Source organism: Streptococcus sp. 2021WUSS109 (assembly GCF_044427305.1).
GTDB classification, from domain to species: Bacteria; Bacillota; Bacilli; order Lactobacillales; family Streptococcaceae; genus Streptococcus; species Streptococcus suis.
The window spans coordinates 1-100,056 of sequence record NZ_JAOTGF010000008.1 but is presented as its reverse complement, the minus strand read 5'-3'; the positions used below and the strand labels follow the sequence as shown (position 1 = coordinate 100,056).

At 41.3% G+C, this 100,056-nt stretch carries 92 protein-coding genes, 4 pseudogenes and 1 riboswitch; of the genes and pseudogenes, 67 read left to right on the top strand and 29 right to left on the bottom strand.

The features are described from left to right. Window positions 1-148 precede the first annotated feature (148 nt). From ODU37_RS04655 to ODU37_RS04635, 5 genes and pseudogenes are all read right to left on the bottom strand, one after another. Window positions 149-448 carry a YbaB/EbfC family nucleoid-associated protein gene (locus ODU37_RS04655; RefSeq protein ID WP_136671564.1) on the bottom strand — a complete coding sequence of 100 codons (300 nt, stop codon included), beginning with the start codon at window positions 446-448 and terminating at the stop codon, window positions 149-151. Window positions 449-525: 77 nt separating this feature from the next. Beyond that, a pseudogene (locus tag ODU37_RS04650) lies at window positions 526-714 on the bottom strand (site-specific integrase); the annotation flags it as partial. Window positions 715-755: 41 nt separating this feature from the next. Continuing rightward, window positions 756-926, bottom strand: a pseudogene (locus ODU37_RS04645) (DUF3173 family protein); the annotation flags it as partial. A 23-nt stretch (window positions 927-949) separates the two neighbouring features. Next, complete coding sequence (locus ODU37_RS04640; protein ID WP_105249069.1) at window positions 950-1,357, bottom strand: type II toxin-antitoxin system death-on-curing family toxin; 408 nt, start codon at window positions 1,355-1,357, stop codon at window positions 950-952. After that, window positions 1,354-1,575, bottom strand: coding sequence for an AbrB/MazE/SpoVT family DNA-binding domain-containing protein (locus tag ODU37_RS04635; RefSeq protein ID WP_044758555.1), 222 nt, complete (start codon window positions 1,573-1,575; stop codon window positions 1,354-1,356). Before ODU37_RS04635 ends, ODU37_RS04640 begins: the two co-directional genes overlap by 4 nt. 549 nt (window positions 1,576-2,124) lie before the next feature. On the opposite strand from ODU37_RS04635, the gene ODU37_RS04630 reads away from it, so the two are divergent. Both ODU37_RS04630 and ODU37_RS04625 read left to right on the top strand, forming a co-directional pair. Next, on the top strand, window positions 2,125-3,294 hold the full coding sequence (locus tag ODU37_RS04630) for an SIS domain-containing protein (protein ID WP_249562403.1): 1,170 nt from the start codon (window positions 2,125-2,127) through the stop codon (window positions 3,292-3,294). Window positions 3,295-3,424: 130 nt separating this feature from the next. Further along, window positions 3,425-5,791, top strand: coding sequence for a G5 domain-containing protein (locus tag ODU37_RS04625; protein WP_249562404.1), 2,367 nt, complete (start codon window positions 3,425-3,427; stop codon window positions 5,789-5,791). Window positions 5,792-5,862: 71 nt separating this feature from the next. Here ODU37_RS04625 and ODU37_RS04620 read toward each other — a convergent pair whose 3' ends face one another. Further along, a complete protein-coding gene (locus tag ODU37_RS04620; protein WP_249562405.1) occupies window positions 5,863-8,130 on the bottom strand; it encodes a Xaa-Pro dipeptidyl-peptidase in 2,268 nt (755 codons plus the stop codon). A 169-nt stretch (window positions 8,131-8,299) separates the two neighbouring features. Between ODU37_RS04620 and ODU37_RS04615 the strand changes: the two genes are divergently transcribed. The 8 genes from ODU37_RS04615 (at window position 8,300) to ODU37_RS04580 (ending at window position 18,268) form a co-directional block, all read left to right on the top strand. Beyond that, a complete protein-coding gene (locus tag ODU37_RS04615; protein ID WP_398580429.1) occupies window positions 8,300-9,046 on the top strand; it encodes a CppA N-terminal domain-containing protein in 747 nt (248 codons plus the stop codon). Next, window positions 9,043-9,984 (top strand): serine hydrolase domain-containing protein, encoded by a 942-nt coding sequence (locus ODU37_RS04610; protein WP_105158927.1) that lies wholly within the window; start codon window positions 9,043-9,045, stop codon window positions 9,982-9,984. Before ODU37_RS04615 ends, ODU37_RS04610 begins: the two co-directional genes overlap by 4 nt. Continuing rightward, window positions 9,981-10,532 (top strand): DUF1697 domain-containing protein, encoded by a 552-nt coding sequence (locus ODU37_RS04605; RefSeq protein ID WP_249562406.1) that lies wholly within the window; start codon window positions 9,981-9,983, stop codon window positions 10,530-10,532. Before ODU37_RS04610 ends, ODU37_RS04605 begins: the two co-directional genes overlap by 4 nt. An 81-nt stretch (window positions 10,533-10,613) precedes the next feature. After that, window positions 10,614-11,405 (top strand): LysM peptidoglycan-binding domain-containing protein, encoded by a 792-nt coding sequence (locus ODU37_RS04600; protein ID WP_249562407.1) that lies wholly within the window; start codon window positions 10,614-10,616, stop codon window positions 11,403-11,405. A 108-nt stretch (window positions 11,406-11,513) separates the two neighbouring features. After that, complete coding sequence (locus ODU37_RS04595) at window positions 11,514-13,619, top strand: class I SAM-dependent DNA methyltransferase (protein WP_249562408.1); 2,106 nt, start codon at window positions 11,514-11,516, stop codon at window positions 13,617-13,619. Continuing rightward, window positions 13,612-14,919: a restriction endonuclease subunit S gene (locus tag ODU37_RS04590; RefSeq protein ID WP_249562409.1), complete on the top strand. Its 1,308-nt coding sequence runs from the start codon at window positions 13,612-13,614 to the stop codon at window positions 14,917-14,919. Before ODU37_RS04595 ends, ODU37_RS04590 begins: the two co-directional genes overlap by 8 nt. Then, a complete protein-coding gene (locus ODU37_RS04585; RefSeq protein ID WP_105158932.1) occupies window positions 14,920-15,849 on the top strand; it encodes a hypothetical protein in 930 nt (309 codons plus the stop codon). A gap of 292 nt (window positions 15,850-16,141) precedes the next feature. Beyond that, complete coding sequence (locus ODU37_RS04580; RefSeq protein ID WP_105158933.1) at window positions 16,142-18,268, top strand: AAA family ATPase; 2,127 nt, start codon at window positions 16,142-16,144, stop codon at window positions 18,266-18,268. 214 nt (window positions 18,269-18,482) lie between these two features. Here the strand turns inward: ODU37_RS04580 and ODU37_RS04575 are convergent. Then, window positions 18,483-18,602, bottom strand: a pseudogene (locus ODU37_RS04575) (putative holin-like toxin); the annotation flags it as partial. Between the two features lie 317 nt (window positions 18,603-18,919). Between ODU37_RS04575 and ODU37_RS04570 the strand changes: the two are divergent. Together ODU37_RS04570 and ODU37_RS04565 are read left to right on the top strand one after the other, a co-directional pair. Next, window positions 18,920-19,825 (top strand): DNA-binding protein, encoded by a 906-nt coding sequence (locus ODU37_RS04570; protein ID WP_105158934.1) that lies wholly within the window; start codon window positions 18,920-18,922, stop codon window positions 19,823-19,825. Window positions 19,826-19,850: 25 nt separating this feature from the next. Next, the gene (locus ODU37_RS04565) at window positions 19,851-22,820 is read left to right on the top strand and encodes a type I restriction endonuclease subunit R (RefSeq protein WP_249562410.1); all 2,970 of its coding nucleotides are present in this window, start codon (window positions 19,851-19,853) and stop codon (window positions 22,818-22,820) included. A 311-nt stretch (window positions 22,821-23,131) separates the two neighbouring features. On the opposite strand, the gene pflB is transcribed toward ODU37_RS04565, so the two are convergent. Next, window positions 23,132-25,477: a formate C-acetyltransferase gene (pflB, locus tag ODU37_RS04560; protein WP_172042002.1), complete on the bottom strand. Its 2,346-nt coding sequence runs from the start codon at window positions 25,475-25,477 to the stop codon at window positions 23,132-23,134. A gap of 315 nt (window positions 25,478-25,792) precedes the next feature. Between pflB and dinB the strand changes: the two genes are divergently transcribed. The 3 genes from dinB to ODU37_RS04545 all read left to right on the top strand — a co-directional run bounded on the left by dinB (window position 25,793) and on the right by ODU37_RS04545 (window position 28,084). Then, on the top strand, window positions 25,793-26,860 hold the full coding sequence (dinB, locus tag ODU37_RS04555; RefSeq protein WP_172042001.1) for a DNA polymerase IV: 1,068 nt from the start codon (window positions 25,793-25,795) through the stop codon (window positions 26,858-26,860). A 42-nt stretch (window positions 26,861-26,902) separates the two neighbouring features. Next, on the top strand, window positions 26,903-27,322 hold the full coding sequence (locus tag ODU37_RS04550; protein WP_208541989.1) for an Rrf2 family transcriptional regulator: 420 nt from the start codon (window positions 26,903-26,905) through the stop codon (window positions 27,320-27,322). Between the two features lie 135 nt (window positions 27,323-27,457). Beyond that, the gene (locus ODU37_RS04545) at window positions 27,458-28,084 is read left to right on the top strand and encodes an NAD(P)-dependent oxidoreductase (protein WP_044758560.1); all 627 of its coding nucleotides are present in this window, start codon (window positions 27,458-27,460) and stop codon (window positions 28,082-28,084) included. A 113-nt stretch (window positions 28,085-28,197) separates the two neighbouring features. On the opposite strand, the gene ODU37_RS04540 is transcribed toward ODU37_RS04545, so the two are convergent. The 5 genes from ODU37_RS04540 to ODU37_RS04520 all read right to left on the bottom strand — a co-directional run bounded on the left by ODU37_RS04540 (window position 28,198) and on the right by ODU37_RS04520 (window position 30,537). Next, entirely contained in the window at window positions 28,198-28,755 is a 558-nt protein-coding gene (locus ODU37_RS04540) for a DUF6036 family nucleotidyltransferase (protein WP_024416851.1), read from the bottom strand. Beyond that, entirely contained in the window at window positions 28,748-29,032 is a 285-nt protein-coding gene (locus tag ODU37_RS04535; RefSeq protein WP_044758562.1) for a hypothetical protein, read from the bottom strand. The genes ODU37_RS04540 and ODU37_RS04535 overlap by 8 nt, the downstream gene beginning before the upstream one ends. A 12-nt stretch (window positions 29,033-29,044) precedes the next feature. Next, on the bottom strand, window positions 29,045-29,479 hold the full coding sequence (locus tag ODU37_RS04530; RefSeq protein ID WP_105202187.1) for a hypothetical protein: 435 nt from the start codon (window positions 29,477-29,479) through the stop codon (window positions 29,045-29,047). A gap of 244 nt (window positions 29,480-29,723) precedes the next feature. After that, complete coding sequence (locus tag ODU37_RS04525; protein WP_238144583.1) at window positions 29,724-30,032, bottom strand: transposase; 309 nt, start codon at window positions 30,030-30,032, stop codon at window positions 29,724-29,726. Between the two features lie 46 nt (window positions 30,033-30,078). Further along, entirely contained in the window at window positions 30,079-30,537 is a 459-nt protein-coding gene (locus tag ODU37_RS04520) for an IS1595 family transposase (RefSeq protein ID WP_238144580.1), read from the bottom strand. 390 nt (window positions 30,538-30,927) lie between these two features. Between ODU37_RS04520 and ODU37_RS04515 the strand changes: the two genes are divergently transcribed. The 4 genes and pseudogenes from ODU37_RS04515 (at window position 30,928) to ODU37_RS04500 (ending at window position 34,731) form a co-directional block, all read left to right on the top strand. Beyond that, a complete protein-coding gene (locus ODU37_RS04515) occupies window positions 30,928-32,064 on the top strand; it encodes an adenine-specific methyltransferase EcoRI family protein (RefSeq protein WP_024383150.1) in 1,137 nt (378 codons plus the stop codon). 3 nt (window positions 32,065-32,067) lie between these two features. Beyond that, window positions 32,068-33,231 carry a DUF262 domain-containing protein gene (locus ODU37_RS04510; protein ID WP_024415358.1) on the top strand — a complete coding sequence of 388 codons (1,164 nt, stop codon included), beginning with the start codon at window positions 32,068-32,070 and terminating at the stop codon, window positions 33,229-33,231. A 167-nt stretch (window positions 33,232-33,398) separates the two neighbouring features. Then, window positions 33,399-34,319 carry a 1-phosphofructokinase family hexose kinase gene (locus tag ODU37_RS04505; protein WP_105158672.1) on the top strand — a complete coding sequence of 307 codons (921 nt, stop codon included), beginning with the start codon at window positions 33,399-33,401 and terminating at the stop codon, window positions 34,317-34,319. 47 nt (window positions 34,320-34,366) lie between these two features. Then, window positions 34,367-34,731 (top strand): annotated as a pseudogene (locus tag ODU37_RS04500) (hypothetical protein). Between the two features lie 279 nt (window positions 34,732-35,010). Here the strand turns inward: ODU37_RS04500 and ODU37_RS04495 are convergent. From ODU37_RS04495 to rnhC, 3 genes are all read right to left on the bottom strand, one after another. Next, complete coding sequence (locus ODU37_RS04495) at window positions 35,011-37,500, bottom strand: ATP-dependent RecD-like DNA helicase (RefSeq protein WP_249562411.1); 2,490 nt, start codon at window positions 37,498-37,500, stop codon at window positions 35,011-35,013. A 63-nt stretch (window positions 37,501-37,563) separates the two neighbouring features. Beyond that, window positions 37,564-38,193: a signal peptidase I gene (gene lepB / locus ODU37_RS04490; RefSeq protein WP_024400396.1), complete on the bottom strand. Its 630-nt coding sequence runs from the start codon at window positions 38,191-38,193 to the stop codon at window positions 37,564-37,566. 9 nt (window positions 38,194-38,202) lie between these two features. Beyond that, on the bottom strand, window positions 38,203-39,093 hold the full coding sequence (rnhC, locus tag ODU37_RS04485; RefSeq protein ID WP_249562412.1) for a ribonuclease HIII: 891 nt from the start codon (window positions 39,091-39,093) through the stop codon (window positions 38,203-38,205). Between the two features lie 84 nt (window positions 39,094-39,177). On the opposite strand from rnhC, the gene ODU37_RS04480 reads away from it, so the two are divergent. After that, window positions 39,178-40,161 (top strand): Gfo/Idh/MocA family protein, encoded by a 984-nt coding sequence (locus ODU37_RS04480; protein WP_249562413.1) that lies wholly within the window; start codon window positions 39,178-39,180, stop codon window positions 40,159-40,161. A 348-nt stretch (window positions 40,162-40,509) separates the two neighbouring features. Then, window positions 40,510-41,604, top strand: a complete 1,095-nt coding sequence (locus ODU37_RS04475) for a LysM domain-containing protein (RefSeq protein ID WP_105141824.1) — start codon at window positions 40,510-40,512, stop codon at window positions 41,602-41,604. A gap of 731 nt (window positions 41,605-42,335) precedes the next feature. Here the strand turns inward: ODU37_RS04475 and treC are convergent. Together treC and treP are read right to left on the bottom strand one after the other, a co-directional pair. Next, a complete protein-coding gene (gene treC / locus ODU37_RS04470) occupies window positions 42,336-43,961 on the bottom strand; it encodes an alpha,alpha-phosphotrehalase (RefSeq protein ID WP_249562415.1) in 1,626 nt (541 codons plus the stop codon). A gap of 80 nt (window positions 43,962-44,041) precedes the next feature. Then, a complete protein-coding gene (treP, locus tag ODU37_RS04465; protein WP_249562416.1) occupies window positions 44,042-46,036 on the bottom strand; it encodes a PTS system trehalose-specific EIIBC component in 1,995 nt (664 codons plus the stop codon). Window positions 46,037-46,269: 233 nt separating this feature from the next. On the opposite strand from treP, the gene treR reads away from it, so the two are divergent. The 33 genes from treR to ODU37_RS04300 all read left to right on the top strand — a co-directional run bounded on the left by treR (window position 46,270) and on the right by ODU37_RS04300 (window position 72,154). Continuing rightward, window positions 46,270-46,983, top strand: a complete 714-nt coding sequence (gene treR, locus ODU37_RS04460; RefSeq protein WP_012774930.1) for a trehalose operon repressor — start codon at window positions 46,270-46,272, stop codon at window positions 46,981-46,983. 57 nt (window positions 46,984-47,040) lie between these two features. Beyond that, entirely contained in the window at window positions 47,041-47,352 is a 312-nt protein-coding gene (locus tag ODU37_RS04455) for a hypothetical protein (RefSeq protein WP_002935948.1), read from the top strand. Next, window positions 47,349-47,897: a CvpA family protein gene (locus tag ODU37_RS04450; RefSeq protein ID WP_002935945.1), complete on the top strand. Its 549-nt coding sequence runs from the start codon at window positions 47,349-47,351 to the stop codon at window positions 47,895-47,897. The genes ODU37_RS04455 and ODU37_RS04450 overlap by 4 nt, the downstream gene beginning before the upstream one ends. Window positions 47,898-48,447: 550 nt before the next feature. Further along, window positions 48,448-50,781: an endonuclease MutS2 gene (locus ODU37_RS04445; protein WP_249562417.1), complete on the top strand. Its 2,334-nt coding sequence runs from the start codon at window positions 48,448-48,450 to the stop codon at window positions 50,779-50,781. Window positions 50,782-50,950: 169 nt separating this feature from the next. Beyond that, a complete protein-coding gene (locus tag ODU37_RS04440) occupies window positions 50,951-51,328 on the top strand; it encodes a DUF1310 family protein (RefSeq protein WP_024415346.1) in 378 nt (125 codons plus the stop codon). A 3-nt stretch (window positions 51,329-51,331) separates the two neighbouring features. Next, on the top strand, window positions 51,332-51,898 hold the full coding sequence (locus ODU37_RS04435) for a DUF1310 family protein (RefSeq protein ID WP_347269330.1): 567 nt from the start codon (window positions 51,332-51,334) through the stop codon (window positions 51,896-51,898). Further along, window positions 51,891-52,295, top strand: coding sequence for a hypothetical protein (locus ODU37_RS04430; protein WP_249562418.1), 405 nt, complete (start codon window positions 51,891-51,893; stop codon window positions 52,293-52,295). Before ODU37_RS04435 ends, ODU37_RS04430 begins: the two co-directional genes overlap by 8 nt. 47 nt (window positions 52,296-52,342) lie before the next feature. Continuing rightward, a complete protein-coding gene (locus ODU37_RS04425; RefSeq protein ID WP_024415343.1) occupies window positions 52,343-52,720 on the top strand; it encodes a DUF1310 family protein in 378 nt (125 codons plus the stop codon). A gap of 2 nt (window positions 52,721-52,722) precedes the next feature. Further along, a complete protein-coding gene (locus ODU37_RS04420; RefSeq protein WP_228380471.1) occupies window positions 52,723-53,106 on the top strand; it encodes a hypothetical protein in 384 nt (127 codons plus the stop codon). 72 nt (window positions 53,107-53,178) lie between these two features. Then, window positions 53,179-53,553: a hypothetical protein gene (locus ODU37_RS04415; RefSeq protein WP_249562419.1), complete on the top strand. Its 375-nt coding sequence runs from the start codon at window positions 53,179-53,181 to the stop codon at window positions 53,551-53,553. Between the two features lie 42 nt (window positions 53,554-53,595). Beyond that, complete coding sequence (locus ODU37_RS04410) at window positions 53,596-53,988, top strand: DUF1310 family protein (RefSeq protein WP_105179062.1); 393 nt, start codon at window positions 53,596-53,598, stop codon at window positions 53,986-53,988. Between the two features lies 1 nt (window position 53,989). Next, window positions 53,990-55,225 (top strand): Mbeg1-like protein, encoded by a 1,236-nt coding sequence (locus ODU37_RS04405; RefSeq protein WP_249562420.1) that lies wholly within the window; start codon window positions 53,990-53,992, stop codon window positions 55,223-55,225. Beyond that, window positions 55,204-55,590, top strand: a complete 387-nt coding sequence (locus ODU37_RS04400) for a hypothetical protein (protein WP_024411398.1) — start codon at window positions 55,204-55,206, stop codon at window positions 55,588-55,590. Before ODU37_RS04405 ends, ODU37_RS04400 begins: the two co-directional genes overlap by 22 nt. A gap of 12 nt (window positions 55,591-55,602) precedes the next feature. Then, complete coding sequence (locus tag ODU37_RS04395; protein ID WP_249562421.1) at window positions 55,603-55,923, top strand: hypothetical protein; 321 nt, start codon at window positions 55,603-55,605, stop codon at window positions 55,921-55,923. A gap of 397 nt (window positions 55,924-56,320) precedes the next feature. Continuing rightward, complete coding sequence (gene trxA / locus ODU37_RS04390; RefSeq protein ID WP_015646361.1) at window positions 56,321-56,635, top strand: thioredoxin; 315 nt, start codon at window positions 56,321-56,323, stop codon at window positions 56,633-56,635. Between the two features lie 133 nt (window positions 56,636-56,768). After that, entirely contained in the window at window positions 56,769-58,298 is a 1,530-nt protein-coding gene (locus ODU37_RS04385) for an AMP-binding protein (protein ID WP_249562422.1), read from the top strand. A gap of 39 nt (window positions 58,299-58,337) precedes the next feature. Further along, complete coding sequence (msrB, locus tag ODU37_RS04380; RefSeq protein ID WP_398580428.1) at window positions 58,338-59,279, top strand: peptide-methionine (R)-S-oxide reductase MsrB; 942 nt, start codon at window positions 58,338-58,340, stop codon at window positions 59,277-59,279. A gap of 188 nt (window positions 59,280-59,467) precedes the next feature. Continuing rightward, window positions 59,468-59,812 (top strand): hypothetical protein, encoded by a 345-nt coding sequence (locus tag ODU37_RS04375; RefSeq protein ID WP_172038401.1) that lies wholly within the window; start codon window positions 59,468-59,470, stop codon window positions 59,810-59,812. Beyond that, complete coding sequence (locus ODU37_RS04370; protein WP_024393332.1) at window positions 59,802-60,080, top strand: hypothetical protein; 279 nt, start codon at window positions 59,802-59,804, stop codon at window positions 60,078-60,080. Before ODU37_RS04375 ends, ODU37_RS04370 begins: the two co-directional genes overlap by 11 nt. Window positions 60,081-60,105: 25 nt before the next feature. Beyond that, complete coding sequence (locus ODU37_RS04365; RefSeq protein WP_105158662.1) at window positions 60,106-60,516, top strand: hypothetical protein; 411 nt, start codon at window positions 60,106-60,108, stop codon at window positions 60,514-60,516. Further along, window positions 60,516-60,791 carry a hypothetical protein gene (locus tag ODU37_RS04360; protein ID WP_002935908.1) on the top strand — a complete coding sequence of 92 codons (276 nt, stop codon included), beginning with the start codon at window positions 60,516-60,518 and terminating at the stop codon, window positions 60,789-60,791. Before ODU37_RS04365 ends, ODU37_RS04360 begins: the two co-directional genes overlap by 1 nt. 25 nt (window positions 60,792-60,816) lie before the next feature. Then, complete coding sequence (locus ODU37_RS04355; RefSeq protein ID WP_014636783.1) at window positions 60,817-61,218, top strand: hypothetical protein; 402 nt, start codon at window positions 60,817-60,819, stop codon at window positions 61,216-61,218. Next, window positions 61,215-61,451 (top strand): hypothetical protein, encoded by a 237-nt coding sequence (locus tag ODU37_RS04350; protein WP_024411405.1) that lies wholly within the window; start codon window positions 61,215-61,217, stop codon window positions 61,449-61,451. The genes ODU37_RS04355 and ODU37_RS04350 overlap by 4 nt, the downstream gene beginning before the upstream one ends. Window positions 61,452-61,528: 77 nt before the next feature. After that, complete coding sequence (locus ODU37_RS04345; protein WP_192872538.1) at window positions 61,529-61,945, top strand: hypothetical protein; 417 nt, start codon at window positions 61,529-61,531, stop codon at window positions 61,943-61,945. Further along, window positions 61,939-63,153 (top strand): Mbeg1-like protein, encoded by a 1,215-nt coding sequence (locus tag ODU37_RS04340; protein ID WP_105158661.1) that lies wholly within the window; start codon window positions 61,939-61,941, stop codon window positions 63,151-63,153. The genes ODU37_RS04345 and ODU37_RS04340 overlap by 7 nt, the downstream gene beginning before the upstream one ends. Then, on the top strand, window positions 63,138-63,527 hold the full coding sequence (locus ODU37_RS04335; protein WP_024383128.1) for a hypothetical protein: 390 nt from the start codon (window positions 63,138-63,140) through the stop codon (window positions 63,525-63,527). The genes ODU37_RS04340 and ODU37_RS04335 overlap by 16 nt, the downstream gene beginning before the upstream one ends. Next, on the top strand, window positions 63,514-63,807 hold the full coding sequence (locus ODU37_RS04330) for a hypothetical protein (RefSeq protein ID WP_002935900.1): 294 nt from the start codon (window positions 63,514-63,516) through the stop codon (window positions 63,805-63,807). The genes ODU37_RS04335 and ODU37_RS04330 overlap by 14 nt, the downstream gene beginning before the upstream one ends. 375 nt (window positions 63,808-64,182) lie before the next feature. Then, window positions 64,183-66,168 (top strand): DUF1430 domain-containing protein, encoded by a 1,986-nt coding sequence (locus tag ODU37_RS04325; RefSeq protein ID WP_249562424.1) that lies wholly within the window; start codon window positions 64,183-64,185, stop codon window positions 66,166-66,168. A 19-nt stretch (window positions 66,169-66,187) separates the two neighbouring features. Then, complete coding sequence (locus ODU37_RS04320; RefSeq protein WP_249562425.1) at window positions 66,188-68,170, top strand: DUF1430 domain-containing protein; 1,983 nt, start codon at window positions 66,188-66,190, stop codon at window positions 68,168-68,170. A gap of 1 nt (window position 68,171) precedes the next feature. Then, on the top strand, window positions 68,172-68,804 hold the full coding sequence (locus tag ODU37_RS04315) for an ABC transporter ATP-binding protein (RefSeq protein ID WP_105105751.1): 633 nt from the start codon (window positions 68,172-68,174) through the stop codon (window positions 68,802-68,804). A gap of 262 nt (window positions 68,805-69,066) precedes the next feature. Further along, window positions 69,067-69,171, top strand: a riboswitch (glycine riboswitch). Between the two features lie 106 nt (window positions 69,172-69,277). Continuing rightward, window positions 69,278-70,612 (top strand): sodium:alanine symporter family protein, encoded by a 1,335-nt coding sequence (locus ODU37_RS04310; RefSeq protein ID WP_053866876.1) that lies wholly within the window; start codon window positions 69,278-69,280, stop codon window positions 70,610-70,612. A gap of 95 nt (window positions 70,613-70,707) precedes the next feature. Continuing rightward, window positions 70,708-71,556, top strand: a complete 849-nt coding sequence (locus ODU37_RS04305; protein WP_002937530.1) for a mechanosensitive ion channel family protein — start codon at window positions 70,708-70,710, stop codon at window positions 71,554-71,556. A gap of 10 nt (window positions 71,557-71,566) precedes the next feature. Further along, on the top strand, window positions 71,567-72,154 hold the full coding sequence (locus ODU37_RS04300) for a DUF4352 domain-containing protein (RefSeq protein ID WP_053866877.1): 588 nt from the start codon (window positions 71,567-71,569) through the stop codon (window positions 72,152-72,154). A gap of 223 nt (window positions 72,155-72,377) precedes the next feature. On the opposite strand, the gene gdhA is transcribed toward ODU37_RS04300, so the two are convergent. Next, the gene (gene gdhA, locus ODU37_RS04295; RefSeq protein WP_105153239.1) at window positions 72,378-73,724 is read right to left on the bottom strand and encodes an NADP-specific glutamate dehydrogenase; all 1,347 of its coding nucleotides are present in this window, start codon (window positions 73,722-73,724) and stop codon (window positions 72,378-72,380) included. A gap of 222 nt (window positions 73,725-73,946) precedes the next feature. Here gdhA and ODU37_RS04290 point away from each other — a divergent pair, with 222 nt between their 5' ends. From ODU37_RS04290 to ODU37_RS04280, 3 genes are all read left to right on the top strand, one after another. Further along, complete coding sequence (locus ODU37_RS04290) at window positions 73,947-74,885, top strand: dihydroorotate oxidase (protein WP_105105753.1); 939 nt, start codon at window positions 73,947-73,949, stop codon at window positions 74,883-74,885. 332 nt (window positions 74,886-75,217) lie between these two features. After that, on the top strand, window positions 75,218-76,450 hold the full coding sequence (locus ODU37_RS04285) for a CapA family protein (RefSeq protein ID WP_105105754.1): 1,233 nt from the start codon (window positions 75,218-75,220) through the stop codon (window positions 76,448-76,450). An 11-nt stretch (window positions 76,451-76,461) separates the two neighbouring features. Beyond that, a complete protein-coding gene (locus ODU37_RS04280; RefSeq protein ID WP_105105755.1) occupies window positions 76,462-77,292 on the top strand; it encodes a Cof-type HAD-IIB family hydrolase in 831 nt (276 codons plus the stop codon). A 263-nt stretch (window positions 77,293-77,555) separates the two neighbouring features. On the opposite strand, the gene ODU37_RS04275 is transcribed toward ODU37_RS04280, so the two are convergent. The 4 genes from ODU37_RS04275 to ODU37_RS04260 all read right to left on the bottom strand — a co-directional run bounded on the left by ODU37_RS04275 (window position 77,556) and on the right by ODU37_RS04260 (window position 80,713). After that, the gene (locus tag ODU37_RS04275) at window positions 77,556-78,338 is read right to left on the bottom strand and encodes an ABC transporter permease (RefSeq protein WP_002937541.1); all 783 of its coding nucleotides are present in this window, start codon (window positions 78,336-78,338) and stop codon (window positions 77,556-77,558) included. Between the two features lies 1 nt (window position 78,339). Then, entirely contained in the window at window positions 78,340-79,119 is a 780-nt protein-coding gene (locus ODU37_RS04270; RefSeq protein ID WP_249562426.1) for an ABC-2 family transporter protein, read from the bottom strand. Further along, window positions 79,112-80,095, bottom strand: a complete 984-nt coding sequence (locus ODU37_RS04265; protein WP_024400372.1) for an ATP-binding cassette domain-containing protein — start codon at window positions 80,093-80,095, stop codon at window positions 79,112-79,114. Before ODU37_RS04265 ends, ODU37_RS04270 begins: the two co-directional genes overlap by 8 nt. An 84-nt stretch (window positions 80,096-80,179) precedes the next feature. Continuing rightward, window positions 80,180-80,713, bottom strand: a complete 534-nt coding sequence (locus ODU37_RS04260) for a TetR/AcrR family transcriptional regulator (protein WP_024400371.1) — start codon at window positions 80,711-80,713, stop codon at window positions 80,180-80,182. Between the two features lie 125 nt (window positions 80,714-80,838). On the opposite strand from ODU37_RS04260, the gene ODU37_RS04255 reads away from it, so the two are divergent. Next, window positions 80,839-83,298 carry a YhgE/Pip domain-containing protein gene (locus ODU37_RS04255; protein WP_249562427.1) on the top strand — a complete coding sequence of 820 codons (2,460 nt, stop codon included), beginning with the start codon at window positions 80,839-80,841 and terminating at the stop codon, window positions 83,296-83,298. Between the two features lie 49 nt (window positions 83,299-83,347). On the opposite strand, the gene ODU37_RS04250 is transcribed toward ODU37_RS04255, so the two are convergent. The 3 genes from ODU37_RS04250 to ODU37_RS04240 are packed head-to-tail and all read right to left on the bottom strand — an operon-like array spanning window position 83,348 to window position 85,477. Continuing rightward, entirely contained in the window at window positions 83,348-84,412 is a 1,065-nt protein-coding gene (locus tag ODU37_RS04250; RefSeq protein ID WP_105105761.1) for a DUF4097 family beta strand repeat-containing protein, read from the bottom strand. Next, window positions 84,409-85,164: a DUF1700 domain-containing protein gene (locus ODU37_RS04245; protein ID WP_029171693.1), complete on the bottom strand. Its 756-nt coding sequence runs from the start codon at window positions 85,162-85,164 to the stop codon at window positions 84,409-84,411. Before ODU37_RS04245 ends, ODU37_RS04250 begins: the two co-directional genes overlap by 4 nt. Continuing rightward, window positions 85,151-85,477, bottom strand: coding sequence for a PadR family transcriptional regulator (locus ODU37_RS04240; RefSeq protein WP_002937550.1), 327 nt, complete (start codon window positions 85,475-85,477; stop codon window positions 85,151-85,153). Before ODU37_RS04240 ends, ODU37_RS04245 begins: the two co-directional genes overlap by 14 nt. A 293-nt stretch (window positions 85,478-85,770) precedes the next feature. Here ODU37_RS04240 and ODU37_RS04235 point away from each other — a divergent pair, with 293 nt between their 5' ends. Together ODU37_RS04235 and ODU37_RS04230 are read left to right on the top strand one after the other, a co-directional pair. Further along, window positions 85,771-86,151 (top strand): CidA/LrgA family protein, encoded by a 381-nt coding sequence (locus ODU37_RS04235; protein WP_024415315.1) that lies wholly within the window; start codon window positions 85,771-85,773, stop codon window positions 86,149-86,151. After that, complete coding sequence (locus tag ODU37_RS04230; protein WP_002937552.1) at window positions 86,144-86,839, top strand: LrgB family protein; 696 nt, start codon at window positions 86,144-86,146, stop codon at window positions 86,837-86,839. Before ODU37_RS04235 ends, ODU37_RS04230 begins: the two co-directional genes overlap by 8 nt. A gap of 33 nt (window positions 86,840-86,872) precedes the next feature. Here the strand turns inward: ODU37_RS04230 and ODU37_RS04225 are convergent, their stop codons facing one another. After that, window positions 86,873-87,673 carry a formate/nitrite transporter family protein gene (locus tag ODU37_RS04225; protein ID WP_011922611.1) on the bottom strand — a complete coding sequence of 267 codons (801 nt, stop codon included), beginning with the start codon at window positions 87,671-87,673 and terminating at the stop codon, window positions 86,873-86,875. Between the two features lie 140 nt (window positions 87,674-87,813). Here ODU37_RS04225 and gla point away from each other — a divergent pair, with 140 nt between their 5' ends. The 5 genes from gla (at window position 87,814) to ODU37_RS04200 (ending at window position 96,492) form a co-directional block, all read left to right on the top strand. Next, window positions 87,814-88,659: an aquaglyceroporin Gla gene (gla, locus tag ODU37_RS04220; protein ID WP_002937554.1), complete on the top strand. Its 846-nt coding sequence runs from the start codon at window positions 87,814-87,816 to the stop codon at window positions 88,657-88,659. A 130-nt stretch (window positions 88,660-88,789) separates the two neighbouring features. Further along, window positions 88,790-90,322 (top strand): helicase HerA-like domain-containing protein, encoded by a 1,533-nt coding sequence (locus tag ODU37_RS04215; RefSeq protein ID WP_249562428.1) that lies wholly within the window; start codon window positions 88,790-88,792, stop codon window positions 90,320-90,322. A 259-nt stretch (window positions 90,323-90,581) separates the two neighbouring features. Further along, window positions 90,582-91,190 (top strand): CoA pyrophosphatase, encoded by a 609-nt coding sequence (locus ODU37_RS04210; RefSeq protein ID WP_044669674.1) that lies wholly within the window; start codon window positions 90,582-90,584, stop codon window positions 91,188-91,190. A gap of 290 nt (window positions 91,191-91,480) precedes the next feature. Beyond that, window positions 91,481-93,883 carry an LPXTG cell wall anchor domain-containing protein gene (locus tag ODU37_RS04205; RefSeq protein WP_249562429.1) on the top strand — a complete coding sequence of 801 codons (2,403 nt, stop codon included), beginning with the start codon at window positions 91,481-91,483 and terminating at the stop codon, window positions 93,881-93,883. Between the two features lie 1,298 nt (window positions 93,884-95,181). Then, the gene (locus ODU37_RS04200; protein ID WP_398580430.1) at window positions 95,182-96,492 is read left to right on the top strand and encodes an LPXTG cell wall anchor domain-containing protein; all 1,311 of its coding nucleotides are present in this window, start codon (window positions 95,182-95,184) and stop codon (window positions 96,490-96,492) included. Between the two features lie 472 nt (window positions 96,493-96,964). Here ODU37_RS04200 and rpmG read toward each other — a convergent pair whose 3' ends face one another. Together rpmG and rpmF are read right to left on the bottom strand one after the other, a co-directional pair. Then, window positions 96,965-97,114, bottom strand: a complete 150-nt coding sequence (rpmG, locus tag ODU37_RS04195) for a 50S ribosomal protein L33 (protein WP_238711641.1) — start codon at window positions 97,112-97,114, stop codon at window positions 96,965-96,967. A gap of 15 nt (window positions 97,115-97,129) precedes the next feature. After that, window positions 97,130-97,312: a 50S ribosomal protein L32 gene (gene rpmF / locus ODU37_RS04190; RefSeq protein WP_002937589.1), complete on the bottom strand. Its 183-nt coding sequence runs from the start codon at window positions 97,310-97,312 to the stop codon at window positions 97,130-97,132. A 305-nt stretch (window positions 97,313-97,617) separates the two neighbouring features. Here rpmF and ODU37_RS04185 point away from each other — a divergent pair, with 305 nt between their 5' ends. Both ODU37_RS04185 and hisS read left to right on the top strand, forming a co-directional pair. Further along, on the top strand, window positions 97,618-98,319 hold the full coding sequence (locus ODU37_RS04185) for a hypothetical protein (RefSeq protein WP_023369258.1): 702 nt from the start codon (window positions 97,618-97,620) through the stop codon (window positions 98,317-98,319). Between the two features lie 266 nt (window positions 98,320-98,585). After that, on the top strand, window positions 98,586-99,869 hold the full coding sequence (gene hisS / locus ODU37_RS04180; RefSeq protein ID WP_029175207.1) for a histidine--tRNA ligase: 1,284 nt from the start codon (window positions 98,586-98,588) through the stop codon (window positions 99,867-99,869). The last annotated feature ends 187 nt before the right edge of the window (window positions 99,870-100,056 follow it).

The window sequence follows — 100,056 nt, the reverse complement described above, 5'->3', positions numbered from 1 at the left end:
GGAGTAGAACAATTTCTAGTTTCTCAGAGACAGACTTTGGACTTCTTTTGGACATAATAAAACTCCCTTTATAGTTTCTAGTGAAAATTTTTGTTTTTTCACTGTCCACTATAAGGGGAGTATATCAATATCCAATCGCGTTTTCTTTTTAAAAAGGTAATTTACCTGCAAAGGCACCTAGTTTTTTCTGAGTCGCCTCGTCGACTTTTGTAAGTGCAGCGTTGACGGCTTGGATTGTCATTTCTTGCAAGGTTTCAAGGTCGTCTGTATCCACAACGTCAGCCTTGAAGTCAATAGAAACCAATTTCTTGTCGCCAGTAAAAGTAGCAGTAACCAAGTCCTGCACAGAGCTACCAGTAAATTGAGCAGCAGCCAACTCAGCTTGGCTCTTTTCCATTTGTTTTTGAAGTTTTTGAGCTTGGCGCATCATGTTTTGCATATTCATCATAAGATTTTTAAGATTCCTTTCCTATCAAGGGTTTAGACCCTCTTGTTAAATTTTCCTTGCCTTATTTTTCCTTATTGTTAAAAATTTTCAAAGGCAGAAGCAATTTCTTTTTGTTGGGTTGGAAATAAATGCGAGTATACATTTATTGTAGTGTTGATTGAGGAATGACCTAATCGTTTCATCAAAGTAAAGAAAATATAGTCTTTACATTCTCCATTACGTAAACCTTGGGAAACTGGGAACGCAGCATGAGAATGTCTGAAATCATCCATCACTAATATCTACCTTCCATTTCTTATTATTTTGTCTAGTTACTGCCATTTGAAACTCTTTTTTCAAGAGCAGTATCTTCTCGTACGTTAGTAATTATATCATGTTTTGGAGATAACTCAAAGCCTAGAATGTCTTCAATAGTCTTGATTGGGACTCGCCCAATCCGTTTATTCTTATACCAAGAAAAATCATTTGAGACAAGTTTACTATTGGTCAATAACCACTTTTCTATTTTTTATACACTCGATTTTCTTCTTTCAAGAACTGGATAATATTATCCTTTAACTCCTCAAAATCACCTTGAAACGTAGCAATCTCGATTGTCTTTTCCAGTCCATCGCTTAATGAGAGATTTGACTGAAAACCATTCATTGCTAGAAACATGTGTAAAGCAAGTACAGCAGTCCTTTTGTTGGCATTATAGAATGGGTGTTTCTTGATTAGATTTATCCAGATAATTGCAGCTTTGCTATAGATATCCGGATAAAGTACTTTTCCAAAAATTTCTTGCTTTGGTTGTTCGATAATCATTTGAAGGCTATTTAGGTCAGCGATTCCTACTGGTTCTTTAGGAGAATACTTTCCGATAACCATAACATTGATTTTGATAATGTCTTCAGCGGACAGGTATTTCATTTATCTACTAACTCTTTCAATAATTCATCGTATTGATTCATGGCTTTTTCAAGTTCTCTATCAAAATCAAATTTTGGCTCAGCTTTACGAATGATAACATTACTTCCAGAAGTGACGAATTCGATTTCTTCACCAATTTCTGCGCCAAGTGCCTCTTTAATAGCGTTTGGGATAGTGATAACAGTGCTGTTGCCTGTTTTTCGTAGCAGAACATTCATTGTATTTACCTCCTATGTTTGTAAATACATTATACAAGATGTATACAAAAATTAAAAGTAAATAATTTAACAGGGTCTGTTTTATTTCTGACTTTTTCGCAATTTTTGGTATAATACAATAAAATAGTAAATAACTTAGTAAAAGATGTAGTAAAAACTTGGTATTTCAATATAGGGCGTTACCAACCACTATCGGGTTGTTGATCAAACTATATTTTTTATATTGTAATTAGCTACTTGTTTTACTTTCGTTATTCGTAAAAGAAGAAAATTTCAGAAACGATCAATGACTGAAAACATCAATATTCTAACTTTGCAGAATAGGCTGCAAAGTACAGAAGGTGGTAGCTATCAGGAAAATTGGTCGTTTTTTGCGTCCAATAATGATTGTGAATTTTTTTGAAAGGCTCTACCTTCTCAAAATAAGTTCTAGTCGGCAATATCGGATATAAATTTGACATATTAATCTATTTTAAATTGACTTTGAGGGATAAATTCGCTATAATATAAGAAAAACTGGTTATAACCAGAAATCACGGAGGAGGAGCTATGTTCCGTTTAGCAAAAGAAGAACTTGAAAAGTTGGGAGCTATTATTACGGCGACCGAAATTTACCAACAGCCAGGCTTATGGAAGGAGGCGCACCAACTCTATCTTGACCAATTGGAAAAAATCGAGAGTTTTCTAAAATCAATCAAGGAAAAACATGACTTTGTTCACGTTGTTTTTACAGGCGCAGGGACTTCTGACTTTGTTGGTCAAAGCATTGCCAACTACCTCAACCAAGTCAATGACTTGAAACACATTCGTTTTTCTGCCATTGGTACAGTGGAGCTGGTTAGTCGTCCACATGACTATCTACAGGCTGATCTTCCAACTATCCTGGTGTCCTTTGCCCGTTCAGGAAATTCACCAGAAAGTGTGGCAGCAGTTGAAGTCGCTAAGCAATTGGTAGATAAATTGTATCAAGTAACCATTACCTGTGCACCAGAAGGTAAGCTGGCACTAGCGGCTGAAGGAGATGCTGAAAATCTCCTGCTCTTGCAACCAGCTGGTTCAAACGATAAGGGCTTTGCCATGACAGGTTCTTACAGCTGTATGGCTCTGACAGCCCTCCTCGTCTTCTCACCAGCCAGTCAAGAAGAAAAAGCTACTTGGGTTGAGACCATTGCCCGTCTAGGTCAAGATGTTTTGGACCGTGAAGACTACGTGCAAGACTTGATTAACCTTGATTTTGAGCGAGTGATTTACCTCGGTTCAGGTGGTTTCTACGGTCTTGCCCACGAAGCTCAGTTGAAAATTCTGGAATTGACGGCAGGCAAGATTGCGACCATGTACGAGTCGCCACTCGGTTTCCGTCATGGACCAAAATCCTTCATCAACGAAAAGACCTTGATTTTCCTCTTTGCCTCAAACGATGGCTACACACGCCAGTACGATGTGGACTTGCTCAATGAAGTCCATGGTGATGGCATAGCAGAGCGGATAGTGGCATTGTCGGCTGATAAGTTAGTCGGTACAGAAGCAGCCAACTTTGTCTTGGCAGAAGGCGGAGCAGATCTGCCAGATGTCTTCCTTACCTTCCCTTACATCCTCTTTGCCCAAACGGTATCCATCATGGCAGCGGTAAAATGCAAGAATTTGCCGGATACACCATCGCCAACAGGCACCGTCAACCGTGTGGTGCAGGGTGTGATTATCCATCCTTTAGAAAAATAGTTACATGTATTCAATGATGAAGAAATAGAGCTATTCGGTAGAGTTTTAACACATAAAAAACACACCCACTCACTCGAATATCATGGTATAATGATAGTGTATAATAAAATATAATTAGGAATAAATAGAAATGGAAACTGCAAATAAAAAATTCAGATATAGTATTCGTAAATTTAAAGTCGGCGTAGGCTCGGTGCTAATTGCTACTTGCTTACTTGGTGTGGGAGTCTCGACACCAACCGCTTTTGCGACGACAGTAGCTTCGGAACCCACTCAAGTTGAAGTCGCTCAGCCAACGAGTGAAACAGAGCCAACAGTCCAGATTACTGGAACAGTAAGTACAGAGAATACAAATTCTGAATCAAAAGTTGCGCCAGAAGCTAAGGCTGAAGTTCTAGCAACATCAGAAACTCCAGTTGCTGAAAAAGCAGATCCAGAAGTGAAGTCTGCTGAACAAAATGTAGCCTCTGAACCTGAAAAATCAGAAGAACCAACTCCTGCCCCAGCAGCCCTCACAAGCGAAGCTAAGGAAGGAGTATCAGAGAATACCGAAGTTAAGTCTGCTCCCCTTCCACAATTTCAGGATATTCTAAAAGAGTTAGAACGAGATTTGGAAGAATTAAAGGTATTTAGAGACTACACTGGCTCTGATTATTCATTTCAAAAAGAACTATGGACATACCTTTTAGAATACGGGCAAAAATTAATGAGTTATGTCCAAACCCTTGAGAAAGATAGTCCTAAAATCGAAGAAAATTATGATAAATTACTCGACTTTAAAAACCATATCAGGATGGAGCGTTTGACACGTCAAGTTGCTCCATATCTTGAAAAGTACTCTGGTAATGAGTTTATTAGAAGTGAATACAGAGAGCACTTAGAACAATCAGAAGAAAAAGGTAACTATGCTAGTCAGGAAGGAAAAGTTTTCAAAGCGTATGTTGATAATGCAGAACAAGCATTTGATAGAATTGTAAACAGAGTCAACGAGCTAGAGAGCAAGAACCTCCAAAAGAAAGTTCCTGATACAGCGCCTAAAGTAGCCGAAAAACCAAAACTAGATTTTAAAGTTCAAAAACGAACAACGTATAATTTTTTAGATTTCGAAACGAAAGAGCAAGACGATCCAAACTTGCCACTTGGTGAGAAAGTGGAACGACAAAAAGGTGAGAGAGGCGAAGCGTCTGAGACTTACCAAGATGTGATTGTTGGGGATAAAATTGTTGCAAGTACCCTCATTTCCCAAAATCGTAAAGATCCAGTTGATCATCTGATTGCTAAAGGTACTTTAGTAGAGAAACATCCTGATACTGCACCGACAGCGCCTGAAAAACCAAAATTAGAATTTACTGTCAAAGAGCGAGTAGAGCGAAAAATTTTGGATTATATGGTTGAAGAACAAGATGATGCTAGTTTGCCGCTCGGTCAAACAAAGGTGCTTCGTGAAGGTCAAACAGGAGAATTGGTTAAGAAATACCAAGATGTGATTGTTGAAGGCAAAGTCATTGAAAGTAAACTTCTTTCAGAAGACCGTAAAGCCCCAGTCAACCGTCTGATTGCAAAAAACATTTTAGTAGAGAAACATCCCGATACTGCACCGACAGCGCCTGAAAAACCAAAATTAGACTTTACTGTTAAAGAACGAGTAGAGCGAGAAATTTTGGATTATATGGTTGAAGAACAAGACGATGCTAGTTTGCCACTCGGTCAAACAAAGGTGCTTCGTGAAGGTCAAAAAGGAGAATTGGTTAAGAAATACCAAGATGTAATTGTTGGCAATAATGTTATTGCAAGTAATCTCCTTTCAGAAGACCGTAAAGCCCCAGTCAACCGTCTGATTGCAAAAGGCACTTTAGTGGAAAAAACACCAGACATCACACCGAAAGCTGAAGAAGAGGCTCCAATGGACAAACCAAAAGTGGATAAACCACAAATGGAGCAACCGAAAGCAGAAGACATGCCGAAGGAGGAAATGCCAAAGGCAGAGAAACCAAAAGCGGAAGATAAGACAGCAGTTCCAGAAGTCGCACCAAAAACAGCGGAAAAACCAAAGCTAGACTTCACAACAAAAGAACGCAAGGTAGAAGAAGCTCTCCCTATCAAAGAAGAAATCAGATATGATGCAGGTCTAGCTCTTGGCAAATCATATCTTCTTCAAGAAGGAAAAGCAGGTAAAAAAGTATCTGTTTATCAAGACGTCGTAATTGATGGTAAAGTTGTCGCAACCAACCTATTGTCAGAGACTGTTGTTGAAGGTCAAAACCGTATCATTGTAAAAGGTAGCTTGGAAACGAAGAAAGAAGAAGTAAAAACAACTCCTTCAGTACAATCGAATCCGACACTGAGTCACAAAGGTGCACCTTCTGCAAACAAAGCAACCCTACCTGCAACAGGTGAACAACGCAATAACCTAGCCTTAGTAGGCCTTGGTTTAGCTGGAATTAGCTTGACAGTAGTCGCTACAGCTATAAACAAAAAATCTAAAGATCAAATCTAAACCATTATGAAGTATCAATAAAGAGGCCGGGCGGAAACGCCCAGCCTCTTTTTAGAGCTGCAAATCAAATATTAGTACGGTAAAATTAACTGTGATTGACTTAAATCAAGGTGGATTTGCCATTGAGAATTATCTCGAACAGTACACTCAAAGTCAGTGGTGTAGAGAATCAGCTCCAAGACATCACCTTTTTTCAGCTGATAAATGGTCGGCTGCAGTTTCCAGTTCAGGTCCATCCATTGGTCTGGCACCACTTCCTCGACAGTCATCAGGTCGGTGCGGTTCTGCAGGTTCATAAAGCCCTTGGTTACCAAGCGTTGCGGCATCTCCACATAAGGCAACTCCAGCAGATTTTCTTGGGCATGGTAACGACCGTTGTCTAGACTCAATCTTGCTTTAGGCGCAGGGATTGGGGCTAGGCGTTTTTTATTTCCCTTGTCCAATAGCTGAGCGGATAAGAGGCCTTTAGCTACACTAGAAGCGACACGGAGTTTCAGCGTGACCTGCCCGTTAAGCAAGAGGTCCTCTGTTACAGGCAGGTCAATGCTGATTTGATTGGCCTTGCCTGTATAGAGGTCTTGGTGGAAGGCAGGGTAGGATTTGCCGTAGCGGTCAAAATCTTCTTGGGCATACTGATTGGAAATGGTCTGGTTTCCAGTACCTAGTGGCAAGACAGCCTCTTGTCCACCGCCAAAGGTGTCCAAGGTCGTCCAGGTTTGCTCACTGCTGTTGTCCTGCCAAATAACAGTTGGTAGTTGATAGCCGTTATCGTGACCAAGCAGTTTTTGGCTGAGCAGGGCGTTCATGGACTCGCGGAAGTCGATAGACTGCCAGTTGTTCATATAAACGTGGGCACCGTTGTGGAAGAAGAGGTGCTTTTTGATCTGGCTTGGCAGGGCATGGAACATATTCCAGACATGGATTGGCTTGACATTCCAGTCCTGTGAGCCATGGGTAAAGACCACCTCACACTTGACCTTATCAGCGTGGAGCAGGTAGTTGCGGTCATACCAATACTGGTTGTAGTCGCCACTGGTGCGGTCCAGGGCAGCTCGTTCGGCAGCCAAGCCTTTTTCGTAGGCTTCTTTGCTGCGGAGGAAGTCGCCTGCTTGTAGACTCTTGGAGTAGGTCAGGGCAGTCAAGCTGTCCAAGTCCTCGCCTGGATAGCCACCAGGGCTGGTCACCAGCCCGTTTTCACGGTAGTAGTCGTACCAAGAGGAAATCCCCGCTTCTGCGATGACGACTTCCAATCCGTCCACGCCAGTTGTTGCCAAGGCATTGGACATGGTTCCTAGATAAGACAGTCCTGTCGTCGCCACCTTACCATTGGCCCAATCGGCCTTGACCTCAATCGAGCGGGTATGGTCTGTGTAGGCCTTGGTGCGACCGTTCAGCCAGTCAATCACCGCTTTGTAGCCCTCAACCTGCTGGTAGTCGCCAGATGTCATGTAGCCAGTCGAGCCCAGCGTACCGACACCAGACACATGGAGGCTGGCGAAACCACGAGCGAGGAAGTAGTCATTGAGAGAGTAAGAAGTGATGTGACCTAGTTTTTCAGTGGCAGGGCTGATAGGTAGCTCTCGCTGGTCCAAGTCTAGTTTGTTAATCTTGGTTTGACTAACTTGAATGGTGCCAGCTGGTTTTTCCGCTAACTCCCCTTCCATCTTGTGCAGGGCCTTGTCGCTGGCAACTTCATTGACTCCTTGATGATAAGGACTGTTGGTAATCACCGCAGGGATTTTTCCGTCAAAGTGAGGACGGAGAATGGATACCTTGACAATATCTGTCTGGCCAGTCCCAGCCGTATCGACAGGCGTTTCGACATAGACCACCTCGCGAATGAGGTTTTTGGTTGAAAAAGTTGCCAGTGACTTACCATTGAAGAAGCGGTAGTGGTTATCTTCTGGAATCAAGTTATCGCTGACCAGCTGGTCAATCAAGGTATTTCCAGACTTGGTGCGGGTAGCGAGTAACTGGTAGAGGTTATCAACGATGTCCCCATAGACAATCGGGAAGTTGGTTTTTTCCACGAAGTCCATGACGTCTGTATAATCTACACCAGGCACAAAGCCCAGCAACTGAAAGGCCACTTGATAGAAAATCAGGTCTGTCAACTCACGGTCAGACTGGAAGAAGGTCAGCAGGTCCGTATCCCAGTCCGCAATCATGTTGGACAGGGCAAAGTCGGTGTTTGCTGTCAGGAAATGGCACTTTCTGACAAAGGTTTCTAAATTTGTCTTACTACTTGCATCAGGAATCAGTTGAAATCCCAGAGTATCAAGTTCTTGCAAGTAGATAGAGGTCTCTTTTTTTATGAAAGAAAATTGATTAAAGCGCATAAATTCTCCTCTTTTCTAGGATAATAGTCTATAATAGCTATTATATCGGATAAGTCAATGTTTGTCTAAAAATTATCAGTATATATAGAGATATTAATGTATAAAACGACGATACAATTACTTGTAAAATGATGAAAATTTTTATACAATATTGTAGAATGACTGAGGAGTGAAATGTATCGTGTTGAGAAAAAATGAAGCTATAGTCCCTATTTTACGTATTAATAATAGGGCTATTAACCAAGGATTTTTAGAAGAAAATCTAGGAATGAAAACCAAGCTCGAAGATGGTCCTTTTGCTGATTTTGGAGATAGAACAAGCCCAGAAACGAAGCTCGTTTTGACAGAATCTCCTGGTAATCGCACCCGTGCTGTCGAAGGGCTTAAAAAACTGAATAAAATTGTGATAAAAGTAGATAATGCCTCTGAAATTGAAGCTTTGCTGGGGCAAGGTTCACAGTATAGTAAGCTTTATCAAGGAAAAAATGGCTATGGTTTTGAAGCTGTGTCGCCAGAAGGAGACACCTTCCTTCTGCATGCAGAAGCGTCTCTTGATGACCTAAAAGCGATCCTTCCACCTGTTCCATTTAAGGTGCAAGATGACTTTTCTGGTCTGACTGCTTTTACAGTAGAGTCTATTTGGCTTAATACCCCACAAGCTAGTATCAGCCAAGACTATTATGAGGCCATCCTACCTCAACAAGCCTTTTTGCGTTTTGTTGGAGCAGAAGGTAAGGATTTATTAACTCCTGCAGAACAAGTTTGGGATTTAGAAGGCTTGCGTTTTCCCGTCGAGCAGGACTTTGATTGGGTACATTTGGAAAGCCAGTTGGAAGGACCATTCTTTAAAGATAAAAAAGCAAGCTTTATCCAAACGGTTGACCCAAGTGGTATTGAATTGTGGTTCGAAAAATGAGACAAGCGATTTTAGATAAGATTTCAGAGCAGATTGGGCAAGGAGTTTATCCTGGTGCCAGTCTGGCTCTTTTTTCTAAGGGTCAGTGGCAGGAATATTATTTAGGGACCCAGGATGGTCAGGCGCCGGTTGAGGCAGGTTTGACCTATGATTTGGCATCTGTTTCCAAGGTGGTTGGTGTGGGGACTCTTGCGACTTTTCTGGTCAATAGCGGAGCTTTGGAGCTAGATAGGACCTTGCAGTCTTATTATCCAGCTTTTGCGGATAGTGAGGTCACCATTCGGCAATTACTGACCCATACTAGTGGTATCGATCCTTTTATTCCAAATAGGGATAGTCTGGATGCCGACCAGCTCAAGGAAGCGATTTTGAAGATTACCGTAACGGATAAGAAAGATTTCCTCTACACAGACATTAATTTTCTCTTGCTGGGCTTTTTGTTGGAGGAACTAGGTGGAGCTAGTCTGGACCAGCTGATTAGTCGAGACGTTCTAGAGCCCTTTGGCATGTTCCAAACCTCCTTTGGACCAGTCAGTCAGGCGGTGCCGACGGTGCGTGGCGTCAAAGCAGGTGTGGTGCATGATCCCAAGGCGCGTGTCTTAGGCCTCCACGCGGGAAGTGCAGGTCTCTTTTCGACCGTCAAAGATTTGGAAATCTTTTTGGAACACTATCTGACGGCTGACTTTGCGGCGAATTTGACGCAGGATTACGGTTTTGATGATAAGCGCAAGCGGTCTCTGGCCTGGGATAAGAAGGGGGACTGGTTGTCGCACACGGGCTATACGGGGACCTTTATCATGTACAATCGTCCCTTGCAGAAAGCTGCGATTTTTCTCTCGAATCGTACTTTTGACAAGGATGAGCGAGCCCAGTGGAAGTTGGATAGAAACCAGGTTATGGCCTTGATTCGGCAAGTTCTGGAGGAAGAGGGGCAATGAGATATGTTCTTCTGCTGAGAGGGATCAATGTCGGTGGTCGTAATAAGGTTGTGATGGCTGAATTGCGTCAAGCGGTGGCAGATTTGGGCTATGACAAGGTTGAAACCTACATTAATAGCGGCAATCTCTTCTTTGATTCAACCAAGAATAGAGGGGACATTGTTGCTGAATTTCAAACTTTTTTCACAGAAAGATACCCCTTTGTGGAGCAATTTGCTCTACTAGATGCCCAAGATTATCAAGCAGAAATCGATCAGCTTCCAGCATGGTGGCAAGAAGAATTGGCGAGAAAGGATGTTCTCTTTTTCACCGAAGGATTGGATAAGCAGGCTATGGTGGACTATATTCAGTCCTTGCATCTAGGTGATGAAGTTCTACATCTCTCCGAGCATGCTATTTATTGGGGCAAATATACTGAAGACAGCTATCTACAAACAGCCTACCACAAGCAGTTGGCTAAGTCACCATTTTACAAGCAAGTGACCATTAGGAATGGGAAGACTTTCTCAGTTATATCAAACTATTTAAAGAATGAAATAAAACGATAAATCGTCATTTATTTGTAATGCTTTCGACATCTTTTCCCGTCAAAATCTTGGTAAAATGAAATCATGATGAGGAGGTGTCATATGAAAAAGTTTAGTTGCAAATCTGTTCTAGCTCTTGCAGGGATTACGGTTGCGTTATCAACCATATCTCGTGTTCAAGCCACAAGTCATGTAGTAGTGGAAGGAGATTCCATGTTTTCTATTGCGGAGCAATATGGGGTTGATCCCTACCAATTGGCTGAAGTGAATGCGATGGAAATAGACGGACTGATTACACCAGGTCAACGTTTGGATCTTCCAGCTGGTTCTAATGAAGAAGTCTCAGTTGCGACTCAAACAGACTATGTTGTTCAAGATGGGGATTCGTTTTATGGGATTGCAGATGCTTTTTCATTGGACGTCTACGAATTGTTAACACAAAACCAAATGACCTTAGAGACGCCGCTCTATCCTGGACAGATTTTGAAATTAACAGAAACTATCTGGAATCAGGCTAGTGAGGCAAGTGCTGATAGCTACTATCTATCAGGCTATGAGTATGAACCAGGCATTAACTACCCTGTTGGTCAATGTACATGGGGAGTACAGAAAGTTGCCCCTTGGGCAGGTGACTGGTGGGGCGATGCGGCTTCTTGGGGAGCCAATGCGGCGCGTGATGGTTTCCGTACAGGAACAACACCTGAAGTTGGAGCCATTATTTCTTGGAATGATGGTGCTCTGGGACACGTTGCCTATGTGACAGCTGTTAACGAGGATGGACAAATTCAAGTCCTCGAAGCCAACTATCGTGGCCAACAGTGGGTGGATAATTTCCGCGACTGGTTTAATCCGACGGATACCATCGGAGAAATTACCTATATCTATAATAACTAGGATAAATGATAAAAATATTATTAGAATGAAAGTGACCCTGCATTTGAATGTAGGGTCCTATTTTTTGATATAATAGTAGTATATTTTTTGATTATTCTAGGAGAAATTATGGTCGATATAAAAGGGAAACTCCCTCTGTTTCAAGCAAATGATGTCAACATCAGCAAGGATGTCAATTTAGTCTGGTCTATTGCAAACACCCTACGAGGAGCTTACCGAGCGGATAAGTACCGTGATGTCATTATTCCCATGTTTGTATTGGCTCGCTTGGAAGCTGCCCTTTTACCAACCAAGGAAAAAGTGTTGGCTCAGTTCCAGTCAAATCCGTCAACGCCAGAGAAAATCTTTGAGTCTCTTACAGGCTATAAATACTACAATACCAGCAAACATACTTTGAAGAATCTGTTGAACGAACCCGATGCCATCAAGGATAATTTTTTGGATTACCTAGATGGTTATTCCAAACGAGTCAAGGATATTATCGAGAATTTGAAATTTAAGGAGCAGGTGGATACCTTGGCAAGTACAGGGCGTCTCTTTACAGTAGTGAAGAAATTCTCGGAACTTGATTTATCACCAAGTTCCATTGACTCTATGCGGATGGGCTATATGTTTGAGGATATTATCCGCCGCTTTTCTGAAAACGAGGAGGCAGGTTCTCACTACACACCACGGGAAGTCATCGCTCTTATGGTCAACCTGCTCTTGATGGAGGCAGATGAAGAGCTTTTTGTTGACAATAAAGAGATTAAGGTTTTAGATATGGCAGCAGGTACAGGTGGTATGCTGGCAACTGCCAAAAGCTATATTCAACAGCTCAATCCCAAGGTCAACGTTCGCTTGTTTGGTCAAGAGTATCTGGCTGAAACCTATGGTATTGGCAAAGCGGATATGCTGATTCGTCAGGAAGAGTCGGATTATTTTGTTAAGACGGATACGCTCAAGGATTCAGACCCATTTCACGATAAGAAGATGAACTTTGTCATTGCCAATCCACCCTTTGGTCAGTCTTGGGGAGGGAAGGATGCGGATGACGGAGTAGAGCAGGCGGTCAAGGATGATCAGGCTCTCTTTGAGTCGACAGAAGGCAGGGAAGGTCGTTTCGTCAACACCCCTACCACAGGTGATGCTCAGTTGCTCTTTCATCTACATGCTTTGGCGAAGTTGGAGGAAAATGGCAGAGCTGCTATCATTTCAAACGGTTCGCCCCTATTCTCAGGTGGAACGACATCTGGGGAAAGTCAAATCCGCCGTTATATCTTAGAAAATGATTTGTTGGAGGCCATTGTTGCCCTCCCAGGTCAATTTTTCTACAATACTGGAATCGGTATCTATATCTGGCTTTATAATAAGGATAAGAGTCCAGAAAGACAAGGTAAGGTCCAATTTATAGATGCAACCAATGAATTTGTTCCATTGCGGAAATCACTGGGACAAAAACGCCGCGAATTGTCGCAGGACAATATCAAGGATATTCTCAAGTGGTACCATGACTTTGAGGAAAATGACCGTGTGAAAATCTTTGACAGCAAGGAATTTCTTTATAAAGAATACCTGGTCATGCAGCCTTTACAACGTCGTGGAGAAATTACAGAGAAAAGCCTGGAAAGTGTCCAGTCGGTCCAGTTTTTTGCCAAGCTCTTTGATGAGTACAAGTACCAAGAATTACTGGAAATGGAGCCACGTACAGCCAAGCAGGATAAGGAATTGCAAAAGCTTGAAGAAGGTAGGGAAAAGCAAGAGGAAATCCTCCAAGCCCTCCGTCAAGGTCTGTCGGAAACTACCTATCCAAACTTTGAGACTTTTACAGCCACACTGAAAGATCTCTTGTCAGAAGTCAAGCTGACCCCAGCCAATCTCAATGCCCTAGCCCTCGCTATGAGTGAGATGGACAAGACTGCTGAGGTTATCACAACTAAGAAGAAAGACAAGCTGGGTGAGTTCGCGGACGGTATCGTCTATGACAAGACTACTAAGGATTCTGAGATTGTCAAGCTCTCGGAAGAAGTAGAAGCTTATTTTGAACGGGAAGTCTATCCTCATGTTCCAGATGCTCACTACTGGTGGGAGGAAAGCAAGCTAGGAGCAGAAATCCCCTTTACCCGCTATTTCTACCAATATCAAGCCCCAGAAAAGGCGGAAGACCTGCTCAAACAATTCTATGACCTAGAAGACCAACTACAAGCACTCTTGGAGGACCTCAAACATGACTAGGATGAAAGATAGCGGCATCGAGTGGATTGGAGAAGTGCCGGAGGAGTGGGGGATAACGAAGATAAAGTTCACAACCCAGTTAAATGGCCGAATAGGTTGGCAAGGACTTACTTCAGCTGAATATAAGGAAGAAGGCCCTTATCTAATTACTGGAACTGACTTTTTAGATGGGAAGATAAATTTTGAAACGGCTGTCCATATTGATGAGAAAAGATGGTTTGAAGCAAAACAAATTCAGGTTGAAAATGGAGACCTATTAATTACAAAAGATGGAACTGTTGGAAAAGTTGCAATAATTGAGGGATTAAATGAAAAGGCTTCGTTAAATAGTGGAGTTCTTCGTATTCAAACCACAGAAAATATTTCACGTAGATTTTTATTCTATGTTTTAAAATCTGATGTATTCTGGCTATGGTTTAACTATACTAATTCAGGTGCTAGCACAATTCTACATCTGTATCAAAATGTATTTGATGAATTTTCATTTACTTTCCCAAATGTTTCTGAACAAAATCAAATCGCTGACTTCCTCGATAAAAAAGTTGCTCAACTGGATAAGGTCAAAAGCCTTCTGGAGGAGCAAATTAAGACCTTGGAAGACTACCGCCAAAGCCTGATTTACGAAACCGTCACAAAAGGATTGGATAAAACCGTTCCCTTGAAAGACTCAGGTGTTGACTGGATAGGACAGATACCAGAGGGGTGGGAGGTGAAGAACTTTAAATATGTTGTTACTATTAAAGATGGTACACATGATACGCCAGAATATTTTGTAGAAGGTGTTCCATTGATTACTTCAAAAAATTTAGACAGTGTTCAAAATAGGATAGATTTCGATGGTGCAAAAAACATATCTTACGATGATCATATAAAAATCTCTCAGCGATCTGATGTAAAAAAAGGTGATATTCTAATGCCAATGATAGGCACTGTTGGCGGAGCTACTCAGGTTTTGGTAGAAAAGGAATTTTCCATAAAAAACGTTGCTCTTTTCAAGGTTGCTCATGATGAAGCATTGTCAAGATTTTTATATTATCAATTGAATAGTCGTTGGACAAACTCTCAACTTAGCTTTATGATGAGTGGGGGTGTGCAATCATTTGTTTCATTGAATATGCTTTCTCAAGTAAAATTAATTATACCGACATCGGAAGAAATAAAAAAAATAAACTTGTTTCTCGATTCGGGTGTTGGAAAAATCAACCACATGATTTCCATTAAAAAAGAACAAGTTGAAAACATCAACAAACAACGCCAAACACTGATTTATGATGTTGTGACAGGGAAAAGGAGGGTGTAGATGGTAACAGCTGAATTGGAAGAGTATAGTTACTCTCTTCGATGGATTTTTGGTGATGATGAGCAGCATGAGTTAAATGCTAAAACATTATTAAAATCTGAGCAGGCTTTGATTAGTTTTATCTATGATATTGCAAAACAATTTGAATTTTCTTTGGAAATAAAAGTTTCTGCTCGAGAAGAGGGCAGTTTAAAGTCTAGCTTTAAAATATTTTGGCCAAAAAATAAGGACAAAATTTTAATCAGTACAATCCCAAGTGTAATTGCAATAGTGTTAACTGCTTTTTTTTCACAACTTCAAGAGCCAAAGTCTACGGATCTTGAACGAGAAAAATTTGTTATTGAGCTACAAGAAAAAGTTAATAATGGCACATTGACTCAGGAACAAGTTGAGACCTATATTGAAAATTTTTCTAGTATAAGTAAGTATCAAACTGCTTTTTTTAAAGCAAATAAAGCCGATAAAGAAGTTTCAGGAATTGAGGTTGAGCAGGAGGGGACAGTAACTGCTACAATTCCAAGTGAAGATTTTGATAATTACATTTTTCAAAAACAGAATAATGATACTATTATTCAAAATGCGAAGGTTTACATTATTTCCCCTGTTCTAGTTGCCGGTATTCAAGAGAAGTGGACTGGCGAATATGAAGGAGAAAATATTAGGTTCTATGTGAAGGATAAAGAATTTCTTGAAAAATCTCAAAATAAAGTAATTTCATTTAATACAGGATTCTTTATCATTTGTGAAATTCGAAAGATAACAAATATAACTGATGGAAAAGAGCAAATAATATGGGAGATTTCTGAAGTAACTAATTATGGTACGGATGAGGAACATATTTTTGAAGTTAAGCATAATAGGAAAAAAAAGAGTAAGTATGAAATAGAGGGACAGTTATCTTTATTTAATGAAATAGGTGATGCGAATTAAAGTATTTTTTTCCGTTTTTTAAAATATTTACTGATGTATTTGAAAAAACTATTTTTATTAGCAGAACCGGAGAAGTGTGATGAATATGAGATTATTAGTGTAGTATAAGATTTTTATTTATAATGTTATACTTTATGTCATGTTAAAAAAATACACTCGTTGATTTTCTTTATAAAAAGTAATCAGCAGTGGTCGGAAGATTGATGCCAAGAAAAAAGTGGATTGAAAATGTCAACAAGCAACGTCAAACATTGGTTTATGACTATATGACAGGGAAAAGGAGGGTGTGAGGATGATTACAGAAATAGCATTGCCATCAGATAGATTTTCAGCACAGACATTGGACAATTTGAAACGGAAAAATTTTATTTATGGAAAAAATGGTGCAGGGAAATCGTCTATAACAGAAGCGATTCGAGCACAATATGGCGAAACACATGATGTACGCATCTTTCAAGGGTTCAATTCTGTCGCAGAAAATGAACGGTTAGATGCTATTTCTTTAGGTATAGAAAATGCAGAATTACAACCACAGATTGAAGCGGTTAATAAGAAAATAGATGATATTAAGTTGCAGATTCAAGAAACTGATGCAGAAAACTTATACAAGCAGTTTAAACACGCAGAAAGAGAACGAAATGATTGTCGAGATAAGTTAAGTCGCTTTTATTCAACCTCTGCAAGTGAATTGAAAAATTCGTATACAGGACTAACAGGAGCAAACTATAATACTCGAAATTTTCAAAACGATATCCCAAAGTCTTTGGAATTAAGCGATGGTGAAGCAAAACGACTAGAGAATTTGAAAAATCAAGTTGCACTACTACAAGTCATAGAACAGCAAGTAGCATTTGAAGATTTAGGAAAGTATTTAACTGCAACAAATGATATACTTACAACGGAATTGATACCTAGCATAATTTTAAAGTTTAAGTCTAACCAGGAAGCAAACTGGGCTAGAGAGGGGATGCATTATCATGAGGCTGGGTCTATGTGTGCTTTTTGTGGTAATGAAGTTTCAGAAGAAAGACTAGAAAATCTGAATAGTTTCTTTGATGATCAGGTTAAGAAATTTGAAGATAGAATCAATAATGCTATAACAAAGATTTCTTATGCTAAACAAGTTGCAAAAGCTACTAAGAAAATAGAGAAAAATCTTTTTTATCCGCAATTTCACGAGAAAATTCAGACAATTAATTTAGAAATTAATGAATATGTTGCTGAGTATGTTAATTTCTTAGATATATTAGAAGAGCAGTTGTTGGAAAGAAGGTCGAATTTATTTACTACTAAGTTGGAAATTGTAGACACGATTCCTGAAGCAATTGATCCAACAATTGCTCAATATAAAAAATTATGTGAGGAAAATAATAAATTTTCGGCAAATTTAAATATTGAAAAGCAACAAGCGCGAGAGAGACTAAGATTGAACTTAGTTGCAAAGAAGTTAAAAGATTTTGATCACAGTAATTTAGTGACGAAAGGAAAAATTTTAGAAGAAAATTATACTCGAACAAAACGTGAATTTGATGCAAAAAAATTAGAGTTAGATAATCTAGAAAAAGAATTAAATTTTTTATTGTCAAGAAGTGTAGATGAGAGTATCGCTGCTGAAAGAATTAATAAATATCTTAGAGGATTGGGAGAGCAGTCTTTCCAGTTAATTCTAGTAGAAGGAGAACAAAAAGGGCAGTATGCCGTTCAAGATATGCAAGGCAACAAGAGAAGCATTTCTACTCTAAGTACAGGTGAAAAAAATATAGTTGCATTCTTGTGGTTTATGCTTGATTTAGAGAATCCACAAAAATTAAAAGAAAAGAAGAGAATAATTGTATTTGACGATCCGATGAATTCAAATGATGATACAACGCAGTATCTTATAATAACAAGTATTCAAAAATTATTGAAAAATTTAAATGACACAGATCAAGTTTTCATTTTGACACATAATATTCACTTTTATATTAATGTTAGATATAAATGGTGGAATGGTAGCACAAAACAAAATTATGAAAAAACAACCATACATTTAGTGAAATCTTCAGCAGGGAGTGGATTCCGATTGCTTACTTCTGAAGCGGAGGATTTAAAAACAACTTATGAGGCATTGTGGGCAGAGCTACATTGGATGTATGAACAACATAAACCAGAATTTATGCTAAATCCAATTCGGAGAATATTTGAAACATATGGAAAATTTAACCAAATAGATGCAAGTGTACTTTATTGTGGAAATGAGGTTGCAGAGAAACTTTTTAACGTCAATTCACATTCAGTAGAAGATATTGAGGATTTTAGTTCTGATCCTAATGGGAGAAGTAGAGAAGAAATCATGAATTTGGTTAAAGAGATTTTTGACAATAATAATGCTATGAATCATTTTAATAAGCATTGGAAGAGAGAAGCAAGTGATGATTAACTATCCTTCCGAACTGTATTAGAATAAGCACCAGTTAAATTAGGAGATCTGACCGCCAAAATAGGCTCTCGTTTGACTATGTTTTCTAGTTAGGTTATAATGAGAATAGAAAAGGGTAGTTGCACTCACAACTACCCAATGCAGAACCGTTTAAGACGGTGACTAGTTTAATAATTACTAAAAAATAATCGTCAACCGGTCAAAGTTCAGACGGTTATTTTTTATTGCTCATTTTTACGATGACAATCACTAAGCCGATAAGGGAGAGTAGGAAACTACCGAATCCCAGCATCAGTTGCAGCGTCTCGTAAACTGACAACAATCTGCTCCTTTCTGTTAGATTTTGATGAGTTGCCCATAGGCACCACCTACCTTTCAGAAATTAGAGCCACCGTCTTCGAGAGGTTATTATGCTTCAGAAACATAAAACCTCCCCTCCCATTTGGGAAACTCTTCTGCATAAATAATTATAGCATACCTACATAGAAAATAGCTGAATTTTTGATGAGCAACTATTCTATCAAAACTATTACGCTATCCATATCCTTCCGAAAATCTGCTAAACATCCTTCCGTTTGTCGTCTATCCTTCCGAACTGTGCTATAATAGTATTAGGAACAAGACTGTTTTGGTTAGAAGGGTAGGTGTCCTATGTATATGTCTGTCAAGCAGGCGGCGGAGCTCTGGGGGATTTCAGACCGCCGTGTTCGTGACTTGTGTAGTCAGGGAAAGGTGGAAGGTGCTATCCGTGAGGGGCATTTATGGAAGATTCCCCAAGATACTCCAAAGCCAGTTGATGGTCGTTATAAAAGGGTGGAAAGCCTCCTGCCCTTGATTGATGAAAAGATGGCAAGGTTAGCGACGCTTCGTCCCTTGACCAGAGGTGAGGTTGAGCGGCTCAATGAAGAATTTACAGTGGAGTTCACTTATAATTCCAATGCTATTGAGGGCAATACTCTGACCCTGCGTGAAACGGACATGGTTTTGCGTGGGTTGACTATTGACCAGAAACCCTTGAAGGATCACCTTGAGGCTATTGGGCATAAGGAAGCTTTTGAATACGTACAGACCTTGGTGGCAGAAGACGCTCCCTTGACGGAGCAGGTTGTAAAGGATATTCACTATCTGGTTTTGTCCGATAAGAAGGACGATAGGGGTGTCTATCGAAAGGTGCCTGTTCGTATCATGGGGGCTGCCAATGAACCTGCCCAGCCCATTATGATTCGTCCCTTGATGGAGCAGTGGCTGGCGGACTATGCTCAAAGTCAGGAAAATATCGTGACCAAGATGGCTCGTTTTCACATTGCCTTTGAAAGTATTCATCCCTTTATTGATGGAAATGGTCGTACTGGTCGACTCTTGGTTAACTTGGAGCTGATGAAGGCTGACTACCCTCCCATTGATATTAAATTTTCAGATCGATTAGCCTATTATCAAGCCTTTGATGACTTCCATGCTAAGGGAAGTCTGTCAGCAATGGAAGATTTGTTTGCCCGCTATTTGAATGAGAGATTGGATATGTATCTGTCTATCCTCTCCCTCGATGATGTAGAGTAAGTACTAGGAAGAATAAGGAATACCTATGGCTCATTTTGACCTTACAGAACGTTATGATTTTCAGCAGTGGATTATCACGGATTTAGAAACAGAAAATGGTTTTATTCACAGACCGCAGAGCAATTATAATCAACGCTTGGCAATGGATACAGACATCTTGTGGGAGTTTCTGCGAGCAACCCAAGAAGACGAGATGGACTATCTCTTGAAGAAGTTGGACAAGGAGGTTATTCTCAACTTGATTAACCAAGAAATTATCAAGGGAGGTCTTCTCTTCGCCTTGAAGTCGGGGGTTTACATTGAAAATAAACAATTGAAACTGGTCTATCCCAAGCCTGCCACTTCCTTTAATGCCAAGGCAGTCAAGCGGTATGAGCAAAATCGTTTTACGGTTATGGAAGAGGTTGTCTACAAGGATAAGGAACGTGTAGACTTGGTTATATTTCTGAACGGCCTAGCTATTTTTGCGATTGAGTTGAAGCTCAATTCCAGTGGTCAATCGGTAGATGATGCCGTTCGTCAGTCAAAAAAGCGAGATAGCAAAAATCGCTTATTTAAGTTTAATGCGGGCGTTTTGGCTTCTTTCGCAGTAGATACCTTGGAAGTCTACATGACGACTGAAATCAAAGGGCAAGATACTTATTTCCTTCCCTTCAATATGGGGAAAGGTGAGGGGGTTGACCAGGGAGCTGGAAATCCGCACAATGAATCTGGTCCAGACACAGCCTATTTTTGGAAGGAAGTACTGACCAAGGACAGTATTCTTCAGTTGATTGAACGCTTTATCTTTTTGAAGGTTAATCGGGATAAAAAAGGCAAGAAAACGCTGATTTTCCCTCGTTACCAGCAAAGACGAGCTGTAAACCGTGTCCTAGAGGATATGAAGGTCAATCACACCGATAGCAATTATCTGATTCAACACTCGGCAGGGTCAGGTAAGACTAATACGATTGCTTGGTTGGCCCATAGTTTGATCAGTCTGCATGACCAAGAGGACCGAAATGTTGTGGACACGGTCTTGATTGTGACAGACAGGATTGTTGTGGACAGGCAGCTACAGGATGCTGTTCAGGCTATCCAGCATCAGCCTGGGGTTATCAAGGTGATGGATGACAAGGCGACTTCCAGTGACTTGGCGGATGCCTTAGCTGGAAATACCAAGATTATCGCAACAACCATTCATAAATTTGCCCAAATCAATAAGTCAGATTGGATGACAGCTGGTCCAACTGCCCAGAAAAGATTTGCCATTCTGATTGATGAAGCCCACAGTTCGACGACGGGCTCCTATATGAGTGCTGTCAGTCAAGTTTTGACAGAAACAGATGTGGAAGACGGAACGATCGATGAGGTGCAGGAGGTTTCAGTGGCGGATGCCATCGAACAAGAAATCGCTCGGACAGGAAAGCAAGGCAACATTTCGATCATCGCTTTTACAGCTACGCCTAAAGCGACAACCCTCCAGTTGTTTGGAAAAACCTTACCAGATGGTTCAAAAGGTCCTTTTGATGTCTACTCTATGAAACAGGCTATCCAGGAAGGCTTTATTCTGGATGTCTTGAATAACTATACTACTTACAAGACTTACTACAAATTGAACAAGGCTGTTGAGGAGGATCCTCAGTTTAAAACAGGTCTTGCCAAGAGAAAGATTGCCAAGTTTATCGAGTTATCTGATGAAAATATTGACCAGAAAGTTGAAATCATCATGGACCATTTCATCAGTCATGACATTATGGCTGAGTTGGGCGGTCAAGGTAAAGCTATGATTGTTACATCTGGTCGTGAAGCAGCAGTCAAGTATCAAAAGTCCTTTAAACGTTATTTCAAAGAGCATCATATCACCAGTATTGGAGCTTTAGTTGCTTTTTCAGGTAAGGTGAGTATGGATGATCAGGATTATACTGAGGCTCTGATGAACGGAATTGCGGAAGACAAGCTTAAAGAGAGATTTGATACAGATGATTATCAGGTCTTGATTGTGGCCAATAAATACCAGACAGGTTTTGACCAACCGAAATTGGTGGCTATGTATGTAGATAAAAAGTTGCGAGATGTAGCAGCTGTACAAACTCTATCTCGCCTCAATCGTATTGTGGGAGGTTACAATAAGAAAACCTTTGTATTGGACTTTAAAAATACCTATGAGGATATAAACAAGGCTTTCTCTCCTTACTATAAGGAAACGATTTTGGCAGAAACCATTACGCCAAGTGATGTATTTGACTTGGTACGTAAGATAGATGAATATGGCATTCTTGACAGTGATGTTATCCATGAGTTTAATCAGTTCCTATATCAAGAGAAACGCTCTAGTCGGGATAAGCAGAAGATGACAGCATTGTTGAATAAAGGTTACAGTCGTGTTCAGGAATTTGATGAAAAGGAGCAGCTGGAAATCAAAAAGGTTTTCCGAGGTTTTCTTCGAATGTACACTTTCCTGATTCAAGCTACTGCCTATCAAAATGAGGTTTTGCATGAACGTTATAACTATATTCAAGCACTTGTTAAGGAAATTGATGTAACACTCGGAGGGACAGATTTTACCATTGCGGATAAGATTGTGGTTGACTACATGAAGCACAAGCAAACAGGAGTCCATACCGTAGCTGACTTGGAAGGAGAATACACTCTTTCGCTTAATAAACCTAAAATCGGACCTATTGATGAAGAACAGGAAAAACGTCTTTCAGAGATTATTGATGAGATCAATGAGCAACTTGATTTGACGATTGATCCTCAAATCGGTGTTAGCGGAGCAGTTTCTATTCGTGAACTCATGAAGAAAAATGAGAAACTCAAGCAGTCTGCTAAGGTTAATTCTCGTGAAGATTTTGAGTTTTCTTTTGAGGATGAGATTGACAATGCTTTGACTGAGGGTTATATGCAAAATCAAGATTTTTTTGGGGTCCTGCTTAATAACGATGATTTTAAAAAGAGAATTGCCAAGCTTTTTATAGACGATGTTTATAGAAGTTTGAAGGATGACAAATGATGAGGCTGGGCAAAAAGCCTAGCGCCACTCTTCAGAGTTCGTATCAACATCTCAGCGCAGTGGTTGATTGGCAGATTTGTTCGTGTTTTACACTCCAAATCTGACCTAATCAACTGTGCGGGGGGTGGGAAGACGAACTCTTTTTTAACTAGTTGAGTTCTTTCCCACTCCCTTTTTATGAACTGGTTCTGTATCCTTCCGAAAATCTGCGGTGCATCCTTCCGAAGATTTACTATCCTTCCGCAACACTCAGTAGATTTTTCGACATAGTAAAAAGGACCTGCATTGCAAGTCCTTTTGTGTTTGCTTGATTAAGCTTGACCTGAAACTTCAGCAGCGTGGTCGTCCATTGAAAGAACTTCGTGGAAGACACGTTGAGTCAATTCAGTTTTTTGCTCTTTAGTGAGGTATTTAGTGTTTACGCAGTATCCAGAGATACGAACGATAACATCTTCACCAGCCATGATTTTTTCATAAACGTCGTTCAAGTCCATAACGTTCAAGTTAACGTGTTGACCACCTTGTTCAAAGTAACCATCAAGGATTGTTACCAAGTTGTTTACTTGCTCATCGAATGTTTTACCAAGCGCTTTTGGAGAAACTTGAGTTGTCAATGAGATACCGTCGTTGGCATGTTTGAAGTTGAGTTTAGAAAGAGTATTCAAGTTTTGCAACCAGCCACCACGAGCTTTAGAAGTTGGGTTAGCACCTGGTGGGAAGAATTCTACTTTAGTAGTATTCACAGAACCATCTTCATTGAGGAATACACCACGGTGAACTGGAGAGTTACCAGTTTGTTTAGAGTAAGCAACGTTTGAAGTGATTGTCAAGATAGATACAGTAGCTTCAGCATTCTTGTACAATTTATGCTTGTTCAAGCGAGAGAAGAATGCTTCCATGAGCCATTTCGCAATGTCATCTACACGGTCATCATCCTCACCATAACGTGGGAAGTCACCAGTTACTTCGTAGTCGTAGATAAAGCCATCTTCGTCACGGATTGGTTTAACTTGTGCGTATTTGATTGCTGACAATGAGTCAACAGTGTTTGCGAAACCACAGATACCGAAGCCCATGTTAGCACGAAGGTGAGTTGGCAAGAAGGCCATTTGAACTGCTTCGTAGTTGTACTTGTCAGTCATGTAGTGGATGATGTTCATGGCATCTACATAAGTGTCAGTCAACCAGTCAAGGGCGATTTCAAAGTTCTTAACCACTTGGTCGTAGTCAAAGACTTCAGATGTATTTGGTTCAACACCATCGAATACTTTGTAATCTTTGTGAACATCATCGTAACCGTTGTTCCAGCTTGAAAGAAGAGCTTTAAGAACGTTTACGCGAGCACCGAAGTACTGAATGTTGTGGCGTTGGTCTTCACTTTCTGGGTCAAGTGGTGACACACAGCAAGAGATACATGACATTTCACCATAACCATCTTTCGCCATTGTTGTTACACCTTCGTATTGGATAGAAGAGTGTTTGTGGCTCATTGCCATACAGTAGCGACGGAATGAATATGGAAGTTGGTCTGACCAAAGAACTGTCAAGTTTGGCTCTGGAGAGTTACCGATGTTGTCAAGTGTGTTCAAGAAACGGTAGTCCATCTTAGTAACACGGTGACGACCGTCGTTACCCATACCTGCCATAGATGTTGTCAAGAATGTTGGGTCACCAGAGTAGATTTCGTCGAAGGCTTTTGTACGAGCGAATTTCACTGTACGAAGTTTCAATACGAAGTCATCAACAAATTCTTGGATTTCAGATTCAGTAAATGTACCACGAGCCAAGTCACGTTCAGCATAGATATCAAGAACGATTGGCACACGACCAAGAGAAGTTGCTGCACCGTTGATAACACGACAAACAGCCATGAAAGCAATGTTTGTCCATTGGATAGCTTCTTTCGTGTTCATCGCAGGTTTGCGAACATCAACACCATAGTGATCACCTAAGCGTACAACTTGTTGCAATGCTTGGTACTGCATGTTGATTTCTTCGCGAAGACGGATTGATTCTTCGTCGATTTCAGTAATCGCATTCCAGTCAGCTACTTTTTCTTCCATCAAGTAGTCTGCACCGTAAAGTGCCAAACGAGCGTACATACCGATGATACGACCACGTGAGTATGCATCTGGAAGACCAGAAACGTGGTGTGAGTGGCGAGCACGGCGGATGTCAGCTGTGTAGGCACGGAAGATACCGTCGTTTACAGTTGTAGCATGTTTTGTATAGATTTCATGAAGGAGTGGGTCTGGAGTATAGCCGTTTTCGATAAGAGTTGTTTCAGCCATACGAATACCACCACGTGGCATGAAATTGAGTTTGAAGAGCTCATCGTTTTGGATACCGAAGATGAGTTCGTTCTCTTTATCGATGAAACCTGCTGGAATATCAGCGATAGAAGTAGCACGATCTACGTCCATTGGGAAGCGAGTGTCTTCGTAGCCAGCTTTTGTTTCTTCGATGATTTTTTTGATATGAAGTGAACGCTCAGTTGGGCCTGCGAGGAAGCTTTCATCTCCATCGTATGGAGTGTAGTTGGCTTGAACGAAGCGTGTTACACTTGCCTTATCTTGCCAATCTGTACCTTTAAAGCCTTCCCAGGCTTGGGCGAAAATGTCTTCAGCAACATTTTTTGTTTTAACTTTTGTTGACATGAGGGTTCTCCTTTTATGCTTTTGGGTATCGATTTGCTATCGATACCAACATGTCATTATTATACCATTTGAAAACACTTTCTACAAGACAAAAATACTTGAAAATAAATGAAAAACCTTTCAAGGAATATGAAAAAAATTGAAAGATAGAGTTGATATTTTCAAAACAAATTTCTGCTTGTATTTGTAATAAGGTGATAAGCTGTCGTTTATTGTCTTGGTAAGATGGCTGGTTCAACGAATCTAAAGGCTGAAACTTCCTAAGAAATGCGGTATAATATAGCGAGTTAAACTTGTAAACAGGAAGAGGCAGTCATGTTAATTTTTCCTCTAATCAATGATTTATCTAGAAAAATTATTCATGTAGACATGGATGCTTTTTTTGCTGCCATTGAGGTAAGGGACAATCCTGAATTGAAAGGAAAGCCTGTTATTATTGGAGCGGACCCTAGGTTGTCTGGCGGAAGAGGCGTTGTGTCGACTTGTAATTATGAGGCGCGTGCCTTTGGGATTCACTCGGCTATGTCCTCAAAAGAAGCCTATGAACGTTGTCCGCAGGCTATTTTTATCTCTGGTCATTATGAAAAATACCAAGAAGTTGGGCGACAGGTTCGAGAAATCTTTCATCGTTATACTGATTTGGTGGAGCCCATGTCTATCGATGAGGCTTACTTGGATGTAACAGAAAATAAGTTGGGCATCAGCTCTGCGGTTAAGATTGCCAAGCTTATCCAATACGATATTTGGAATGAATTGCATCTGACAGCTTCCGCAGGTGTTTCCTATAATAAATTTTTGGCAAAAATTGCCTCTGATATGGAAAAACCGCACGGTTTGACCTTGATTCTACCTGAAGATGCTGTTGGTATTCTCGCCTCCCTGCCTGTTGAAAAATTTCACGGTGTGGGGAAGAAGACGGTGGAACGCCTGCATGAGATGGGGGTCTACACGGGGCAAGATTTGCTAGATGTACCAGAAATGGTTTTGATAGATAGATTTGGGCGTTTTGGCTTCGACCTTTATCGGAAAGCGAGGGGCATTTCTAATTCGCCCGTTAAAGTGGACCGTGTTCGTAAGTCAATTGGAAAGGAAAGAACCTATCGCAAACTTCTTTATCGGGAGGAGGATGTCCTGAAAGAGCTAATCAGTCTCTGCCAACGGGTCGCAGCCAGTTTGAAGCGGAATGGAAAAAAGGGTCGAACAATTGTTTTGAAGGTGCGTTATGGTGATTTTTCTACCTTGACGAAACGTCATAGTCTAGAGGTGTATACGGACCAGACGGAAACGATTGAGAAAGAGGTTCGTCAACTAATTGAAGAAATTGGGAAGATTGAAAAAGGGATTCGTTTGCTGGGTGTGACCGTGACTAATTTTCAAACTTGAGTTCTGTTTCAGTCTATGATAGACTGAAAAAAAGGAGAAGAGATGCAAATTTCAAGTAGATTTACCATTGCCAGCCATATCTTGGTTCTCTTGGCTCTGGAAGGAGAAAAGGAAAAACAGACCAGTACTAGCATTGCAGGCAGTGTCGGGGTTAATCCTGTCATTATCCGAAATATTTTGTCCCAACTCAAGGAGGCTGGTCTGGTAGAAGTAGCACGTGGTGTTGGAGGTGCTCGCTTGGCACAGGCTCCAGACCAGATTACACTTTTGCACGTCTATCAGGCTGTGGAGTTGTTTGGAGAAAAGGGACAACTCTTCGGCTTTCATGAGCAACCCAATCCAAACTGTCAAGTAGGTCGCAATATTCATCCCCTGCTAGATAGTCGTTTGGAAAATGCTCAGTCGGCTTTGGAAAATGAACTTGCACAGACGACTATTGCTGATTTACTGGCGGAACTATAATTACATTTAATGAAAAGATCATCAGTTTGCTGATTTTTTTAATTTTTAAATTGTAATAATTGACATTACAACGCAAATGATTTATACTTGTGTTGTAAATATAATTATTACAACAAAAGCAAGTGAGGTATCAATATGAAAATAGCTATTATTGCGGCGAATGGTCAAGCAGGTCAAACCATTGCAAAGGAAGCAGTAGAACGTGGTCATCAGGTGACGGCTATTGTCCGTTCTGAAAACAAGAGCGTAGCCCAAGAAGTGATCCAAAAGGATGCTTTTGCTCTTACCAAGGAAGACTTGGCAGGCTTTGATGTAGTAGTCAATGCTTTTGGTGCTTGGACACCAGAAACCTTGCCGGGTCACGCTCGTCTTGCGGAGCATCTAGCGACCATCCTTGCTGGTAGTCCAACTCGTCTTTTAGTAGTTGGTGGTGCAGGCAGTCTTTATTTAGACGAGAGCCAGACAGCTATGCTGAAAGATACACCAGATTTCCCTGCGGAATACCTACCAATCGCTGAGGCTATGGGTGCTGGTCTAGACCTCTATCGTCAGGCGACAGCTATCAACTGGACCTATATGAGCCCTGCAGCCGATTTTGATGCAGAAGGCTCAAAGACAGGTGTCTACACTATTGCTGGCGAGGTTTTCCAAGTCAATACCCAAGGTGAAAGCTATATTAGTTATGCCGACTATGCTGTGGCTTTGGTTGACATTGCTGAAAAAGGTGGTTACCAGCAGGAACGAATTTCCGTATTTGCATAAAAAAATTAGGGGACTATATACCAGTTTACACCAACCACAATATGTAGTGTTTCGATAATATCAAAAAAGACGACTTCCAAACTAGGAAATCGTCTTTTCTTCTATCTTGACTATCAATAATATCTTCTCAGTTTATCCTGATTTTCTTTAAAAAATTCTTCTAGCCAGTCCATCCCATAGGCATGACTGAAGCCTTCTAGGAGAACGGAGAAATCAATGCTATCAAACCCCATTTTCTTCAAACCATCAAAGGTATTAAACGGAGAACGGAAGTGTTTGTATTTGATAATTGCTCCAATATCTTTCAAATCCTGCTCTCTTGTGCTAACCATCTTCATACCCAATACGTATTCAATTGGAGCAACTAAAACAGTTAAGTTTTCGAATGAATATAGGGTCTCACACAAATGTAATGGTGGCTGTCTGTTCATGTTTGCCACATTATTATTGAGCCATAGTTCTTCGTCAGTATTCAAATTAAAGCGTTGCCCTACACGAGCAATAATTTCGTTGATTTTCTGACTTTCTTCATAAAAAGCATCTACATCTTGTGTAGCTCGCAAACCATGATACTCTAAAACATAACCACCAACACAAATAATGGTTAAATGAAGATTGGCTTGAGCCAACTCTTGGTTCAAGGCTTCAAAAACAGGTTTCATTTTATCCATGTCTGTATTTCTCCATCATTTTTTGTACATTGGCTAATTTGGCTGGTTTATTTAATGAAACCACATATTCATGAGTTGGTGTGTGTTCTTGAATAGCATATTTCAAACTGACCTTTTGAAAATCTGTTAGTTCTTTAGAAGCTAATAACTTTTCGACATCTTCTTCCGTCAAATAAGAATGGTCTTCGAAAATAACTTTTCGCAGATAGCGAAACCAGTGACTAGCATTAAACCGTGATTGCTCTGATGCCTTTATCATGTAGTCATACCAATCCATCTTGCACCTTCCTTATCTTCTTTTTCTCAGCCCCTCATCTTCTTTAGGATTATAATTTAGAGCCTGTTGCAATTTTAAATCAAAACTGGAAAGTTCTAGCTTTTCTTCCTCAAATGGAATCTCAGGTAGTTTAAACTGAAACTTTTTGTAAAAGAAAATATCAAATTCATCTTTATTATCTGAAATATCTACTAAAGTATCTAACTCAGAAAGTCGAGCTTGTATGTTAATTTTTGTGACTTCTCCAAGTTTTTGATAAATCGCATAATAGGATAGGTCTTGGAAAAATTTTCGGTGTGATTCAACTACTTCCTGAGTGTAAGGGCAGTCATAGTAACTAAGATATTTGGTGTAAAAATTATCAGAGAGAGAAATTTGATAATCTACTAGCTTATTATCAATTGTTTTAGAAACTGTTCGCTCCATTTCTGCATGTAGTTTATCCATGGACTAACTCCTTGTATGTAGTACGAACTTCTGAAGATGACTATAGAAGATTGAAACGGTCGTTGTCAGCCATGCTTCGGGTATTATAACGGAAGTCAAACTCGAGGCTGGGCAAAAAGTCCAGGACCACTACTCAGAGTTCGTGTCAACATCTCAGCGCAGTGGTTGATTGGCAGATTTGTTCGTGTTTTGCACTCCAAATATGGCCTAATCAACTGTGCGGGGGTGGGAAGACGAACTCTTTTTATCTTGGTCGAGTTCTTTCCCACTCCCATTTCTTAGACCAAGAATGGTAGATTCCCATTACACCACGTTTGAGACCTGCCCCAAAACCTTCAATCGTATGTGTATAAACATCATCAATTACATATTCACGAGCACCATGATTTACAAAAGCATGGTCGTACATTTTCGCAACTTTATTATAACCTAACCATTCATCAGTGTAAAGCTGGGCAGCGTCTTTCACAAATTTTACGATTTGTTCTGTTAAAGTTTTTGTGCCTGTATCGGTTACTTTATAAGTATTCAATTTTCCTTCTCGTGCAACCATACCAACAACTTGGATTTTATCTTTTAGGGAGAGACCTTAGGCATTTTTAACTTTTTTTTGAGTTATGGCGATTCTTATTTTTACCACTGATGTAGGTTTCATCTACTTCTACAGTCCCATCCAATTCATTACTATTTTCTGAACCAAAACATCTACGAATACGCTCTAACATAAACCAAGCTGTTTTTTGAGTAACATGGATGTCTTTTGAAAGTTGAACAGAAGAAATGCCTTTTTTGTGGGATGTCACCATCCAAATGGCAATAAACCATTTTTGAAGAGAAACTTTAGTATTATCAAACATTGTACCCGTTTTAACGCTAAAATATTTGCCAGTATTTTTACATCTGTATTTACCATTTTTACACTTATAAACCTTAGAGGTCTCATCAAAAGGGCTGACTACATAGCCGTTCCAGCGAATTTTTTCTAAATGTTGCTCACAGTAATAATCATTTGGAAAAGCATTCATCAAATCATACAATGACTCAAATTCACCTAGCATCTCTTTACTCCTTCTTTATTCTAAAACTATTATATCACAAATAATACAAAAATAAATATTATGGTGTAATAATGGATATGATTATTTTCAAGACTAGTATTTTGTGATATAATAGTGTTATAAAAATAGCAAAGGAATTGATTTGTATGAACGCAATCACAGCTCACAGCTCACAGCTCACAGCTCACAGCTCACAGCTCACAGCTCACAGCTCACAGCTCACAGCTCACAGCTCACAGCTCACAGCTCACAGCTCACAGCTCACAGCTCACAGCTCACAGCTCACGCTGATTATGTAATCGGACGTGTTTTTTGTCAGGCACTAAAACAGACTTTTTCACATTTTTGTGGAGAAGTTTTTTCTGTTGTACCAAAAAGCGAGGTGGCGTAATGGCTACCTCGCTTCATAATGCTAAATTACAGAAAAAGGATGAATTTTATACTAGATATTCAGATATTGAAAATGAGATGAATGCTTTTTTAGAATTTAATCCTAAAGTATTTCAAAATAAAACCGTTCTATTACCTTGTGATGACCCTGAATGGAGTAATTTTACAAGATATTTTGCACAAAATTTTGAATCTTTAGGGTTGAAAAAACTCATTAGCACGAGCTTTGCGAACGACAGAAAAACAATAAAGTTTGGTCAGTTAAGTCTTTTTGAAACAGAATCACCACATTTTGATAAAGATAAAACGAACAGCAGAGGAAAGATTTTCACCCTGTCTAAAGACGGTAAATCAAAAGTAGATATTTCAAATTTAAAGTGGCAATATTTAGAGGGCGATGGGGACTTTAATAGCGATGAAGTTATTAAGTTAAGAGATGAAGCTGATGTTATTGTAACAAATCCGCCGTTCTCATTATTTAGGGAGTTCATAAAATGGATAATGGATGGTAAAAAAGAATTTGCAATTATCGGTCATCAAAATGCTATTACTTACAAAGATGTTTTTTCTTATATAAAGGATAATAAGATATGGTTAGGCAAACCTTTTAAAGGTAACGTTGGTTTTTTTATGAGTCCTTATGAGGATTTAGCTACTTCTTCACAACGAAAGAAAGATTTAATAAGGGTTTCTGGTGTGATGTGGTTTACTAATATTGAACACGGCAGGAGACATCAACCTCTTCAACTTATGACTGAAGCGGATAATCTAAAATTTAACACGAAGCTAATCAAAAAGTTGCGTGAGTTTGATACCCAAAATTACCCAAAATATTACAACTACGATGCTATTGAAGTACCTTTTACAATGGCAATACCTTCTGATTTTGACGGTTATATGGGAGTTCCTATCACATTCTTAGATAAGTTTAACCCAGAACAATTTGAAATTATCGGATTGGGAATATCTAGTTCAGGAATTGAAATTGGAGTTAGAGGTTATACTGACGAACATAGGAAATATAGGAAAGAAATCCAAAAACGTGGAACTGCCGATGGAGATTTATACTTCTTAGATAAAAATGGGTTTCCTGTTGTTCCTTATGCCAGAATTATTATCAAAAGAAAAGGGGTATAAATCATGAAAACTACTCTCAATACTGATTTGACAATAAGAAATATTTGTGAAGGTTTCATTTATAACGAATATGAAGGAAAAGGACTGTTTGGGTGGAATGGACAACTAGTCATCCAACCAGAATACCAGCGTAACTATATTTATGCTGATGGTGTCAAGGATGTCGCAGTAATTGATTCTATTTTAAAAGGCTATCCACTTGGGCTAATCTATTTTGTTAAAACAAAAGACGGAATGTACGAAGTTTTAGATGGACAACAGAGAATTACTAGCTTTGGTCGTTTCGTAACGAATAAATTTGCTTTGACAGATAAAGATGGTATTCCGTACTACTTCAGTAGTTTAGCAGAAGATTTGCAAGAAAAAATTATGAATACCAAATTGACTATTTATGTTTGTGAAGGAGAAGAAAGTGAAATCAAGGAATGGTTTAAGACTATCAATATAGCAGGAGTATCACTTAATGAGCAGGAGCTACTGAATGCTATCTATTCTGGACAATTCGTGACATTAGCCAGAGAAGAGTTCAGCAATTCAAGTAATGCGAATATTAGCAAATGGTCAACTTATATAAAAGCAGAGGTCAATAGACAAGGTTACTTAAACAAAGCCTTAGAATGGGTATCGAATGGAGAAATAGAGCATTATATGAGTGTACATCGTAAAGATGATAACATTATAGAACTGAAAAGGTATTTCTCATCAGTCATTGAATGGATAAATGGCTTATTCAGCTCAATAGACCCTCAAATGAAAAAAGTGGATTGGGGTAAACTTTATAGGCGGTATCATGCTAAATCATATAACATTCAGGAACTAAATAGGGATGTAGAAAGTTTGTTATTAGACGGCTTTGTTGGAAGCAAAAAGGACATTTATGAGTATCTACTTGGGGGAAAGCAAGATACAAAATTATTGAATATCCGTGTGTTTCCTGAAACAGTCAAACAAGAAATTTACAAGATTCAAACTGAAGAGGCTAAAGCTAAACATCTATCAAACTGCCCATTATGTGCCTTGGGAACAAACAATAATAAAACTAGAATATGGAAAATTACCGAAATGGATGCTGACCATGTTAAAGCATGGAGCAAAGGTGGTAGCACAGATAAGTCAAATTGTGAAATGCTCTGTAAAACACACAACAGAGCAAAAGGAAATAAGTAGCATAAAAGACGATTTCCTAATTTGGAAGTCGTCTTTCTTGATGTTGTCGAAATACTACATATTGTGGGTAGTGTAAACAGATATATAGTTCCCATCGAGGAATTATCTTTTTATTTTTTGTTCACATATAGTATAATAATATAAACAAAAGAGAAAAGGAGACCGATATGATTCACTTGATTTGTCCCAATCCAGCTCTGGACCGTACGCTACTTGTTGAAAAAATTGAAAAGAATATTCCCCTGAGACCGACGGAAGTGAGGGATTATCCTGGTGGAAAAAGCTTCAACGTGGCCTATGCCCTCCGTGAAAACGGTGTGACAGACTACATAATTCATACTATTTTGGGTGGTCAGATTGGTCGCTATATCCAGGAGCTTAATGCTGATGGTGGCAATACCCTGCGCGTGGTTGAAAATAGCCAGAATACTCGGACGTGTAATATCTATGTTGAAACCAGTACAGGCGATGTAGTACTATTTTATGAAAAAGGTTTTGAACTAACAGAGGATTTGCTCAACCAATTCACTCGCCAGATAGAGGATAGTTTACAAAATGGCGACATCCTAGTCTTTTCAGGCAGTCTGATGAAGGGGATGCCGGATGATTATATTCAGCGGTTTATTGAAAAATACCCAGAGGTTCTGACCATAGTGGACACCAGTGGACCAGCTTTACGTGCGGCTTATCAAGCTAGACCGGCCCTTATCAAAATCAATAATGAGGAGCTGAAAGATATTTATCCAGAGCTGGATGAAGAAAGTCCTGAAGCTATTTTAGGTATCCTGAAAGAAGTGACTCCTCATGAGAATATCATCATTACCATGGGAGACAAGGGGAGTCTAGCTAAGATTGGTCAGCGCTTCTTCCGTATTCAGTCTCCAAAGAAAGAAACGCGTAATCCGATTGCCGCAGGGGATTTCTATCTGGGCTTGCTAGTCAAGGGAATCAGTCAAGGTCAAGCCCCAGAAATCTTTTTGAAAGAAGCGGCAGCCTTTGCAACAGCCAATTGTTTGAATTATTTTCCAGAGGTTGAAGCAGAGCAGTTTGAAGCGATTGTAGATACAATATTACTAGAGGAACTGTAGCATTGTATCCCTTTACTCATCGTGCTATAATGGCAAGGAGAAACAAGGTGAGATGGGGGATAGTAGTGGAACAGTTGACGGTTCTTTACCAAAATTTAAAACGGCAATATGGTGAATTTCACTGGTGGAATGATGAAAATCCTATAAAGGATTTGGTATCTATGATTCTTATTCAGCAAACAACGGAAGCAAATGCCAAGTGTGCTTTAGAACAGTTGGAGGGACGGTTGACAATTCATTCGCTTTTAGAGATGCCTGTGGAGGATTTACAAGAATGCATTCGCCCAGCAGGATTCTTCAAACAAAAATCACTCTAAAAGACGCTCAGGAGCTTCATGCACTGATTGATGAACATGGTAAGCAGTTCAGATTAACAAAGGGGCAGCTTGATGAATCATGGTTGATGATATAGTCATACTCTTCGAAAATCAAAATCAGACGTTGTTGACTTGATTTGATGTACCTCAGTTCTATCTGCATCTGCGTCGCCTAGCTTGATTTTGATTTTCATTGAGAATCAATTAGTGTATTTTTTATTACTACGAAGGGCGAGGGAGCCTCATTTCCTTATTTCCGAGTTTAAACACTCCACTGGACAGTTGAAGTAGTCTGCATATCGTTGCCTTGTACTAAAAGCAAACGAAACGACTATAAAAGAGTAAAACCAGCAAATCTACTAACTTGCTGATTTTTATGCTTTAAAAAATTCTTCAATATCTGCCTGTTCTATGCCAATCATGGGGTCGATGGTTAGTAGGTTATCTACAGTCAAAATGTATTCTGTGGGTTGGGGACTTGTTTTTTCTGGCTGGTCTTGATCAAGAAGGGAGAGTTGTTGGCTGTTTTCTTTGACTACTTTAACCTGTTCTTTCCTGTCTGGCTGAGTAGGGGGCTGGGTTTGTGTGGTTGCCGCTGTTTTACTTTCGGCTTTTTCAGCTAAAGCTTCCTTGCTATCCTGCTCTGCCATTTCCCCTTGGAAACGTGGGACCAGATAGGTTTTTCGGACGGTTCCGGCGTTTTTGACGGCGTAGTCGAAGGCGGAAATTTCGCCTAGGAGGATGAGCTTACTCTTGGAGCGGGTGATGGCTGTGTAGACCAGATTGCGCTGGAGCATGCGGTGGCTGGTGCGGGTGATGGGAAGGATAACGACCTGAAACTCACTACCTTGGGACTTGTGGATGGACATGGCATAGGCCAGGGTAATCTTGTACCATTCGTTTCGAGGATAGGTGACCTCGCTGCCGTCGAAGTTGATGGTAATCTCGTCCTGCTTGGAGTCGGTATACTTGGCAGGTAGGAGGTCGGTGATGTAGCCCAAGTCGCCATTGAAGACATTGGCTTCGGCGTCGTTAACTAGATGAATGACTCGGTCGCCTTGGCGGAAGGCTTGCTCGTTATGGAGGAATTCTAACTCTCCCTCTTCCAGTGGATTGAGCAGGGCCTGGGTCATGGTGTTGAGTTGGTCAATACCTGCAGCACCACGGTACATGGGAGCGAGGATTTGTACTTCGTTTGCAGGAATGCCCGACTTGATGGCTGCGCCGACAATGCGCTTAATCAGGGCTGGAATTTGTTCGTTTTGCACTTCAAAATAGGAGCGGTCAGCCTTTTTCTCACGGAAATCGCTAGGCAGAGCCCCTTGGCGAATCTGGCTGGCTAGGGTAACAATGGTCGAATCATCGGATTGACGATAGATACGTTCTAGAGTGATGCTGGGTAGCTTGTCAATTTTCAGGAGGTCAGCAAGAACCTGACCGGGACTGACAGAAGGTAATTGCTCCGCATCGCCGACAATCAGAACTTGGGTTTGGGAGGAGATGTTCTGGAAGAGCTGGTTTGCCAACCAAGTATCTACCATAGAAAACTCATCCACGATGATAAAGTCTGCATCCAAGTAATCATCACGGTAGGATTCTTCCTGTCCTTCTACCAGACCGAGGTGGCGGTGGATGGTAGCAGAAGGCAGACCTGTCAATTCATTCATCCGTCTGGCTGCTCGTCCAGTTGGAGCGGCTAGGAGGACTGGGCATTCTTCTCGGTTGCGAGTTAGGTCAATCTTATGCAAGATGGCATAGACTGCGATAATACCGTTGATAACCGTTGTTTTTCCAGTCCCTGGCCCGCCTGTCAGAATGAAAAGCGGATTGGTAATGGCTTGGACGATGGCTTCTTTTTGAATGTCATCGTAGGTCAGGGAAGACATAGTTTCCAGCTCTGCTATGGCAGCCTCAACGTCTGCGCGTGGGAAGGGTTTGAAACCATTTTTTCCCATCAGGCGGGTCAGGTTTTTATGGATACCATGTTCGGCAAAGTAGAGGCTGTTGTCAAAAATCTTTGTGCCTTCTTGCTGTACCTTGTCGTCTGCAATCAGTCCCGTCAATTCTTTGGCAACAGCAGCGGGGTCCAGCTCTGTATGGCGGGATTTTTCCAGCAGTTCAAGAGTTGCTTCCAGCAAGTCTCTGGCCTCCACATAGGTATCGCCTGTTTCCATGGAGCGATGAATGAGACTAAAGAGCATGCCAGCCCGAAAGCGTTGGGGAGAATCACTGGCAATTCCTAGATTTTCCGCAATCCTATCGGCAATGGTAAAGCCGAGCCCCTGGACATCTTCGACCAGTTGATAGGGATTTTCTTCAATAATCTGAAGTGTTTTTTCCTTATACTGGTCTTGGATTTGAAAGGCCAATTTATTGGGAATGCCATACTCGGCTAGTTTTGCCAAGATCAACTCGGTTCCATAATTGAGGCGGAGTTTCTCTACAAATGCCTGCATGTTCTTACGGGATAGACCTGTGATTTGGGTTAGTTTTTCAGGTTCGGCCAAAATCTTATCAATGGTATCTTCGCCATAGAGCTCAACGATTTTTTCAGCTGTTTTGCGTCCAATTCCCTTGAAATGCTCGCTGGAGAAATACTTGACCAGACCAGCTGAGGTAGGCTTGCTGCGTTCGTAGCGCGTGATTTGCAATTGCTGACCATACTTGGGATGGGTGACCAGATTGCCATAGAAACGATAGTCTTCTCCTTCAATGACATCGGCAATCGTTCCGGTCACAATAATTTCGTAGTCATCATAGTCTGCGTCTGTCTCCTCGATTTCAAGGAGAAGGATTTTATAAAAATTACTAGGATTTTCAAAAATAATCCGGTCAATGGTGCCGGTAACATACACTTCGTTCATAGAGTTTATTTCCAATAATAATGAAAAAGAAGTTTGGAACGGATTGCTCCAAACTTGTTTGTATTAATCAATAGTCCCAATACGGTTGAGAGGCCACATGCGAAAGACAACTTCTCCTTTGATGTTTTCACGGGAAAATGTTCCTACACTACGACTATCTAGTGAGACAAGGCGGTCATCTCCCATCAGGTAGTATTGTCCTTCTGGGACTGTCACGGTAAAGTCTACGTAACCATTGGCATCTTGTGTGAAAGCTTCAGCAGATTGGGCCACAGCTTGGAATTGTTTGTTGTAAGAATAGACTTCTTGAAGTTTATCTTTCTGGAATGCAGCGAGATATTCATCTAAGTAAGGCTCGTCCACTTTTTGGTCGTTAACATAGAGGACATCGTTTTCGTAGCGAATAGTGTCACCTGGCATACCAATCACACGTTTGACAATCAGTTTTTCCTTGCCATCGCTGTCTGTTTCGCTGGCTACAACAATATCAAAGCGGTCGATAGAGGTCGTTTTTAGCATGATGAGTTTTTCTTGGTGTTGAAGCGTTGGGTCCATGGAATGGCCATCGACAGATACAGGATCCCAGATAAAGTAACGACTGGCAAAAAAAGCTGCCATAAACAGTAAAAAGATGCCCCATTCAGCTAAGAAGGCGACTAGTGGTGAGCGTTTTGTTTTTTGGATTGCTCCCATATTTTTTCCTCATTTCAATAATTTTTGTGCTTTTTGCGTATTGGCAAAGTGGAGTTTGGCAGTTTGGTTGAGACCAGCCATACCATATTGTTTTAAGATGCTTGCTGCGACTTGGTCGGATTTACTGCCTGCACCAGACGGTAGATTCATCCCAACTAGTTGACCAAGCTGGACAAGATTTTCTAAAAACATAGCTCTAGCAATAATAGAAGATACTGCCACAGCCAGATACTTGCCCTCAGCCTTTTCTTCTAGAGTGACGGTGTTGGCAAATTGATTGGCTTCCTTCTTCAAGTACTTTTGATAATTTTGACTGGAAGTGAAGGCGTCAATGACAATCTTCTCAGGCTGGACACCCTTTTGCAAGAGTAGGAAAATAGCCTGATTGTGTAGGGCGACCTTGACAGATACTGCATTGTAGCCTTGCTCGATGACTTCGTTGTATTTTTTCGGTGACAATAGCAGAGCTTGGTGGGGGATTTTCTCTTTTAAGAGAGGGGCGATTTGGCAGATTTTTTGGTCTGTCATTTTCTTGGAATCATCTACACCAAGCGACTTGAGAAAGGCATGGTCTTCTGGGCGGACAAAACTAGCAACGACTGCCAAACCTCCAAAATAAGACCCGTTTCCAACCTCATCTGTACCAATCATGGGCAGGTTTTGACCAGGTATGGTCGTCTGTCCAGACTTTTCTGGCTCATAGCCCCAGAGCCTTGCTTCCTGCTCTGCCATCTCCCCCTGAAAAACGACTTTTCCAGAAGTGTAGATGGACAGGCTGCCACCGGTCAGTTTGAAAAATGCTTCTATGTAAGGATTTTTGCTGGTCTGCCGATAGCGGTCATAGTGAGCCATCATGGCTTGTTTTTGCTGGGCAGATGCCTTTAGTACAACGGTATTCATGTTCTTATTGTAACACAAATGCTAGTTAGAGTGTGCAGAAAAGGGTGGAATTTACTATAATGGTAGAAGAAAGTGAGGTACACTATGGAAGTGCAAATGAAGTATAAATGGGCGACTCTGGGAACAGGTGTCATTGCCAACGAATTGGTTCAGGCATTGCAGGCTATGGGAGGAAATCTTTATTCGGTAGCCAACCGTACCTATGACAAGGGTGTGGAATTTGCGCAAAAATATGGCATCGAGAAAGTTTATCTAGAAATCGATGAAGTGTTTGAGGATCCTGAAGTAGACATTATCTACATTTCTACGCCTCACAATACCCATATCAATTATTTGAGAAAGGCCTTGAAGGCTGGAAAGCATGTCCTCTGTGAAAAGTCTATTACGCTTAATTCAGAAGAATTAGCAGAAGCCATTCAACTGGCAGAGGAAAACCAGGTTATCCTGGCAGAAGCCATGACCATTTTCCACATGCCAATCTATCGTCAGTTGAGCCAAGTGGTTGCCAGTGGCAAGTTGGGAGAGTTGAAGATGATCCAGATGAACTTTGGTAGCTACAAGGAATACGACATGACCAACCGCTTTTTCAATAAAAACTTGGCAGGCGGTGCCCTTTTGGATATTGGTGTCTACGCTCTGTCCTTTGTCCGTTGGTTTATGACTGAAAAGCCTAGTCAGGTCTTGTCCCAGGTCAAATTGGCTCCGACAGGTGTGGACGAGCAGGTAGGGATTTTGCTCAGCAATGATGCAGGAGAGATGGCGACCATCGCCCTGACCCTCCATGCCAAACAGCCAAAACGTGGTACTATTGCCTACGATAAAGGCTACATCGAGCTTTACGAGTACCCTCGTGGTCAGAAGGCAGTCATTACCTATACTGAAGACGGTAGTCAAGAAGTAATCGAAGCGGGCGAGACAGCCAAGGCCCTTTCTTATGAAGTGGCGGATATGGAAAAAGCTGTCGCAGGCATCGAAAACACCATGCACCTAGCCTACACCCAAGATGTCATGGACATCATGACCCAACTCCGTAAAGAATGGGGCTTGGTTTACCCTGAAGAAATGTAGGGATTTGACTAATCCGAAAATAGAAATGAGAGTGAGTTAGTAGCCAATTATTGGATTACTGCCTTACTCTTATTTTTTACTTATACTCTTCGAAAATCCAGACGTTGTTGACTTGATTTGGTAAACGTTAGTTCTACCTGCATCTGCGTCGCCGAATCTGTTTTTGGTTTTCATTGAGTATTATCTAATAATATGACAGTCAGATGACATTTATATTGATTGTGTGACAGAAAAGTCCTAAGATTACATAGTGGAGACAGTTTATTTAAAAGAACGGTTGAAGGCTTGTTTTTCAGATTTAATTTAGGTAAGATAGAACCATCTCAAAAATAAAGAAGGAATAAGATTATGAAACGTAAGAGAACAAATAAACCACAACATATGCGTCGCAAGAGAAAAACACCCATCATGAAAAACAATAAGAAGATGTTATACACATCTTCATTGGCTCTTTCCCTCTTTAGTACAGGGATGATTTCGACAAATGTTTTAGCCATCGAATGGGCTCCACGTACTGTTTCTGAAATTAGCCCAGAAATTGTACAAGAAGAAGGAAGGATGACCTATACTGTTCAGTATGGGGATACCTTATCAGCCATCGCCTCAGCTATGAATATTGATATGGACTTGCTGGCGAAAATAAATCAAATTGCAGATGTCAACTTGATTTTCCCTGATACGGTACTGACGACGACTGTTGACCAAAACAATCAAGTGACTCAGGTTGAGATTGAAGCACCTGTTCAGGGAAACACAAATGAGACCGTTCAGGCAACTGTTGACCTAACAACCAATCAAGTAACGGTTGAGGATACGGTTGTTCCCTTGGATCAAATTTCATCAGTTACCGACTCAGCGCCCGTAGAGGAAGTTGTAGAACAGCCTGTAGTAGAAGCACCCGTAGAGGAAGTTGTAGAACAGCCTGTAGTAGAAGCACCCGTAGAGGAAGTTGTAGAACAGCCTGTAGTAGAAGCACCTGTGGAGGAAGTTGTAGAGCAACCTGTGGTTGAGGCACCTGTAGAGGAAGTTGTAGAGCAGCCTGTAGTTGAAACTCCACAAGTGACAGCCCTATCAACTACTACAACAAGTACAAGTGCTTATGATGTCGGTTTGCAACCTCAGGTAGCAGCCTTCCGCGCAGAAGTAGCTAATGCCTTCGGTATTACGTCTTTCTCAGGTTACCGTCCTGGTGATTCTGGCGACCATGGTAAGGGATTGGCAATTGACTTTATGGTGCCTGAGAGCTCAGCTCTAGGAGATCAAGTGGCGGATTATGCAGTTGCAAACTTAGCTTCTAAAAATATCAACTACATCATTTGGAAACAGCGCTTCTATGCGCCGTATGACAGTATCTATGGTCCAGCCTATACATGGAATCTGATGCCAGACCGTGGTAGCGTTACAGAAAACCACTACGATCATGTGCATGTATCTTTTAATTAGACTTACAAAAATAACCGTTTCAGCCTTATCTGAAACGGTTATTGCTTTATATGTAGTAATATAGTCGAATGAATGAACTTTCAGACAAGGAACTGAGGTGCAGGTAGCGGGAGTGGGAAAGAACTCGACCAAGATAAAAAGAGTTCGTCAACAATTTTTCGTTTTAAGTTGTTGAGCTGAAACAGTCTATCCCCAGACTGTTTCACTCCCACCCCCGCATAGCTCCAACAGTCAGAGTAGTGACTGTTGGAGGTTGGAAATGAAGCGAACTCTGTTCGCATCAGTCGTAATGGCCAGATTTGGAGTGCAAAAAACGAATTGCTGAGATTTGCTTCGCAAATCTTATCTCCAACCTTTAACAGTCCACTGGACTGTTAAACCCAATCAACCACTGCGCTGAGATGTTGACACGAACTCTGAGTAGTGGTCCTGGGCTTTTTGCCCAGCCTAGGTTGAAAATAAGACTTGCGAAACAAGTCACTTTCGTAGAGTACGGCAAGCCGAAAGTGACGATGTATCAAAGTTAATTCAAATGACTATAAAAAAAGAAACAACTATCTCCCCCCAGATAGCTGTTTCGTGCGCAAACCACAGTATAAAATATATTCCTAAAAGAAACCTTAAACCAAGAACTTGCCTTTACAAGTAACCTACTGAGCTGTGAAGGCGGGTTCTAATTTTAGGAAAATTAAAATTGACATGTAGAGTGTTGTTTTCGGATGTTTTATCGTTTATTTAACTTGAATTGCCAATGCTTGATAGGGTTTCAAGGTAATTTTCTTACCGAGTTTGCTATCAGGATAGTTGCTGATGAGGACTTGGCCGTGGGCGTAATCGTCTGTCAGGTCTAGTTCAACCTCTTCTGCAAAGAAATTGTTGAGGACCAACAGTTTTTCGTCATTTAGCAAGCGTTCAAAGGCGTAGACTTTCTGGCTATCCTTGTAGGCTGCCTTGTAATCTCCTTCTGAAATCAGAGGGAGTTCTTTCCGCAGGCGGATGAGTTCTTGGTAGAAGGTAAAGATTGGGCCTGTTTTTTCCTGCTCAACGTTAATGGTTGGATAGGATTTGCCAGCTTTCAGCCAAGGAGTTCCTGTTGAGAAGCCTGCATTGTCAGAAGCGTCCCATTGCATCGGAGTGCGGGAATTGTCGCGGGACTTGGCCTGGATAATCTTGAAGGCCTGCTCAGGTGTGTGACCTTGATCCAAGAGCATCTGGTAGGCATTGATAGACTCCACGTCTACGTAGTCGTCCATGCTGTCGTAGTCAGGGTCAATCATGCCGATTTCCTCGCCCATATAGATGTAAGGCGTACCGCGTGACAGATGGATAGAGGCAGCCAGCATGGTTGCTCCTTCGTTACGGAAATTCTCCACATCAACAAAGCGGTTGAGGGCACGAGGTTGGTCGTGGTTGTTGTAGAAAAGGGCATTCCAGCCATTTCCAACGGACATCTCTTCGCCCCAAGTGTGAAAGAGGCGTTTGAGTTCTTCAAAGTCAAAGTCCATGATGGTCCATTTTTGCCCGTCCTTGTAGTCCACTTTCAAGTGGTGGAAGTTGAAGGCCATGGACAATTCTTCCCGCTCAGGAGCTGTGTAGAGAATGCAGTTTTCAATGGTGGTGGCAGACATTTCTCCGACGGTCATGAAGCCTTTTTCTGCTCCAAAAGTGGCGTTATTCATCATCTTGAGGTAGTCGTGGGTAATTGGGCGGTCGGTATAAGCTGGCTTGCCGTCGTTGATTGGGCAGTCTTCGAGGACTTCATCCTTGCCGATCAGGTTGATAACGTCGAAGCGGAAGCCCTTGACACCCTTGTCCTTCCAGAAGTTGACCACCTTGAAGAGTTCTTCACGGACATGAGGATTTCGCCAGTTGAGGTCGGCTTGGGTCACGTCAAAGAGGTGGAGGTAGTATTTCCCAGTATCTCCAAAAGGAGCCCAGGCATTGCCACCAAATTTAGACACCCAGTCAGTTGGCTGGTCACGCAGGATAAAGAAATCTTGGTAATATTTGTCGCCGGCTAGGGCCTTTTGGAACCATTCGTGGTCGGTTGAGCAGTGGTTGAGGACCATGTCTAGCATGAATTCAATGCTCAATTCTTTGCCGACAGCCACCATTTCTTCAAAGTCAGCCATGGTCCCAAAATCAGGATTGACGGCTGTATAATCTGAAATGTCATAACCGTTGTCTCGTTGAGGACTTGGGTAGAAAGGGTTGAGCCAAATCACATCAATACCTAGCTCTTTTAAATATGGGAGTTTTTCAATAATTCCTCGTAAATCCCCTACACCATTTCCAGTTGTATCCTTGTAAGATTTTGGGTAGATTTGATAAACAACCTTTCGTTTGTCTATTGTCATTTTGCTCTCTCTTTCTTGATTTTTCCTTCTTGCATAAGCAATGATAGGAGGTGCAAGTTACCTTGCGCCCTCCTAGAACATTAATTCTTTGTAACTGTCAGAATAGCTTCGCCTTGCGAGATGGCACGAGGAAGATTTCCGATAACTTGAGTGTCAAAGTCAGTTTGGTTGGTCACGATAACTGGTGTTTCAGCGATGAGACCAGCAGCCTTAATGACATCGATGTCAAAGCTAATCAATTTATCACCAGCTTTTACCTTGTCACCTTGATTTACATGGGCTGTAAAGCCTTTACCTTCCAAACCAACAGTATCCATACCAATGTGCATAAGGAGCTCAACTCCGTTTGTAGCAGTGATACCAACAGCATGGTTAGTTGGGAAGAGGACAGATACTTCACCATCGACTGGAGCAACCAAGATACCTTCGCTCGGGTCAATAAGGACACCTTGGCCCATGACACCTGATGCAAATACAGGGTCAGTAGCTTGTGACAATTCTTTGGTTTGACCAGTAAGTGGGCTAATCAATTCGATAGCAGCGCCAGCTTCAACAACTGCTTCAGTTGGAGCTACAACTTCTTCAACAGTTTCTTCTTTTTTTGAAAATGCACCTGTACGTTTGAAAACAGCTGTCAAAATCATTGGGACAACAATCGCAACAATCATTGTCATAAAGAATGCACCCCAGTATTCAGCCTTAATAGACAAGATACCTGGAAGACCACCGATACCGATAGAAGCTGCTTGGATGTTGAAGGATACAGAGAGTAAGCCTGCGATACTTGAACCAATCATAGCAGCTACGAATGGGTAAATGTATTTTACGTTGACGCCAAAGAGGGCTGGTTCAGTAACACCTAGGTAGGCAGAAATAGTTGCAGGAAGTGAAACTTGCGCTTCTTTTTCATTGTGACGGTTCATGAGGAAGTAGGCAAATACTGCTGAACCTTGAGCAATGTTAGAAAGAGCAATCATTGGCCAGAGACCAGTTCCACCAGCATCTGCAATCAATTGTGTATCGATGGCATTTGTCATGTGGTGAAGACCAGTGATAACGAATGGTGCATAGAGGGCACCGAATACCGCACCGAAGAGCCATTTCAATGGACCAGTCAAACCAGCTAATACAACTGTTGACAACCATTGCCCGATTGTCCAACCGATAGGACCAAGGACAGTGTGAGCCAAGATAATTGCCGGAAGAAGTGATAGGAATGGTACGAAAATCATAGATACAACTTCTGGAACAACCTTACGCCAGAAGATTTCTAGGTAAGACAGTGCCAAACCAGCAAGGAGGGCAGGGATAACTTGTGCTTGATAACCGATACGGGCAATACTAAATGCACCGAAGTTCCAAGACCAGTCGCTGGCAATGGTTGCTGCATCTGTACCAGGTACAGCATAAGCGTTGAGCAACTGTGGAGAAACCAAACAGATACCAAGGACGATACCAAGGATTTGTGAAGTTCCCATTTTACGAGATACGGACCAAGTGATACCTACTGGCAAGAAGTGGAAGATGGCTTCACCTGGCAACCAGAGGAAGTGATTGACACCATTCCAGAAAGGAGAAACCTGAACGATGGTGTTCCATACAGGGTTACCATCAGCATCGAAGACCAACTGCCCATCTTTCATAGCTTGTCCAAGCCATTCCATCTGAACACCTTCCAAGACGTTACGGAAACCGAGAATCAAACCGCCGACGATAAGGGCAGGAATGATCGGTGTGAAGATTTCCGCCAGCATGGTCATAACACGTTGGATGGCATTTTGGTTACTTTTAGCGGCTGACTTTGCAGCTTCTTTTGATACGCCTTCGATACCAGACACAGCTGTAAAGTCATTGTAGAAGATTGGTACATCGTTACCGATGATGACTTGGAATTGACCAGCGTTTGTAAAGGTTCCTTTTACTGCTGGAATGTCTTCGATGACTTTTACGTTTGCTTTTTTCTCATCTGCAAGAACAAAGCGCATGCGCGTTGCACAGTGTGTTACTGCATTGACATTCTCTTTTCCGCCAATAGCTTCTAGGAGCTGTTTGGCTTCTTTTTCAAATTTTCCCATATATTTTTCCTTCTAGACGGCTTATGGAATCCGTCACCCTATATTTTTTAGACATCTCCCAAAAGTATGTCTTTTTTGAAATTTGTACGGACAAATTTCTTTTGTGTTATCATTGTATCCGATTTCAAAAAATAATGCAAGCGTTTTTGCTTAGTTTTTTTTAATTTTGAAATGAATTTTGTTATAATGTTGATAGTTGTATGTTATTTGACAGATGAATTTGCGAGGAAATGATGAAAAAATACCAAGAAATTTATAATGACTTAAAAGAAAAAATACGGACAAATGTTTATCCGGCAGAAAGCTCCCTACCGACAGAACAGCAGCTTCAGGAAATCTATGGTGTTAGTCGTGATACGGTTCGTAAGGCGTTGGCGATTTTGACTGAGGGAGGTTTGATTCAAAAAGTGCAAGGGCGTGGTTCAATGGTCCTTAAGCAAGAAATTCTCAATTTCCCAGTTTCAGGTTTAACTTCCTATCAGGAATTGACAAATGTTCTCCAGCTTTCTACCAAGACAGATGTTGTCAGCTTAGATATGATTACCGTTAATAGTAGCCTTTCGCATTTGACAGGCTTTGAGCCGTATAGCAAGGTGTGGAAAGTTGTCCGTACACGTTCGATTGACGGTAAGGTCTCCGTTGTGGATACAGATTATCTTGCTGTCGATGTCGTGCCAGAGTTGACAACAGCTATTGCTGAAAAATCCATCTACGAATACCTAGAAAATAAGTTAGGCCTTGATATTGCTTATGCACAAAAAGAGATTACGGTAGAGCCGACCAATCGAGAAGAGCGTGAGCTAATGCAATCGAAGGATGATTATTTGGTCTTGATTAAATCTCGCGTCTATCTCGGTGATACCCAACAATTCCAATATACAGAAAGCAAGCATAAAATTGATAAATTCCGCTTTGTAGATTTTGCTCGTAGAAAGCATTCTTTATAGGAGAGATTAGCCAAATCAAGTTTTTTACGCTATAATAGATAGAAGAAGAGGTAAGATATGGCAAACTTAAATCGATATAAATTTACATTTGGCGAGAAGCAATTAACCTTGACAACTGAGCATGATAATTTATTCATGGAAGAGATTGAGCGTATTGCACAGGAAAAATACCAAGCCATCAAAGAAAAGATGCCGACGGCGGACCCTGAAACCCTCGCACTTTTGTTGGCAATCAATGCTCTATCCGTTCAACTAACGCGCGAGATGGCATTTGAACAAAAGGAACAAGAACTTGCAAGCGTCAAAGAAAAGGTCTTGAAAAAGAATGTGACCTTGATTGACTTAGATGAGCTTGAGGACAAGGTATGATTTCATTAGCAATTATTCTCATTTTGGCATGGAGTTTCTACATTGGCTACAGCCGTGGTCTAGTTCTACAGGCCTTTTATAGCATGGGCAGTATTATTGCCCTGGTGGTTGCGACGGCTACTTATAAAAAATTGGCATCCTTCCTTTATCTCTGGGTGCCATTTGCCAATGCTACTCAGGGGAGCTCCAACTATTATTTTGATGAGAAATATCTCTTTGACCTAGATATGGTATTTTATGCGGGATTGGCCTTTCTTTTGATATACGTCTTGGTTTATGCTATTGTGCGTTTCATAGGAATATTTGTCCATCTATTAGAGGCTTTTAATCCTGATACAAAAACGACCAATCTCATAAGCGGCGCCTTGGCTGTCTTGGTGACTTTTATTTCTCTTCAGATTGTCATGGTCTTGCTATCGACTATTCCGTTAGCGATGATTCAAGATAAATTGCACAGTAGTTTTCTTGCCAACATCATGATTCAGTACACACCATTCACTAGTAGCTTTTTAAAATCTCTCTGGTTGAGTAATATAGCAGGGTAAGGGAGACCTTATCCTTTTTATCGTCATTTATAATACTCTTCGAAAATCAAAATCAGACATTGTTGACTTGATTTGATGAGTGGGAGTGGGAAAGAACTCGAGCAGTCTAAAAGAGTTCGTCAACAATTTTTCGTTTTAAGTTGTTGAGCTGAAACAGTCTATCCCCAGACTGTTTCACTCCCACCCCCGCACAGTTGATTAGGTCGGATTTGGAGTGTGAAACACGAACAAATCTGCCAATCAACCACTGCGCTGAGATGCTGACACGAACTCTGAGAAGCGAGGATGGACTTTCTGCCCAGCCTCAGCCTGCTCCCTTGAAATATAACAGGAACAGAGTTCTATCTGCATTAGAGCGAAACGGACTACGTTCGCCTATTTCCAACCTCTAAAGGTTCCCCCGAACCCTTGGAGCAAGTCTGATTTTGATTTTCATTGAGGATTAGTTGACTGTTATACCTTTAATGTAAGAGATTGGGAAAGACTATATTTTTATCTTTTATTGTTTTGATAATGAGATAAAGCTAAGGAAAAGACTAAGTAGGAACATATGAATAATAAAATTATTGAAACCCTTGAATTTCACAAGGTAAGACAAAAAATTGAGCCCTATCTCTTGACGGAACAGGGCTTTGAAGAATTACGACAGTTGGAGCCCATGGTGGAAGTCCATCGTATCCAACAGTCCTTCGACGAGTTGACAGACATAGCTCAGATTTTTGTGGAAAATCCCTATTTCAGTCTGGCTGCTACTAGTGACATCGGTCCAGCCATGCGTCGTTTGGAATTGGATACAGACCTCAATATCGCTGAATTATTAGCTGTTAAAAAGGTCTTGGAAGTTTCTAAATCTCTCTTGGATTTTTATGGAAATCTGGAAAATGTCAGTCTTAGCCAGCTGGATAAACTCTTTGAGAAGATTGAGCTTTTTCCAAATTTACAGGGCTCCCTCCAGTCCATCAATGATGCTGGTTTTGTCGAGGATTTTGCCTCAGAAAAGCTGGCTCGTATCCGCCGGAAAATCCGTGAAGCTGAAGACCAAGTTCGTCAGGTCATGCAGGATATTTTGAAGACCAAGGGGGACATGCTGTCCGATAGCATTTTGGCAAGCCGTGATGGACGTAATGTCCTTCCTGTTAAAAATACCTATCGCAATAAGATTGCAGGGGTTGTCCATGATATTTCTGCTTCGGGTTCGACCGTTTATATTGAGCCGCGGGCAGTGGTGACCTTGAACGAAGAAATCAGTCACCTACGTGCAGAAGAACGCCATGAGCTCAACCGTATCTTGCAGGAATTGTCGGATATGCTCCGTCCGCATAGTGGTGTGATCCGTAACAATGCCTGGCTTATCGGGCATATTGATTTCGTCCGTGCTAAGCATCTCTTTGCGCGTGATCATCAAGCAGTTGTACCCAAACTATCTGAGAAGCAGGATATTGCCCTTCTCAACGTTCGGCATCCGCTCATTGCTAAGCCTGTACCAAATGACCTTTATTTCGGTAGTCAGTTGACGGCTATCGTGATAACAGGTCCCAACACAGGTGGTAAGACCATCATGCTTAAGACCTTGGGATTGACCCATCTGATGGCTCAGTCTGGTTTGCCTATCTTGGCTGATAAGGGCAGTCGGGTAGCTATCTTCAAAGAAATTTTTGCGGATATTGGGGACGAACAGTCTATTGAGCAGAGTTTGTCCACCTTCTCCAGTCACATGACCCACACGGTGGAAATTTTAAGAGCAGCTGATCAAGATTCTCTCATTCTATTTGACGAGTTGGGAGCTGGGACAGATCCGCAGGAGGGTGCGTCTTTGGCTATGGCCATCTTAGATGACCTTTGTTTGCGGGGGATCAAGACCATGGCGACCACCCACTACCCTGAGCTTAAGGCCTACGGGATAGAAACCTCTGGTATTGAAAATGCCAGCATGGAATTTGATAGCAATAGCCTGCGTCCGACCTATAAGTTTATGCAGGGTGTTCCTGGTCGCTCCAATGCCTTTGAAATTGCTCGCCGTCTGGGTCTATCTGACATCATTATCCAGTCGGCTCAGTCTTGGACCGATACAGATAGCGATGTGAACCGCATTATCGAGAAATTGGAAAGTCAGACTGTTGAAAGTCGTCGTCGCCTCGATAAGATTCGCGAGGTGGAACAAGAAAACTTCAAGATGAACCGTGCGCTTCGCAAACTCTATGATGAGCTCAATCGTGAGCGAGAAAACGAGCTCAACAAGGCACGCTTGGAAGCCAAGGAAATTGTAGATATGGCATTGGCAGAAAGCGAGGGTATTCTCAAAAATCTCCATGCTGCAGCCAGTCTTAAGCCTCACCAGATTATCGAAGCCAAGGCAGAGCTGAAAAAGTTGGCGCCTGAAGTGGTGGATCTGTCTAAAAACAAGGTTCTGAAGAAAGCTAAAATTCAGCGGGCAGCCAAGGTGGGCGATGACATTATCGTTACAGCTTATGGACAACGCGGGACCTTGACCAATCAGCTCAAGGACGGGCGTTGGGAAGCTCAGGTTGGTTTGATTAAGATGACCTTGGCCAAAGATGAGTTTGAGTTAGTCAAGGCGGAAAAGGCAGAGCAGCCTAAGAAACGCCAGGTTCACACAGTCAAACGTGCCAATGTACGAGGACCAAAAGCCCGCTTAGATCTCCGTGGCAAACGCTATGAAGAGGCCATGCTGGAACTGGACGAATTTATCGACCAGGCCCTTCTCAACAATCTGGCACAAGTCGACATTGTCCACGGTATTGGTACAGGGGTTATCCGAGAAGGGGTGACAAAGTACCTTCGCCGCAACAAGCAAGTCAAGGAGTTCGGCTACGCCCCACAAAATGCAGGTGGTTCAGGCTGTACCATTGTGACGTTTAAATAAGGAATTAGCAAGCAAGGATAGAGTCAGTCTATTCTTGCTTTTATATTTCTGCGATATAGGGAATAGGATGGGTCAAAATACAGTTCAAGTACTTACTAGGTTATGCTATACTATACTTATGAGGTAAGAAAGCGTCTTACTTGATAGGATTTCATAAAGGAGGTCTAGGATGAAAAAAGTAATGAATATCATTGTCGGCATTTTGTTAGTAATCGGGATTGGAATAGGAGGAATTGGATATATGCAACACAAGGAACATGAAGAAATGGTCGCAATCGCTACTAGTGAAGAGGCTAGAGCTGTTTACGAAAAACACATGAAAGCGAATGACCCAAAAGCGTTAACGGCTGATGGAATTATAAAAACTTATGAAATTGACACTGAAACACTAGAGTATAATCCCATGGGAGGAATGATGGTAAGAGTTTATGTAAATGGAGATGAAGACTTTGGCTTTCATTTTAACCTTTTACAAAATGAAGATGGAAAGTTTAAGTCTGGAAGTTATGTTATCAAATCAAAATTGGCAGATTTATTAGGGAAGTAGTTCATGGTAAAAAAATATGTTAATGAAGATAATCTTCAGATTGCAATGACGGAATACAATAATTTAGGTAAGGGAGATGCTGTAATTACACAATATGATGATATAGTAGGCGTGTCACCCTCGACTTCGACAATGAAAATGGCAATGGTGAACAGGTTTATGCTAAGGAGGTCTAAGATGAAAACAGTTGTCAAAATACTAGTTGGCATTATTGTCGCTATAGCACTCGGAATAGGAGGATTTAAGCTGATGCAAAAAATCGAGCACGACCAGATGGTAGAGATTGTGAAGGGTGAGGAAGTGAGGAAAATCGTAGAAGAACAACTTAAATATCTAGATAATGAAGCACTTTCAGAGGAAGGGCTGATAAAAACATATGAAATCGATGATTCTTCTATCATTCATAGTCCGATGGGAGGGATAAGTTTTAATATTTTCTTGAATTCAGATAGAAAGTTAAGAGTGGTGTTCGAATTAGAAAAGGATTCTAATACAGGAAAAATTGAATACTCCGGGGGAGGGTATTCTTCTGAAGTGAAAAAATTAGTTGGAGAAATAAACAATGACTGAAAAGTATACTGATCGTGATCGACAGAAAATTGCCAACAAAGAGTATTCAGCTTACAAATTTGGAGATGAGGTAAATATCGGAACCCTAGAATACCCTAGATACATCGGCACAGTCCGTAAGGTACTCAAAGATGCAACAGGCTTGGATGGCTATGTGGTTGAAGAGCCTGACGGCAATGTGACAGTCTTGTTCCAAGGTTCTAAAGGTCCAGGGAAGGAAGGCTCTGCAGCAGATTGGCTGGATAATGATTTGCCGATGGCGCACAATATTATATCTAATAAGTCAGAAGTGACGCCTCAACTTCAGTCCGCTTCCCGCAAACTGAACCAATTATTGAATGACTACCCAAATGCTCAAATTACAGTCTACGGTCACTCGTTTTATGCTATACTATGAGGTAAGAAGTGCTCTTATTTGATAGTATTTCATAAAGGAGGTCTAGGATGAAAAAAGGGCTGAAGATAATTATCGGTATTTTGTTAGTAATCTGTATCGGAATAGGAGGATTTGCTTATATGCAACACAAAGAACACGAGAAAATGGTCGCTATTGCTATTAGTGAAGAGGCGAAAAAGGTTTATGAGGAATATTTAAGGATGGAAGAACCAGCAGCTCTTACCAAGGAAGGTAAAATTAGAACATACGAGGTTGAGCTGGAGGAACTGGGATATAATCCGATGGGTGGTCTAATGACAAAGATTTATGTCAACAATGATAAAAAGAAAACGATGAGTTTTAATCTAATTGATAATGAAGATGGGACATATAGTACAGCTTATTACATACTATCTGGAGAATTATCAACATTTTTAGAGGAGTAGCTATGGCAGGAAAATATATAGATGATCCGCACCTTCAAGTAGGAATGACTCAATATAACAAAGATATGATAGAAGGTCGCGATGTTTATACTGAAAATAAACAATTTGTCGGCACAGTCACCCTCGACTTCGACAATGAAAATGGCAATGGTGAACAGGTTTATGCTGTCGTGAAAGATCCAAATTTGCCCAAAGACCAAGTGTTGGAAGTTACGGTTCTCTTTCGAGGCTCGACTGGACCAAATGAAGTATTGTCAAAACCTGCAGATGTGTGGAATGACTGGCTTGAAAACGATCTTTTTTTAGGTTTGCGCGTCTTTGCCCAAGATCATCCGAACTATACCCAGAACCATGACCATGCGAGTGGACAATTAAAAGCATCTTAGGAAGCTCTAAATACAATAATGGCTACCTACCCAAATGCAAAAGTCAATCTGTACGGCCACTCCCTAGGTTCGATGGATGTCCAGTACGCTATTGCTAATTTATCTGACACCGACATTAACCGTTTAGAGAGCGCGTATATCTATAACTGCCCTAATATATACGGCATCCTAGACGACCAACAGAAAGCACGGGTCGACTCCGTCAAAGGGCTGATTCATAATTATGCAGATCCCAAAGACCCTGTCAGTATGGTTGGGCGTGACCTAGACAAAGGAAGTTTAGATTCCGTTGGGATGGTCCACTTCGTGGAAAGTAAGGATATCGATCTTGGCAATCAGCACATGACCTATGGCTATCAGTTAGACTCTTCTGGCAATATTAAGGTCCTACAGACTTCTTCCACTTATATATTTAAACCACTAAATTTATGTTATACTATGAGGTAAGAAAGCGTCTTGCTTGATAGGATTTCATAAAGGAGGTCTAAGATGAAAACAGTTGTCAAAATACTAGTTGGCGTTATTGTCGCTATAGCACTTGGAATAGGAGGATTTAAGTTGATGCAGAAAATTGAGCACGATTATATGGTAGAGGTTGTGAAGAGTGAGGAAGTGAGGGAGATTATCGAAGAAAGGTTAATTTCTTATGATACAAGAGCGTTAACTGAAGAGGGAGCAATAAGGTCCTACTCTATAGATAGTTCCTCAATTCGCCGTAATCCAATGGGAGGAATTAGCTTTACGGTTCACGTTAATAATGATAGTGGACTGTATGTTTTTTATACAATTAATAAAGATTCTAATACAAAAAAAATAGTGCTTGAAGGTGGAGGGAATTCCTCTAGGTTTGAGAATCTAATATCAAAAGAGACGAGGGAATAATATGTACACTGAACAAGAGAGACAAAGAATAGCTAAGGAGGAGTATACAGATTATGTAGTTGGCGACCCTGTTAAGATTTTTACCAATGTCAAAGAAGAACTAACTATCGGCACAGTCCGTAAGGTACTCAAAGATGCAACAGGCTTGGATGGTTATGTGGTTGAAGAGCCTGACGGCAATGTGACAGTCTTGTTCCAAGGTTCTAAAGGTCCAGGGAAGGAAGGCTCTGCAGCAGATTGGCTGGATAATGATTTGCCTATGGCGCACAATATTATATCTAATAAGTCAGAAGTGACGCCCCAACTTCAGTCTGCATCCAGAACTCTGAACCAGGTCCTGAAGGACTACCCTAATGCTCAAATTACAGTCTACGGTCACTCGTTAGGCTCAATGAATGCTCAATATGCTCTGGCCACTGTTTCGGATATTGACCGCATTGCTGGGGCTTATATCTATAACGGCCCAAATGTTTATCCTGCTTTGACGGAAGAAGAAAAAGCCAGAGTGAATGCTCTAAAATACCGTATTCATAATTACATTGATCAAAAGGATTTCGTTCCTATTGGCTATTCAGGGAAAGATGCTCCCGGCTATAAATCACCTGTAGGAACGAGTGAGGGGGCAATCGGCATAGTCTATCGTGTGGACAGCAAGACTAATCTCAATCCTATTGATCAACACGTGTGGGGTGGTTATCAATGGAACACCGACGGCAGCCTAAAAGTAAAGGAAGGTTCTTCAAAACTAGAACAACATTATTCCAATGCTCTCCACCATGTCTCGTCGGAAATGTACCACTATGCTACTTTAAAAGCAACCCTATCCCGTGGTGGCTTCAGTTCGCGTGAAACCATCTATCTGGATAGCGAACAAGCCCGCATCCTGGCTCAAGGACTGGTTAAGGTTGCGGAAACCACTCACCAAACACTCGAAAAAGAGACCACTTCCACCCTTACAGAAGTAAATGAAGTCTACAGTAGCTTAGGAAATGTCCCTTTTGGCTTCATTTTGAGTCCTGATGAAGTGAGACAGGCCTACAGCAGTGCAGGTGTTGACTATCATAGTCTGGTAGGAGATAGCACCAATCAAGTCGAGAAGTTTATCACTCGTTCCAATCAACTCAAGCAGGATTTAGTGGACTTAGAAAGTCAAATCCAAGCAGGGATCGAGCAGAAAGTAACGGAAGACCAGACATTAGCACAGAGGATACAAGAATGGACCAGTACGATAAATTAAAGACAGAGTTAATGAAGAAAGAGTGGGAATGGGAGGATATTGAGAACCAACAACGAAAAGCTCAAAAAGAACTACAAGAACACTATGAAAATGTTGAAGAAACCACTCGAATATTGACTCGAATGTTGGAAGAAAAGTATCAAGAAGTTCTGTTAGAATTGCGACAAGTCGGAGACGAGACAGGAGACTTGCACCATTTACTCAACAATGGCATGTCCGAATGGCATACCGCAATCGATCAAGAGCGATACAGCTCTATTCACCGATTGGATCAGAAACAAGAGGACTTGGATACCTACTATAAAAACCAGTACCGAAAAATGCAAGATCAGATTGACGAAATTTATACAAAATATCGAGAATAGAAGGGAGAGCCAATGCATCAACTTTATCAAATGTTGCAAGATTTATATACCAAAGCTGACCAGATAGACTACGCGACGATTAATGCTATAGAGAAAGAAATTGAACATTGGCTGATTCACTCTATCTATGCTCCACTCAAACTGCGAGAAAAAAATGCAATTTTAAAACAACACAAGAAGAAAGTTCAAACAATTGGAAATGATGGAGAAAATTCCGTAAAATTGATTGCAAACAGTTTTGATACAAGTATAAAAGGCGAGTTTTCAAAAAAGGTACAACAAGTTGTGAAAGAAAAGGCAAAAGAATATACAAAATTGGAAGAGGTAGAGTAATATCTCATCCTGTAGCATCCTTTCGTAAATCTTTTCCCATTGCTACAACTGGATTAGACAGAAAGAACAGTCTCCCATTTCCCCTCTCGTCCCCCTGCGGACAAGTTTAGAATGACCAACATGCTTTCAAATCACAAGTGTTTAAGCATGTCTATCTCATTTCTCTTCCGTAGCACCTACTCCGTCACCTTGTCTCATTGTTACAATTGGATTTGATAAGCAAAACAATTTTTCATTTCTCGCTTGTATCGTTGCGGACAAGTTTAGCTTTACCCATTTTTTTACAACTGAAATTCTTATAGGTACGTTTATCTCATGCTTCATCCCGTAGCAAAAATTCGCTTTCTGTTTTTTTTTGGTGTAGAATGATAGTAGAAAAACAGAAACGGAGAAAATTATGGTTCAAGTTATTACAGATGCAAACTTTGAAGTTGAAACACAAGAAGGCGTAGTCCTTGTAGATTTTTGGGCACCATGGTGTGGTCCATGCCGTATGCAAGCACCGATCTTGGAACAATTAGCAGACGAAGTGGACGAAGATGAATTGCGTATTTACAAGATGGATGTTGATGAGAATCCAAACACAGCTCGTCAGTTTGGTATCATGTCTATCCCAACTCTTTTGTTCAAAAAAGATGGACAGGTTGTGAAACAAGTTGCTGGTGTTCATACGAAGGAGCAAATCAAAGCTATCTTGGCAGAGATTGGTTAATTGAAAATGAAAGCAAGTGGTGGATTGACTACTTGTTTTTTCACAACTGTGAGTCATAAAAAGATATCAGATTGTGAAGGTTGGCACAAGATGTTATAATAACCTTATCATTGTCATTTTAGAAAGGTTAGATATGTCAACTATTAGTTACAAACCATTAAATCTCTATCGTCAGTTTAAAACAGCAGCTCAAGAGTTTCCAAATGTTGCCATTTATTTTGACCAACCCTACGCATCCTTCCCTGAATTAGGATTGGAAAATACTTATCAAACAGTTTTTGAGGCTATTCAAAAAAGAGCTACTCAATTTGCAGCAGCAGGTATTGGCTATGGGGACAAGGTGGTTCTGTATAAGAGCCCAGCTTTCGACACCTATTTGTTAGCAGTAGCGGTAACGGCATTGGGTGCTGTTCCTGTTATGATTTCCTATCATTTACCATCTTCGAATTTAGATGTGTTTGCAGAGCGATTGGAAAAGTCTTTCATTGTCTACGACCAAGAAACGGAAGAACGTGTAGCAGGAATGACTCGAACTGACCTGGTCACAAAGGTATTTTTACCCCAAGTCCTAGTGCAAGAAGCAGTTGCTTTTGAAGAAAATCTCCTGCCAGAAGATGTTATTCAATACATGACCCATACTTCGGGAACGACAGGTGTTCCAAAACTAATCTGCCACACAGCACAGACCATGGGCTGGCGAGTAGCTTGGCAACAAACTATTTTTGACAAGATGACGGAGAGAGGCTTGCTGGCCTTCCATATCTCCCCTGTACATTCACGCTATAATATCGGCGTGTCTTCGGCGATTGGTCTAGGATTCCCCCTCTACCCGCTTTCTTCTGCAAGAAAAGATGATGTTGAACGGGCGCTTGCTCTTCACCGTCCAAGAGCTCTGGAAACCCATCCGAATAACTTTGTTCAATGGGCAAGATTGGCCAAGGAAAAACCAGAGGTCTTTAGTAGCATTCGTTATTACCATTCAACCTTTGATGCTATCAATATTGGTACGCTTCGCGCCTTCTTGGAGGCTTCTAAAGAGCAAGATCCAGTCTTTATGCAGGTTTATGGTCAAAGTGAATGTGGTCCAATGATTTTACGTTACCATCGCTTGGAAAATCTAGGAACAGTTAGCGGACGAGATATGGGGATTGGTCTAGAAGGTTACACAGAAGCACGCATCACAGATGCCCAAGGGAATCCTCTCCCAGCTGGAGAAAACGGCCATATCCAGTTCCTGTCAAAAGGCCGTGCTGTGACTTACTACAAAGAAGATGCCCGTTTCCAAGATAATGTGTACGGTGCTTGGTGGGATAGTGGTGACTACGGCTGTATGACTCCAGAGGGTACACTTCTTTTAAAAGACCGTCAGGTTGACCTTATTGAGCACATCGACAGCAACCTTGCCTTGGAAGACCTATTGCTGGATAAATTGGACTTTTTATCAGAAGTTGTGATTATCCGCGATGTCAATGGTGCACCGCAGCCGATTATCGCTTTGGCAGAAGATGCTGAGATGAATTGGGAAGCTTGGTGGACCATGGTTGCAGACCTACCACTATTGAAAGAGCCTATCTTGATGGCTTATGACGACATTCCACGAACTGCGACCATGAAGGTTCAACGTCTCAAAATGGAAGCAGAAATGAAAGAAAAAAATCTGTAAGGGTGACGAAACCACGCTTGCAGATAAGAAGGAGTTCACATGAAAGAAATCTACCTAGCAGGCGGTTGTTTCTGGGGGATGGAAGGCTACTTTTCCCAGATCGATGGTATTCTTGACACTAGCGTTGGCTATGCCAATGGACAGGTGGAGACGACCAATTATCAACTCCTCAAACAAACAGACCACGCAGAGACGCTCTATCTAGCCTATGATGAGACTCGTATCAATTTGCGGGAAATTCTCCTCTACTATTTCCGGGTCATTGATCCCTTCTCTGTCAATCAGCAGGGGCCTGACAAGGGGCGCCAGTATCGGACTGGTATCTATTACACAGATAAGGCTGATTTGCCGACCATCGAGCAGGTCATGACGGAGCAGTCCCAGCTCTTTGGCGGACGCACCCTAGCCGTTGAAGTGGAGCCACTCGCACATTACATCCCCGCCGAAGACTACCATCAGGATTATCTCAAGAAAAATCCCCAAGGGTACTGTCATATCGATCTTGGGCAGGCAAAAATCCCTCTGATTGATGTTGCAGACTACCAAAAGCCAGACCAGCAAGTCTTAAAGGACAGTTTGACCGACCTCCAGTATCAAGTCACTCAAGAAGCTGCGACGGAAAGACCCTTCGAAAATGAGTTTTGGAATAGCGACCAAGCTGGCATCTATGTCGATATTACGACTGGCGAGCCCCTCTTTCTCTCAACAGACAAATTCGACTCAGGCTGCGGCTGGCCCTCCTTTACCAAGCCAATCAGCAAGGAAGTGGCGACTTATTTCCAAGATAAGTCCCACGGCATGAACCGTATTGAAGTCCGCAGTCGGGCTGGTCATGCTCATTTAGGTCATGTCTTTGATGACGGACCGCGTGACAAGGGTGGATTACGTTACTGTATCAACTCAGCAGCCCTTTGCTTCATACCGAGAGAGGAAATGGAAGAAGCAGGATATGGCCTGTTTTTGGATTTGCTGTCAGAATGACAGGGAAACACTTCAAAGTAAATAGATTAAAGAGCTTAAGGTATTGAACTTAAGCTCTTTATTATCCATTTTATTTGAAAAGTTATGTTCAAAAATAATATAATTATATTAGGAGGATTTTTATGTTTGTATGCAAAAAACGACTAGTTTTATTCACCAGTTTGTTGTTCCTGTCAATAGGAGGAATGATGATGTTTAATTTTCACCGCATGAGTGAGGAAGAAAAGTTGCAGGCTCAAATCCGTAATGAACAAGAGCGTATGGTCTTGTATGCCGTCAATCACTATGAGGGGATTGAGAAGATAGAATTTACCAGTTTTGAAGAAAATAAGATGACGGGTGTTTGGTCTGCAGGTGCTACAATAAATAATGAGTATCGAGTTTTATTTAAGTTATATGGTTTTGATGGTGATTTATATATGAATTATGGACCATCAGAAATGGGGAAGTATTTGAAACTTAAAGAGGAAAAAACAACTGTTGATAGGCTTTCTGGGGTTGAAATTATATATGGAGAGATAAATGATAACTGATAAAGATTATAGGAACATATCTGAAGATGTCTATGAGGTTGACTCACTTAAGGATTCACCTACTCCGCCGATTGAGGGGGAAGTGGTAGCTGATAAAAAATTCGTCATCCTCTCCCAGCCTCAAGATATGATCAACGGTATGCAGGCCATAGCGGTTGCTCCGATTAAGGGTTACGATGCTGAAAACAAACCGATTCCAGACACTTCCCAAGTCGTTATTGCCAGTTTTCCTTATCCTGATTCTAGTGTAAATACCGAGTATTTATAGTATAATCAACATAAGGAGGTTTTATATGTCCCAAAAACGTCCCCGCCTCATACTGGTTATGAGTGCCATTTGTATCGCAATAGGAGGAATGATAATGTTTAGTTTTCATCGCATGAGTGAGGAAGAGAAGTTGCAGGCTCAAATCCGTAAGGAACAGGAGCGTATGGTCTTGTATGCCGTCAATCACTATGAAGGGATTGAGAAGATCGAGTTTACCAGTTTTAGAGAAAATAGGATGACAGGTGCTTGGTATGCAGGTGCTATATTAAATGATGATTATAAAGTTACGATAACAGCAATGGGATTTGATGGAGATTTGTCGATGAATGATGGTCCTTCAGACAAAACAGGTTTGTATTTACGAATTAAAGACAAGCCGACAACCATTTCAAATCCAAATCACATTGAGGTAATCTATTTTAAGGGGGATAACTAATGATAACAGATCAGGATTATCGCTGGATTGCAGATGATGTATATAAAGTAGATCCGTTGAAAACAGATGACACTTTAAAACAAGGCGGTAGAGCAGGACAAGGGCAGTATGTCATCATCGAGCCACCCGTTGATGCGGGCAACGGTATGCAGGCCATGGCGGTTGCTCCGATTAAGGGCTATGACTCTGACAACAAACCGATCCCAGATACTTCCCAAGTCGTTATTGCCAGTTTTCCTTATCCTGATTCTAGTGTAAATACCGAGTATTTATAGTATAATCAACTTAAGGAGGTTTTATATGTCCAAAAAATGTCCCCGCCTCATACTGGTTATGAGTGCCATTTGTATCGCAATAGGAGGAATGATAATGTTTAGTTTTCACCGTATGAGTGAGGAAGAAAAATTGCAGGCTCAAATCCGAAAGGAACAAGAGCGGATGGTTTTGTACGCCGTCAATCACTATGAAGGGATTGAGAAGATAGAGTTTGTAAATTTTGAAAAGGATAATAAGACAGGGACATGGGATAGTGATGCAATTATAAATGACAAATTCCATGTTACTTTTGTATCTTGGGGAGAAGATGATATTACAATAAATGGTGGAAAATCTCAAACAGGTGATTACTTAGTTCCTAAAGTAGCAACCACAGTAACAGAAATTAGTAATATACAAGTAAAATACTATAAGGAGTTGCCATGATATCGGATAAAGATTATAGAGATATTTCTAAAGTGGTTTATGATGTAGACCTATTAAAGGCACCTAAAACTCCACTAATACAAGATACTCCAGTTGTAAATGGTAGTTTTATCATCATCGAGCCACCTGTTGATGCGGGCAACGGTATGCAGGCCATGGCGGTTGCTCCGATCAAGGGTTACGACACTGACAACAAACCGATTCCAGATACTTCCCAAGTCGTTATTGCCTAGTATAAGATAGTTTTCTTATCTTGATTCTAGTGTAAATACCGAGTATTTATAGTATAATCAACATAAGGAGGTTTCAGATGTCCAAGAAATATACCCGCCTCATACTTGTTATGGGCGCCATTTGTATCGCAATAGGAGGAATGATGATGTTTAGTTTTCATCGCATGAGTGAGGAAGAAAAGTTGCAGGCTCAAATCCGTAATGAACAAGAGCGTATGGTCTTATATGCCGTTAATCGCTATGAGGAGATTGAGAAGATCGAGTTTACCAGTTTTGAAGAAAATAAGATGACGGGTGTTTGGTCTGCAGGTGCTACAATAAATAATGAATACCTAGTAACTTTTAAAGCTTTTGGATTTGCTGGGGACTTGGGAATGAACCAAAGTGGATCTAAAATTACAGGTGGTCACTTGATTAAAAAGGCGGTACAGACAGATATTTCAAATATTGGTCATGTTGAAGTGATTTACCTTGAGGGGGATGAATTATGGTAACAGATCAAGATTATCGATGGTTAGCAGAGGATGTGTACGGTGTCGATGCCCTAAAGAAAGTCGATGACCCTCCTGTTCAAGGTGCAAGTGTAGGTGACGATAAATTCGTCATCCTCTCCCAGCCCCAAGATATGATCAACGGTATGCAGGCCATGGCGGTTGCTCCGATTAAGGGTTACGATGCTGAAAACAAACCGATTCCAGACACTACCCAAGTCGTTATTGCCTACGCAGGGACTAATGATGGCGACATTAAAGATTGGGCAACAGATATTTCTATGATAGGCGGAGGGAATACGGCTACTTTTACCGTTCCCGGTCAGAATGTCCCCTATATATCTCAGTCTATAACTGCGGTAGCTTTTGCAGATCAGATAGTACAACGCTATCCCGATGCAACCATCACAATCACAGGGCATTCGTTAGGAGGCTCTCTGGCGATGTATGTTGCTTTGAAGAAAGATCTTCCTGCTATTACCTTTAACGGTCCCGACATTCACAATATGATTTCAGAAGATGAAATAGAGTATATGCAGCAGCATAGAGCACAGTTTCGTAACTATCGAAATAAGTATGACTTCCTTGGAGATATTACGGGAAATAAGACGAAATCAGCTATTTATCCAGCGGTGAAGAATATCCCAGGGGATGCTATAGCTGATCACATGCTAAATGCTTGGAAGTTTAACAAATATGGTCAGCTGATTGATGCCAACGGTCAGGTGGTATCAACCTTTACTGGTGCTCCTTTGGAAGATACTCGTTTGGCTATGAAACGCTGGAAAAAGCAGAAAACAGCCTTATCTAAAGGTGGCCTAAGTCGTAGTGAGGAGATTTTTTTGGACAGTGAGCAGGCCAGAACCATCTCAGCAGGGATTGTTAGTGTTGCAGATGCAGGGCAAATGAGTATTTTTGCCCATTGCGATGACTATGTACACCAAGCAGAGGAGTTGTGGAATTCGATTGATTTTCATTCCTATTCAGCTCTCAGCTATTGGGAAGTTTGTGCCCTTTTCTCAGAGTATGGTGTTAGTCAGGAAACCATTGTCGGAGAGATTGAAGAGACTATGGATATATATCGGCAGAGGGCAGAGATAGCTACAGAAAAGTTCACCGTCTTGGACACTCAAATTATTCAAGCAATCAACATAATGCTGGAAACAGATAAGAGACTAGCAGGAGATTTTGAGAAATGGAATCAGATGTAATATGGGAAAGAATCCGTAAGCGAGAGCAAGAATTATTTGATCTGGAGGATGACTATAACCAAGAGAAAAATAAGATTGAAGCACGTCAAGAAGACCTAGAACAGCGTCAGAATGCTTTAAAACTCTTGATAGAAAGAGAACAGGAAGAGATGCGCTGCTTTCTCAGTCGTCATTCCTTGGATTATGATGCGGCCTTGTCCTTTTTTCAAGAGTTGGATCAATTACAAGAAGAATCCTTTTATCAGTACAGTCAAGAGATGGATCAACTGTTTCAACGGGAGGAGAGGCTGTCCCAGCAATATCGGACAGACCTCTACCGCTTAGAAGACACTATTAGCCAATTAAGGAGGGACTATTCAAATGGACTTGAATGATTACTATACCGATATAGATCCTGATTTCTCTTTCCGAGAACTACGGCGGAAAATAGAGCGCTATCGCATAGTAATGCAGGCTAGAGTCTTGTTGGATAAACGCGACACTATAAAAAGAACAGGGAAGACAGACATTCAGAAGATAGCCAGCGAAACGAAGCAAACGATTCAAACGATGAGAGGACGGTTGGAAACCAGTATCAAAGGGAGTGTACGTACAGGGATTGAAGAAGCCGTGGATAAACACAGCAGCTTGTATGATACAATCACACAAAGTTAAGCTGAGATATAAGTTACGCATAACAAGCGTATAAAGAAAATTTCGTTTTCAAAACTATTTTCTCGCTGTTGGCATCCGTTTTTGGTAGAAAACTGTTTATAGCTTTGGAAATGAAAGACGATCCTGGTTGAAGTATTGGTTTCGTGAAAGCGCTTTTAAAATGCAGATGTCTAGGAAATGGGTATACGCATTTTCTTCATGCGTATGGCATGGTAAGAATGCAAGCAACCTTGTTTTTGTTTTGTTTATATGTTAAGATAGAGATAATAGCGAAGTGATACAATAAACTTTGGAGAACATGTTGATTTTGGTTACGGGTTCTAATGATAGGGGGGTGGTGGAGTCCACCTCCTTTTTGTGCAAATGGGGTTCGTTATGAAAAAAGTATTTACTTATTTATCTACTTTTAGCGTCTGTCTCTTCTGTATGTGGTTAGTGAGTCTGCAACTCGATTCTTTAATTTATCATTACTATCCATCGGTTTCCATATTAAGTCGAGGGGAAGAAGTGACCTATGAAGAAGTGTCGGATGCCCTGACAAATTTAGCTAAAAAGGAAAATAGTCTAATTGCTAAGACAATAACAGAAACAGATGATAGTGGGCGAACTACTACCAGTTATGATGTTTTTGGGAAGGGGGAGCTTCCGCAGGGCTTGGTCAAAGCGGATAGGTTAGTAGCTAGTCAGGCCAACTTAGCTGAAAATTACTATGTTGTAAAAGGGAATCTGGACATCAAAGCGGTAGAAAATGTCTTACAGTCACTAGGATTGGTGGATAGCTATATTTATAGACCGACCCTATTAAACAGTCTAAGTCTATTTTTTGGTAGAGGAGCTCCGAGCTTAGGCCTTATTATCTTTATACTCACCAATCTTGCATTGACAGTAGTTGGGCAGATTGTCTACTTGCGGTCGGCAGGTATAGAGATGCTTTCAGGGGTGAGGAGTTGGCAGATTGCTAGTCGTTTTTTAAGAGTGGATGGAAGAGATATAGCATTGGCTACAGGAGGAGCGCTTGTTTTTGGATTAATTGCTATTTTAATTTTGGGTTGGCCAATGGTATATTATCGTTTTGTAGCAATCGGTATCGCCTTTTATGCTTGTTTGCTTTTTTTCCTATCTTTATCGACAAGTATTGGATTCATGATTGCATTAAACATTTCTCAGTTACAAAAGCTAATTAAGGGAGCTTTGCCTCTCAAGGCGATTTTTGCTATTTTACTAGTAGGTCAGTGTTTAGCGGTTTGCATCATCTCTATTGGTGCTAGTCGAACGTTGACATATGTTGGAGTTCTCCATACACTAACGATAGGAGAAAAGGCTTGGCAAGAAAGACAAGATGTTTTTAGTCTGTCTTTGAATCGTGAAGCATTCATAGCTGATGAAGCGATGGCCCAGCAACAAAGAATGGCTTGGTCTCATGTAATTTTAGAATCATATGCGAAAAATAATGTAATGTTAGTCCAGCACCATTTACGGCATAACACAATAAAAGAACATACCATCATTGAATCCAGCAAGGAAATTCCTCTAGAAAGGGTACTTTATGTGACGCCGAATTATATACAATCAGAAGGTGGCCTGTACGATTTCAATCAGCTGGAAGAGATAAAGCAATTAGGTAAAGGAGAAATTGCATTATTATTACCAAAGAGTTTGCAAAATGATGCGAGTGTTTACCAAGCGTATTTTGAGGACATGGTAGGAAAATTGCTTGCGGATGGAGAAAGATCCCTAAGTTTGCATTCAAACGTTTATTACATTTCCGATGAGAAGCGATGGTTCATTTACAATCATACCCCGATAAATTATGAGCAATTTTTACAGGCTCCGTTGATTGTTGTTCTATCACCTGAAAGTTTTGAAGAAACGTCCTATTTTTGGGAAAATGCGTTACCAGATTTTGTATTTTTCAAAGATAAAGAGATGCTGGAACAACTGTTGGACAAATACAATTTACAAAACACAATAGGTAGCTTGTTATCTAGCAAGCAACATTACAACACCCTGAGAAAAAATGTTCAACTTGAAATTCTTATGACCCTATCTCCGACAATCCTTGGAATATTCACTTCCATACTATTGTTCAATACGATGAATCTTCTATACTTTGAGACCTTCAAAAGAGAAATAGCTATCAAGCGGATAGCAGGGATGCGTTTTATCGAATTGCATGGTTCTTATCTAGGAGAACAAGTCGGCTCCGCTCTTATTGGGATGGGTTTGGCAATGTTTATGACAAAGTCAGTTATTGTTAGCCTAGGAGTAGTTGTGGCTTTGTTGATGAATAGTTGGATGTTACTGAATAATCAAGCGAAAAGGGAAGAAAAAATCCAGTTGAGTGTATTAAATGGCAGATAGTTAATGAGGTGAAGTTAGAATGAAAGGAAAATTTGTACTTGTATCGACGATCATTCTAGCCGTCTTTATGATCTGGTTGGGGGGCAGCCAAAAGGAGACTATGCTAGTTCATTATTACCCTTCTGTGACCGCCTTGTCAGTATCTGAGGACGTGACTTACTCAGATGTACGACAGCGATTAGAGGAATATTCTCAACAGACGGATAGTGTCATTGCCAGACGAGTGATTGAGCCAAGTACATCAGGTGGACGTACCTTTTCTTATGATAATTTTAGTCAGTCTTCCCTACCAAGAGGGCTGGAGGAATTTCAGGCATCAGAAAAGGTGGAGTCTACACTTTTAACCAAATATTTTATTTTCCAAGGGAAAGCGACGGTAGAGGAGCTTCGGTCTCTTCTTGTTTCGCTTGGATTTGATGAAGTTCAGATTCGGAAGCCTTCGACTATTGCTACTTTACTAGCATTTCTGACACAAGGTGGTCAATTCTTAGCCGTACTGGTCTTTCTTATTACCTATATGGCTTTGGTCGTGATTGCCAATGTAAGGCAGTTGCGTACAGCAGGTATCCGTTTGATTGCAGGAGATTCACGTTGGCATTTATTTCTACTATCTCTACAGGAAAATGCGAAAGAGATAGCTCTAACTATCCCATTTGCGGTTCTTCCAACAGTTGGACTGGCCTGTCTCATTGGATTAGATGGCTATTCTGTCTACTATCTGGTCGCAGCTCTAGTGGGCTATCATTTCTTACTTGGTTTGATTGTCCTTTTTTTCGCTGCTACATTTACCTTGGCCATTCGAACCTATCACTTTTTACCCTTGTTAAAAGGGAAGATGCCCCTGCAAGGGATCCTGACCATTATGGTTATGGGACAAATGCTGGCTCTACTGGTGGTGTCATTTGGGGTGGCTCAAACCGTCTATTATTCAGGGATTTGGCAGGAATACCAAGTAGGTGCCCAGCAGTGGGAGAATGAAGGGGATTATTATAGTTTAGCTTGGAATATTTCTGCGGATGGTCGCTCAGGACTAAATTCGTCTGAAAATTGGTATCCTTTACTAAAGCAAGCTTTGGAGGAAGACGGCGCGCTCTTTGTCAAAAGTAATTTGAATGCCTATTTAATGGGCTCCCAACTGGAAGATGGGACACGCCTTGACAGCTACCATCCAGCTGGAAACACCCTCTACGTTAGTCTAAATTATTTGCAGATACAGGATGTAGACTTGTCGGACGAAGCATTACCTTCTCTACAAGAAGGAGAATTTCAGCTTCTCTTACCTGAAAAATTGCGCCCTGAAAGCGATACGTATCTCCATCTTTACCAAGACTATATCAATCGTATGGTAAGACCTGCCAATCAAGCAAGCTCAGCTACCATCAAGGGAAAAGTTGCCTATTTAAAAGATGGGCAGAAGCAATTTATCTACAATCATCGTTCTGGTCAGCATGTGCAATATTTGAAAGACCCTATTTTAGTTGTGCTGGCACCGTCAAGTCTGGGAGAGGAATCTGCTGATTTTTGGTTGAATGAAGTAGATAGCAGTATTTTATTTAAAAACAGAGATAAACTTTTGCGCGAATTGAAGGCAAGAAATCTGTTTCAGTTTGTTAATGAAGTGAGAAGTAGTTCCTCCCTATTTCAAGAACTATTAGATCGTATTCGGATAGAGACCGTTTCAACATCTATGGGTGCCATTTTAGGGATTGTGACATCAATTGTCCTGTTTAATACCATGAATCTATTATACTTCGAAGAGTTTAAACGTGATATTTTTATCAAAGAAATTGCAGGGATGGATTTCTTGGGAATCCATAAGAAATACCTAACGTTCCAACTGCTTTCCCTCTTGTTGGCTCTTGGAGCAAGCATGGTAGTGACAGGTCACATTTTCATAAGTAGTATCAGTTTTGCCTTGTTTATGGTTAATGCCCTCTGTTTATTGAGGTGGCAGGCGAGGAGAGACGTAGCTTGGAATATCCGTATTTTGAAAGGAGCCTAGTATGTTTTCTATCCAATCAATTCAAAAGAAATTTGGGCAACGTAGCTTGTTTTCTGATGTAACGCTAGACTTGCAGGCTGGAAAGGTCTATGCCTTGATAGGTGCCAGTGGTAGCGGAAAAACGACCTTGCTGAATATTTTAGCCAAGTTGGAGTCCTATGATGCAGGTAACATTCTCTACAAGGGGAAGGATTTGAAAAAGTTGAAGCCCCATCTCTTTTTTAGGGAGGAATTAGGCTATCTCTTTCAGAATTTTGGTCTTTTAGAAAGTCAGACAATCAGAGAAAATCTGGATTTGGGACTGATTGGTCAGAAATTGTCCAAAGACGAAAGGAAATCGAGGCAGGAAGCGGCACTTGATGCAGTTGGTCTGTCTTATCTGGACCTGTCCCAGCCTATCTATGAACTCTCAGGAGGGGAAGCTCAGCGGGTAGCTCTTGCTAAAGTCATCCTGAAAAATCCTCCATTGATTTTAGCAGATGAGCCGACGGCTGCCTTGGATCCTAAGAGCTCCCAAGAAATTATGGATATTTTGTTATCCTTGAAGAGCCCAGATCGGCTAATTGTGATTGCGACCCATAATCCTTTGATTTGGGAGCGAGCAGACCTTATCATAAAAATGGAAGACTTGTAAAAATTCATACTCTTTGAAAATCAAAATTATCCGTTGTCAAGAGCCTTGATGAGTGAAAAGCTCCGGTGGAGCTTTTCAGCCTGTTACCTTGAAACAAGACAGTAGCAGAGTTCTATCTTCGGCTTCGTTTCCTAGGCTACTTTTGATTTTCATTGAGTATCAGAAAATATTCTTGATTTTTTCGTGAAATTAGATTAAAATAAAACTAGATAAAACTGAATAACCGGTTGATATTGGGTAGAAGGGAAACTGACTGTTCAATGGACGGAACTCTGGAGAGACCATTTTGGCACCGAAGGGGCAAGGTAGTTCTGCTTGGAAAAGTAGAGTTACTGAAACTCTCAGGTAAAAGGACAGAGCGTTGAAAAATAGGCTTTTTCTGTATTTTTCACGTTGATTCTAGAGGTTGAAGAGTTCAGCCTCTTTTTGTTTTTCCGGCAGCTTTATCGGATTAGAAACGCTTAGGAGGAACTATGTTAGAACTATTTAAGGCTATCAACAATCTTGTTTGGGGACCGCCTCTCTTAATACTTTTGGTCGGTACAGGTGTTTACTTTACACTCCGTTTAGGGATGTTTCAAGTTAGCAAATTACCAACCGCCTTTCGTCTGATTTTCTCTAGTGACCAGTCTGGTCAGGGAGATGTGTCTAGCTTTGCGGCTCTTTGTACAGCTTTGGCAGCGACAGTTGGTACGGGAAATATTGTCGGAGTGGCAACCGCCATTACGACAGGTGGGCCAGGGGCTCTTTTCTGGATGTGGGTAGCGGCCTTTTTTGGGATAGCAACCAAGTATGCGGAAGGATTTTTAGCCATTAAATACCGTACAAAGGATGCCAATGGTCAAGCAGCAGGTGGGCCTATGCACTATATCACCTTGGGGATGGGACAGAAGTGGAAAACCTTGGCTGTTTTCTTTGCTGTCTCAGGTGTCCTCGTAGCGCTTTTGGGAATGGGGACATTTTCACAGGTTAATTCGATTGCATCTTCCATGTCTTCGAGTTTTGGATTAGCTCCCCAGTTGGTCAGCATTGTGACAGCCATTTCAATTGCTTTCTTTATCTTTGGGGGAATTGAAAAAATCTCGGATGTTTCGACCAAAATCGTTCCTTTCATGGCGATTTTATACATTTTGGCAAGTTTGATAGTCTTGGTAGTTCACTGGAATGAGCTGTTGCCGACACTTGGTTTGGTTCTGAAATCTGCCTTCTCACCTGCAGCAGCAGTAGGTGGCTTTGTAGGGGCAACTGTAAAAGAAGCAATCCAACGTGGTATTGCGCGTGGAGTGTTTTCAAATGAATCTGGTCTAGGTTCGGCGCCTATCGCAGCTGCAGCAGCCAAATCGGATAATCCTGTTGAGCAGGGCTTGATTTCTATGACAGGGACATTTATTGATACATTAATTATCTGTAGTTTAACTGGTTTGTCAATTTTGGTGACTGGTCAGTGGACAGTAGAAGGACTTGAAGGGGCACCACTGACACAGGCAGCTTTTGCAACAGTTTTTGGCAATGCAGGCTCTATTGCCTTGACGATTAGTTTGGTACTTTTTGCTTTTACAACTATTCTCGGATGGTCTTACTATGGTGAACGCTGTATCGAGTTTCTATTCGGTACCAAATCCATCTTGCCTTATCGTCTGTTATTTGTGGCAATGGTAGCTCTTGGTGGCTTCCTCAAACTAGACTTGATTTGGACCATTGCAGATATTGTAAATGGTCTCATGGCCCTACCAAACTTGATTGCCTTACTTGCTCTCTCTCCTGTTATCATCAAGGAGACACGCCAGTATTTTGCAAAGAAGAAATAAGATAAGGGAGTGAGAAGACGAACTCTGAGAAATGGCTTTGGACTTTTTGCCCAGCCTTTTTGCTCTTTTAGGATGTTTTCTGCTATAATTATCTCATGAATGATTTTATTACCAAGTATTTGTCTCAATTTAATATTGAGGCCATTGTGACAGCAGGTCTAAATAAGGTTTTATCGCTTGTTTTACTCTTTGTTGCATTTTACATTATCAAGAAGATAGCCAAAGCTTCTGTGAAAAAGGTTTTGGTTCCCTCTCTAAAGGTGTCTACACAAGACATTGGTCGTCAGAAGACCATCAGTCGTCTGGTGGAAAGCATCCTAAATTACCTACTCTACTTTATCCTTATCTACTGTATTCTGAGTATCCTCGGTTTACCGGTATCCAGTCTTCTTGCAGGAGCCGGGATTGCTGGGGTAGCTGTTGGGCTGGGCGCACAAGGTTTTCTCTCAGACTTGGTCAATGGATTCTTTATCTTAATTGAACGACAGTTTGACGTCGGAGATGTGGTTAAGTTAACCAACGGGCCCATTACCATTTCAGGAACCATCGTTAGCATGGGAATCCGAACAACACAAGTACGTGATGCAGATGGGACATTGCATTTTATTCCCAATCGCAACATTCTAGTGGTGTCCAATCAGTCAAGAGGGGACATGCGTGCTCAAATCGATATTCCGCTCAAATTTAATACCGATTTGGAACAAGTCTATCGTGTAATAGAAGAGGTCAATTTGAGAGAAATCAGCAATTTTGACCAGATTACAGGTGTGACTGTATTAGGTCCCCAAAACGCTATTTCGGGACAGTTTGTATTTCGTGTTAATCTTTTCGTAGCCAACGGTCAACAGAACAAGATCTATCATCAATTCTTTGGTTTTTATCAAGATGCTCTGCGTCAAGCAGGAATAGATTTACCTTCAAGTGGACCAACTGTTTTAAAATAAGGAGTTTATTATGCAAACAAAAGATTTTGTCGTTGAAAATGGGCAGATGTACTATAAGAAGAAACCCTTGCACAAACAGCCTCTCTTTTGGACGACCATTGCTGGTGCAGTCCTCTCCTTCATCTTAGGAGTAACCTGTTTTATTTTTATGATTGGCCTAAGCTCAGCAAATTTTGATAATTGGGATACAGGTAGTGACGGGTACATTGATGAGACTGTAGAATACACGGAGTATCAAGTTGGTGACTCAGTTGATTTTTCTAACGGTCTTCATGTAACAGTAACATCTATGGGGAAAGATGATAGCATAGAACTAGTAGATAGCTACTACAGCACAGCTTATGTTGTTGAAATGGAAGTTGAAAATTCGACCGCAAAAGAGCTCTATTTTGATGAATACTATTTCAGTCTCATTGATCCGGTTAGTCAGATTCCCTTTTCCCTGGATTTACGGACCTACGATGTGAATCTAGTCGAAAAGTTGAAGCCAGGAGAGAAAGTACAAGTAAAACTTATCTACGGTATAGATAATGAAACAAACTTTGGTTTTACCTACGAAGATGCCATGTGGACGGAATTAGTCGCAGAAGGTATCTAATCGCTGTAGAAAAAGTTTTAAATACTGCACAATTTTGCGGGTTTATAACACTCCTTGGTTCAGATTGTTCGGCTTGATAATCGACCTATCTGTTATTTTTACATTTTAAAAAGGAGAACATGTTTATCCACTGTTCTCCTCTTTTTTTAACGAAAAACACCCCCAAAATTGGCACGTCAATTTGGGAGTTTTTTTACTATAGTATGGAATGCTAAAAGTTTTCTTACACTAATCCTTGAGCAATCATTGCATCCGCAACTTGCTCGAAGGCTGCAATGTTAGCACCTGCAAGGTAGTCTGTACCAAGGTTATATTTTTCAGCAGTTTCTTTGGCTGTATTGAAGATGTTGGCCATGATATCTTTGAGACGGCCGTCTACTTCTTCACGAGTCCATGAAAGACGAAGGCTGTTTTGGCTCATTTCAAGGGCAGACACAGCTACACCACCAGCGTTTGCTGCTTTAGCAAGACCGTAAAGAACGCCGTTTTCTTTGTAGACTTTGATAGCGTCAAGGTCTGATGGCATGTTGGCACCTTCAGCCACACAGTAAACGCCGTTTTTCACAAGGGCAGCAGCTTGCTCACCGTTGATTTCGTTTTGAGTGGCACATGGAAGGGCGATGTCAGCCTTACCATCGTAGTTCCATACAGAACCTTCGAAGTATTTAGCAGTAGCTTTTTCTGCAGCGTATTCTGTCAAACGAGCGCGACGGTTGTTCTTAATTTCGCAGAGAAGGTCGAAGTCGATACCTGTTTCATCAATGATATAACCATTTGAGTCTGAAACAGAGATAACCTTAGCACCGAGTTCAGTAGCTTTTTGTACTGCAAATTGAGCGACGTTACCAGAACCTGAGATAAGAACAGTTTGGTCTTTGAAGGATTTACCATTAGCAACCAACATATTATCAGTGAAGTAAACCAAGCCGTAACCAGTTGCTTCTGGGCGGATCAATGAACCACCGAAACCAAGAGGCTTACCAGTCAAGACACCTGCATCGAACTGGCGAAGGCGTTTGTACTGACCGTACATATAGCCGATTTCACGACCACCAACACCGATGTCACCAGCAGGAACGTCAAGTGAAGGTCCGATGTGTTTTTGCAATTCAGTCATGAAGCTTTGGCAGAAACGCATGATTTCAGCGTCTGTTTTGCCTTTAGGATCAAAGTCTGAACCACCTTTACCACCACCGATTGGAAGTCCAGTCAAGACGTTTTTGAAGATTTGCTCAAAACCGAGGAATTTCAAGATGGATTGGTTTACAGTTGGGTGGAAGCGAAGACCGCCTTTGTAAGGACCTACAGCTGAGTTGAACTGAACACGGTAGCCACGGTTGACTTGAACATTTCCATCTTTATCTGTCCATGGAACACGGAAGCTGATGATACGCTCAGGCTCAACGATACGGGCCAAGATGTTTTCTTCGATGTATTCTGGGTGTGCTTCAAAAACAGGCTCAAGTGTAGAGAAGAGCTCTTCTACAGCTTGGAGGAATTCTGTTTCATGTGGGTTGCGGGCTTTGACTGCTTCAAAAGAAGCTTGGATGTAAGCTTTGGCATTTGACATGGGATCACCTGATTTCTTTTTTATTTATTAAATTGTCTGACAATTTAATTTATCTGATAATTATTATAGCACCATGATTTTTAAATGTAAAGAAGAAAATGTAAGAATTTTAAAAAAATTAATAAATTTTTATTGCAAAATCCGAACGTTAGTAGTAAATGAAGGAAATCCGTTTGTTTCTTATGATATAATCGAGAAAGAACACCCAATATGGAGGATAATATGGTTTCAACAGCAACGACACTCGGTGGATTTACCTTTGATAATTGTTTGATGAATGCGGCAGGGGTTTGGTGCATGACAAAGGAAGAATTGGATGCGGTTAAGAACTCGAAGGCGGGTACTTTTGTGACAAAAACAGCAACTTTGGACTATCGCGCGGGTAATCCAGAACCACGTTATCAGAATGTTCCGCTTGGTTCTATCAATTCGATGGGCTTGCCAAATCAGGGCTTGGCTTACTATTTGGATTATCTACTAGAATTGCAGGAAACGGAGACAGAACGCACATTTGTTTTATCTTTAGTTGGAATGTCGCCTGATGAGACTCACGAGATTTTGAGAACTGTAGAAGCCAGTGATTTTAAGGGGCTGACAGAGTTAAATCTTTCTTGTCCCAATGTCCCTGGAAAACCGCAGATTGCCTATGATTTTGAAACGACAGAAACCATCTTGCAGGAGGTCTTCACTTACTTTACCAAACCACTCGGTATTAAGTTGCCACCTTATTTCGATATTGTGCATTTTGACCAAGCAGCAGCGATTTTCAACCAGTTTCCTTTGAAGTTTGTCAACTGTGTCAATTCGATTGGAAATGGTCTCTATATCAAGGATGAGTCAGTTGTCATCAAGCCTAAAAATGGTTTTGGTGGTATCGGTGGAGAGTACATCAAGCCGACTGCTCTTGCCAATGTCCACGCTTTTTACCAGCGCTTGAAACCGGAGATTCAGATTGTTGGGACTGGTGGCGTCTCGACAGGTCGGGATGCCTTCGAACACATTCTCTGTGGTGCCAGCATGGTTCAAGTTGGAACAACCCTGCAAAAGGAAGGTGTGGTAGCCTTTGAACGCATTACGGCTGAATTGCAGGCCATCATGTCTGAAAAAGGCTACGAGACCATTGAAGATTTTCGTGGCAAGCTACAGCACTTAGATGATTAAAATCATCTGTTGAAGACATAAAAAGAAGCTAACATTGTACCGTTCTCCCAGATAGTCTTTTAGGGAGTTAGGAAGGGATAATGTTAGCTTTTTTTAAATGGTCTGTGAAGATCGGTCTGATAATCGTTTGAGGAATGGAATACATAGTCGGAAACATATATTTGTGAGATGGAATTCTGATTTTATTTAGATTTTTTAGTAAAAATGTCGTATACTAATATTAGAACCTCTATTTATAAGTGATGTACTTTTATGGAAGAAATAGTTTTTTGAGGGATTACTGACTGTATTTTGAACAAAGGTTCTTAAGTAGGGAGTATGAGGGTAAAGGTATGGAGAAAAGGGCGAACTCTATTCGCAGAAAACGATATGCGTCCTATCGGACAAAGATGCATTTGTTTTTTATTTGTGGCTTAGCGACTATTATCTTGGCGATTATTATTGTAAGCGAACACCTAGTTCCTAGGCTGAATCAGGCATCAGAATCAATGCGCTCAGATAATTCTGTTCGCATCATGGCCCACGGAGATTTACTCTATCACTTGCCTATTCTTCGAGGAGCAGAACAGCCAGATGGAAGTTACGATTTTTCTGAGAATTTTACCTACGTAAAGCCCTGGATAGAACAGGCTGATTTCGCTATCGCAGACTTTGAAGGGACCATTTCCCCAGATGTCGAATTAGCAGGTTACCCACTTTTTAATGCGCCTGCCATTGTCGCCAACAATATCCATGATGCAGGCTACGATTTGGTGGATTTGGCCCACAATCATATTTTGGACTCACATCTTTTTGGATTGGTTTCCACTGTCAATACATTTAGAGATGCAGGTGTGGATACAGTCGGTGTCTACGCTGAAGGCAATCGGGCAACTGCACCACTCTACATTCGGGAAGTCAATGGTATCCGTATAGCTGTTTTAGCCTATGCTTACGGTTTCAATGGGATGGAGGCTTTGCTGAGTCAGGAGGAATATGATGCCTATTTATCGGATTTTGATAAAGAAAAGATGCAGGCAGAGATTGAGCGAGCTGAGAAAGAGGCAGATATTACCATCGTCATGCCTCAGACGGGTGTGGAATATCAGTTGGAGCCAACGGAGGAACAGACCAGTCTCTATCATCAAATGATTGATTGGGGAGCAGACATCGTTCTTGGTGGGCATCCGCATGTAGTCGAGCCTGCAGAGATTATTGAAAAAGATGGTCAGAGAAAATTGATTATCTATTCGATGGGCAATTTCCTATCCAATCAGCGTATTGAAAGCATGGAAGATACTCCAAATGCCCAATGGACCGAGCGGGGTGTCTTGATGGATATCAGGATTCAGAAAGAGAATGGACAGACAAGTATTCAAACTGCCCAAGCGCATCCAACCTGGGTGAATCGTATCTCTCAGGGAACGTATTCACTGGATGGTTATGAGCGTTTTAGCTATCAGACCTATGTATTGGAAGACTGGGTCGCTGGTGGTCGATACTATGGACAATTGGATCTAGATACGCAGGCGCGTGTGGATACAGCCTATCAAGAAATGAAAGACTTTGTCAATTTGGTATGGTGAGGAGAGAGAAGATGACAGTTCGATTAATTGCAACAGATATGGATGGGACCTTTTTAGATGGCCAGGGGAGTTTTGATAGGGAGCGATTTTCACGGGTCTTGGATCAACTAGATCAGAAAAGGATTCCTTTTGTTATCGCTAGTGGCAATGGAATTGGGCGATTGCTACAATTATGCCAAGGATTTGAGCAACGACTGATTTTTGTGGCTGATAATGGTGCCCATATCTATCATCAGGGAAAAACACTCATTCGTCGGACTATTCAGCAAGAGGAAGTCGAAGCAATACTGCATTTTTTCAAAGGACGTTGGGCGGATATATGTTTGATGTTGTCGAATGAAGAAAACATTTATATGCAGGCTGGGGCAGGTATGCCATTTGCAGGGACGGATTTGCCAATAGAACCAGCTCAAATGGCTGCCTTCCAAAATCGTGTGACCTATTTAGACGACCTCAGTGCCTATCCTAATTTAGAACCTATTTATAAGGTTGGTCTCTGGGTTCCTGAAGCACGTGTAGAATCGATAACGGAAGAGTTTAACCAGGCTTTTAAAGGTCAGCTGGTTGCAGTGACTAGTGGCTATGGCTCCATTGATATCTTGCCGCAAGGGATTCATAAGGCGTGGGGCTTGGAACAGGTTTTGACCAGTTTGGATATCGAACCTGAACAGGTGATGGCCTTCGGTGATTCAGACAATGATATTGAGTTATTGTCCTATGTTGGGTATCCCTATGCCATGGAAAATGCGACAGACAAGGTCAAGGCGGTTGCCAAATACCTGGCTCCAAGCCATTTGGAAGCTGGTGTGTTTCAGGTCATTGAAGAATATATAGTCATTTAGTTTATCTTTGATTACTTCGACGAGCGAGGAAACGTCGTTTCCTTATTTCCAACTTCAAACACTCCACAGGAGTGATTTGAACTCGCTTTGCCGTACTCCAGTACAGCCTGCGACTTTTTGATGCGAACGTTGTTCGCTTTATTTCCAGCCTCCAAAGGTTCCCCGAACCTTTGAAGCTAGTACTAAAAGCAAACTAAACAACTATATTTTATAAGTATATAGAAAAAAGCTAGTGCTCTCAATCCAGAGAATGCTAGCTTTTTTTAATTTCCAACACTGGTGAACTTGGTCATACCATAGCGGAAGAGCTTATAATTGATGGTAAATAAGACTAGGACAACCAGTGGCAGAGCCAGTCCCCACATAGACAGGTCTAAGAAGTAGAGGGCTGGGAAATAGGCTGTAAAAGCATAGGGGAAAACAAAAATCAGCAGGATTTGAATGATTTTTGGATAGATATTGAGTGGGTATTGAGCCATCTGATTGAGGGCGAAAATTCCCATAGTCAAAGGAAATGATTCCACAATCCAAAATGCTAGAGCGGTTGGACCGAGTTGAATGGCTGCATAGAGTAGGCCGATACAAATGGCAATAAAGATTAGTAAGGCTAGTTTTCCAAGACTCCATTCCATGCCTAGCTCATTTGAAGCTTGGACTAGTGCAATCGTACCGATGAGGGTTGTTCCGATTCCTTGTGGCTGGATTCGTTCACAGATAAGTTGAAAAAGTGGGTTCACAGGCATGAGGAGGAGGCGTTCAAATTCGCCTTGTCGGATGTAGCGACTACCAAACATCCAGAGATTGTCAAAGAAAATCAAGTGAATGGAGCGTCCGACGGTCGCTATTCCATAGATAAAAAGCATTTGACCGTAGTTGAAACCAGCGATTTCCTTGATATTTCCAAAGAGGATGTTGAGGAAAATCAGGTAGACAATTTGTTCAATCAAAGAGGAGAAAAGCCCGATGAAGAAGTCCACCCGAAAGGACATCTGGGCCATCATGTAGACCTTGATATTATAGAGATAGAGGCTGATATATTTCTTCATGTTAACCTCCAAAAATGACAATACGACGCTTGGCCTGGGACCAGAGTAGAGCGATGAAGCAGGCTAGAATGGGTATCCATATAACTTGCAATCCCAAAGCAATTAGATCGCTTTCCTGTCCCAATAAAATGGAAACTGGAACGTTAACCGCATAATTATAGGGAAGGAGCTTCAAAAAGTTTTCCACAGCCTGTGGATAAAAACTGAGTGGCAAAAGCGCTCCAGAAGCTAGATTGAAAAGTCCCATTCTCAGAAGCATGACTCCCCAGGCATTGACCGTAAAAAATGCTAAGAAGCCAAAAGCCATATCCAGTAATTGAACGATAAACATACCGAGGATGGAGCTGACTAGAAAGAGCAAAATAGTTTTTCCGTCAGGTAGATAAAAATCCTGATGAACAAGCAAGATACCGATAAATACGATAGCAAATTTTATCAGTTCCAAGAGCTTATTTCCAAGGTCTTTGAAAAAGAGGGCTAGGATAAAGGAATAGGGTCTGAGAAATTCTCCAGCAATGTTTCCTTTTAAAATGCTGTAGGACAAATCTTCTCCGAGTGAGAAAGAATTTAAACTGGCTAGTAGATTAGCAAAGATGATGTATGTAGTAAAGGTTTGCAGGGTAAAGCCATTGACTTCTGGTTGAGTGAAGAAAATGGTTTTCCAGACATAGAGAGCTACTAAAATCTTCACTGCCAGTGAAACGAAAGTCGCTAGAAAGAAAGCCTTGTACTGCATGGCATTCATCATGGTCAGGCGGGTCATGTAGAGATATTTACGCATGGATACCCTCCTCATAAATTTGGCGGACCATGGTTTCAATTTCCAATTCCTTCATGGTGACATCTTCAATTGAATAATGATTAAAGATTTGCTCGATCACCTGGGCACTGGTCCAGACCTTGCTTTGGTAGTGGATTTCAAAGTGAAAATCATCTATTCGTTCAAATTCCCAGCCTTCTAGCTGCAAGTCTTTTTCAATCGGCTTTTCTGTGGAGAAGAGAATGGTCTTGACTGTGGAAAAGCGTTCTTTGAGGACGGTCAGTGAACCATCGTAGACCTTTTTGCCCTTATCAATGATAAAAATCCGCTCGCAGAGGCTTTCAATGTCCTTCATATCATGGGAAGTAATCAAGAAAGTGGTCTGGTATTCTTGATTCATATAGCGGATGAAGGAGCGAATGGTCTCCTTAACGCTGGCATCCAAACCAATGGTTGGCTCGTCCAAAAAAACGACGGCAGGCTGGTGGATAAAGATAGCCGCAAATTCACAGCGAACCCGTTGACCGAGTGACAGATTACGGATTGGTTGCTTCATAATATCAGCCAAGTCCAATAGGTCAATCAAGACAGCCAATCGCTCTTTGAATACCTTATCTGGAACATCATAAATTTTTGCGTGAAGGATAAAAGATTCCTGGACAGGCAAGTTCCAATCCAAATGGGATTTTTGCCCAAAGAGAACTCCAATTTGTTTATTGACTTCTTTACGGTGTTCTTGCGGATTGAGTCCGTTGATACGAACCTGTCCTTGGTCTGGGAAGAGTACTCCAGTTAGCATTTTGATGGTGGTCGACTTACCGGAACCATTGGAGCCGATATAGCCGATGATTTCGCCTTTTCCTACCTGCAAGGAAATATCTTGGACGGCAGGAATTTTCTTTTTCTTGGGTTTGAAAAAGGCTTTTATCGAACCCTTGAGACCGACTTCCTTATCTATGATGGAATAGGTTTTTGATAGATGTTCAGCTTGAATCATATCATAATCTCCTGTTTGAAAACGTTTGCGTAAGATAAGGATATTATAACATATTCCCCAGAAAGTGGCGGTAAAAAGTCACATTTAAGGTAACATTTTTATTAGAAAATCGGTCATATATTGAGGAGATTCTTGCTTACCATTTTTAATCCATACCTGCATGATACCGAAGAAAGCATGTGAAAAATAGATGCTGCTGTATTCTTTTTCCAGTTGTGATAAATTCTCTTTTCCTAAGCGCTCCGCTAAATCATTGGCAACAAGAAGTCGGACTTTATTGATAAGAAAATTTTGGATTTCTTGAGTTCCGTTATGGGTCAGTAGGGCAGAAAGCAATTTTTCACGATAGAGCAACTCGAAAATTTCTAAAAATGATGATTGGCGATTGCCATCATAACGGTCAAATATAGCCTCTAATTTGTGAAAAAGTCCCTGTTGGTAGGAGTCGATTAATTCGTACTTATCCTTATAGTGGGTATAAAAACTGGAACGACTGATACCAGCAGTCTGGGCTAGGTGGGTGGTTGTAATTTCGTTAAACCCTTGAGTTTCTAAGCAAGTCACCATTGCTTCTAAAATGGCTTGACGAGTTCGTTCTTTTCGATTATCTGTTCCCATAATTTCTCCTTTTGAACATTTTTAGACACAATGTCCAAAAACAATTCTTCTGACTTGATTTTGAAAATGATACTTGTATAATGTATTTTATCAGTTTTTGGACAGTATGTCTAAAGGAGTTTCTTATGTCGGAAAAAGTAAAGAATTTTTTCAAAAAACCAATGACCTTGATCACCATTCTCGGTGTTGCCTGTGTCCCAGCCTTATATAACATTAGTTTCCTAACCTCTATGTGGGACCCTTACGGTCGACTAGATCAGTTGCCTGTGGCAGTTGTCAATCAAGACCAGTCGGCGAGCTTTCAAGATAAAACCCTCACCATTGGTGATGATATGGTGGATAATATGAAAGAGAGCAAGAGTCTGGATTTCCACTTTGTATCAGAAATGGATGCGGAAAAAGGTTTGGAAGAAGGGGACTATTATATGGTCATCACCCTACCAGAAGATTTATCAGAAAAAGCATCCAGTCTCTTGACGGATCAGCCTGAACCACTAACAATTTCTTACCAAACCTCTAAGGGGCACAGCTTTGTCGCTTCTAAGATGGGCGAATCAGCTATGGAGAAATTAAAGGAATCTGTTTCAGAGACGATTACCGAAACATACACAACTGCCGTTTTTGATAGTATGAGAGAAATTCAATCTGGTATGGTTGAGGCAGCAGATGGAAGTCAACAATTAACAGATGGAGCTAGTCAATTAGAAACCGGAAGTCAGACTCTATCATCAGGCTTATCTACCTTATCTTCATCAGGCCAATCACTGGTGACAGGAGCAAACCAATTGGCCGCTGGAGTTGAGTCTTATACAGATGGAGTCAATCAGGCTGCTTCAGGAAGTCAAACACTTTCCAGTGGCTTAACAACCTACACAAATGGGGTAGCTAGTCTTGCTTCAGGTGCGGAGCAATTAAATGCTAATTCCTCTCAGCTCATCGCTGGGGTGGGACAATTGCAAACAGGAGCAAGCCAGGTTGAACAACTGGTAACAGGAGCCAATCAATTGCAGGCAGGCTTGGAGCAACTCGCTAGTTCAACTAGTTTGTCTGCTGAACAGTCTAGTCAGATACAGGCTTTATTGACTGGACTTCCTCAGTTGCAAGCGGCCATCAACCAATTAAATGATAGCCTATCAAGTATCGGAGGAGTTGCAGTAGATACCACTACTCTATCTAGCCTATTGACGGAGATGGGTGCTCAAGCCCAAGGATTGTTAACTGCAGCACAAGCCGATAAAACAGCCAGCATTGCAGCCTTACAAGCAACGGCTACCTATCAAAACTTGACAGCTGATCAGCAAGCTGAATTGGTTGGAGCTCTCCAAAACTCGCCTTCTACAACAATGACAGCAGCCCAAATGATTTTGGGTCAATTGTCGCAACTCAGTCAAGCCTTATCTAGCCTACAAAGTCTTTCTGGCATGGCCACACAAATGAACCAGTTGCAATCAGCTGTCGGTCAGATCAACACGGCTGCCAATCAAGCATTGCCAGGAGCTACAACAGCCATTGAAAACCTATCAAGTGGCTTGAGTCAAGTCAATACCGCCTTGAACCAGCAAATTCTACCAGGAACTCAAGCCTTGACGAGTGGTGTGAGTCAACTTCAAACACAATTATCAAGTGGAGCTAGTCAGCTTATGTCAGGGGTGACAGCCTATACCGCAGGTGTTGCTCAATTAGCAGAGGGCGGAGCTCAGTTGGTTGCGAATAATAGTAGCATCCAATCAGGAGGTAGCCAGTTAACAGCAGGATTGGCAACCTTGGCATCTAACTCCAGCCAACTTGTCAGCGGTTCAGGACAACTGGCTTCTGGTAGTCAGCAATTGATTTCTGGTGCAGAACAGTTGGCTAGTGGCGGTCAAACCTTGACAAGTGGTATTTCCAGTCTTCGTACAGGTAGTGAAACCCTAACGAATTCACTCAGCTCAGCCAGTCAACAACTATCAGTCGTCTCTGTAGAAGACAAAAATGCACAAGCGGTTTCTCAACCAGTCACCTTGGAACACAGTGACCAAGATGATGTGAAGACCAACGGTGTCGGCATGGCTCCTTACATGGTGTCTGTTGCCCTAATGGTTGCAGCCTTATCAGCGAATGTTATTTTTGTCAAACACATTGATAATCGCTCCTACAAGAATCGTTGGGACTGGGCCAAAGGAAAACTCTTGCTTAATGGTATCATTGCCAGCCTAGCAGCAGTGATTCTGTACGGTGCTCTTCGCTTGATTGGAATCGAACCGGCTCATCCAATGGCAACCTTGGGATTAATCCTCTTAGCCTCTTGGACCTTCATGGCCCTCGTTACAGCCTTGGTAGGCTGGAACAATCGTTTCGGATCCTTCGCCAGTTTAATTCTCTTGTTACTACAGCTTGGCTCAAGCGCAGGTACCTATCCAATTGAACTCAGCCCACGCTTCTTCCGAGTCATTCAGCCCTATCTTCCAATGACCTATTCTGTTTCAGGTCTTCGTCAAACCATTTCTATGGTTGGAAATAGTAGTCATCAAGTTTGGATGCTGAACCTCTTCTTAGTAGGCTTTATGGGACTAGGTCTCTTGATTTATAATCAAAAAGATGAATAAGAATAAAACCAACTGTTTCATGTGAACAGTTGGTTTTTGGTTGATGTGGTTATTTTGGGGTTGGTGTTCGTAGATTAATGGTTGCGTTAGTTGAAGTAATGGTCAGGCTATTATTACTCTCTTTTTTCTCCAAAGTTAAGGTTTGTTTATCCTCCTCTTTTTTGATCGATAATGTTTGATACTTATCTTTAGTGAAAATACCGACGTTTTCAGCCTGTTCGTTGAAGTAACTCATATCACCAACAGCTTGCTTTAGTTCTTCAAGGGTTTTATAGTGGTAGCCTAAGTGTTCCGCAAGTGTTTTGATGTCCAGCTGTGTACTGATATTCAGATTGATGTCTTGTAAGCTCTTATCTGTTAGGTTTATATTTGTAACAGATAGGCTGTATTCGGAAGGAGTGAGGACGTTTTTTCCTAGGAGAGTCAATTGATTTGCGTTCAGTTCTTGGTAGTTTTTAATTGTAACATTTTCCAAACTGGTTTCGATTAAATTGACTGAAGATTCATTTGCAGATATAGAGGTATTTCTGAGTGCAGAATTCACAGCTTCAAAGTAACCAGCTGTGATTTTACCGCTGTCAATAGTCACCTTGTCAAGATCGACACCACCTGAAAGGTCAATTTCTTTGATATGGACATTTTCAATCACGAAACTACCATACTCATAGAAGTGGAGACCCTCTCCCTCTAATTTATCCAGTGTCTTCCCTTTAGGCACTTCAATGGTGACTGAGAAGACATTGATGCGACGTTGGGCCAACCTTTCTCCCAGATACTGCATGATTCCCTCAATGGCAAATTTTAGTTCCTGTGCAGAGAGGGTTAAGACGCCGTCTTTCTCACTGAGTTTTAGAGGGTTTTGGATATTGTTGTCGGAGTTGGCATAGGTCACATGATAGTTGTTATCACTAGACTCTTTGATGTAGACGCTGTGGGGGATAAAATCAATTTTAATGGTATTCAAATCTGTGAAGGTCTTATGGACTTCCGTCGGAGCAGCAACCTCTTCTAAGCGGGTTATGCCCCCGGTGAAAAATCCAATGCCAGCTAGAATTAAGCCTGCAATCAGGCTGACAAAGCCGATAATAATGGCGATGGTAAGTTTCTTTTTCATGCTCGTTTACCTCGTTTCAAGATCCATTTGAAGCAAGCCTTGACCAGTCGCCAAGACCAGTAGGCAAAAAATCCAGTCAAGATGTAGATGAGAATAGCTCCGCCAATCAAAGATAAACCTGAGCCAAACCCCATGAGGAAGATATTGAATCCTTCTGACATAAGGCTAAAGGCTTCCCAAATCAGATAGCCACCGCTGGTGAGAAGTCCGACCCCCAAAACAAAGGCACCGACAATGAGGGCCAAGATGAGCGCCACCAATCCCAATAGACTAGCTAGGAGAATGAGCAAAAGTGGAATGGCGATAGGCAGGGAAATGACAGCTAGGATAGCCAACCAGAGCGTTCGTTTTGTTTGGCTAAAATTACGGAAGTAGCGACCGAGGAAAAAGGCGCCGAGGATAAGAGTCGCAAACAGAGGAATGACTCCGATAAACTCTCCCATGATAAAGAGTAGGAAGAAAGAGAAGAGACCTGTCATACTTAAGGCTCCCAGACCAACCCAGAGTTTCCAGTTGAGTTGAATAGGTTCTTGTTGATCCTTCTCCTCCTGGATTTGCTTGTTGAGCATGTTGTTAATGAGTTCGCTGGCAGCTTCTTTTGGTGAACCAAGTTCTTCTATAATTTCTGTCTCATGCTCTGGTCCAGCCTCGTCAAAATACTCATTAAAGAAGCTGATGGCTTCAAAGTACTCTTTGTGGGGCAGTTTTTTGAGATGTTTTTCTAACTGCTCCATGTATTCAGTTCTTGTCATGGCGGACGCTCCCTTCTATGATGCCGTTTATCGTGTTTGTATAGGTATCCCAGTCATCTTTGAGTCGGACCAATTCTTCGTGACCTAACTGAGTTAGGCTATAATACTTGCGCATACGACCCTGATATTCTTGGGAATAAGTAGTCAAAAAGTCATTTTGCTCTAATCGTTTTAGGATGGGATAGAGGGCGGACTCCTTGATGTTGGCAATTAATTTAATGGTCTGACAGATTTCATAGCCATAAGAATCATCGGATTCCAAAATAGCCATGATGAGAAATTCTGTCAGAACTGCGGGGACTGGAAAATGCATAGGACGCTCCTTTCCTTTATTGTTAGTTAGGTTCGGTTTTGATATATAGTGTTCGTTTTTATATATCAAATTTTGTTATATATTAAATATACACCTACAGAAATAAATTGTCAAGTGATTATGTGCAAAATAAATAAAATAGCTTAAGACAAATTTTTAAGGTGTAAACGTTTTATAGCCTTGAAAAATAATTTCAGAGTAGTAAACTTAATAACAGTACTAACATTAAGGGAATTTCTGGACTAAAAGAGAATGACCTCAGATGGATTAGTAGTATTTAAGGTGGTGTAAAGATGAAACTATATGTTCAGTTTATGATTATTCTGGTATTTTCATTTTTAGGGGAAGCTATTTCGACTATTTTTCATCTTCCTATTCCGGGAAGTATCATTGGTTTAATCCTCCTATTCTTAGCCCTAGAGTTCAAATTGATTCGTCTTCGCCATATTCATACGGTTGGAAATTTTTTGCTGGCTAACATGACCATTCTTTTTTTGCCTGCAGCAGTGGGCATTATGGAGAGATTTGATGCAATTAAAGATTATTTACTTCCTATTATCGTCGTCATTTTAGGCGCCATTTTTTTAAATATCTTAGTAATTGGTTTTGTTGTTCAATTTGTGAAGCAAAAGTTTGAAGGTGACTACATTGATACGGAGGGAATTCATGACTGAACTTTTTTCAAATCCTATTTTTGGTATTATGTTATCAATTGCAGCATATTTAATTGGAATGCTGATTTATCGGAGATTTCCTCATCCAATCACAACCCCACTGTTGGTAGCTACAGGATTGATTATTGTCTTTTTAAAAATGACAGGTATTTCCTATAAGGAATATTATGCAGGAGGGTCCTACCTAAATATGCTTATTGTGCCTTCAACAGTAGCTCTGGGTATTCCTTTGTATCGTTCTTTCCATCTAATGAAACATCACATTCGAAGTATTCTTTTAGGAATTTTTGTTGCCTGTATTGTCAATACTGTCTTTACTGCCCTAATTGCAAAATGGTTTGGGATGGATTTTTTTCTAGCAATCTCTCTTTTTCCAAAATCAGTCACCACTGCTATGGCTGTTGGTATTACTGATAAAATGCAAGGAATAGCAACTGTTACTCTTGTAGTCGTTGTTGCAACAGGAATTCTGACAAGTGTTCTTGGTCCAGTCTTTTTAAAGCTACTAAAAATTGAAGACCCGGTAGCTGTTGGTCTTGCTTTGGGAGGAACAGGACATGCCATTGGAACGGGTACAGCGATAAAATATGGACATACGCAAGGAGCGATGGCTGGCTTGGCTATTGGGATTACAGGCATCATGTATGTGGTGATTAGTCCAATAGTTGCGCAGATTATCTTACAATAAAAAACTACGATTGGAATTCCAACCGTAGTTTTTTTAGTCTACATAAAGTTTGGATTGATTATTCAACCAACTATAAAGAAGTCCGATAAAGAGACCGCCACCCACGTAGTTTCCTAATCCAGAAAAGAGGAAATTGCTTAGTACACTTAATAGAGTCATTCCCTCAACTGGTCCACCATTTGCAAAAAAGGCCAGGGAGAAGAGTGAAAAGTTCGCAATGACGTGCTCATATCCCAAGAAAGCAAAGATAAAGATGATGAAAATAACGGAAATGAGACGTCCAGCGTCATCTTTGATGCGTAAGAAGGTAAATACGCCGATATTCACGACAATATTAGCAAAAATTCCTTCAATAAATTGAGTCAAAGGTGTCTTTGAAAGCTTGGCCACCGTTGCTTCAAATAGGTAGCTGTGAGCATCAACGTGCTGATAAGGCAGAGTCAGTGAGACCAAGTAACAAACAAGGACAGCACCGACAAAGTTGAAAAGGATACAGGTTGCCAACATCTTGAGGGCTGTTTTAGTAGGAATCGTTTTTCGATGGCTGGCTACTGTCATATACATCATGTTGGATGTTCCAAGTTCGGCATTCATATATAAAATCATGAGTAGCCCCCAACCAAACATCAACCCATAGCTAAATTTCCCGAGTCCTTCTGCGACATGGTTGAGTTTGTCTGCTGTATAAAGAGAAATGACAATCCCCAATCCTAAATAAAGACTGGCTAGTATTGATCGTACAGCGTAGGCAGAAAAACTATGTTCAAACAAATCTGCTTTTTTCTTGATACTTTTTTCAAGTGTATACATTAATGTCTCTTGGTTAGCTCCCATCCTAATCTCCTTACTGAATCTACTACTTTTTCGAGTAAACGTTTTCTTTTTATCGAATGGCTTTACTTTGTTTATTATACTTGATAAAATGGTTGTTGTCCAAAAAAAATTCAACTTTTGAAAGGAAATATAAGAAAAATATGGATGTTACATGGACAGTGAAATATATCACTGAATTTTTAGCGACTGCACTCCTTATTATCATTGGTAATGGTACAGTTGCAAACGTTGATTTAAAAGGCACAAAAGGAAACAACTCTGGTTGGATTCTCATTGCGATTGGCTATGGTTTGGCAGTTATGATGCCAGCATTGATGTTTGGTAACGTTTCTGGTAACCATATCAACCCAGCCTTCACACTTGGTTTGGCTGTTTCAGGTCTCTTCCCTTGGGCTCACGTTGCTCAATACATTGTTGCTCAATTGTTAGGTGCAATGTTTGGTCAGTTAGTGGTTGTAGCAGTTTATAAACCTTACTTCTTGAAAACTGAAAATTCTAACCATATTCTCGGTTCATTCTCAACTATCAGTGCGCTTGATAACGGAACGAAAGAAAGCCGTAAAGCTGCGACAACTAATGGTTTCTTGAATGAGTTCGTTGGTTCATTTGTATTGTTCTTCGGTGCCCTTGCTTTGACCAAACATTTCTTTGGTTCAGAGTTGGTTGGTAAATTGATTGAACAGGGCTATGATAAAACAGTCGCTGAGACAATGACTGCTCCATATACTTCAGGTTCAATTGCAGTTGCTCACTTAGGCATTGGTTTCCTAGTTATGGCACTTGTTGCGGCTCTTGGTGGTCCAACAGGTCCTGGTCTTAACCCAGCGCGTGACCTTGGTCCACGTATCGTCCATGCCCTTCTTCCAAAATCTGTTCTTGGTGAAAACAAGGCTGATTCAAAATGGTGGTATGCTTGGGTTGGTGTATGTGCTCCAATTATCGCATCAATTGCCGCTGTTGCACTATTCAAATTCTTGTATCTTTAATGGTGAACCCGATTCGTCGGGTTTTTCTTTTTGTTTTATGGATATTGAGGTGATTCGGTTGTCTGCTCTGCTATTTTCCTAAAAGTTATGCTACAATAAAGCTAGAAAAAATCGGAAAAGAGGCAAGTATATGTCAGATGTTATTGCTTTTGGCTATGGAAGCAGTCGAGCGGAGATGCAGCTCAAGCGACTGAATCGTCATGGAATCATCGCAGGTGCGACAGGTACAGGGAAGACCGTGACCTTAAAGGTCTTGGCAGAGCAGTTGAGTGATGCGGGCATTCCAGTCTTCCTATCAGATATCAAGGGCGATTTGAATAGTTTGGTTGCGGCCAATACCAAGGAGATTGATCCTAGTCGTCTGGAGAAGACCCACTATACAGATTATAGTCCTGTTGCTTATCCAGTTGAGTTGTGGGATGTCTTGGGGGAAAATGGGACTCCTGTCCGCATGACTATTTCAGAGCTGGGGCCCGTCTTATTGACGCGCTTGCTGGGCTTGAATGATACTCAGGAGTCCATCTTGAATATCGTTTTCAGCGTGGCAGATGAGCGTGGCCTTCTCTTGATTGACCTGATGGACCTGCGTGCCATGCTCAATTTTGTGGCTGAAAATGCAGCAGAGCTGAGCCAGTATTATGGAAATATTCCAGCTCGTTCGGTTGGTGCTATCTTGCGTAGCCTGGTTGTTTTGGAGCAACAAGGTGGTAAGATTTTCTTCGGTGAGCCAAGTCTTGACATTGCTGATTTGATGCGTACGGCAGAAGATGGTCGTGGGGTAATCAACGTTCTCCAAGCTACTCAGCTGTTCAATCAACCAACTCTTTATTCGACAGTCCTGCTCAGCCTATTGTCAGAACTCTATGAAGTCTTGCCTGAGGTGGGCGATTTGGACAAGCCTAAGATGGTCTTCTTCTTTGACGAGGCTCATGTTCTCTTTAAAGATGCTCCAAAAGTTCTTCTTGAAAAGATTGAATTGATTGTCCGTTTGATTCGTTCAAAAGGTGTAGGTGTCTTCTTTGTAACGCAGAATCCGACGGATATTCCTGATAGCGTGGCAGCCCAGTTGGGCAACCGCATCCAACATGGTCTTCGCGCCTTTACACCAAAAGAGCTCAAGACAGTTGCGACTGTTGCTGAAACCTTCCGTCAAGAAGGTGATGAGGATTTGGCCAAGGTCATTCAGGAGTTGCAGGTAGGTGAAGCGGTTGTGTCTACTCTGCAAGCTGACGGGACACCAAGCTTTGCGGATCGGGTTTTGATTTATCCTCCAAAGAGTATGCTGGGAACGGTGGAGCCAAGTGCCCTCTTGTCAGTTATCAATAATTCTCCTTTGATGGAAAAATATGCTGACGCGGTCAATCGTGAGTCAGCCCATGAGCAGATTTTAGCCATGACAGAGGCTAAAGAAGCCGAACTCATCAAAAAAGCAGAGCAGGCCGAAGCGGAAAAACAGGCAGAAAAAGAAGCTAAGGCAGCCGCAAAAATGGAAGAGAAAGCCCAGAAAGAAGCAGCTAAAGCTGCACAAAAAACTAGTCAGCCAGCCAGTCGCAAAACAGATTCCATGATGGATCGCTTTACCAAGAACCTGATGAGTCAGGTCGGACGGGAAGTTGGGCGCGTGGTAACTCGTGGCATTATGGGCATGTTAAAAGGGAAATAAACGACTAGGAGGCTGGGCAAAAAGCCCAGGACCACTACTCAGAGTTCGTGTCAACATCTCAGCGCAGTGGTTGATTGGCAGATTTGTTCGTGTTTTGCACTCCAAATCTGGCCTAATCAACTGTGCGGGGGTGGGAAGACGAACTCTTTTTATCTTGGTCGAGTTCTTTCCCACTCCCTTTTTATCTAGACAAAGTTCTTGCCAGATGCCACAAAATTCGTTAAAATAAACACAAATCACTAGTTAGTAAGGAGTTGCCATGACTGATCAATTGCAGGCATTATTGAAAGACTATCAGCCCCAGCCATTGGGTGAAAAACGTTCTTATGCAGTTTTCTTGCCCTTAGTCTGGTCAGACAATCAGTGGCAGGTCTTATATGAGATTCGGAGCGAGTCCATTTCTCAACCGGGAGAAGTTTCCTTTCCAGGTGGCGGAGTAGAGGTAGGAGAAACGCCACAGCAAGCGGCCGTTCGGGAGGTTATGGAGGAACTAAATATTCAACCTGAACAAATTGATATACTCGGAGAAATTGATTATTTGGTTTTGGAGTGCTCAACCGTTCATTGCTTCGTTGGACGGTTAAATCTTGATTGGACGACTATCCTTCCTAATGAAGAGGTTGCTCGGATATTTACAGTGCCTCTATCAACTCTATTAACAACTCAGCCAGTCTATTATCAACTGGATTCACAGATTGTCCCAGATTGTGACTTTCCCTTTGAACGTTTGAGAGGTGGGGTTGACTATCCTTTCAGCCATCACAAACGCTCCGTTCCATTTTATGAAAATCTACCAGAAAATATCTGGGGAATGACCGCCCAATTTACCCATCGGTTTACGGAAATAGTGAAAAGTAATCTATCGTGAAATGATAGGTTATTTTTGGGAGGAAAAACCAGCCTTTGCGATATGTATCAACGAAAAAAATGGAGACAAAGCTCAATGTGAACCAATGTATATAAAAACACAAAAAAAACAGATGCATGGCAGATAAAAGATAGCTATGGCTGGTATACTTGGTACGGTCCATATTTTGAAGTACCATCATCTATCTAGAAATGCGACAATATTCATGTAAACGCATTCAGTGGATTGTTATCATTTCCAGTAGGTGAGTGGGAAAATGTATAAATCTATATTTTAAGAAGGAGCCAATTATGAGCAAGCAGAAAGTTGTGTCCAGTTTATTATTAAGCACAGTCGTATTAGGGGGATTAGCCTTTTATTCAACGACAACGGTTAAAGCAGAATCGCTAGAACCAGATGTTACATCAGTTAATGCAAGCGATGCTACTAATAAACCGGTAGTATCAAATGAAGAGGAAAGCGACTTTTTAGCTGAAGAAGAGGAGTTTGAAGAGAGCGATGCTCCAGTAGAAACTCTAAATGAAGAAATCAAAGATGTTACAGAGCCTGAAGCACTTCTCCAACCTCGTGCGATGATGAGTGATTCTACTAATAGCGATATGGAAGAAATTTCTTTGGAGAATCTGGAGTCAGAGGTTGTCGTTGAAAAAGTAACTCAAAACAAACAAATTCAAGCGACAAATCAATCGGATTTCCTTTTGGGAAAGGGAGAAGATTATAGAACATCAGTTTCAATCGGAGATCCTAAACTTTCAGGCAATTCATTGGAGTGGAGTGTCAGTTTTGATGCTAGACTTTGGTCTTTTGAACAATCTCGTGGTGGTTACTATTTTATTCTTCCTAAAGGGTTGAAATTAACGAGCATTAAGGACAATGATGGAATTGAATTATTCAGTCGGTTTCCTAACCGAGTCGAAAGTAGTGACAATCATTCTCAGTCTACCTACCGTTTCTTTAGTAAAGAGGAGAATGGGCATGATGATAAGAATTTTGATAGTCAATGGGGTTGGTCTGTAAAGCAAGCATCAAGCACGGAGGTTGAAGAATGGAACTCTAAAGGACTTATGTCTAAAATATTTTTTATAGATAATGTAAAAGATAAGAGTTTTGTGACGTATCGCTTAACCGCTGAAAGAGAGAGTTTAAAACAAACATATTTCCCTCTTGTAGCAGTGATGAAGAGTTTTAGGTACAAAAATTTGAACAGTACAGAGATTACTTCCCTAGCTGGTCGCGAGATTGTTATTGAAAAAACAAAAGTGCAAAAACCAAAAGAGGAAGCGCCAAAAACAAACCCAGAGCCAGAAGCTCCAAAACCAGACGCTCCACAAGCGCCATCAGCACCGGAATCTCCAACGGAAGAACCTAAGAAGGAAGACGCTCCGCAAACACCAGACGCGCCATCGACTCCAAAAGATGAACCGCAGGCTCCATCAATTCCAGAAGAAAAACCACAAGTACCGGAATCACCAAACCCAGAGGCTCCATCAGCTCCGTCAACTCCGGAAAAACAACCAGAAGCACCGGAATCTCCAACGGAAGAACCTAAGAAGGAAGACGCTCCAGCGCCATCGACTCCGGAAAAACAACCAGAAGTACCGGAATCACCAAACCCAGAGACACCAGACGCGCCATCGACTCCAAAAGATGAACCGCAGGCTCCATCAATTCCAGAAGAAAAACCACAAGTACCGGAAGAGCCAAAACAAGAGGCTCCATCAGCTCCATCAGCTCCGTCAACTCCGGAAAAACAACCAGAAGCACCGGAATCTCCAACGGAAGAACCTAAGAAGGAAGACGCTCCGCAAACACCACAAGCGCCATCGACTCCAAAAGATGAGCCGCAAGTTCCATCAATCCCAGAGGAGCAACCAAAAGAGACTCCAGCGCCAGAAGAACCTAAGAAGGAAGATACTCCGCAAACACCACAAGCGCCATCAACTCCTAAAGAGGAAGCACCGAAGGAAGAAGTTCCAACACCACCGGCTCCATCAGTACCAGAAGAGCAACCAAAAGAAACTCCAACACCAGAAGTTCCAAAACAAGAAGATTTTCAACCGGAAGCACCAAAATCTGATGAAGTAGAATCTGACAAACAAATGCCAGAAACTAAGCAACCGAAGGCAGACGACATGCCTAAGGAACAACAGCCGAAAGCCGACGAGCCAAAGGCAGAGCAACCACAAATGGACAAACCACAAATGGAAGCTCCTAAGAAAGATTCGGAAGCGCCAAAATCTGATAAAGTAGAAACTGACAAGCAATTGCCAGAAACTAAGCAACCAGATATGAAGCAACCGAAGGCAGACGACATGCCTAAGGAACAAAAACCGAAAGCCGACGAGCCAAAGGCAGAGCAACCACAAATGGACAAACCACAAATGGAAGCTCCTAAGAAAGATTCGGAAGCACCAAAATCTGATAAAGTAGAAACTGACAAACCAATGCCAGAAACTAAACAACCAGATATGAAGCAACCGAAGGCAGATAAACCAGAAGCAGAGAAAGCTCAAATGCCACGAACAGAAGGTATGAAGCCTGAATCCAAGGCTTCAATGATGCCAAAAGCCGAGGCACCAAAAGCAACTTTGCCAAATACAGGCGAAGCAAGTAGCGCAATAGGCTGGCTAGGTGGTGCTTTAGCCACTCTTGCCACAGGCTTGTATCTATTCAAAAACAAAAAAGAAGAATAGTCATTATTGAATAAGATATGAGAACTTCCCTCTTCTAAGTTCATAAAAGACTCCAGATCATCGCTGTGGAAGCCTTGGTTTGGAGTCTTTTTGTTAAATATTCTTAGAAAATAACAAAATAGATAAATATTAGATACCCTCTAGAAAAAATTTAGTTTAGGATGTTATACTAACGCTAAAACAATAATATCAATTTTTGAAAATACTAGATTGGAATAAAAATCTAATCGCCATATTTTAGAACCTGTACTTACAAGTAAAGAGCTTTTATGTAAGAGATAGTTTTTCGCTAATCAAGTTAATTTTTTGAGGGAATGCTGGCTGTATTTTGAAAAAACGAACGATGATTAGCTTAAAAAAGCCTTAGATGGGAGTGCTAACCTGTAAATACAGGTTCTTAGTAAATTGAAGTAAATAGAGTAAAGGAGCACATTATGAGCAAACAAAAAGTTGTGACAAATCTATTGCTTAGTACAGCTGTACTAGGTGGTTTTCTAATATGTCACGTACCATCTGTAAGCGCAGAAACAGGCAATCTTCAAGAAATGCCTACTGAATCTGCTACGGTTAGCTCAGAAAATCAAACTGCGACCGCAGTCGATGGAATTTCACCTACGGATAACCAATTACCTACGTCAGAAGAGGGTGATAAACAGGCTCCAGAAGAAAAACTAGTTTCTAGCAATTCTACGAGAGAAGAAAGTGCTACGCAGGTAGCGACGGATCCGGATGCACCATCTCAATCATTAAATGTGTCAGAGGCGGAAATTTCAACGGCAGATTCAAATATTCAACAAGCCGAAGAGAAACTGATTCAAGAATCGAATTATCATAGATTTGACACGCATCAAGGTGAACAGATTAGGAATGCAGTATCTATAGAAAAAATATCGGCAGATAATGACGAAATTAAGTGGAAAGTAACTTTTGATAGAAAAAATTGGACCTTTAGTGGAGAGGGGAGTGGCTATTACTTTATTCTTCCAAAAGGCTTACAATTAACCAAAATTATTGATAGCCAGTCTGAAGAGGATATTTTCAATAAGTTCCCTAAGGATGTCAATGATGAGGCAAATTCTGGTGGGCAGCCGTATCGCTTTTTTAGTAGAGAAAAAAATGCTAATAATGATGAGCGTAGTTTTGAAAGTCAGTGGGGTTGGTCTGTTGGACGTGTAGGAGGAGAGCTAGAAAAATGGAAGGAAGAAAGTTCCAGCATCTATTTTCTACAAGTACAGCGAGATTCCGTTGCTAAAGAAAAAGCGACATATGAACTGACGGCACAGGTGATAAATCAAGCAATGAAAACCTTCCCGGTTTTAGCTGTGGTGAAGAATTTTAAAGAGCGAATATTTTTCTCCAGAGATGAGATTACTTCTGCTGCTGGTTTGAGATTAAAGGTATCGGAAAGTGCTAAGCCAAATAATGAAGGGATTACTATTATCGGAGATTCATCTCCAGAAAGCGACAGGACTCCTGAACCGCGGGGAGATAGGACTCCGGATATAGATGTACCAAAGGCAGATGTTCCAAAAGTTGAGCAACCAAAACCAAAGGCCCCTGAAGTTCAGCCGCCTGCTCCTAAGGCTCCGGAATCTGTGCCACCAAAAGTAATGCCTCCAGCACCCAAAGTTCCAGACGTTAAGACGCCCAAAGAGGCGCCTCTGCCACCAAAAACTCCGGAAGTTGAGGTTCCAAAAGTAATGCCTTCGACACCGAAGGTTCCAGATGTTAAGACGCCCAAAGAGGCGCCTCTGCCACCAAAAACTCCGGAAGTTGAGGTTCCAAAAGTAATGCCTCCGACACCGAAGGTTCCAGATGTTAAGACGCCAAAAGTTGAGTACCCTGATACAGATGCTCCTGAGATTGAGTCACCAAAAGCTCCTGAAACTGAACGACCAGAAGTCTTACCACCGACCTCAAAAGTTCCAGAGGTTGAGCCCCCGAAAGTCATGCTTCCGACCCCAAAATCCCCAGAAGCTGAGCCCCCGAAAGTTGAGCAGCCAAAACCGAAGGTTCCAGAAGTTCACCTGCCTGCTCCTAAGACTCCGGAAGCTGAGTCACCAGAAGTAATGTCCCCAGCACCCAAAGTTCCAGACGTTAAGACGCCCAAAGAGGCGCCTCTGCCACCAAAAACTCCGGGCGTTGAGCCACCGAAAGTAACACCACCGACCTCAAAAGTTCCAGAAGCTGAGCCACCGAAAGTTGAGCAGCCAAAACCGAAGGTTCCAGAAGTTCACCTTCCTGCTCCTAAGTCTCCAGAAGTTGAGGTTCCGAAAGTAACACCACCAACCTCAAAAGTTCCAGACGTTAAGATGCCAAAATCTCCGGAAGTTGAGCACCCAGAAGTTGAGAAACCTGCCGGAATCCAACCAGAAAAGGGTCAACTTGAGGTTAATAAACCCAATATTATCCATCCGGAGGTGCTTCAATCCGAAGTTAAGAAAACGGAATCTGGAGTTTCAATGGCTCCAAAGGTAGGAATACAAAAAGAGACTTTACCAAATACGGGTGAAACAAGTAATACCCTAGTATGGCTAGGTGGTGCTCTAGCTGCCCTTGCATCAAGTTTGTATCTTTTCAAACAACACAGGCAAAGAGAAGAGGAATGATTTTACGCTAATACTATAGTTTTTTGGAACACCAATAAGGCTTATCTACCATGGACTAAGAAAATTTAGAACAGTTGTAAATAGAAAACGTTCCAAAATCTGAACTGCACCCCAAAAGTTAGAGGTTAACTCTAATTTTTGAGGTGCTTTTCTTGTAAGGTCAAGACACAAAGACAAGATTGAAATTTATCGCTTGCAATGATATGAAGGAGTTGATTCTATATTTTGTTTTATCAATACTAGTTTGAATGTTATCCGAGAATTTGTAGGACATTCCGAGGATAGTAAGGAGATAGAGAAAATTTATCTTCATGTAATGCAGAAAGGAAAACATAAGATTGAACAGGCTATGATAGATTTAGCAGAAATAATTATTTGATTTATTTTAATCAGTTAAAATTCAGTTATTTTGTCAAAAACAAAAGAAAAAAGCCTTTGAAACGTTGATTTCATAGGCTTTCTGTATGTTGTCTTATTTTACCTCAGTAAAAATCATGTGCTTACGCAATTTTGGTGAGTATTTTTTCAATTGAAGACGGTCTGGAGTGTTACGTTTGTTTTTTGAAGTAAGGTACAAACGCTCACCAGATTCTTTGTGTTCAAGTGTAATATTTACGCGCATGGTATCTCCCTTCTATTATTCAGCTGAAGCAGCCTTAGCGATTTTACGTCCTTTGTAGTATCCTTTCAAAGATACACGGTGTGAACGTGAGTAATCTCCAGTAGTTTCATCAAATTTCACAGTTGGAGCTGCTACTTTATAGTGAGTACGACGTTTGTTTTTCTTCGCTTTTGAAGTGCGACGTGCAGGTACTGCCATTTCTTTCTTCCTCCATTAAATGTCAGGGCCAAGCCCTTTTTTAATCTAAAAATAGTGCGTATGACTTTCGTCAACTTTAACAGTATAACAAAAATTTTTTGTAAAGTAAAGTTACTTGACAGATTTTTTGAAAAAATTTGTCAAAATTTGTCAAATTTGTCAGATTTTTATCCTCCTAACTTCTCAAAGTGAGTTTTCTAAAATGTTCAAAAAAATGCCAAAAATACTTGACAGCATATATATATATATATATATATAATGGTTGTAGGACAAGTTCCGATAATTCAAATATGAAGGAGAACTGTATGAAGACAGTTGGAAAGTTTTTCGCGAAAAAGTTGGCTAGCCTTATGGTCTTGCTACTGGTTTTAGGTCTAGGCATTATCTGGTTTAGAAATAGTATTTTTGCTTGGTTCCAAGGTACCCACAAGGTTCAGTATGAATTTGTTATCAAGAAGTTTGAAGCGGAAAGTAAACTGGTTGTGGCAGGAGCTGAGGTAGCAACCACTGCCAACCAGACCTTTGAAAACAATAAATTAGAAGAATGGCCAGACTGGACAGAGCCTATTACCAAGCTCTTTGTTGGGCGGGAAATGTCTGTAGATATTCCTGTCCAGACGGAGTTCAAACTGGTCTTGGAAGGAATTGAGCAGTCAGATGTTCACATTCAAAACAACACCTTGACATTCAAGCAACCTGTCCTTGTCGAAGTTGATTCTCAACAGCATGGTCAAATCAAAATTAGCAATAATAGCAATGGTCTTTTAGATAAGGCAGTAGATGCTTTCACCTCTGGACAAAAGGCTCAGGAATTTCTAAATGAAAAATCCCAAGAAGCCATTTACAAGACAAGTGAGGAAGTCTTGAATGATGCAGAACGTCAGGAAAAAGTCGCTGCTTTTGCAGAAACGGCTTTAGAAAACCTCCTCAATCTGAACTCCGAAGAAAAACTTGAGGTTGAGATAGAAGTGAGCGACTTGAATTTCCAGATTGTGGATAAGAAATAGTTTTTTTAAACAAGGAGGCTGGGCAGAAAGTCCATCCTCGCTTCTCAGAGTTCGTGTCAACATCTCAGCGCAGTGGTTGATTGGCAGATTTGTTCGTGTTTCACACTCCAAATCTGACCTAATCAACTGTGTGGGGGGGTGGGAAGACGAACTCTTTTTAGACTGGTCGAGTTCTTTCCCACTCCCTTTTTGTCTGCTCTGCCATTTCCAAAAAAGACCAAAATATGATAAAATAAAGGGCAATATTTAGAGAAATGAGAAAGTCCATGAAATTACAAAAACCAAAGGGAACACAGGATTTACTACCGCAGGATTCTGCCAAATGGCAGTACGTGGAAAATTTTACCCGCAGCATTTTCAAACAGTACAATTACGCTGAGATTCGCACACCGATCTTCGAGCATTACGAGGTGATCAGCCGTTCGGTTGGGGATACGACAGACATTGTGACCAAGGAGATGTACGATTTCTATGACAAGGGAGAGCGTCATATCACCCTCCGTCCAGAAGGGACGGCACCGGTTGTTCGCTCCTATGTTGAAAACAAGCTCTTTGCCCCAGAAGTACAAAAACCTGCTAAGTTCTATTACATGGGTCCCATGTTCCGCTACGAGCGTCCGCAGGCTGGTCGTCTCCGTCAGTTCCACCAGATTGGTGTAGAGTGTTTTGGTTCCAATAACCCAGCGACAGACGTAGAAACCATTGCTATGGCCTATCATTTCTTTGAAGAGTTGGGGATCAAGGACATTCGCCTCCACCTCAACAGTCTGGGCAATCCAGAGAGCCGTGCCGCTTATCGCCAGGCCTTGATTGACTACCTGACGCCACTTAAAGACCAGCTATCTAAGGACAGTCAGCGCCGCTTGGAAGAAAATCCCTTGCGTGTGTTGGATTCCAAGGAAAAAGAAGACAAGATTGCTGTGGAAAATGCACCGTCCATCTTGGACTATCTAGATGAAGAAAGTACAGCTCATTTTGAAGCGGTCAAGTCTATGTTGGACAGCCTAGGTATTGCTTACACCATTGACACCAACATGGTGCGTGGTTTGGACTACTACAACCACACCATTTTCGAGTTTATGACAGAAGTGGGTGGTAACGACCTGACCATCTGTGCCGGTGGACGTTACGACGGTTTGGTGACCTACTTTGGTGGACCAGAAACGCCAGCTTTTGGCTTTGGTATGGGCATTGAGCGTCTCATTCTAGTCCTTGAAAAGCAAGGCATCGAGCTCCCTCTCGACACCCAGTTAGATGTTTACATCGCGGTTTTAGGTCAGGAGGCCAATGGCGGAGCGCTTGAGCTGGTTCAAGCCATCCGCAAGCAAGGTTTCCGTGCAGAGCGTGACTATCTGGACCGCAAGCTCAAGGCCCAGTTTAAGTCAGCAGATGTCTTTGGAGCCAAGGCCATCATTACCCTGGGTGGTAGCGAAATCGAATCTGGACAGGTTGTGGTCAAAAATAACCAGACAAGAAGTCAAGTTGAAACAAGCTTGGAAGCACTCAAAACAGATTTTGCAAGTATTTTAGAAGAATTGGAGAAGCAGTAGTCTAAAGCTGCTTCTTTTTATTTTAGAAAGCAAAAAAGAAGTGATTGGATAATCACTTCTTCAGAATGAAGACAAACATCTCGCTTGATGTTTGTCTTTTTCTGTTTATTGGTCTGATAGTCCGTCTTTTTGCCAGAATAGTGGCTATTTGGACAAAATAAAAAGGCTTCCCTGTCCTCATTTTTAC

Coding starts and splice junctions, on each gene's coding strand:
- ODU37_RS04655 (WP_136671564.1), bottom strand. CDS start 448: ATGATGAATATGCAAAACATGATGCGCCAAGCTCAAAAACTTCAAAAA.
- ODU37_RS04640 (WP_105249069.1), bottom strand. CDS start 1,357: ATGAAATACCTGTCCGCTGAAGACATTATCAAAATCAATGTTATGGTT.
- ODU37_RS04635 (WP_044758555.1), bottom strand. CDS start 1,575: ATGAATGTTCTGCTACGAAAAACAGGCAACAGCACTGTTATCACTATC.
- ODU37_RS04630 (WP_249562403.1), top strand. CDS start 2,125: ATGTTCCGTTTAGCAAAAGAAGAACTTGAAAAGTTGGGAGCTATTATT.
- ODU37_RS04625 (WP_249562404.1), top strand. CDS start 3,425: ATGGAAACTGCAAATAAAAAATTCAGATATAGTATTCGTAAATTTAAA.
- ODU37_RS04620 (WP_249562405.1), bottom strand. CDS start 8,130: ATGCGCTTTAATCAATTTTCTTTCATAAAAAAAGAGACCTCTATCTAC.
- ODU37_RS04610 (WP_105158927.1), top strand. CDS start 9,043: ATGAGACAAGCGATTTTAGATAAGATTTCAGAGCAGATTGGGCAAGGA.
- ODU37_RS04605 (WP_249562406.1), top strand. CDS start 9,981: ATGAGATATGTTCTTCTGCTGAGAGGGATCAATGTCGGTGGTCGTAAT.
- ODU37_RS04600 (WP_249562407.1), top strand. CDS start 10,614: ATGAAAAAGTTTAGTTGCAAATCTGTTCTAGCTCTTGCAGGGATTACG.
- ODU37_RS04595 (WP_249562408.1), top strand. CDS start 11,514: ATGGTCGATATAAAAGGGAAACTCCCTCTGTTTCAAGCAAATGATGTC.
- ODU37_RS04590 (WP_249562409.1), top strand. CDS start 13,612: ATGACTAGGATGAAAGATAGCGGCATCGAGTGGATTGGAGAAGTGCCG.
- ODU37_RS04585 (WP_105158932.1), top strand. CDS start 14,920: ATGGTAACAGCTGAATTGGAAGAGTATAGTTACTCTCTTCGATGGATT.
- ODU37_RS04580 (WP_105158933.1), top strand. CDS start 16,142: ATGATTACAGAAATAGCATTGCCATCAGATAGATTTTCAGCACAGACA.
- ODU37_RS04570 (WP_105158934.1), top strand. CDS start 18,920: ATGTATATGTCTGTCAAGCAGGCGGCGGAGCTCTGGGGGATTTCAGAC.
- ODU37_RS04565 (WP_249562410.1), top strand. CDS start 19,851: ATGGCTCATTTTGACCTTACAGAACGTTATGATTTTCAGCAGTGGATT.
- pflB (WP_172042002.1), bottom strand. CDS start 25,477: ATGTCAACAAAAGTTAAAACAAAAAATGTTGCTGAAGACATTTTCGCC.
- dinB (WP_172042001.1), top strand. CDS start 25,793: ATGTTAATTTTTCCTCTAATCAATGATTTATCTAGAAAAATTATTCAT.
- ODU37_RS04550 (WP_208541989.1), top strand. CDS start 26,903: ATGCAAATTTCAAGTAGATTTACCATTGCCAGCCATATCTTGGTTCTC.
- ODU37_RS04545 (WP_044758560.1), top strand. CDS start 27,458: ATGAAAATAGCTATTATTGCGGCGAATGGTCAAGCAGGTCAAACCATT.
- ODU37_RS04540 (WP_024416851.1), bottom strand. CDS start 28,755: ATGGATAAAATGAAACCTGTTTTTGAAGCCTTGAACCAAGAGTTGGCT.
- ODU37_RS04535 (WP_044758562.1), bottom strand. CDS start 29,032: ATGGATTGGTATGACTACATGATAAAGGCATCAGAGCAATCACGGTTT.
- ODU37_RS04530 (WP_105202187.1), bottom strand. CDS start 29,479: ATGGATAAACTACATGCAGAAATGGAGCGAACAGTTTCTAAAACAATT.
- ODU37_RS04525 (WP_238144583.1), bottom strand. CDS start 30,032: ATGGTTGCACGAGAAGGAAAATTGAATACTTATAAAGTAACCGATACA.
- ODU37_RS04520 (WP_238144580.1), bottom strand. CDS start 30,537: ATGCTAGGTGAATTTGAGTCATTGTATGATTTGATGAATGCTTTTCCA.
- ODU37_RS04515 (WP_024383150.1), top strand. CDS start 30,928: ATGGCTACCTCGCTTCATAATGCTAAATTACAGAAAAAGGATGAATTT.
- ODU37_RS04510 (WP_024415358.1), top strand. CDS start 32,068: ATGAAAACTACTCTCAATACTGATTTGACAATAAGAAATATTTGTGAA.
- ODU37_RS04505 (WP_105158672.1), top strand. CDS start 33,399: ATGATTCACTTGATTTGTCCCAATCCAGCTCTGGACCGTACGCTACTT.
- ODU37_RS04495 (WP_249562411.1), bottom strand. CDS start 37,500: ATGAACGAAGTGTATGTTACCGGCACCATTGACCGGATTATTTTTGAA.
- lepB (WP_024400396.1), bottom strand. CDS start 38,193: ATGGGAGCAATCCAAAAAACAAAACGCTCACCACTAGTCGCCTTCTTA.
- rnhC (WP_249562412.1), bottom strand. CDS start 39,093: ATGAATACCGTTGTACTAAAGGCATCTGCCCAGCAAAAACAAGCCATG.
- ODU37_RS04480 (WP_249562413.1), top strand. CDS start 39,178: ATGGAAGTGCAAATGAAGTATAAATGGGCGACTCTGGGAACAGGTGTC.
- ODU37_RS04475 (WP_105141824.1), top strand. CDS start 40,510: ATGAAACGTAAGAGAACAAATAAACCACAACATATGCGTCGCAAGAGA.
- treC (WP_249562415.1), bottom strand. CDS start 43,961: ATGACAATAGACAAACGAAAGGTTGTTTATCAAATCTACCCAAAATCT.
- treP (WP_249562416.1), bottom strand. CDS start 46,036: ATGGGAAAATTTGAAAAAGAAGCCAAACAGCTCCTAGAAGCTATTGGC.
- treR (WP_012774930.1), top strand. CDS start 46,270: ATGAAAAAATACCAAGAAATTTATAATGACTTAAAAGAAAAAATACGG.
- ODU37_RS04455 (WP_002935948.1), top strand. CDS start 47,041: ATGGCAAACTTAAATCGATATAAATTTACATTTGGCGAGAAGCAATTA.
- ODU37_RS04450 (WP_002935945.1), top strand. CDS start 47,349: ATGATTTCATTAGCAATTATTCTCATTTTGGCATGGAGTTTCTACATT.
- ODU37_RS04445 (WP_249562417.1), top strand. CDS start 48,448: ATGAATAATAAAATTATTGAAACCCTTGAATTTCACAAGGTAAGACAA.
- ODU37_RS04440 (WP_024415346.1), top strand. CDS start 50,951: ATGAAAAAAGTAATGAATATCATTGTCGGCATTTTGTTAGTAATCGGG.
- ODU37_RS04435 (WP_347269330.1), top strand. CDS start 51,332: ATGGTAAAAAAATATGTTAATGAAGATAATCTTCAGATTGCAATGACG.
- ODU37_RS04430 (WP_249562418.1), top strand. CDS start 51,891: ATGACTGAAAAGTATACTGATCGTGATCGACAGAAAATTGCCAACAAA.
- ODU37_RS04425 (WP_024415343.1), top strand. CDS start 52,343: ATGAAAAAAGGGCTGAAGATAATTATCGGTATTTTGTTAGTAATCTGT.
- ODU37_RS04420 (WP_228380471.1), top strand. CDS start 52,723: ATGGCAGGAAAATATATAGATGATCCGCACCTTCAAGTAGGAATGACT.
- ODU37_RS04415 (WP_249562419.1), top strand. CDS start 53,179: ATGGATGTCCAGTACGCTATTGCTAATTTATCTGACACCGACATTAAC.
- ODU37_RS04410 (WP_105179062.1), top strand. CDS start 53,596: ATGAAAACAGTTGTCAAAATACTAGTTGGCGTTATTGTCGCTATAGCA.
- ODU37_RS04405 (WP_249562420.1), top strand. CDS start 53,990: ATGTACACTGAACAAGAGAGACAAAGAATAGCTAAGGAGGAGTATACA.
- ODU37_RS04400 (WP_024411398.1), top strand. CDS start 55,204: ATGGACCAGTACGATAAATTAAAGACAGAGTTAATGAAGAAAGAGTGG.
- ODU37_RS04395 (WP_249562421.1), top strand. CDS start 55,603: ATGCATCAACTTTATCAAATGTTGCAAGATTTATATACCAAAGCTGAC.
- trxA (WP_015646361.1), top strand. CDS start 56,321: ATGGTTCAAGTTATTACAGATGCAAACTTTGAAGTTGAAACACAAGAA.
- ODU37_RS04385 (WP_249562422.1), top strand. CDS start 56,769: ATGTCAACTATTAGTTACAAACCATTAAATCTCTATCGTCAGTTTAAA.
- msrB (WP_398580428.1), top strand. CDS start 58,338: ATGAAAGAAATCTACCTAGCAGGCGGTTGTTTCTGGGGGATGGAAGGC.
- ODU37_RS04375 (WP_172038401.1), top strand. CDS start 59,468: ATGATGTTTAATTTTCACCGCATGAGTGAGGAAGAAAAGTTGCAGGCT.
- ODU37_RS04370 (WP_024393332.1), top strand. CDS start 59,802: ATGATAACTGATAAAGATTATAGGAACATATCTGAAGATGTCTATGAG.
- ODU37_RS04365 (WP_105158662.1), top strand. CDS start 60,106: ATGTCCCAAAAACGTCCCCGCCTCATACTGGTTATGAGTGCCATTTGT.
- ODU37_RS04360 (WP_002935908.1), top strand. CDS start 60,516: ATGATAACAGATCAGGATTATCGCTGGATTGCAGATGATGTATATAAA.
- ODU37_RS04355 (WP_014636783.1), top strand. CDS start 60,817: ATGTCCAAAAAATGTCCCCGCCTCATACTGGTTATGAGTGCCATTTGT.
- ODU37_RS04350 (WP_024411405.1), top strand. CDS start 61,215: ATGATATCGGATAAAGATTATAGAGATATTTCTAAAGTGGTTTATGAT.
- ODU37_RS04345 (WP_192872538.1), top strand. CDS start 61,529: ATGTCCAAGAAATATACCCGCCTCATACTTGTTATGGGCGCCATTTGT.
- ODU37_RS04340 (WP_105158661.1), top strand. CDS start 61,939: ATGGTAACAGATCAAGATTATCGATGGTTAGCAGAGGATGTGTACGGT.
- ODU37_RS04335 (WP_024383128.1), top strand. CDS start 63,138: ATGGAATCAGATGTAATATGGGAAAGAATCCGTAAGCGAGAGCAAGAA.
- ODU37_RS04330 (WP_002935900.1), top strand. CDS start 63,514: ATGGACTTGAATGATTACTATACCGATATAGATCCTGATTTCTCTTTC.
- ODU37_RS04325 (WP_249562424.1), top strand. CDS start 64,183: ATGAAAAAAGTATTTACTTATTTATCTACTTTTAGCGTCTGTCTCTTC.
- ODU37_RS04320 (WP_249562425.1), top strand. CDS start 66,188: ATGAAAGGAAAATTTGTACTTGTATCGACGATCATTCTAGCCGTCTTT.
- ODU37_RS04315 (WP_105105751.1), top strand. CDS start 68,172: ATGTTTTCTATCCAATCAATTCAAAAGAAATTTGGGCAACGTAGCTTG.
- ODU37_RS04310 (WP_053866876.1), top strand. CDS start 69,278: ATGTTAGAACTATTTAAGGCTATCAACAATCTTGTTTGGGGACCGCCT.
- ODU37_RS04305 (WP_002937530.1), top strand. CDS start 70,708: ATGAATGATTTTATTACCAAGTATTTGTCTCAATTTAATATTGAGGCC.
- ODU37_RS04300 (WP_053866877.1), top strand. CDS start 71,567: ATGCAAACAAAAGATTTTGTCGTTGAAAATGGGCAGATGTACTATAAG.
- gdhA (WP_105153239.1), bottom strand. CDS start 73,724: ATGTCAAATGCCAAAGCTTACATCCAAGCTTCTTTTGAAGCAGTCAAA.
- ODU37_RS04290 (WP_105105753.1), top strand. CDS start 73,947: ATGGTTTCAACAGCAACGACACTCGGTGGATTTACCTTTGATAATTGT.
- ODU37_RS04285 (WP_105105754.1), top strand. CDS start 75,218: ATGGAGAAAAGGGCGAACTCTATTCGCAGAAAACGATATGCGTCCTAT.
- ODU37_RS04280 (WP_105105755.1), top strand. CDS start 76,462: ATGACAGTTCGATTAATTGCAACAGATATGGATGGGACCTTTTTAGAT.
- ODU37_RS04275 (WP_002937541.1), bottom strand. CDS start 78,338: ATGAAGAAATATATCAGCCTCTATCTCTATAATATCAAGGTCTACATG.
- ODU37_RS04270 (WP_249562426.1), bottom strand. CDS start 79,119: ATGCGTAAATATCTCTACATGACCCGCCTGACCATGATGAATGCCATG.
- ODU37_RS04265 (WP_024400372.1), bottom strand. CDS start 80,095: ATGATTCAAGCTGAACATCTATCAAAAACCTATTCCATCATAGATAAG.
- ODU37_RS04260 (WP_024400371.1), bottom strand. CDS start 80,713: ATGGGAACAGATAATCGAAAAGAACGAACTCGTCAAGCCATTTTAGAA.
- ODU37_RS04255 (WP_249562427.1), top strand. CDS start 80,839: ATGTCGGAAAAAGTAAAGAATTTTTTCAAAAAACCAATGACCTTGATC.
- ODU37_RS04250 (WP_105105761.1), bottom strand. CDS start 84,412: ATGAAAAAGAAACTTACCATCGCCATTATTATCGGCTTTGTCAGCCTG.
- ODU37_RS04245 (WP_029171693.1), bottom strand. CDS start 85,164: ATGACAAGAACTGAATACATGGAGCAGTTAGAAAAACATCTCAAAAAA.
- ODU37_RS04240 (WP_002937550.1), bottom strand. CDS start 85,477: ATGCATTTTCCAGTCCCCGCAGTTCTGACAGAATTTCTCATCATGGCT.
- ODU37_RS04235 (WP_024415315.1), top strand. CDS start 85,771: ATGAAACTATATGTTCAGTTTATGATTATTCTGGTATTTTCATTTTTA.
- ODU37_RS04230 (WP_002937552.1), top strand. CDS start 86,144: ATGACTGAACTTTTTTCAAATCCTATTTTTGGTATTATGTTATCAATT.
- ODU37_RS04225 (WP_011922611.1), bottom strand. CDS start 87,673: ATGGGAGCTAACCAAGAGACATTAATGTATACACTTGAAAAAAGTATC.
- gla (WP_002937554.1), top strand. CDS start 87,814: ATGGATGTTACATGGACAGTGAAATATATCACTGAATTTTTAGCGACT.
- ODU37_RS04215 (WP_249562428.1), top strand. CDS start 88,790: ATGTCAGATGTTATTGCTTTTGGCTATGGAAGCAGTCGAGCGGAGATG.
- ODU37_RS04210 (WP_044669674.1), top strand. CDS start 90,582: ATGACTGATCAATTGCAGGCATTATTGAAAGACTATCAGCCCCAGCCA.
- ODU37_RS04205 (WP_249562429.1), top strand. CDS start 91,481: ATGAGCAAGCAGAAAGTTGTGTCCAGTTTATTATTAAGCACAGTCGTA.
- ODU37_RS04200 (WP_398580430.1), top strand. CDS start 95,182: ATGAAAACCTTCCCGGTTTTAGCTGTGGTGAAGAATTTTAAAGAGCGA.
- rpmG (WP_238711641.1), bottom strand. CDS start 97,114: ATGCGCGTAAATATTACACTTGAACACAAAGAATCTGGTGAGCGTTTG.
- rpmF (WP_002937589.1), bottom strand. CDS start 97,312: ATGGCAGTACCTGCACGTCGCACTTCAAAAGCGAAGAAAAACAAACGT.
- ODU37_RS04185 (WP_023369258.1), top strand. CDS start 97,618: ATGAAGACAGTTGGAAAGTTTTTCGCGAAAAAGTTGGCTAGCCTTATG.
- hisS (WP_029175207.1), top strand. CDS start 98,586: ATGAAATTACAAAAACCAAAGGGAACACAGGATTTACTACCGCAGGAT.